Raw genomic sequence first — 113,489 nt, 5'->3', positions numbered from 1 at the left:
GCCCGCCAGGCGGGCGAACATCTCGTGACCCATCGGGTGAAGCTCCCGCGGAAAGTCGTGGAACGCCCGATCCGCCAGGTCGTCAAACGTCTGGCGATGGCTCTGGCGCTGCTGATCGCCACGGCGGTGATCGTCTGGGCGGACAGGGACGGGTACAACGACAGCTCGGACGGCTCCGTCGATTTCCTGGACGCCCTGTACTACGCGACCGTCACCCTCTCCACCACGGGATACGGCGACATCACCCCGGTCAGCGACGCCGCCCGGCTCACCAACATCTTCGTCATCACGCCGCTGCGTGTGCTGTTCCTGATCATCCTGGTCGGCACCACGCTGGAAGTCCTCACGGAACGGACCCGTGAGGAGTGGCGGCTGAACCGCTGGAGGGCGGCCTTGAGGGATCACACCGTCGTTGTGGGTTTCGGGACCAAGGGACGGTCGGCCATCGAGACCGTCTGTGCGACCGGGCTGAAGAAGGAACAGGTCGTGGTCGTCGACCCGAGCTCCAGGGTGATCGAGGCGGCGACGGCCGACGGCTACGCCGGAGTGATCGGCGATGCGACGCGCAGCGATGTGCTGATGCGGGCGGAGGTCCACAAGGCGCGGCAGATCATCATCGCCACCCAGCGGGACGACACCGCCGTACTGGTCACGCTGACCGCCCGGCAGCTCAACCGCTCGGCGAAGATCGTCGCAGCGGTGCGGGAGGAGGAGAACGCGCCGCTGCTCCAGCAGTCCGGCGCCGATGCCGTCATCACCAGCGCCAGCGCCGCGGGCCGACTGCTCGGGCTCTCGGTGCTCAGCCCCGCCGCGGGCATGGTCATGGAGGACCTCATCCAGCAGGGCACCGGCCTCGACATCGTCGAACGGCCGGTCATAAAGGCCGAGGTGGGCAAGGGTGTACGCGAGACGGACGACTTGGTGGTGAGTGTCGTACGGGGACACCGGGTGCTCGGCTACGACGATCCGGCCGTCGGAGCCCTCCAGTTGACGGACCGTCTCATCACCATCGCGCGGGCCACCCCCGGAACCCGGGTCACCCCCGACATCCGGCCGCTGCCGCGGACCTGAGCCGCCGGCACCCGGCCCGGACGGCCGGTCGGGTCCGGTGACGCCGCGCGCCGCGGCCGAGCCGCGCCGCCGCGTTCCCGAGGAGTAGCGTCCCCCTCATGTACGCGATCACGATTCCTGAACCTGGTGGGCCCGAGGCGCTGGTGTGGGGCGAGGTCCCGGACCCCGTACCCGCCGATGGAGAAGTGCTGGTGGAGGTGGCGGCCAGCGCCGTCAACCGTGCCGATCTGCTGCAGCGGCAGGGCCTGTACGACCCGCCGCCCGGGGCGTCCCCGTACCCCGGACTCGAATGCTCGGGCCGTGTCGTCGCCCTCGGCCCCGGCGTCTCGGGCTGGGCGGTCGGCGACGAGGTGTGCGCGCTGCTCGGGGGCGGTGGATACGCGCAGAAGGTCGTCGTGCCGGCCGGGCAGCTGCTGCCCGTGCCCGCGGACCTGGACGTCCGGCAGGCCGCCGCGCTCCCGGAGGTGACCTGCACCGTCTGGTCGAACGTCTTCATGGTGGCCCACCTGCGCCCCGGCGAGACCCTGCTGGTGCACGGCGGATCCAGCGGCATCGGCACCATGGCGATCCAGCTGGCGAAGGCGGTCGGCGCGAGGGTCGCGGTGACGGCGGGCAGCAAGGAGAAGCTCGACTTCTGTGCCGAACTCGGCGCGGACATCCTGATCAATTACCGCGAACAGGACTTCGTCGAGGAGATCAAGCAGGCCACGGACGGTGGGGGCGCCGATGTCATCCTCGACAACATGGGTGCCAAGTACCTCGACCGGAACGTGCGGGCCCTCGCCGTCAACGGACGGCTCGCGATCATCGGCATGCAGGGCGGCCTCAAGGGCGAGCTGAACATCGCCACGCTCCTCAACAAGCGTGCCGCCATCAGCGCGACCTCGCTGCGCGCCCGTCCGCTCGGGGAGAAGGCGGCCATCGTGGCGGCGGTGCGGGAGCATGTGTGGCCGCTGATCGACTCCGGTCACGTACGGCCGATCGTCGACCGTGAGCTGCCGATGAGCGAAGCGGCGGAGGGCCACCGGGTCCTGGAGGCCGGCGGGCACATCGGAAAGGTGCTGCTCGTGGCCTCCTAGCGACCACTCGGCCGGCGCGGGGCGCGTCACGGGGCTCCTGCCGTTCACGGAGCACGTGTCGCCCACTGACCCTGTGCCGCTCACGAGGACCGTACTGGTCACGGACCTTGTCCCGTTTCACGGGGCTCGCGGCGTTCACGGGCTCGTCCCGCAGGGCTCCGCCGTTCGGGTCACCTCCCGCTCGGCCGGGCCCGCACCGGCCCGCCTCGCGAGGTTCCGCGATACGGGTCGCGCCTCGTGCGGGGCCCCGCGCCGTGGGAGCCCGTCTCAGCGGACGCGGACCCGCAGGGCCAGGAAGGCCAGGCCGAGCCCGAGGCCGATGAGGATGAGACCGCTGCCCAGCGGCAGGATCTCGAGCACCGGCTCGGACTCGGGGGCGGGGTGCGCGACGTTCTGCGGCTCGGACGCCGCCTCGCTGCGTGACGGCTCGGGGGCGATGCCCGCCGCCGAGCTGTCCGGGACGGCGGCCTCGGGATCGCCGCTCGGGTCCGTGTCGGCGCCGGTGTCGGTGTCGGTGTCGCCGTACGTGTGCTCCGTGTCCTCGTCCGCGGTGTTCCCGGTCTCGTCGGTGTCCTCCGTGTCCCCCGTGTCCTCGGTGTCGGAGGCGTCCGAGGGGTCCGGGTCCGGACGCCCGGGGCGGACACGTCCCTCGCCCGCCAGACTCCCCGCGCGGGAGGAGTCGGCGCTCGGGGCGGACCTCGTGGCGCGCGGCGTTGGGCTGTCGGTGGACGCGGCGGGGTCCGCGGACCTGGACGCGGAGGCGGAGGCGGTGGCGTGCGTCGTGGGGTCCCCGGACCGGGGCGCGGAGGCACTGCCGTCCGGAGTGGGGGCGGCGTACGGGGCCGGGCCGGGCGCGTGCGGGACGGGCGCGGCGGCGTACGAGGGGTGGTGGCCGGCGGCGGTCAGGATGACCAGCAGCAGTCCGGCCGTGTGCAGGGTTCGAAGCCATGGAGTCACACCGGTGACCCCCTCCCGGTACGGTACGGGTCGCGGAAGTCGGACGGGATCAGCCTCACATGACGCGGTGCGCACGGCATCTCGACGGAGCGTGACGGCCCACACCGGTGTGTGAACGGAGCGTGGTCGCCCGGTCCGCGGGAATCTCCACGGAGCGTGACCGGTGACCGCCGTGACATGTCGACGGACCGTGACCGTCGCCCGGCACGCGGTGGAAGACCGAGGCCGCGTACGGGGTGGATCATCCGGCGCGGGGGGCACCACCGTGATGGGGTGGAGGCGTGCGAGAGAATGGCGGCATGGAGATGCCGAGGAACGACAGGTCGCCGGAGAACCCTCAGATCCTGGTCGTCGGCCAGGACGGGATGGCTCTCGGCGGCACCGGAGACGAGGACTCCCGCGAGGTCCCGGTGACGGAGATGGTGGAACAGCCGGCCAAGGTGATGCGCATCGGCAGCATGATCAAGCAGCTGCTGGAGGAGGTGCGTGCCGCACCTCTGGACGAGGCCAGCCGGGTGCGGCTCAAGGAGATCCACGCGAGCTCCGTGAAGGAACTGGAGGACGGCCTGGCGCCGGAACTCGTCGAGGAACTGGAGCGGCTCTCCCTGCCCTTCGCGGACGAGGCGACCCCCAGCGATGCCGAACTGCGGATCGCGCAGGCTCAGTTGGTGGGCTGGCTGGAGGGACTCTTCCACGGGATCCAGACGACGCTGTTCGCGCAGCAGATGGCGGCCAGGGCCCAGTTGGAGTCGATGCGCCGCGCTCTCCCGCCCGGGGTCGGCGGTGTCGAGGGGGACGAGGACCCTCGCTCCGGCGGCCGTTCCGGAGGACCGTACCTGTAGGCCCAGGCTTCACCCCTGACGAGACGGAACGGGCCCGGCACCTCGGTGCCGGGCCCGTTCCGTCTCGTCAGGGGGCGTGCCGGGGTCAGGCCGGGTCGCCCGAGGAGACCTTGAGCTCGATCTCGGGCATGTTCTTCGGGTCGACGTCCGTGTCGGCGGAGGGGAACTGATCCATGATCGTGTCCTCGCCGTAGGTGTTCTCGTCGACGCGGGTCACCTTCATCTGCCAGCCGGCGGCCTGGAAGCAGGACTTCACCGACTTCAGGTTCTTGTACTGGAAGTCCGGTACCTGGATCTTGTCCGGATCGTCGTAGGACTCCTGGGGGTCGGTGCACTTCTCCGTCTCGATCGTCTTCGACGTGTCCGGACCCTTGTGCCCCGCCACCACGGTCGGCGACTTGCTGGCGCCACCGCCGCCCTTGTTGTCGTCGCTGCCGCCGTTCATCGCGAGCGCCGTGATCAGGCCGCCGATCGCGACGAGAGCCACCACGATCGACCCGATGACGATGCCGCGGTTGCTCTTGCGGCCGGAGCCGCCCGAGACGGGCGACGAGGTCTGGGGCGACAGGTTGTACGGCGGGGGCGTCGATGTGCCCTGCTGCGGGGAGTACGCGGAGGTCTGCGGGGGCGACTGGTAGCCGCCCTGCTGCGGATAGCCGTAGGCGGGGGACGGCGTCGGTGCCGGGGTCGGCGTGCCGTACGGGCCCGGCTGGTACGGCGTCTGCACGGGGCCCGGAGCCGGGGTGCCCTGGTCGACGGGCGGGAAGACGGCGGAGCCGACGCCAGCGCCGCTCGACGTCTGGGCGCCCGGCACGATGCTCGGCGCGACGGCGTGGAACGACTGGGCCACGCGCAGGCACTCGTCGCGCATCGACTCGGCGCTGGGGAAGCGCTCGTTCGGGTTCTTCTTCAGGGCGCGGGCGACCAGCGCGTCCACCGCCGGGGGCAGCGAGCGGTTGACCGAGGAGGGCGCGACCGGCTCCTCCTGGACGTGCGCGTAGGCGATGGCCAGCGGCGAGTCCGCCTCGAACGGCAGGCGTCCGGTGACCAGTTGGAACAGCATGATGCCGACGGAGTACAGGTCGGACCGGGCGTCCACGCCGCGGCCGAGCGCCTGCTCCGGGGAGAGGTACTGCGGGGTGCCGACGACCATGCCGGTCTGCGTCATCGAGGTGACCCCGGACTGCATGGCGCGGGCGATGCCGAAGTCCATCACCTTGACGACGTTGCGCTTCGTCATCATGACGTTGCCCGGCTTGATGTCGCGGTGGACCAGGCCCATCTCGTGGCTGATCTCCAGCGCGGCCAGCACGTCCGCGGTGATCTTCAGGGCCTTGTCGGCGGGCATCGCCCCGTACTGCTGGATGTCCGCGTCGAGGACCGAGCCGAGCGGCTTGCCCTCGATGTACTCCATGACGATGTACGGGGTGGTCATGCCGTCGAGGTCGTCCTCGCCGGTGTCGAAGACCGAGACGATGTTGGTGTGCGTGAGCTTGGCCACCGACTGGGCCTCGCGCCGGAACCGCTCGCGGAACGCCTGTTCACGGCCGAGCTCGGTGTGCAGGGTCTTGATCGCGACCTGTCGGTCGAGCACCGAGTCGTACGCGAGGTGCACCGAGGCCATGCCGCCCTCGCCGAGCAGATCGCGCAGCTGGTAGCGGCCGCCGGCGACCGCACGCCCCGCGTACCGGCCCTGTGCGCCGTCCTGGCTCATGTTCTGCGTCCCCCATCGGCGCGGCGGCAGCGGCTGGTTGCTCCCGCGGTCCGTGATCGATTGTCCGGCGCGACTGCTGCGATGCGACCGGTCTTCGGTGATCGATTGGCTTATTCCCGGCCAAGTCTGCCCCAGGGCACCGACACGTCAAGTTCGGTGCCCGTTCCGTGACCGTCTGCGAAAGAAGCGTCGCGGAAGCGTTACAGCCGGCGTACGCCCGGTACACAGAATTTGCACGCGTGGACCCGCGCCGGGTTTGATGGCCGGTCCCTCTCACTTTCATCCCGGACCGGCGCCTTGCGCAGAGCCTGTAGCGTGGCCCGACGGAGACCGTAACAACCACCGCGCAGACCGCGGGCAGAAACGACGGCGAGGACCGATGGCACAGCAGCAGCGCGCTCAGGGCCCGTCCGACCCCGAGGCGACTGGCGGCGGTATGTCAGATGCGCCGGAGATGTGGGGTAACGGCGGGCTGGTCGGCGACGGCCGATATCGGCTGACCCGCAGACTCGGCCGGGGCGGCATGGCCGAGGTGTTCGCGGCCGAGGACGTGCGCCTCGGACGCACCGTCGCGGTCAAGCTGCTCCGCTCCGACCTGGCCGAGGACCCGGTGTCCAAGGCCCGCTTCACGCGTGAGGCCCAGTCGGTCGCCGGGCTCAACCACCATGCGGTCGTGGCGGTGTACGACTCCGGCGAGGACGTGGTCGGCCACGGCGTCGTCCCGTACATCGTGATGGAGATCGTCGAGGGCCGGACGATCCGGGATCTGCTGATCAACGCCGAGGCCCCCGGCCCCGAGCAGGCGCTGATCATCGTCTCCGGGGTCCTGGAGGCGCTCGCCTACTCGCACCAGCACGGCATCGTGCACCGCGACATCAAGCCGGCGAACGTCATCATCACCAACACCGGCGCGGTGAAGGTGATGGACTTCGGCATCGCCCGCGCCCTGCACGGCGCGCAGTCGACGATGACCCAGACCGGCATGGTCATGGGCACCCCGCAGTACCTCTCCCCGGAGCAGGCGCTCGGCAAGGCCGTCGACCACCGTTCCGACCTGTACGCGACCGGCTGCCTCCTGTACGAACTCCTCGCGCTGCGGCCCCCGTTCACCGGCGAGACGCCGCTGTCCGTGGTCTACCAGCACGTCCAGGACATTCCGGTGCCCCCGTCCGAGGCCTCGGACGCGGCTCCGCCGGAGCTCGACGGGCTGGTCATGCGCTCACTCGCCAAGGAGCCGGACGACCGGTTCCAGACGGCCGAGGAGATGCGCGGGCTCGTCCAGTACGCCCTCCAGATGCTCTACGACCAGGGCGGGCACACCGGTACCTGGAACACCGGCCCCGTCACCATGCACGAGGGTCTGCACACCCCGGCCTCCGGTTTCGCCGGCACGACGGCGCTGCCGCATCCCGGGGAGTCGGGCACCACGCAGATCCCCGCGCCGATCATCCCGCCCTACGGCGGCGGGGACGACGGCGGTTTCGAGGGGCACGGCAACCGCGGCAGCGGCCGCGGCAAGCTGTGGATGCTCGCGGTCCTCGCGGTGATCGCGATCGCGGCGGGTGTCGCGCTCGCCCTGAACAAGACCGGCGGTGAGGCGGGCGGAGGCACGGACACCACGAAGTCGCCGAGCGCCACGCACTCCCGCACGGACGACCGGTCGAGCGAGGCGCCGAGCGACGAGGCCACCGACGAGGAGACGGACACGTCCACCGAGGACTCGTCGAGCACCGGCGGCGACCCCGACTACACACCGTCGTACACGCCCTCCGCGAGCGACACCGCCCAGCCGACGGACGAGCCGACGGACGAGCCGACCAAGACGACGCCGACCACCGAGGAGCCGACGGAGGACCCGGCGACGCCGACGGAGGACCCGACGGAGACCGTCGACCCGACGGAGGGCGGCACCGGGGCCACCGACGGGGTGGGTCTTTGACCGTGACCGTCCGGGGCTGATGGCCCCGGGGCGAGGAGACCGTCCACGCGCGCGTGCGGCCCGGAAACGGGCGGCACGCGCGCGTGCGGCTGCGGAGCGTCCTGGACCGCCGGTCATCCCGCGAACGCCTCGCACACGGACTCGTACGCCCGCGTCCACCACATCACCAGAGCCGAGGCCGCGGGGAACTGCGGGTCGGCACGGGCGTCCCCGCGCTCGTAGTGCCAGCGAAGCATCCAGAAGTCGTTGAGGCGCTCCCACCACACACGGTGCACGGCGGCGGCGAGTTCGGCGGGCCCGGCGTCCGCGGTGCGCCGGTACGCGCGCGCGTAGGCCCGCACTTTCGTCAGGTCGAGCGAACCGATCGGCCGTACGAAGAAGATCACCGCGGCACGTACCGCCTCCTCGGCGCGGGGCTGGACGCCCAGCCGGTCCCAGTCGACGATCGCGGCCGGTTCCCCGTCGCGGTAGAGCAGGTTGAAGGGGTGGAAGTCACCGTGCACCCAGCCGACCGAACCGCCGTGCGGGGGACGGCGGTCGGCGTGCCGTTCCAGCAGGGCCCGCCTCTCCAGGAGCCGGTGCCGGGCGAGCTCGTCGAAGGCGTCGGCGGGGCGGTGGCGTCTCACCATGGCGAGCAGCCGGTCGATGAGCGCGAAGGTGTCGGCGGGATCGGCGCAGGCCGCCCGCCTCGCGGGCGTGCGCCCCTGTGCCGGCATCACCCGCTCCAGACCGGCGTGTACGACGCCCAGGAGCGCCCCCAGGCGTGCGCACTGCTCGGTGCTGAGCTGTCCGCCGTGCCGGTGCCCTCCGTCGATCCACGGGTGCAGGGCGTACGCGTGGCCCCCGACCACGGCGACCGTGCGCCCGTCGGCGCCGGCCAGCGGCGGGGCGACGGGGACGCCCAGGTCGGCGAGGCGCTGGGTCGCCCGGTGCTGGCGGGCGATCGCGGCGGGGTCGGCGGTCTCCGGGTCGAAGTGGTGTTTCAGGAAGTACCGGCCCCGGGTGGTGCACAGCCGGTAACCGCGATTCAGCAGCCCCTGGTCGACGGGGTCGCAGGTGAGCGCGGAACCGGCGGAGTACTGGCGGAGGAGGGCGCCCAAGGGGGGCGCGTGAGACAGGAGGGGTGGTACGGATGAGCCCGGCACGCGCCAGATCGTAGGGCACGAGCAGGGGCTCTGACCTCGCGCTTGTCACACACAGTCGTGTTCGATCACGTGAGGGTCACAGAACGTGCCGGAACCGCCGTTCCAGGCCACTGTCCGTCGAGTGGACGGTGCAGAGCTGCGGCTCGATGCCCAGGTAGACCGGCTGGTACGGCTCGCCGCCGGCCAGGGGCGGCACCGGCCCGAAGAGCTCCAGCTGGGCCGCGGTCGGCTCGACCGGCTGGCACCGCCCCACGATCTGCACGGACCACAGGGCCTCGCCGGGCCGCGCGGAGCCCACGTTGTCGGTGCCGTACGCGACGACGCTGCCGGCGCAGGCGTCCGGACAGCCGAAGCTGCGGGACATGCGCAGCAGGACGCGCCCGTCCGAGACGATGTGGCGGGCGAGCGCGAGGAGCGGCAGCGCGCGCTTGCTGGTGGCCACACGGCCGTACTCGGCGCTGCCGATCAGGTGCACGGCGAGGCGGTCGGTGGGGGACTGTCCGGCGGGGGACCGCTCGATGCGGGACCGCGTGGCGGTGGAAGGCTCTCCGGCGGGCTGGTCGTCGGCATACCTCGTGTCGGCGCGCCGTTCGTCGGTGGGCATGCCCCCCAATCTCCGGCACCCGAGGGGCGGCGAAAAAGAGGCGCCAGCCCCTCATGTGGGGGCCATAAGTCCCGAATGGGCGGCCGGCGGCGCGAGCCGGCCGGGTCCGCGCTCAGCGACTCTGCTGCCGTTCCGCCTGTTTGCGGGCCACATAGGCGGCGGCCTGCGAGCGCCGCTCCATGCCCAGCTTGGCCAGCAGGCTCGACACGTAATTCTTGATCGTTTTCTCGGCGAGGTGGAGCCGCTCACCGATGGCGCGGTTGGTGAGTCCCTCGCCGATCAGGTCGAGGATCCTGCGTTCCTGATCGGTGAGCTGCGCGAGCCTGCCGTCCTCCTTGGTGCCGCCGTCGCGCAGCCGCGCCATAACGCGGGCCGTGGCCACCGGGTCGAGCAGGGACTTCCCCGACGCGACATCGCGGACGGCGGACAGGAGCTCGTCGCCGCGGATGTCCTTCAGGACGTACCCCGAGGCCCCGGCCATGATCGCGTCGAACAGGGCCTCGTCGTCGGCGAACGAGGTCAGCATCAGACACTTGATGTCCTCGTCCCGGGACCGGATCTCGCGGCAGACCTCCACACCGCTGCCGTCCGGCAGGCGTACGTCCAGGACGGCGACGTCCGGGCGGGTGGCCGGAATCCGCACCAGCGCGTCGGCCGCGGTACCGGCCTCGCCGACCACTTCGATGTCCTCCTCGACGGACAGCAGCTCATGGACGCCACGCCGGACGACCTCATGGTCGTCGAGGAGAAATACGGTGATTTTCCCGGTTTGGTGCACGGTGTCAGTGTCACACATGGTCATGGGCATTGCCCCAAGTGAACTCTTCCCGTCGCCGGGGTGGCCGGGATAACGTGCCCGTGTTCCGGCCCCCTGCAAGGCCTGTGACCAGTGCTGTGACCAGCAGGTGTTCCCCACGACTTGATGTAGTAGGAATTCCAAGTTTGAAAGTACTTGGAATTCCTACAAAAATCGCAGGTCAGGAGGGGTTTCACAGAATTGTGAAGCACTGGGTAACGTGGCTGTTGCAGGGCGCTCGCCGGGGCACCTGTCACGCCTGTTCCCGGCCGAGTGGCACCCACCCCGTGCACGGGAACCGGAACAGGCGAGCCGCTCCCCCGAGCTCGGAAAAGGGCAAGGGGGATCCCCAGCCACCCGGCAACCCCGGGGGCCGGACCGACGGAGGAGCACACGTGACCGTGGAGAGCACTGCCGCGCGCAAGCCGCGAAGCAGCGCCGGTACGAAGAGCGCCGCGAGCACCGGGACGACCGGTACGAAGAGCGCCGGCGCGACCGGCAGGAAGACCGCCGCGAGCAAGCGCACCGGCGCGGCCGCCAAGAAGTCGCCCGGCGCGACGGGCGCCGGGCCCGAGCTCGTTCAGCTGCTGACCCCGGAGGGCAAGCGGGTCAAGGACGCCACGTACGACCCGTACGTCGCCGACATCACCCCCGACGACCTGCGCGGCCTGTACCGGGACATGGTGCTGACCCGCCGCTTCGACGCCGAGGCCACCTCCCTCCAGCGCCAGGGCGAGCTGGGCCTGTGGGCCTCGCTGCTCGGCCAGGAGGCCGCCCAGATCGGTTCCGGGCGGGCCACCCGCGAGGACGACTACGTCTTCCCGACCTACCGCGAGCACGGCGTCGCCTGGTGCCGCGGGGTCGACCCGACCAACCTGCTCGGCATGTTCCGGGGTGTGAACAACGGCGGCTGGGACCCGAACAGCAACAACTTCCACCTGTACACGATCGTCATCGGCTCGCAGACGCTGCACGCCACCGGCTACGCCATGGGCGTCGCCAAGGACGGCGCGGACTCGGCCGTGATCGCGTACTTCGGTGACGGCGCCTCCAGCCAGGGCGACGTCGCCGAGTCCTTCACCTTCTCCGCGGTCTACAACGCCCCCGTCGTGTTCTTCTGCCAGAACAACCAGTGGGCCATCTCCGAGCCGACCGAGAAGCAGACCCGCGTGCCGCTCTACCAGCGGGCGCAGGGCTTCGGCTTCCCCGGCGTCCGCGTCGACGGCAACGACGTGCTGGCCTGCCTCGCGGTCACCAAGTGGGCGCTGGAGCGCGCCCGCCGCGGCGAGGGCCCCACCCTCGTCGAGGCGTACACGTACCGCATGGGCGCGCACACGACCTCCGACGACCCGACGAAGTACCGGGCCGACGAGGAACGCGAGGCGTGGGAGGCGAAGGACCCGATCCTGCGCCTGCGCACCTACCTGGAGGCCTCGAACCACGCGGACGAGGCATTCTTCGCGGAACTCGAGGCCGAGAGCGAAGCGTTGGGCAAGCGAGTACGCGAAGTCGTACGGGCCATGCCCGACCCGGACCACTTCGCCATCTTCGAGAACGTGTACGCGGACGGGCACGCGCTCGTCGACGAGGAGCGAGCCCAGTTCGCCGCCTACCAGGCGTCGTTCGCGGACGCAGGGGAGGGCAAGTAACGATGGCTGCGGAAAAGATGGCGCTGGCCAAGGCGATCAACGAATCGCTGCGCACGGCCCTCGACGCCGACCCCAAGGTCCTCATCATGGGCGAGGACGTCGGCAAGCTCGGTGGTGTCTTCCGGGTGACCGACGGTCTGCAGAAGGACTTCGGCGAGGAGCGGGTCATCGACACCCCGCTCGCCGAGTCCGGCATCGTCGGCACCGCGATCGGCCTGGCCCTGCGCGGCTACCGCCCGGTCGTGGAGATCCAGTTCGACGGCTTCGTCTTCCCGGCGTACGACCAGATCGTCACGCAGCTCGCCAAGATGCACGCGCGGGCGCTCGGCAAGATCAAGCTCCCCGTCGTGATCCGTATCCCGTACGGCGGCGGCATCGGTGCCGTCGAGCACCACTCCGAGTCCCCCGAGGCGCTCTTCGCGCACGTGGCGGGACTGAAGGTGGTCTCCCCGTCGAACGCGAGCGACGCCTACTGGATGATGCAGCAGGCCATCCAGAGCGACGACCCGGTGATCTTCTTCGAGCCGAAGCGGCGCTACTGGGACAAGGCCGAGGTCAACACCGAGGCGATCCCCGGCCCGCTGCACACGGCACGCGTGGTGCGCGAGGGCGCCGACCTGACCCTCGCCGCGTACGGACCGATGGTGAAGGTCTGCCTGGAGGCCGCCGCGGCGGCCGAGGAGGAGGGCAAGTCGATCGAGGTCCTGGACCTGCGCTCGATGTCCCCCATCGACTTCGACTCCGTCCAGGCCTCGGTCGAGAAGACCCGTCGCCTGGTCGTGGTGCACGAGGCCCCGGTCTTCCTCGGTACGGGCGCGGAGATCGCCGCCCGGATCACCGAGCGGTGCTTCTACCATCTGGAGGCACCCGTCCTGCGGGTCGGCGGCTATCACGCCCCCTACCCGCCGGCGCGCCTGGAGGAGGAGTACCTTCCGGGCCTGGACCGGGTGCTCGACGCCGTCGACCGCTCACTGGCGTACTGAGGAGAGGGTCGTGACGACGATGACTGAGAACGCGTCGGGGCTCCGCGAGTTCAAGATGCCCGACGTGGGCGAGGGGCTCACCGAGGCGGAGATCCTCAAGTGGTACGTCCAGGTCGGTGACACCGTCACCGACGGCCAGGTCGTCTGCGAGGTCGAGACCGCCAAGGCCGCCGTGGAGCTGCCCATCCCGTTCGACGGTGTGGTCCGCGAACTCCGTTTCCCCGAGGGGGTGACGGTGGACGTGGGCCAGGTGATCATCGCGGTGGACGTGTCCGGCGGTGCCGCGGAGGCTCCCGCACCGGCCGCGGCCCCCGAGGTCGCCGCTGAGGCTCCCGCCGCCGAGGAACCCAAGTCCGAGGGCCGCAAGCCGGTCCTCGTCGGGTACGGCGTCGCCGAGTCCTCCACCAAGCGCCGCCCCCGCAAGGGCACCGAAGTCCCGGCCCAGCAGGCCGAGTTCCATGCGGCCACGGCGATCCAGGGCGAGCTCAACGGCCACGGCCAGGCCGCCAAGGGGCGTCCGCTGGCCAAGCCCCCGGTCCGCAAGCTCGCCAAGGACCTCGGCGTCGACCTGGCGACGGTCACCCCGTCGGGGCCGGACGGCATCATCACGCGCGAGGACGTGCACGCGGCGGTGGCCCCGGCCCCCGCTCCGGCGCCCGTTGTGACGGAGGCCCCGGCTCCCGTCCCGGCCCAGGCGCCCGCGCCGGCCGTCGCCTACGACGCGGCGCGCGAGACCCGGATCCCGGTCAAGGGCGTCCGCAAGGTCACGGCGGCGGCGATGGTCGGCTCGGCGTTCACCGCGCCGCACGTCACCGAGTTCGTGACGGTCGACGTGACGCGCACGATGAAGCTCGTCGAGGAGATCAAGCAGTCCCCCGAGGTCTACGGCATGCAGGGGCTGCGGGTGAACCCGCTGCTGCTCATCGCCCGGGCCCTGCTGGTCGCGATCAAGCGCAACCCCGAGGTCAACGCGTCCTGGGACGAGGCCAACCAGGAGATCGTCCAGAAGCACTACGTGAACCTGGGCATCGCCGCCGCCACGCCCCGCGGACTGATCGTCCCGAACATCAAGGACGCGCACGGCAAGACGCTGCCCCAGCTGGCCGAGTCGCTGACGGAGCTGGTGTCCACGGCGCGCGAGGGCAAGACGTCGCCCGCCGCGATGCAGGGCGGCACCGTCACCATCACGAACGTCGGTGTCTTCGGGGTCGACACGGGCACGCCGATCCTCAACCCCGGCGAGTCCGCGATCCTCGCGGTCGGTGCGATCAAGCTCCAGCCCTGGGTGCACAAGGGCAAGGTCAAGCCCCGCCAGGTCACCACACTGGCGCTCTCCTTCGATCACCGCCTGGTCGACGGCGAGCTGGGCTCCAAGGTGCTCGCCGATGTGGCGGCGATCCTGGAGCAGCCGAAGCGGCTGATCAGCTGGGCGTGACCCGGAACGCCTGAAGGGGCGCCCCTCTCGATGGAGACGGGCGCCCCTTTGGCGTATATGAGCCAAGCTGCGAATTCCCCTACATTTCCCGATCTTCGGCTGCCTAAGATCACCTCCGTCGGGCGGTACGACCAACCACCCGGCGCAGGGCGGGGGGAAAGCGGGGGAAGGGGCTGCGGACGTGCCGAACTCCGCGCGCCCGGCCGGGATTCGAAGATCCCGGCACCGAACCGTCATCCCGTATGTGCCCGCCGACGCGGAAATGCTGCGGCGGGCCCACTCTTACGGACGTGGGCCCTTCTCGAAAGGAATTCCCTTGACGGTCGGAAAGTCTCTCGCCACGTTCGCGCTCGTGGGCGGCGCGCTCGCCGGCGGCATCGCCTTCGCTTCCCCGGCGGCCGCGGTGAGCAGCTGCTCGGACGCGTTCACCCACCAGTTCGACATCATCTTCCCGGGCCAGAAGCCCGAGACTACGTACTACATAGAGAATTGTGCCGACGTCACCTCGGGGAAGGTGACCGCGTCGAGCAACGTCACCTGGAACATCGTCGACGACCAGGTGATCGACAACGGCAAGAGGTTCACCTCGTTCAAGATCACCACGCGGGTCGAGTCGCGCTCCGACTCGGGCGGCAGCGACACCGTCGTCGCGTCGAAGACGTGCGACTGGACGTCCCTGTTCAACAGCGACTACTCGGGCCCCGGGGAGCCCGGTCCCGCGAGCACCTGCACCGTGCCGTCGGTGACGTACAACAAGGACCTGTACTGGTCCTCGGACTCGACCGTCGTCTACGACATCGAGGGTGACGGCAAGGGCGCGATCACCAAGGATCTCTACGGCTCGCCCCTCATGCACGGCTGACCCGGAACGGCCTGACCGGGAGCGTCCGGCCGGGAACGGCGAAGGGGCCCGCCGCGTTCCGCGGCGGGCCCCTTCTCGCTCGTGTGCGGTTCTACCTGGCGAAGCCGTAGGTGAGCAGCTTCTTGGCGTCCGAGGTGCGGGCGGTGATCGAGGTGGAGGCGAGCACCGTGCCGATGACCGTCTTGCCGTTGCGGGTGGCGGCGAAGACCAGGCAGTACTTGGCCTCGGGGCCGGAGCCGGTCTTGACGCCGATCGTGCCGCTGTAGCCGGTCAGCAGCGGCTTGTTGGTGTTCTCCCAGTCGTAGTAGCGGTAGCCGCCGCTCTTGGTGGTGGCCTTCTGCCGGGTGTTCTGCGTCTTCACGATCGTCTTGAACGTGGAGTTCTTCATCGCGCTGCTGGCGAGCTTCGTCAGGTCGCGCGGCGTCGAGTAGTTGGAGCCGTGGCCGATGCCGTCGAACGAGTCGAAGTGCGTGTTCGTCAGGCCGAGGCTGCGCGCGCTGGAGTTCATCTTGCCGATGAACGACTTCACGCGGGCGGCGCGGGTCGTGCCGGTGCCGAACTTGTCGGCGAGGGCGTACGCGGCGTCGCAGCCGGAGGGCAGCATCAGCCCGTACAGGAGCTGACGGACGGTGACCTTGTCGCCGACGATCAGGTGGGCCTGGGAGGCGTTGTTGGCGACGACGTAGTCGCTGTACGCCTTCTGGATCGTGACCTTGGCGTCGAGGTTCAGGTTCGACTGGGCCAGCACCACCTTGGCCGTCATGATCTTGGTGGTGGAGCCGGTGGAACGCCTGGTGTCCGCGGCCTTGGTGTAGAGGGTCGTGCCCGTGCCGTTGTTCATCACATAGCCGCCCTTGGCGGCGATCGTGGGCGTGGTCACGGCGCCCGCGGGTGCCGCGCCGAAGGCTCCGGCCGCCAGGACGGCGCCGGTCGTGACGGTCACAGCGGCGGCCCTGCGGAAACGCGTGCCCTTAATGCCGGTAATCAAAATGAACGCTCCGAATGCGCGAAATGCCCCTGGGAGGTCGGCACATGAGAGTGCCGTCTCACGTACGGACTCATGAGGCGCGCAAAGGGATGTATGGAGAGGGGCAGGAATTTTGTGACCCGGGTTACATGAGGGGGCTCCGGGGTCCGCATGCTGAAACGTCCGGCGGCATGCGTACGTGTTGTATCTATGATGTGCGCATGTCTTCAGCCCCGCCCGCGCCCGCCGGCCCGCACGTGCACGACTCCGCCGACCGGCCCGCCGAGCGGGCGCAGCAGGACGTGAAGCAGCCCGTGAAGCAGCCGCCCGCCGCCGACCGCGTGTACGCACACGTCAAGCAGGCCGTGCTGGAACGCCGTTACGAGGGCGGCACGCTGCTCACCGAGGGCGAGCTCGCCGAGGCCGTGGGCGTCTCCCGCACACCCGTGCGCGAGGCCCTGCTGCGCCTGGAGGTCGAAGGACTCATCAGGCTCTACCCGAAGAAGGGCGCGCTCGTCCTGCCCGTCTCCGCCCAGGAGATCGCGGACGTCGTCGAGACCCGCCAGCTCGTCGAGGAGCACGCCGCGCGCAAGGCGCTCCCCGCGCCGCCGCAGCTCATCGCCCGGCTGGAGGAACTCCTCGAACGGCAGAAGAAGCAGGCCGCCGCCGGAGACCTGGCGGGAGCCGCCGTCACCGACCGCTGCTTCCACGCCGAGATCGTCCGCAGCGGCGGCAACGAGATCCTCTCCCGGCTCTACGACCAGCTCCGCGACCGGCAGTTGAGGATGGGAGTCGCCGTGATGCACGCCCACCCCGACCGGATCACCAAGACGCTCGCCGAGCACGAGGAGATCCTCGAAGCGCTGCGCTCCGGTGACGCCGAGGCCGTCGTCGGCATCATCCATCGGCACGTCAGCTGGTTCTCCAACCTGGCACGGGGCGAAGTCCGATGAGCACCGCGACCCTTCCCGGCGACCCGCCCGGCGGGCGGCGCGCGATCGCAGTCTGGGGCATAGGCGTCGCCGTCTACTTCGTCGCCGTCATCTTCCGGACCTCACTGGGAGTGGCGGGCCTCGACGCGGCGGACCGCTTCCACGTCAACGCCTCGGCGCTGTCCACCTTCTCGATCCTCCAGCTCCTCGTGTACGCGGGCATGCAGATACCCGTCGGCCTGCTGGTCGACCGGCTCGGCACCAAGAAGGTGCTGACCATCGGCGTCCTGCTGTTCACCGCGGGACAGCTGGGCTTCGCCTTCTCCCCCTCCTACGGCACGGCCCTCGCCTCGCGCGCGCTGCTCGGCTGCGGTGACGCGATGACCTTCATCAGCGTGCTGCGGCTCGGCACCCGCTGGTTCCCCGCCCGCCGCGGCCCGCTGGTCGCGCAGCTCGCCGGCCTGGTCGGCATGGCCGGCAACCTCGTCTCGACCCTCGTCATCGCGCGGCTGCTGCACGGGGTCGGCTGGACGGCCGCGTTCGCGGGCAGCGCGCTCGCCGGAGCCGTCGTGCTGGTGCTCCTGCTGCTGTTCCTGAAGGACCACCCCGAGGGCCACGACCCGGAGCCCTTCCCGCACCGGGGCGCCGCGTACGTGCGCCGGCAGATCGCCGCGTCCTGGCGGGAGCCCGGCACCCGGCTCGGGATGTGGGTGCACTTCACGACGCAGTTCCCGGCGATGGTGTTCCTGCTGCTGTGGGGCCTGCCGTTCCTCGTCGAGGCACAGGGACTCTCGCGCGCGACCGCCGGCGAACTGCTGACGCTCGTCGTGCTCTCCAACATGGTGGTCGGCCTCATCTACGGGCAGATCGTCGCCCGGCACCACTCGGCACGGCTGCCGCTGGCACTCGGCACGGTGGCCGCGACCGCGGTCGTCTGGGCCGGCACGCTCGCCTGCCCCGGGGACCGGGCGCCGATGTGGGTGCTCATCGTGCTGTGCACCGTGCTGGGGGCCTGCGGCCCGGCCTCGATGATCGGCTTCGACTTCGCCCGGCCGGCCAACCCGCCCGAGCGGCAGGGCACCGCGTCCGGCATCACCAACATGGGAGGTTTCGTCGCCTCCATGACGACCCTGCTGGCCATCGGCGTGCTGCTCGACGCGACCGGCGACAACTACCGCGTGGCCTTCGCCGCCGTGTTCGTCCTCCAGGCCGTCGGACTGAGCCAGATCTTCCGGCTCCGCGGGCGGGTGGCCCGGCGCGAGCGGGAACGGCTGGTCGCCAGCCGGGTGGAGACGGTGCACGTGCCGGCCTAGACCACCCGATCGGGACGTTCTGCCCCGGCCGGGGACGGCCCCGGCCGGACGGGCGGGGCCGCCTACGGGGTGACCGCGAAGTTCCGCAGGATGGCCGCCGACAGATCCGGGTCGCCCTCGGTCTTGATGCGGTCGGCGACGGCGTCGGGGTGAACACGGCCGCAGGCCAGCCGGACGAACGTCTCCCAGTCCAGGGAGAGCGAGGCGGCGGGGCCGAGGGAGGGGGCGCCGTCTATCGTGCCGCGGCCGTCGGCGTCGACGCGGACCGTGCGCAGGAACTCGACGGGACCGTGGACGTCGAAGACCACCGCGGAGTTCACGGGAGCGCCGGCGTCCTTCGCGACGATCTTCGGCAGCGCCGCGAGGAGCTGGTCACGGACGATGGACGCGCCCGGGGAGTCGAGGTTGCCCGGCCGGCCCAGCGCCGTACGCAGGTCCTGCTCGTGCACCCACACGTCGAACGCGCGGTTCCGCATGGCCTGTTCGAGGGTGACCTCGGTGCCGAGGGGGCCGCGCACCTTGCTGTCGGGCTGCCTGGTCTCGTTCCGCAACTGCCGGTTGCGGCGGATGATCGTGTACTCCAGCTCGGAGGTCATCTCCGGCGCGGTGTGGTGGCGCCGCACGTCGACCTGCATCTCCATGTACCGCTGGTGCTCGTTCGTCACGTGGTACAGGTCACGGGGGAGCGTGTGGATCGGCCGCGGGTCGCCGAGCATCTCGCAGTCCAGCCCGATGACATGCGACACGATGTCGCGCACGGACCAGCCCGGGCAGGGGGTCCGCCGGTTCCACTCGCCCTCCACGAGCGGCTGCACCAGCTCTGATATCGCTTCGATCGAGTGGGTCCAGGCGTCGGCGTAGGACTGAAGGCTGGGATGCAGACTCACGGAACGGGACCCCTCGGGCGGTTGGACGCGGGCAGTGCACAGGCAGCGGGTGTCTTGGGACGCTAAGTTACGCTGCTGTGAGGCACCCCGGCAGTGCTTTCGTGTGACGATCGTAGGCCCGTATCGACGGCTCGAATGCCAGGACGGTGGTAGTGTGCGCGCCTCTCTCCTCCAGATCGACGTAAACGAGGCGGAATCGGTCGAATCGCGTCGGCAGCGTGTCGCGTCTCTCGTACGAGAACAAGCCGGAGCCGACCTCGTCGTGCTGCCCGAGCTGTGGACGACCGGCGCCTTCGCCTACGAAGGGTTCCGGACCGAGGCCGAACCGCTGGAGGGACCCACCCACGAGGTGATGGCCGAGGCGGCGAGCGACGCGGGCGTCTGGCTGCACGCCGGCTCCATCCCCGAGCGGGACCCCGAAGGCCCCCTCTACAACACGTCCCTCGTCTTCTCGCCCTCCGGTGAACTCGCCGCCTCGTACCGGAAGATCCACCGCTTCGGCTTCGACAAGGGCGAGGCCGTGCTGATGGGCGCCGGATCGGAACTGGTGACGGTCCGTCTGCCCGAGACCGTGCTCGGCGTCGCCACCTGCTACGACCTCCGCTTCCCCGAGCTCTTCCGCGGACTCGTCGATGCCGGCGCGGAGACCCTCGTGCTCTCGGCCGGCTGGCCCGAACGGCGCCGCTCCCACTGGACACTGCTCGCACAGGCACGCGCCGTCGAGAACCAGGCCTACGTCCTCGCGTGCGGAACGGCCGGCACGCACGCCGAAGTCGCCCAGGCCGGCCACTCGCTCGTCGTCGACCCGTGGGGAGAGGTCCTCGCCGAGGCCGGCGCCGGTGAGGAGGTCCTCACCGTGGACTTCGACCCCGCCAAGGTCGCGGACACGCGAGAGCAGTTCCCCGCGCTCAAGGACCGCCTGCTGGGGCTGGACACACCCCGGCGACAGGCCTGACGGGACCGGTCCGCCAGGCCCCCGCGCTTCTCCTCAGTCCTCGCCACGCTCCTTCTCCGCCAGGTGGATCACGCACACCGCCACCGCGATCAGCAGCGCCGGGTCGGCGTCGTCCCGTACGACGTCGACCCCGTACGTCTCACGGACGTGCAGCCGGCGGCGGGAGATCTGCGCGAGGAGTTCGTTGTCGTAGTCGATGGCGAACTCACGGTCGAGGATCTTTCCGCTCACGTCGAGTTCGGTGCCGTCGACCAGCGACACCCGGTAGTGGTTGCGGAGCAGGGACAGACGCTTGCGCTTGATGGTCGCCAGCGGGTCGCCGTCCCGCTCGATGATCATCGTGTCGCGCAGGGCGAGCATCTTCTGATGGATGTCGATCAGGACGCGCCCGCGCGTGTCCTTCAGCTCGAAGGTGTCCCGCAGACGCATGGCCTTGCCGTCGACGAGGAAGACCTTGTTGCCGCGGTCGTCCTCGATCCAGTAGTCGTCGCCGAAGCCGAGGAGCCGGTCGCGTACGAGGAATCTCATGCCATCACCGCTTCCCCGGCAGGCGGTCCGAAACGCCGCCGGTAGGCCGACGGGCTGAGTCCCGTCGCCCGGCGCAGCCGCGCCCGCAGGTTCGCGGCGGACCCCAGACCGCTGCGGTCCGCCACCACGTCCAGGCGCTTCTCCCCGCGCTCGATGAGCCGGCAGGCGAGTGCCACCCGCTCCCCCGTCAGCCACGCCAGCGGGGTGGTGCCGAGCTGGGCACGGAAACGCCGGTGCAGAGTCGCCGGACTCACCGCCGCCCGCGCGGCCAGATCCGCGACCGTCAGCGGTTCACCGAGCCGCTCCTGCGCCCACGCCAGCAGCGGAGCCAGGGACTCGTCGGGCACCTCCGGCAACGGCCGCTCGACGAACTGGCGCTGCCCGCCGTCGCGGTGCGCGGCGAAGACCAGCCGCCGCGAGACGGCGTTGGCGATCTCCGCGCCGTGGTCGCGCCGCACGACGTGCAGCCCGAGATCGAGCGCTGACGCGCTTCCCGACGCGGTGAGAATGTCCCCGTCGTCCACGAACAGGACGTCCGGCTCCAGACGGACCCGCGGAAACCGCGCCCGGAAGGCATCCGCCCACATCCAGTGGCAGGCCGCCCGCCGCCCGTCCAGCAGCCCGGCCTCCGCGAGGGTGAACGCACCGGAGCAGAACCCGATCAGCCTGGCCCCCCGCTCGTACGCCCGGCGAACGGCGTCCAGCACCTCGGGGGAGCGCGGCGTGCCGGTGTCCGGACGGTTCGGCACGATCAGCGTGTCCGCCTCGTCGGCCGCCTCCAGTCCGTCCACACCGGTGAGCGTGAAGAACCCGTCCCGCATCAGGGTCCGCTCCCCGGCGGCGCAGAGCCCGAAGTCGTACAGCTCCCGCCCTAGTTCCGGCCGGCGCAGCCCGAACACCTCGATCGCGCAGCTCATCTCGAAGGGGTTCGAGTTCTCGTCGACGACGAGGACGACACGGTGCACGCCCCGCACGGCAGGGGACGGGGCCCGGCCGGCGAGCGGTGCGCCTCCCGCCGGACCGCACTGAGAGGATCGTTGCGCCATATGCGATTTCTAGCACTCGTCCGGATGCCGGGCCGGGCCGAGGATGAATCCATGAGCAGCGACCCCGTATCCCTGTCCGGCGCCCTGGCCTCCTTCACCGAACTGTGGAGCCCACGCATCGTCACCGCCGTCAACGACCACGACGTACGCATCGCCAAGGTCGAGGGCGAGCACGTCTGGCACGTCCACGACCACACCGACGAGTTCTTCCTGGTCCTGGAGGGCGAGCTGACCATCGCGCTCCGGGAGGCGGCCGGCGAACGGACCGTCGTCCTGCCCAAGGGCTCCGTCTTCACCGTGCCGCGCGGCACGGAGCACAAGCCGGTCGCCCCGCACGGCGCCTCGATCCTGATGTTCGAGCCCACCGGCACCCTCACCGTCGGCGACCGCCACGACGAGGTCCCGGACCACGTGGACGCGACCACGGGACACGCGCTGAGCTGACTGCCGTGGTGGCACCCTTGATCCATGAACGACTCCGCCCCGGCCCCCGCAACCCGCCGCGTCCGTGTCCGCGCCCCCGAGCTGATCGGCAAGGGCGGCTGGCTGAACACGGGCGGTGCCCCGTACACCCTCGCCGACCTGCGAGGACGCGTCGTGATTCTCGATTTTTGGACGTTCTGCTGCATCAATTGCCTGCACGTCCTGGACGAGTTGCGGGAGCTGGAGGAGAAGCACCGCGACACCGTGGTGATCATCGGCGTGCACTCGCCCAAGTTCGTGCACGAGGCCGAGCATCAGGCGGTCGTCGACGCCGTCGAGCGGTACGGGGTCGAGCACCCGGTGCTGGACGATCCCGAGCTCGCCACCTGGAAGCAGTACGCCGTGCGCGCGTGGCCGACGCTCGTCGTGATCGATCCCGAGGGGTACGTGGTCGCCCAGCACGCCGGGGAGGGGCACGCGCACGCCATCGCCCGGCTGGTGGAGGAGCTCGAGGCCGAGCACGAGGCCAAGGGGACCCTGCGGCGCGGTGACGGGCCCTACGTGGCGCCCGAGCCCGAGCCGACCGTGCTGCGCTTCCCCGGCAAGGCGCTCGCCCTGCCGAACGGGAACCTCCTGGTCAGCGACACCACCCGGCACCAGCTCGTGGAGCTGGCGGAGGACGGCGAGTCGGTGATCCGGCGGATCGGCTCCGGTGCGCGCGGCTTCGTGGACGGGACGGCCGCGGAGGCCGGCTTCAGCGAGCCTCAGGGTCTCGCCCTGCTCGCCGACGGCACGGTCGTCGTCGCGGACACCGTGAACCACGCCCTGCGCCGCCTGGACCTGTCCTCCGGTGAGGTCACGACGCTCGCGGGCACGGGCCGCCAGTGGTGGCGGGGGTCACCTACGTCCGGGCCCGCGCGTGAGGTGGACCTGTCGTCGCCGTGGGACGTGGCCGTGTTCGGCGGACGGGTGTGGATCGCCATGGCCGGGGTCCACCAGCTGTGGGCGTACGACCCCGTGCGGGGCACGGTCGGCGTCGCCGCGGGCACCACCAACGAGGGGCTGGTCGACGGGCCGGCCGACCAGGCCTGGTTCGCGCAGCCCTCCGGGCTCGCCGCCACCGCCGACCGGCTCTGGCTCGCGGACTCCGAGACGTCGGCGCTGCGCTGGGTCGACCTCGACGGGACGGTGCACACCGCGGTGGGGACCGGGCTCTTCGACTTCGGGCACCGTGACGGCCCGGCCGGACAGGCGCTGCTGCAGCACCCCTTGGGAGTGACGGCGCTGCCCGACGGTTCGGTCGCCGTCAGCGACACGTACAACCACGCTCTGCGCCGCTACGACCCGGCGACGGGTGAGGTGACCACGCTCGCCACAGACGTGCGGGAGCCGAGCGACGCGGTGCTCGTCGGGGACGACATCGTGGTCGTGGAGTCGGCGCGCCACCGGCTGACGCGGCTGCGGCTGCCCGAGGAGGCCGTGCGGGTCGAGGCGGTCGCCCACCGCACTCAGCGGGCGGCCACGGAGGTCGCGCCGGGCGAGCTGCGCCTGGACGTGATCTTCCAGGCCCCGGCCGGGCAGAAGCTCGACACCCGCCACGGTCCGTCGACCCGTCTGCTGGTCTCCTCGACGCCGCCCGGGCTGCTGCGCGGCGGCGAGGGCGCGGGGACCGACCTCTCGCGCGTGCTGGAGCTCGATCCGGCCGTGCCGGAGGGTGTCCTGCACGTGTCGGCGATGGCGGCGTCCTGCGACGACGACCCGGCCACCGAGTACCCGGCCTGCCATGTGCACCAGCAGGACTGGGGCGTGCCGGTCCGGCTCACCGCGTCGGGCACGGACCGGCTGCCGCTGGTCCTCGCCGGCATGGACGAGTGAGGGGCGGTCCCGGGCCGGCCGCTGCCGGCCCGGGGCGTCCGGCCGTGGGGGTTCTCAGGCGCCGTATCCGTTGCTGTAGCCGCCCGGGTGGTGGCGCTCCTCCTCCACCACCGGGGTGGTGGGCGGTACCACGACGCGCCTGCGCCGGGCGATGCTGCTGAAGGTCGCCACCCCGATCAGTCCGACGATCATGAATATGACGCCGACGAGGTCGAGGTTGACCCCCTTCATGTTCCAGTCGGTCGCGAACGTGAGGATCGCCCCTGCGGCGATCAGGATGATGCATCCGCCCAGGCCCATGAGTGTCGCCTCCTTGGTTCGGCATCCCGGAGCAGACACGGTGTCTTCCCGGGCCCGACCCGGGTACCCGGCTCGGGCCCGGCCATGCGGAGGCGATCGCCCGTCGCGGCGGTACGGGTGGTGAACTAGCCCTCCAGGAAGGCCACCAGGGCGTTGGCCAGGAGGAACGGGTCGTCGGCGCCGCAGAGTTCGCGGGCGCTGTGCATGGACAGGATGGCCACGCCGATGTCGACGGTCCTGATGCCGTGCCGCGCCGCGGTGATCGGGCCGATGGTGGTGCCGCAGGGCATGGCGTTGTTGGAGACGAAGGTCTGGAAGCGCACGCCGGCCTTCTCGCAGGCGGCGGCGAACACGGCCCGGCCCGAACCGTCGGTGGCGTAGCGGTTGTTGACGTTCACCTTGAGGATGGGGCCGCCGCCTGCGCGGGGGTGGTGCGTCGGGTCGTGCCGCTCGGCGTAGTTGGGGTGGACCGCGTGGCCCGTGTCGGAGGACAGGCAGACGGTGCCCGCGAAGGCGCGTGCCCGGTCCTCCAGGGAGCCGCCGCGCGAGAACACCGAGCGTTCCAGCACGTTGCCCAGGAGCGGTCCGTCGGCGCCGGTGTCGCTCTGTGAGCCGTTCTCCTCGTGGTCGAAGGCCGCGAGGACGGGGATGTACCCGAGCCGCGAGTCGGCCGTGGCGACCGCGGTCAGGGCGGCGGTGCCCGCGTGCACGGACAGCAGGTTGTCCATGCGCGGGCCCGCCAGCAGTTCTCTGTCGCGGCCCAGGTAGGCGGGGCGTTCGACGGAGTGGGTCATCAGGTCCCAGCCGGTGACCTCGCCCGCCGGCACTCCGGACTCCTCCTCCAGGAAGGCGATCAGGTCGCCCTCGCGGGGTTCGCCGAGTCCCCAGACGGGCTGCATGTGGCGCTGCTTGTCGAGCTTGAGTCCGTCGGCGGTGACCGAGCGGTCCAGGTGGATGGCGAGCTGGGGTACGCGGAGCAGGGGGCGGTCGACGTTCACCAGGCGGGTGGAGCCGTCCCGCAGCGAGAGCCGGCCCGCGAGGCCGAGGTCCCGGTCCAGCCAGGAGTTCAGCAGGGGGCCGCCGTAGATCTCGACGGCCACCTGGCGCCAGCCGTGCGCGCCGGTGTCGGGCTGCGGCTTCACGCGCAGGTTCGGGGAGTCGGTGTGCGCGCCCACGATCCGGAAGGGGGTGTGGGGCTCGGCGCCCTCCGGCACGTACCAGGCGACGATGGCGCCTCCGCGCAGTACGTACTTCCCGCCGCTCGTCCCGTCCCACGCGTCGGTCTCGGCGACCTGGCGGAATCCGGCCTTCTCCAGACGCTCGGCTGCGTTCGCCACCGCGTGGTACGGCGTCGGGCTGGCTGCCAGGAAGGACATGAGGTCGTCGGTGTGGCCGCGGTCGAAGCGGGCGGGGGTACTCATGGGTTCACCTTAACGACGCACGGCGGCCCGCTCCCGGCGATGGGGAACGGGCCGTCGTAAGGGGGATGTGAAGGGCGGACACCTGACCGGAAGGACAGGTTCTGGTTGGGTGTCCGCCCAGCTCCGCGCGGGCTCTAGAAAGCGGCCTCGTCGAGCTCCATCAGGTCCAGGTCCACGCCTTCGGCGAGCTTGCGCGCGCCGGTGACACCGGGCAGGACGTTGGCGGCGAAGAACTTCGCGGCCGCGATCTTGCCGGTGTAGAAGGGCTTGTCCTTGGCGGAGGCGGTCTCCAGCTTCTCGGCGGCGACGGCGGCACCGCGCAGCAGCAGGTAGCCGACGATGACGTCACCGGAGGCGAGCAGCAGGCGGGTCGTGTTCAGGCCCACCTTGTAGATGTTCTTGACGTCCTGCTCGGTGGCCGCGAGGTCGGTGAGCATCAGGCCGACGATGGCCTCCAGCTCGACGGCCGCCTTGGCGAGCTGCTCACGGGCGGCGGACAGGTTCTCGCCGCCGGTGCCGAGCGCGAGGAACGACTTGATGTCCTCGGCGAGCGAGTTCAGCGCGGCGCCCTGGTTGCGGACGATCTTGCGGAAGAAGAAGTCCTGGCCCTGGATCGCGGTCGTGCCCTCGTACAGGGTGTCGATCTTGGCGTCGCGGATGTACTGCTCGATCGGGTACTCCTGCAGGAAGCCGGAGCCGCCGAAGGTCTGCAGCGACTGGGCGAGCTGCTCGTAGCCCTTCTCGGAGCCGTAGCCCTTGACGATCGGCAGGAGCAGGTCGTTCATGGCCTCCAGGGCCGCGCTGTCCTCGCCCGCGGCCTCCTTGAGCATGATCTCGTCCTGGACGGCCGCCGTGTGCAGCACCAGGGCGCGCATGCCCTCCGCGTACGCCTTCTGCGTCATCAGCGAGCGGCGCACGTCCGGGTGGTGCGTGATGGTGACCTTGGGGGCGGCCTTGTCCATGAAATTGGCGAGGTCCTGGCCCTGGACGCGCTCCTTGGCGTACTCCAGGGCGTTCAGGTAGCCGGTGGAGAGGGTGGAGATCGCCTTCGTGCCGACCATCATGCGGGCGAACTCGATGATGCGGAACATCTGGCGGATGCCGTCGTGCTTCTCGCCGATCAGCCAGCCCTTGGCGGGGTGGCGGTCGCCGAAGGTCATCTCGCAGGTGTTGGAGGCCTTGAGGCCCATCTTGTGCTCGACGTTCGTCGCGTACACGCCGTTGCGCTCGCCCAGCTCGCCGGTTTCGAAGTCGAAGAGGTACTTCGGGACGAGGAACAGCGACAGGCCCTTGGTGCCGGGGCCGGCGCCCTCGGGGCGGGCGAGGACGTAGTGGAGGATGTTCTCCTCCATGTCGTGCTCACCGGACGTGATGAAACGCTTCACGCCCTCGATGTGCCAGGAGCCGTCCTCCTGCTGGATCGCCTTGGTGCGGCCGGCGCCGACGTCCGAACCGGCGTCGGGCTCGGTGAGCACCATGGTGGAGCCCCAGGTCTTGTCGACCGCGATCTGGGCCCACTTCTTCTGCTCCTCGGTGCCCTCCTCGAAGAGGATGCGGGCGAAGGCCGGGCCGGAGGAGTACATCCACACGGCCGGGTTGGCGCCGAGGATCAGCTCCGCGTAGGCCCAGATGAGGGACGGCGGGGCGGTGGTGCCGCCGATCTCCTCGGGCAGGCCCAGACGCCAGTACTCGGAGTCCATGAAGGCCTTGTAGCTCTTCTTGAAGGACGCGGGCACGGGCGCGGTGTTGGTCTCCGGGTCGAAGACCGGCGGGTTGCGGTCGGCGTCGGCGAAGGACTCGGCCAGCTCGTTCTCCGAGAGGCGGGTCAGCTCCTCGAGGATGCTCTTGGCGGTGTCGGTGTCCATCTCCCCGAACGGGCCGGTGCCGTACAGCTTGTCGCGCCCGAGCACCTCGAAGAGGTTGAACTCGATGTCGCGGAGATTCGACTTGTAGTGCCCCATGGCGACGGCTCCGTAAGGGATCGGCGAGGCACTGACTCCTCGCAGCTAGTTCACGTACCAACAAGTAGCTAAGATGATGCTACCCGTCAGTAATAAGAATCAACCCCTGATGGTCCATATGTGGCCCACTACTCTTTGACGCATGTACGGCTACGACCAGAACGCGGGAGCCCAACAGGGGTATGCCCAGCCCCAGGGGAACATCCCCGGCCAGATGCCGGGCGGCCAGATGCCCGGCGGCTACGGCCAGCAGCCGCCGCTCTACCCGGAGCCGTCCCCGCCGTCGCTCGCGGACGCGGTCCGCGCCTTCACCACGGGCTCGATGGCCGCGGAGGACTTCCAGCAGGTCTTCGCGACGTCGAAGGTGTACTGCCCGCGCGGTGACAACCCCGGATTCCTGGCGCTGCACAACACCCAGCAGCCGGTCATCCCCATGTTCACCTCGCTCAAGGAGCTGCGCCGCTACGCCGGCAAGGAGTCCAAGTACTTCGTGATCACCGGTGCCGAGGTGATCGACCTGCTCCCCACCGGCTACGGCTTCGTGCTCGACATGGAGGGCGAGCACCGCATGGTCTTCGACGCCAAGGCCGTCGAGCAGATGGTCGACTTCGCGATGCGCCGGATGTACGGATAGCCGCACGACAGCCGAGGAAGGACCGGCTCCGCGAGGAGCCGCCACGCGGACGCCCGGAGGGAATGCCCTCCGGGCGTCGTTCGTTAGGGGTGGCAGAAAGTTCAACAATCAACTAACCTCGGACCACAAGGAGGTACCGACCATGCCTGCAGTGACCGTCGAGAACCCGCTGACCCTGCCCCGTGTGGCCGCGCCGGCCGACGCCGTGTCCCGCCCCGTACTGACCGTGGCGACGGCGCCCAGTGGCTTCGAGGGTGAGGGCTTCCCGGTTCGCCGCGCGTTCGCCGGGATCAACTACCGCCACCTCGACCCGTTCATCATGATGGACCAGATGGGCGAGGTGGAGTACGCGCCGGGCGAGCCCAAGGGCACCCCCTGGCACCCCCACCGCGGCTTCGAGACCGTGACCTACATCATCGACGGGATCTTCGACCACCAGGACTCCAACGGTGGCGGCGGCACCATCACCAACGGCGACACCCAGTGGATGACCGCGGGCTCGGGCCTCCTGCACATCGAGGCCCCGCCGGAGTCCCTCGTCATGTCCGGCGGCCTCTTCCACGGCCTCCAGCTGTGGGTGAACCTCCCGGCCAAGGACAAGATGATGGCGCCGCGGTACCAGGACATCCGCGGTGGCACGGTCCAGCTGCTGAGCACCCCCGACGGCGGCGCGCTGCTGCGCGTCATCGCCGGTGAGCTCGACGGCCACCAGGGTCCGGGCATCACGCACACGCCGATCACCATGGTCCACGCGACCCTGGCGCCCGGCGCGGAGATCACGCTCCCGTGGCGCGAGGACTTCAACGGCCTCGCCTACGTCCTCGCCGGACGGGGCTCGGTCGGCACGGAGCGCCGCCCGGTCCACATGGGCCAGACCGCGGTGTTCGGCGCCGGCGGCTCGCTGACCGTGCGCGCCGACGAGAAGCAGGACGCCCGCACGCCGGATCTGGAGGTCGTCCTGCTCGGCGGACAGCCGATCCGTGAGCCCATGGCGCACTACGGCCCCTTCGTGATGAACACCCGCGAGGAGCTCCAGCAGGCCTTCGAGGACTTCCAGAAGGGCCGCCTGGGAACCATCCCGGCGGTGCACGGGATGTCCGGCACGCCGTAGGACGTGACGTCCGGGGCGCACTCCAGGCCGTGACGTCAGGGGCGGCTTCCAGGACGGGATGTCCGCAGACGCGCCCCAGGGCGGCGGGAGCGGCGGCGGCCGTGCGGCGGACGGCGCGAGGGCGGCAAGGGCGACGAGCCCTTGCCGCCCTCCCCCTTTCGGACGTCCCGGGGCGACGCCGTGGCCGGTGCGTGATCGGCTGGCACCGTGCAGCTACTCCCCGAAGGCGCCAGGAAGCTGGCCGCCTGGTGCGCCGTGATCCTGCTCGTCGCCGGCGTCGGGTGGGTCGGGATCCAGCTGTGCGGGGAGTTCCGTACGGCGGTCACCCCGGTGCTGCTCGCCCTGCTGGGCACCGCGCTGCTGCGCCCGCTGTACCGGCGGCTGGAGCGGATGCGGGTCAACCGGTCGCTGGCCGCCGGACTCACCTGTGTCGCGGTGGTCCTGATCGTCGGCGGCGCCGTCTATATCGTCGTCGCCGCGCTCGTCGACACGGGCGACCAGATCGTCGCCTCGCTGAGGCAGGCCGGGAAGTCCCTCGCCGAGCACTTCGGCGCGGCCGGGACCTCGCTGGAGGACCTCGCGTCCAACTCCAAGGAACTGCTGACCAAGTTCGGCGGCACGGCCGCGTCCAACGTCATCAGCGGGGTCAGCGTCGTCGGCGAGACCATCGCCGTGGCCGTACTCGCCCTGCTGCTCGTCTTCTTCTTCCTGCGGGACTCGCACCGGGTGGCCGGAGCGCTCAGGTCGCTCGCGCCGCGAGGTACCGCCGACGTCGTCGAGGCCATGGCCCGCCGTGCCTTCCAGGCGGTCGAGGGGTTCATGCGCGGGACGACCCTCATCGCGCTCATCGACGCCGTGTGCATCACCGTCGGACTGCTGATCCTGCGGGTGCCGGGCGCGGTGGGACTCGGCGCGCTCGTGCTGGTGGGGGCGTACATCCCCTACCTCGGCGCGTTCATCTCCGGCGCGGTGGCGGTGCTGGTCGCGCTCGCCGACCGCGGGTTCGTCATCGCGCTGTGGGCCCTCGGCGTCGTCCTCGCCGTGCAGGTCCTGGAAGGGCATGTGCTCCAGCCGGTGATCCAGAGCCGCACCGTGCAGATGCATCCCGCGGTGGTGCTGCTGGCCATCACGGCGGGAGCGTCCGTCGCGGGAATCCTCGGGATGCTGTTCGCCGTGCCCCTGACGGCGGCCGGCTTCGGGGTCCTGCACGAACTCCGTACGCGCTACGGGTCCGAGACGTCCGAGGCCCCCGAGGCGTCCTGAGCCCCTGCGCCGCGCCCGGCCTCAGCCGTCCTCGGCGACCTGGGCGCCGGCCTCGTTGAACTCGAACCAGATGCTCTTCCCCTCGCCCCTGGGATCCACGCCCCAGGCGTCCGCGAGGAGCTCCACGAACACCAGCCCGCGCCCGGAGGACGCCAGCTCCCCGGGGTGGCGCCGGTGCGGCAGGTCGTCGCTCGCGTCGGAGACCTCCACGCGCAGGCGCCGTCCGTCGGGGCCGCCCGTCACCTCGGCGACGATCAGCGCGTCGGTGTCGGTGTGCACCAGGACGTTCGTGATCAGTTCGGAGACGAGCAGGACCGCCCCGTCGAACTGATCCTCGCAGGCCCAGTCGTGGAGCAGCTCCCGCAGCTGCTGGCGGGCCCCCGCGATCGCCTCGGGATCGGCCTGCGCCACGGTCAGCATGGTGCGGCGCACCGGCGGCGGTGCGAGCGTCACGGTGTCGTCGCAGCCGCAGGCCGGTCCCTGCCGGCACAGCAGCACGACGGCGATGTCGTCCTCCCGCCGGTCGGCGAGCGGCCCGGTGGTGTGGTGCGAGGAGGGCCCGTGCACGACCTGGACGAGCGCGTCGGCCAGGGACTCCATGTCGCCGTCGTGGGCCTCCAGGGCCCGGCGGATACGGCGCCAGCCGGTGTCGAGGTCGTGACCGCCGGTCTCGATGAGCCCGTCGGTGCAGATCAGCATGGTCTCGCCCGGCTCCAGGACGAGCCGGGTCGTGGGGTAGTCGGCGTCCGGGTCGACGCCCAGCGGCAGCCCACCCGCGGTCGGCCGCATCAGCACCGTTCCGTCGGCCGTGCGTATCGCGGGGTCCGGATGCCCGGCGCGGGCGATGTCGAGCGTCCCGGTCGCCGGGTCGACCTCGACGTAGAGGCAGGTCGCGAAGCGGGTGCCGTCGGGATCCCCGTCGTCCGCGCCGCCGCTCGACCCGTAGGTCACCGAGTCGGTGACCCCGTACAGGAAGCGTGAGGCCCGGGAGAGCACCGCGTCGGGGCGGTGGCCCTCGGAGGCGTACGCGCGCAGCGCGATGCGCAGCTGGCCCATCAGGCCCGCCGCGCGGACGTCGTGGCCCTGGACGTCGCCGATGACCAGCGCGAAGCGGCCTCCGCCGGACTTCGTCCGGGCGCTCCCCCCGGGCAGCGGGATCATGTCGTACCAGTCGCCGCCGACCTGGAGGCCACCGCCGGTGGGGACATAGCGCGCGGCGATGGTCATGCCCGGTATCCGAGGGCCCAGCGTGGGCATCATCGAGCGCTGCAGGCCGTCGGTGAGTGCCCGCTCGGTCTCGGCGGCCCCGGCGCGCGAGAGGGCCTGCGCGAGCATGCGGGCGACGGTCGTGAGGACCGAACGCTCGTCGGGCGTGAAGCTGACCGGGTACGTGAAGGCCGCCATCCACGCCCCCATGGTGCGGCCCGCGACGGTCAGCGGCAGGAACGCCCAGGAGTGCCGTCCGAAGTGCTGGGCGAGCGGCCAGGAGACCGGATAGCGGTCCCGGTAGTCGTCGGGCGAGGACAGGTACACGGCACGGCCCGTACGGACGACCTCCGCGGCCGGGTAGTCGGTGGCCAGCGCCATGTGCGAGAAGGGGCTCTCGGCCCCCGGCTGGTGCCCGTGGTGGCCGATGACCGTCAGCCGGTCGCCCTCGGCGCCGAAGACGGCCAGTCCGTCGGGGGAGAACCCGGGCATGGACAGGCCAGCCGCGACCCGAAGCACCTCGGCCGTCGACCGGGCCTCGGCCAGCGCGCGGCCCGCGTCCAGCAGGAACGCCTCCCGCGAGCGGCGCCAGTCGCCGGTGACAGGGGTGCGCGCGGCGGCGCCCGGCGGCTGCTCGGAGACCTCCTGGAGGGTGCCGATGAGCTCGAACTCGCCGGTCTCCGGGTCCACGATCGGCTTGGAGCGGCTTCGGACGGTGCGGAGCACCCGGCCGTGCCCGTCCATGATCCGCATCCGGGCCTCGGCCAGGGTGCCCTCGGCGACGGCGAGCTGGACGACCCCGTCGATCTCGTTCCAGTCGACGGGGTGGAAACAGGCGCGCGCGCCGGCCTCGGTGAGTGTCGCCGGCTCCGCGGGCAGGCCGATCAGCCGGGCGGCCTCTGCGTCGAAGGTGACCAGACCGGCGGCGCTGTCCCAGCGCCACAGGCCGGTCGCGAGGGCGGCGAGGACATCCCCCACGCCGGGCAGGGGCTCACCAGTGCGCATGGCCCCACTGTAAGAAGAGGTGATCGCTGCCTGCCACCGAGAGTATTGGGGAGTGGCGATCTTTGGGTGGCCGGTACCCTTGGGGGGTCCGGGCTCCGGCCCAGGACGTTTCACGTGAAACAGACCCCGATCCGCGAAGACTGGATGAACGACGATGCATCGGTACAGGTCCCACACCTGCGGCGAGCTCCGCGCCTCTGACGTCGAGAGCGACGTCCGGCTGAGCGGCTGGCTGCACAATCGCCGAGACCTGGGCGGCATCCTCTTCGTCGATCTGCGCGACCACTACGGCATCACGCAGCTCGTAGCCCGCCCCGGTACGCCCGCCTACGAGGCCCTGGACAAGGTCTCCAAGGAGTCCACCGTCCGCATCGACGGCAAGGTCGTCTCGCGTGGCGCGGAGAACGTGAACCCCGACCTGCCCACCGGCGAGATCGAGGTCGAGGTCGGCGAGGTCGAGCTGCTCGGTGCCGCCCAGCCGCTGCCCTTCACGATCAACGCCGAGGACGGCGTCAACGAGGAGCGGCGCCTGGAGTACCGCTTCCTCGATCTGCGCCGCGAGCGCATGCACCGCAACATCCTGCTGCGTACGGCCGTGATCTCGGCGATCCGTCACAAGATGACGGCGCTCGGCTTCAACGAGATGGCGACCCCGATCCTCAGCGCCACCTCCCCCGAGGGCGCGCGCGACTTCGTGGTGCCCTCCCGTCTCAACCCCGGCAAGTTCTACGCTCTGCCGCAGGCCCCGCAGCAGTTCAAGCAGCTGCTGATGATCTCCGGCTTCGACCGCTACTTCCAGATCGCGCCCTGCTTCCGCGACGAGGATGCCCGCGCGGACCGCTCGCCGGGCGAGTTCTACCAGCTCGACGTCGAGATGTCGTTCGTCGAGCAGGAGGACGTCTTCCAGCCGATCGAGAAGCTGATGACCGAGCTGTTCGAGGAGTTCGGCAACGGCCGTCATGTGACGTCCCCGTTCCCGCGCGTCCCGTTCCGCGAGGCGATGCTGAAGTACGGCTCCGACAAGCCGGACCTGCGCGCCCAGCTGGAGCTCGTCGACATCACCGACATCTTCGAGGGCTCGGAGTTCAAGGCGTTCGCGGGCAAGCACGTGCGCGCCCTGCCGGTGCCGGACGTCTCCGCGCAGCCCCGCAAGTTCTTCGACCAGCTCGGCGACTTCGCCGTCACCCTGGGCGCGAAGGGCCTGGCCTGGGTCCGCGTCGCCGAGGACGGCTCGCTGACGGGTCCGATCGCGAAGTTCCTCACCGAGGAGAACGTCGCCGAGCTCACCAAGCGCCTGTCCCTGGCGGCCGGCCACGCGGTGTTCTTCGGCGCGGGCGAGTTCGACGAGGTCTCGAAGATCATGGGCGCGGTGCGCGTCGAGGCCGCCAGGCGTGCCGGGCACTTCGAGGAGGACGTCTTCCGGTTCTGCTGGATCGTCGACTTCCCGATGTACGAGAAGGACGAGGACACCGGCAAGATCGACTTCTCGCACAACCCGTTCTCGATGCCGCAGGGCGGTCTGGAGGCCCTGGAGACCCAGGACCCGCTGGACATCCTCGGCTGGCAGTACGACATCGTCTGCAACGGCGTGGAGCTGTCCTCCGGCGCGATCCGGAACCACGAGCCCGACATCATGCTCAAGGCCTTCGAGATCGCGGGCTACGAGCGTGAGACCGTCGAGGAGCAGTTCGCGGGCATGCTCCGAGCCTTCCGCTTCGGCGCCCCGCCGCACGGCGGCATCGCCCCGGGTGTGGACCGCATCGTCATGCTCCTCGCGGACGAGCCGAACATCCGCGAGACGATCGCGTTCCCGCTCAACGGCAACGCGCAGGACCTGATGATGGGCGCGCCCACGGAGCTCGACGAGGCCCGTCTGCGGGAGCTGAACCTCTCCGTGCGGAAGCCGCAGCCGAAGTAGGCCCCAGCACCCGAGTGGCCCGGAACCGACGTCGGTTCCGGGCCACTCTGCGTGGCCTTGCGGAACCACGGTTCCCACCCATGCTGCTGACAGGTGGGAACCCTACGGCCCGGTTCACGACTGAGACCCGAGGACCCGCGCACGAACGGGTCGACCACAGCAGGAAGAACATCGCCGAAGGCGTCCACGCACACCTGACGACGGGCGTCGCCCCGGGCGAGACCCACGACGGCACGCACACCCGGCCGAGCGCGTCGGCGTCGGCCTTGCAGCACCGTCCGCGGAACTCGGTGTCGTCCGGGGCCGCGCGGTGCCCCGGGCGCCCCTCACTCCGGCCGCTCAGGTGTCGTAGGTGCCGTTCCACGGCTCGCCGAAGCCGAGCCGGTCCGGGTAGAGCTCGGCCCAGTCGCCGTCCTCGTCCGATCCGCTCAGCAGGCCGAAGAGCACCCCGTCGACGGTGAGTTGGAAGGGGCGGACGGCGATGTCCGTGTAGGAGCGGCGGGGCAGGCTGCGCAGCAGCTTCGCCAGGTGGATCCGGGCCTGCGCGAGGACCGAGTCGTCGCCGTCGGGATTGCGCTGCTGCTCGGCCCAGGTGCCGGCGCACCAGATCTCCGAGTCGCGGTAACGGCCCTCTGCGTCGAAGGTGTGGAGCACCGTGTAGAGGCGTTTGTGCTCTTCCCAGCCGTCGTCGGGACGGAAGCCTTCCGGGAAGGCGTACGTGATCGATGCCAGGAACTGACCGTCCGCGTACCGGCCGATGGTCTCGGTGCGGTGCTTCGGTTCGTAGGCGATCGGAATGACCTCGGGGACTGCCATGGCGGAAACCATACGGGTGAGCGCGGACATGCCAGCGCCGGGGTCCACTCCGGATCCGGGGGAGCGGACGGCGCACGTTCACTCCGGGCCGCCACCGGTACCCGGGTGCCCCGTCACCGGCTCGGCGGACGGGAGACGAGCGACGACGACAAGGGCGCCCGGGACATGAAGTCCCGGGCGCCCCGGCCGATGTGCGCGCCCGTCAGGAGAGGAACTTGTAGCCGCTCCACCCGGTCGCGATCTTTGTGCGGGAGCCGAAGGACCCCTTGCCGTCACCGCTGTTGCGGTACAGGTTCCCGCTGCTGTCGCGCGAGACCAGATCGGCCTTGCCGTCGTCGGTGATGTCGCCGACGCCGACGACGGCGTTGTAGGAACCGCCCCAGTCGCTGAACAGCTTCGCCCGGGCGGCGAAGGTGCCGTCACCCTTGCCGTGGTAGCGGTAGAGGGTGTTGGAGGTGTTCTGGGCGAGCAGGTCGCCGATGCCGTCGCCGTCGAGGTCGCCGGCGCCGACGATCTTCTTGTAGCCCTTCCAGTTGTCGTAGAGCTTCACGCGCGCGGACAGGCCGCCCGTGCTCGTCCCCTTGTACAGGTAGACGGTTCCGGTGGACGCGTTGCGTGCGATCAGGTCCGCGCGGCCGTCGCCGGTCATGTCGCCGGGAGAGGTCAGGACGTCGTACTGCGTCCAGCCGCTCGTGGCGAGCGTCGTGTACGACGTCGTCGGCTTGACGGCGGCGTTGCAGCCCGGCTTGTACAGGCGCAGGGCCCCGCTGCTCAGCCGTACGAGGACGTCGTTGCAGCGGTCGCCGTTCATGTCGCCGAAGGGGACCGCCTTGATGGAGGTGGCCCATCCGGTGCCGGTGGTCTTGCCGCCGAACGTGCCCCTTCCGGTGCCCTGCTGGACGGTCAGTCCGCCGGAGGAGTTGAGGGTGAGCAGGTCACCCCTGCCGTCCGGGCCGTCGGGGCTGCCGAAGTCGTGGCGTACGGCGGCTCCCCCGGAGAGGAAGCCCTTGCCGGTGGCCACCGTGGTCGCGGTGGAGGTGCCGGTGCCGGTCGCCTTCAGGGTCCACGTGAAGTGGCCGTTGGGGAAGTAGCTCCCGCCCACCGTCTTGCCGTACCAGTTCGTCGTCACCGATGCCTTGGACGCACCGCCGGTGACCGTGGAGGTGACCTTGCCGTTCGCGCCGCTCTGGACCGAGGTGAAGGTCACGGACCAGGAGGTGACCGGGCGGGACAGCAGCCATCGGCCTACGAAGGGTGTGCCCGCGCCGACGTAATCCCCGGCCGACGTCTCGAAGGCCGTCACGGCGGACGGGGCGACGCCGGTGGTGGCGACGTGCGTCTGCTCGAACGCGTCGAACCAGGCGACCAGACCTGTGTACTCGTCCACGGTCCAGCGGTACCGCCGGTCGGCGGCCAGGCCGGTGTCGGGGATCGCGGAGGCGACGACGCGGGTGGCACCGGTGGCCGCCTCGGTCAGGACCAACTGGTCAGCGGCATGGTCGTGGCGGACGGTGAAGCCGTCCCCGAGAAGCACGTCACCGGGGGAGACCGGGCGGGACGTACCGGCGACGGTGTCGTACACGCCGGCCGAGTTCGTGCCGCACGCCCAGAAGACCCAGCGGCCCACCGCCTGGAGTTCGCTCGGCACGCAGCCGAGGCCCGGGACGGTCACCGTGGCGAGGGTCTTGTCCTGGGTGAGGCTGTACGAGACGAGCTTGCCGGTGGTGGACGCGCTCCACAGGGTCGAGCCGTTGAGGGCCGCGGCGCGGACGGAGCGCTTCAGCTTCTGGCCCTGGCCGAACTCGCCGACGTACTGCATCGGGGTCGAGCCACCGGAGTTGTAGACGGCGTAGTCGTCCGAGACATCGACGATCGTGCCGCCCTCGGTGTGGAACTCCAGGGGGTTGTAGCCGATCGTGGCGAGCCGGTCCGCGTTGCCCAGGCCGCTGCCGCCCTCGTCGCCGTCGTAGTAGGTCTCGAGGTAGACGTCCCGGGGTCCGTTGCCGTAGTTGCCCCACATCACCGAGCAGGTGGTGCCGGCATACGGGCACTCGGGGCTGACCGAGGCGCTCTCCGTGGCGGGGGTCGCGGTCAACTGGCCGCCGACGCTCTCGATGGTGCGCAACGAGGTGGTGTCGGAGGCCCCGGAGGGGTTGTGCTCCGCCACGCGCAGGCTGCCGCGGCTGAGCGCCAAGCCCGTCTTGGCGTTCTCGTACGGCTCCACCTTGCGCACCTTCTCCAGCCGCGGGGTGCCGTCGGCGAAGAGGGCGACGCGCTGGACCCACCAGTCCGCCGCGCCGGTGCCACCGGTGACGAGGGCGTCGCCCTCGGGGGTGGCCAGCGGGGTCCCGTAGGACCGGGTCAGCAGGGTCTTCTCGGTGCCGTCGGTCAGGGACACGGCCGTGACGCCGCCCCCGGACACACCGAGGACCAGCCAGTCGCCGACGACGACGGGGACGGGCGAGCCCGCGATCTCCTTGCCCGCCACCGGGACGGTCTCCTCGGCGAGGAGGTCGCCGCGCGGCTTGAGGTGCAGTCCGGCGGACTCCGTGTACCAGCCGACGCGGTCGTCGGTGAGCACCGGTTCCGGGGAGGCGTCCAGGCCGGTGAAGACGGGTGTGAGCTGCGCGGTCGCGAAGTCGAGGTAGCCGACGGTGTACGACTCGACGTCGCCGTTCTCGTCGTGGATCGCGTAGGCCAGGAGGAAGCCGTCCTCGTCGCCGGTGCGCGCGGCGCTCACGTTCCAGGCACCCTCGGCCGGGTAGCCGCTGACCACGCGGTCGCGCTGCTCGCCGTCGACGAGGTCCACGAGGTGCAGCCGGTAGCCGTCGAGCTGTTCGCCGTCGACGACGCCGTTCCGTTCGATCGTGACGAGCGTGTCCCCGTAGGTGCCCACGTAGTCGGCCGACTGGCTCAGGTCGACGGTCCGCAGCGCGCTGCCGTCCGGGCTCCACAGGGACACCGGGTCGCCGTAGGAGGCGTGCGGCAGGGCGACGGTGTCGGCGGCCTGCCCGTACATGCCCGAGGCGCAGCGCAGCTGGATGTCCCAGCAGGTGGTGGTGGTCGGCTTGTAGACGCCGGTCGGCCCCTGCACGGTGACGGTGGTGCCGTCCTCGTAGGCCGTCCACAGCAGGCCCGCGACCCCGGCCTGACGGTGCAGGAACCCGGTCCTGCCCGCCGAGAGCAGCCGGTCTGAGCGCGGGGTGGCGCTGCTCGGATCGTCCAGCAGGATCTCCGTCGTCCCCGTCGAGCCGGCGGCCGCGGCGGCCAGCGCGCTGCCGGCGCCGTCCGGAGTGCCGGCGAACAGGGTGATGGTGCCGGCCGCCAAGGCGACCGCGAGTGTGGAGACGAGGGCGGCCGCGCCGCGCCGTCTCGGGGCGTGTCTGCCCACGTGAACTGTTCCCTCCCCGCGAGGGCCCCCGCCCTCGCACAAGTGTGCGGATGTTAGCAAGGGCCGACGGGGTCCTCTCGCGGGGAGGCGCCGTACAGGCGCAGGCGGGCCGGGACGGCCCGCCTGCCGGGCGGTGCTACTTCGCGACGAACTGGGTGAGGATCGCCTGGACCTCGTAGATGTCGACGCCCTTGGTGAACGTCTTCTCGATGGGCGCCGCGGTGCCCGAGACCCAGATCTTCAGCTCGGCGTCGAGATCGAAGGTGCCTGCCGTCTCCACCGCGAAGTGGGTGACGCTGCGGTACGGGATGGAGTGGTACTCCACCTTCTTGCCGGTGATGCCCTGCTTGTCGACGAGGAGCAGACGACGGTCGGTGAACAGGATGGTGTCGCGTATCAGCTGGTACGCGGCGTGGACCTGCTCGTTCTGGCCGAGCAGGCGCGCGAAGTCCTGCTGTGCCGACGCCGGGTCGACGGTGTGCGCGTTACCGAAGAGTGCCATGGATGAACCCCCCACTCAGTGGACCCACTCGTCCACTCGTGTCCCAGTGAGCCATTGGCTTCACATGATCTTCGCAATGTATACCGCCCGGAGGAGAGGCAGCCACAGAGGAGGAAGGGGTTCCGTTTGTCCTGCTCCGGGGATGCGCAAGGCCCGGGAACCGCTCGTTCCCGGGCCTGGGCCGATCGGCCGCCGCTGCTACTCCGGGGCGCCGCCGAAGCGCTCCTTGTACGTCTCCAGGTCCTCGTCCGTGAGCTTGGCGAAGAGGACCGGCGGAACGGTGAACGGGGTGCCCGCGGGCACCGAGTCCAGGGACTTCGCCTCGTCCCGCGTCACCCACGCCGCCGTGTCGTCCTGGAGGGAGAACGCCGTGCGCATGGCCTTGGAGGAGGCCGGGATGAAGGGCTCGGAGACCACCGAGTACAGGTGGATCAGGTTCATCGCCGTGCGCAGGGTCAGTGCCGCGCCCTCGGGGTCGGTCTTGATCTCCAGCCAGGGGGCCTTCTCCTCCAGGTAGGAGTTGCCGGCCGACCACAGGGCGCGCAGCGCGGCCGCCGCCTTGCGGAACTGGAGGGCCTCCATCTGGGTCTCGTACTCGGCCAGCAGGCCCGCGATCTCCTCGCCGAGCTTCGCCTCCGCCTCACCGGCCGCGGCGCCCGCCGGGACCTCCTCGCCGAAGCGCTTCTTCGAGAAGGACAGCACGCGGTTGACGAAGTTGCCGAGGGTGTCGGCGAGGTCCTTGTTGACCGTGGCCGTGAAGTGCTCCCAGGTGAACGACGAGTCGTCCGACTCCGGGGCGTTGGCGATCAGGAAGTAGCGCCAGTAGTCGGCGGGCAGGATCTCCAGGGCCTGGTCGGTGAAGACGCCCCGCTTCTGCGACGTGGAGAACTTCCCGCCGTAGTACGTCAGCCAGTTGAACGCCTTGACGTAGTCGACCTTCTTCCACGGCTCGCGCACGCCCAGCTCGGTGGCCGGGAACATGACGGTGTGGAAGGGCACGTTGTCCTTCGCCATGAACTCCGTGTAGCGCACGGCGGTGTCCACGTCGTACCACCACGACTTCCAGTCGCGGTTCTCCGGGTCCTGGTCCGCCCACTCCTTCGTCGCACCGATGTACTCGATCGGGGCGTCGAACCAGACGTAGAAGACCTTGCCCTCCGCCGCGAGCTCCGGCCAGGTGTCGGCCGGGACCGGCACACCCCAGTCCAGGTCGCGGGTGATCGCCCGGTCGTGCAGGCCCTCGTTCAGCCACTTGCGGGCGATGGAGGAGGCCAGCTGCGGCCAGTCGGCCTCGTGACGGGACACCCACTCCTCGACCTCGTGCTGGAGCTTGGACTGGAGGAGGAAGAGATGCTTCGTCTCCCGGACCTCCAGGTCCGTCGAGCCGGAGATCGCCGAGCGCGGGTCGATCAGGTCGGTCGGGTCGAGGACACGCGTGCAGTTCTCGCACTGGTCGCCACGCGCCTTGTCGTAGCCGCAGTGCGGGCAGGTGCCCTCCACATAGCGGTCCGGCAGGAAGCGGCCGTCCGCCGGCGAGTACACCTGGCGGATCGCGCGCTCCTCGATGAAGCCGTTCTCGTTCAGGCGGCGGGCGAAGTGCTGGGTGATGTCGCGGTTCTCCGCGCTGGAGCTGCGGCCGAAGTAGTCGAAGGCCAGCTCGAAGCCGTCGTACACCGCCTTCTGCGCGTCGTGCGCCTGCGCGCAGAACTCGTCGACCGGCAGGCCCTGCTCCTTCGCGGCCAGCTCGGCCGGGGTGCCGTGCTCGTCCGTCGCGCAGATGTACAGGACGTCGTGGCCGCGCTGGCGGAGGTACCGGGAGTACACGTCCGCCGGGAGCATGGACCCCACCATGTTGCCCAGGTGCTTGATCCCGTTGATGTACGGAAGGGCGCTGGTGATGAGGTGTCGAGCCATCGCGGGCTGCTCCCAAGTCGCTACGCGGAGTGACGTCCGTCGCTTTTCGGGTCGGCGGGGCGTCTTCTGTGAACCTTGAAATCGTAGCCGACATGGGTGGGCCGCCCGCTTCCCGTTTTGAGGGGTGGGAAGCGGGCGGCCGGGTGTCGGGGGGCGCGGAGCGCCGCGGCGCTACGGCCGCCAGTTCTCCAGTACGCCGTCGTAGAGCTCGGCGTCCGTCAGCTCGCGCGGGGCCGGGCCCGCGTGGAAGAAGGCCGTGTTCCCCGTCTTCAGCTTGCGGAGGTAGTCGAAGGCCTTGTTGTCGTGCTCGCCGAACGCCACGAAGGAGAAGAACACCGAAGGGTGGTCCTTCGCCGCCTCGGTGAGGGACTGGGTGGCCGGGGTCTTCGCGTCCGGAGCGCCGTCCGTCTGGAAGATCACCAGGGCGGGGAGCGGGGAGCCGGCGTCCGAACCGTGCTTGTCGTGCTGGGAGAGCACTTCCTGCACCGCCGCGTGGTAGCTCGTGCGGCCCATGCGGCCGAGCGCCGCGTGCAGCTCGTCGACCTTGTTCTCGTGCTCGGCGAGGGTCAGTTCGCCGGTGCCGTCCAGCTCCGTGGAGAAGAACACCACGTGGACCGTCGACTCCGGGTCCAGGTGGGCGGCGAGGGCGAGGGCCTGCTCGCCGAGGGCCTGGGCGGAGCCGTCCTTGTAGTACGCGCGCATCGACGCGGAGCGGTCGAGGACGAGGTAGACGCGGGCTCGGGTGCCGGTGAGGCCCCGCTTCCCGAGGGCGGTGCCCGCCTCCTTGTACGCCGCGGTGAGGGCCGGGGCCTCGGCGTTGACGCGGGTCGCCGTGACGGCGGGCTCGGCCCCGGTCTGCGGCTCCGCCGCGGGCTCCGCCTCGGCTGCGGGGGTCGGCTGCTCCTCGGCCGTGGGGGACGGGGCCGGCGTTGCGGGCCGGTCGGCCTCGGCTTCGCCTTCGGCCTCGTCGTTCCCACCCGCACCACCCGTGCGGGCATCCTGCTCAGGTGCGGGTCGGGCCTGTGGGGTCTTCTCGCCGTCGGCGGCCGCGGCCGCGGGCTCCGGCGTCGCTTCCGCGACCGGCTCGGCCGCAGCCGCCGGTTCCGGCTCCGGCTCGGCCTCGGCCGCGGGCTCAGTCACCGGCTCCGCCTCGGCGGTCGGCTCGGGCTCGACCGCGGGCTTCGCTTCCGCGGCCGGCTCGGTCTCGGCGGCCGCCTCGGGCTCAACTGCGGGCTCCGTCTCGGCGGCCGGCTCGGGATCGGGCGCCTGCTCGGGTTCGGCGGCGGGCGTCGCTTCGGCCGCCGGTTCGGTCGCAGCCACCGGCTCCGGCTCGGCTACCGGCTCTGCCTCCGCGGTGGGCTCTGCCTCGGCGGTGGGCTCGGCCTCGGCCGCCGGCTCGGCTGCGGGCGCCGCTTCGGCTACCGGCTCTGCCTCCGCGGTGGGCTCTGCCTCGGCGGTGGCCTCGGCGGTGGGCTCGGCCTCGGCCGCCGGCTCCGGCGTCGACTCCGGCTCAGCCTCAGCCTCGGCCGCCGGCTCGGCTGCGGGCGCCGCTTCGGCTGCCGGCTCTGCCTCGGCCGTCGTCTCGGGCTCCGCGGTGGGCTTGGTCTCGGCCGCCGGCTCGGGCTCCGCCGCGGGCTTCGCCTCGGTCACCGGCTTCGGCTCGGTGGACGGTTCCGGCTGGGACTGCTTCGGGACCGTCACGTTGTCGAAGGCCGCAGAGACCAGGTCGTCCACCACGGAGGGCTCGGGCTCGGAGGCCGGGGCCGGAATCCTCGGCTCGGCGGCCTCCTGGGCGGGGGCGGGAGCCGGCTCGGGCTCCTGGGTGGGGGCCGGGACGGCCGGAGCCGAGGCCTCTCGCGAGGTCTCCGCGTCGGCGTCACGACCCTTGCGTGAGCGGCCGAACGCATTCCGCAGGAGAGTGAGAATGCCCATGTGCGCAACCCTTCGCGTGAGTTGATCCCGTCAATCCCTGGCCAGGACGGACACGTAAGGTTAGCGGCCGCGACTGGCGATCTTGGGCAGGGGCGGACAGCCGCCGGAGCGCCGTGTCAACACCCCTGTGGCTCGCGCAGGTTCACTCTTCGTTCATGCGGCCGCCGCGTTCCTGCACATACGCCCGCATAGCGTCACGCTCACACCAAGGGTTCATATGGGGAGAGTAAAGTGCGCAGATCTCTGCCGTTGATCGCAACGTCCGGCTCGCATCCGGGCGGCCGGTCCGCGATGACCTGCCGATTCCGCTGTGGTGACGCCTGCTTCCACGAGGTGCCCAACACCAGCGGCAACGCGTACGTCGGCGACGTGATCGCCGGTGCGCTCAGCCGACGCTCGGTGATGCGGGCCGCGGCCGTCGTCACCGTGGCCACGGCGACCGGTGCGGCCGTCGTCGGCACCGGAGCCCCGCAGGCCGCCGCGGCGCCGGACGCTTCGGCGCACAAGGGCGAAAAAGGGGCGCGTGGGCTGCGTTTCGCACCGGTCGCGCCCAACACCGAGGACGCCGTGACGATCCCCGAGGGGTATCGGCAGAACGTCGTCATCCGCTGGGGAGAGCCCATCCTGCGCGGCGCCCCCGCCTTCGACCCCGAGAACCAGACCGCCGCGGCCCAGGCCGGCCAGTTCGGCTACAACAACGACTTCCTGGCCCTCCTGCCGCTGCCCGGCGAGCGGGGCCGCCAGCTCCTCGTCGCCAACCACGAGTACACCGACGAGATCCTGATGTTCCGCGGGTACGACGCGGAGAACCCCACCCGCGACCAGGCCGAGATCGCCTGGGCCGCGCACGGACTGTCCGCCGTCGTCGTGGAGGGCGACCACCGCACCGGCAGGCTGACGGCCGTCCCCCGGCACCACCTCAACCGCCGAGTCACCGCGACCACCGAGTTCCGGCTCACCGGCCCGGCCGCCGGCTCGGACCTGCTGAAGACCTCCGCCGACCCGACCGGCCGCAAGGTCCTCGGCACGCTCAACAACTGCTCGGGCGGCACCACCCCCTGGGGCACCACGCTGCACGGCGAGGAGAACTTCAACCAGTACTTCGCCAACAGCTCCCGCGCCACCGACAAGCGGTACGGGATCGGCACGGGCGCCACCGAGCGCAAGTGGGAGCGATTCGACAAGCGCTTCGACGTCGCCCAGGAGCCGAACGAGGTGCACCGGTTCGGCTACGTCGTGGAGTTCGACCCGTACGACCCGTCCTCCACTCCCCGCAAGCACACCGCGCTCGGACGCTTCAAGCACGAGGCGGCGACCGTGCGGCTGACGGAGGACGGCCGTCCCGTCGTCTACACCGGTGACGACGAGCGCTTCGACTACTTCTACAAGTTCGTCGGCAGCAAGCGGATGCGCAGGGGCGGCTCCCGGGCCGACCGCGAGCACAACCTCTCCCTCCTCGACGAGGGCACGCTGTACGTCGCCCGGCTCACCGGCGACTCCCCGGCCGCCGACATCGACGGCAGCGGGAAGCTCCCCGCGGACGGCGAGTTCGACGGCAGCGGCGAGTGGATCCCGCTGGCCACCGCGACGGCGCGCGGTGCCGTCTCGCACGTCGACGGGATGACGGCCGAGGAGGTCTTCGTCTTCACCCGGCTCGCCGGTGACAAGGTCGGCGCCACCAAGATGGACCGGCCCGAGGACATCCAGCCCTCCCCGCACACCGGCAAGGTGTACGTCGTGCTGACGAACAACACCAACCGCGGCAAGGCGGGCTCCGCGCCCGCCGACGAGGCCAACCCGCGCAACGCCAACAAGCACGGCCACATCCTGGAGCTGACCGAGGCCCGCGGCCGTGCCGAGAGCACGCGCTTCGGCTGGTCGCTGTTCCTCGTCGCGGGCGACCCGACGGACGCCGGCACGTACTTCGCGGGCTTCCCGAAGGACCGGGTGAGCCCGATCTCGTGCCCGGACAACGTGGCGTTCGATCCGCACGGCAATCTGTGGATCTCCACCGACGGCAACCAGCTCGGCTCGCACGACGGCCTGTTCGGGGTGGCGACCAGGGGTGACCGGCGCGGTGAGCTGAAGCAGTTCCTGACGGTGCCGACCGGCGCGGAGACCTGCGGCCCGCTCGTCCAGGACCGGCGCGTGCTGGTCGCCGTCCAGCACCCGGGCGAGGTCGACGGCGCGTCCGTCGAGAAGCCGGCGAGCGTCTGGCCCGACGGACCCGGCAAGATCGTCCGCCCGGCGGTCGTGGCCGTGTGGCGCGCGGACGGCTGCGACATCGGGATCTGACGGCTGCGACATCGGGATCTGCAAGACGCCCCCGGTGAATCCGGGGTATCAGGGGGCGTATCGGGCCGCCGCCGGCCGCCTGCGCGGCCGGCGGCGGGGTCCGCGAAGATCGTCTGTCAGGCCGGCGGTGGGGGTCACGGAGACCGTCTGTCAGGCCGGTGGTGGGGGTCACGGAGACCGTCTGTCAGGCCAGCGGTGGGGGTCGCGGAGACCGTCTGTCAGGGGCTTCGGTGGGGGCCGCGGAGACCGTCCGTCAGGGCGTGGGGACGGCCGTCTCCGTCCCGGTGGCTTCCAGCCATTCCCGGTATGCGGGTGCCTGCCGTGCGGCTTCCCAGTACGCCTCCTCCAGGTCGGGGCAGACGGCCTCCAGGTCCGCCTGCGTGCGCGCCGCGAGCAGCAGCCGTACGCCGAGGGGGTCGCCCGCGAGCGGGCGTACGGCCGTCTCGGGGCGGGACTGGGAGGTGGGCTGGCAGACCGTGACGACCTCGCCGGTCGCGACGAGGGTCGCGGCCGTGTGGTAGTCGCCGTGCAGGACGCGGGGGTTGAGTCCGGCCGTGCGCAGCATGCGATGCACGGCGTCCCATTCGCCGTCCACCGTCGGGTCCACCATCCACCGGTCCTCGGCCAGTTCCGACAGCTGTACGACGGGGCGCGCGGCGGCCGGGTGGTCGGTCGGCAGGGAGACGAACTGGGGCTCGCGCTCGACCAGGACGCGCAGCCGCAGTCCCTCCGGGACGCGCAGCGGGGAGCCCTCGACCTCGTGCACGAAGGCGACGTCGAGCTGGCCGTCCGCGACCATGCGGAGCAGGGCGTTCGGGGAGACGTCCATCTGCAGGAGCGTCTCCTGCTGCCGGGCGCGCAGTCGGCGCAGCCAGCCCGCGAGCGCGCGGCTGGCGGTGGAGCCGATCCGGAGCTGGGGGCCGTCCGCGGCGGCGGCGCGCGCCTCGGCGACCAGGGCGCGCATTTCGGCCACCAGCGGGCGGGCGCGGCCCAGGACGATCCGGCCGAGTGGGGTGGGCCGGCAGCCGGTGCGTGCGCGCAGGAACAGCGCGCCACCGAGCTCCTGCTCGATGCGCCGCAGCTGTGTGCTCAACGAGGGCTGGGCGACGCCGAGTTGGCGGGCGGCGCGGTGCAGGCTGCCGGTGTCGGCGATGGCGCACAGTGCGCGGAGGTGCCTGACCTCAAGCTCCATGCCGTCGGAGCCTAAAGCGGAATCAAAGCTTTCACCAGACGCACAAAACCAATCGGAAATGGGCGAGTTGGGTGATCGAGTGCGGGCCGATAGCTCCGGACTATCGCCACTTGCCATCATCACAGCCGCCTCACGGGCATCGACACTCGCCGATGACGACTTCACCCCCCACACAAGGAGTCATCAATGCGCATGTCCGCATTCGCCCGGGCGACCGCTGTCGGAATCGGTCTGGTGACCGCGTCCGCAGTCTCCCCGCAGCTCGCCTCGGCGAGCGTCCCCGCCGCCCCGAACACCGCCTCCGCGCAGGCCGCTCACACGGTGTCCGCGTACGCGGGTTCGTCCCAGGAGGTCAAGGCCAACCGGGCGTTCTTCGAGGCGGTCGTCAAGTCGGTGGCCGAGAAGCGTGCCGCGCACCCGGGCGCCGCGGCCGTCACCGTCGTCTACGACGCCTCCGGCGCCCCGACGTTCAGCGCGCAGATATCCCGCAGCGCCCAGATATGGAACGGCGCGGTGGCGAACGTGAAACTCCAGTCGGGCTCGAACGCCGACTTCTCGTACCGCGAGGGCAACGACTCCCGCGGCTCGTACGCCTCCACCGACGGCCACGGCGGTGGCTTCGTCTTCCTCGACTACGCGCAGAACCAGGAGTACGACTCCACGCGTGTGACCGCGCACGAGACGGGCCACGTCCTCGGTCTGCCCGACCACTACGAGGGCCCGTGCAGCGAGCTGATGTCGGGCGGCGGTCCCGGCACGTCCTGCACCAACTCGAACCCCGACGCCGACGAGCGCGCCCGCGTGGACCAGCTCTGGGCGAACGGTTTCGCGAAGGCGCTGGACAAGGCGCTCGCCCATGAGAAGGCGCTGGGCGAGGCGCACGCCCGCTAGGCATCAGCAGACCAGACCCACCCCCCACGGGTGCGGGCCGCCCCCTGCACGGGCGGCCCGCGCTGCTGTTTCCGCCCGGGCCCGCCCCGCCCCCGCCCTGGCGGACCGCGCCCCGTCAGTGGGGCGAGGCGATCGCCCGCGCCGCCGCGACCTCTTGGCGCAGCGGTTCGAGCACGCTGTCCGGGGGGCCGGTCAGGTCCGTGCGGACGGCGACGAGCACCTCGGTCTCCCGCAGCCCCGCCGACAGCTCCCGCAGCTGGAGCACGACGTGGGAGATCTCGGCGGCGGACGGCTCCGCCGCGCCCTGTCTGACGCGGACGCGCGCCGCGGTCGTCGCGTCGACGATCCGTTCCACGGCGACGACTAGCGGCCACCACGCGGCGGCTCGGCGCCCGGTGGGCGGCGGTTCGGTCAGGGCGCGCTGGAACTCCGTACGGATGGCGGACAGGTCGCGGTACAGGCGGCGGCGCCGGCGGGCGCGGTCGGCGGGATCGGGATCGCCGCCGAAGGCGCGCTCCACGTACGTGGCCGTGTCGGTCACCGCGTCGGCGAGCCGGTCGCCGACCCGGGTGTGCCAGCTCTCCGGCCACAGCAGATACCCGGCGACGAGTGCGATCGCGCACCCGATGAGGGAGTCCGTCAGGCGCGGGACGATGAGACCCGTGCCCTGGTGGTTGAGGGTGTCGGACAGCAGCAGGATCACCGGGGTGATGGCGGCGGTCTGGTAGCCGTAGCCGCGCGGGGTCAGCGCCGGGACGAGCGGCGCGAGGAGCATCATGACCGCCACGTCCCACCAGCCGCGCGGCACCACCGTGAGGACCGCGGCCGCGACGACGAGGCCGGCCACCGTGCCCAGCGCGCGCAGCAGCGCCCGGGAGAAGACGGACCCGAAGTCGGGTTTCATGACGAAGGTGATGGTGAGCGCGATCCAGTAGGAGCGCGGCACCGGGACGATCGAGACGAGCACCTGCCCGAGGCCGATGCACAGGGCCAGGCGCAGGCCGTAGCGCCAGGACGCGGCGGACAGGACGACGTCGCGGGAGGCCCGTCGGGCCCGGACGCGCAGGGCGGCGGGACGGCCGAGGCGGTCGTCGGCGGGGGCCCGGTCGAGAGCCTGGTCCGTCGCCACGTCGGCGGCGTGACGCAGGGCGTGGTCGACGGCGCGGGCGGCCTCGTTGGTGGGCTCGGGGAGCCGGAGTTCCAGGGGCCCGGAGCGGCCGGCGGCGACGGCGTCGGCGAGGCGGCCCGCGGCCTCGGGGATCTCGGCGGGCAGCCGCTCGCCCTGCTGGTGGGCGGCTGGGGCGGCCTCGATGATCGGGGTGAGGGCGTTCAGCTGGGCGAGCAGCCGGACGAGGTCGGGGCTGCGGCCGTGGTGGAAGGCGCGCCGGGCGAGGACGAGGTCGTAGGACTGGTTGAGGGACTGGGTGACGGCGAAGCGGGCCTCCTCGTAGTCGGCGGTCCCGCTCGCGGCGAGCAGGTCCGCGACCGTCCGGTAGGTGCTGGCGACGGCGGCCCGCTCCGGTACGCCCGACCGCACCGGCCAGGCGAGCAGGGCCAGCAGGAGGACGAGGAGCCCGCCGCCGGACATCAGCAGGGGTGCGAGCCACCACGGTCCGGGGAGCGGAAGTCCGGCGCCGATCACGCAGTTGAGGAGGAGCAGCAGACCGGACACGGAGGCCACGGCGCCGATCGTGGAGATCATCCCGGAGATCAGCGCGACCGCGGTGACGGCGACGACGGCGGTCCAGCCGTGTCCGAACACGAGCGCGCCGACCGTGACGCCGACCGCGCCGAAGAGCTGCGGTACGGCGATGTTGAGGATGCGCATGCGGTACGCGTCCGCGGTGTCGCCGATGACCCCGGACAGCGCGCCCATGGAGGCGAGGGCCCCGTAGTCCGCTCGCCCGGTGGCGATGCCGACGGCGAGCGGCAGGGAGATGGCGACGGAGGCGCGGGCGGCGGCGGCCCGGTTGACGGACGCCTTCTGCGGTTGGAGGTTCCTGACCAGCCAGTCGGGAGGGGTGAGGCCGATGGGGAACTCGCGGGACATGTCCCCATTATGAGGGCCGGGTTCGCCCGCCTCCCGGCCCGTTCGCGCTGGTGGGGGCCACCCCGGGCGCCATGGGTGCCGGGGTGTGCTCAGCGGTGCCGGTGGAGGGTGAGGTCGACGACCAGGGCGCGGTGGTCGGTGCCGGTGATCCGGGGGAAGACGGCCGCGTTCGCCGAGAAGTCCTCGGAGACGAGCACGTGGTCGATCTGCGCGCCGAGCGTCGGCGTGGTCCTGGCGGGCCAGCTCGGGGTGCGCGGGTCTCCGGCGAGGCGGGCGCCGTCGCGCAGCCCGGTGTCGAGGATGCGGCGGAACGCTGCGTGGTCCTGGGAGGCGTTGAAGTCCCCGGCGACGACGGTGGGACCGTCACCGGCCGCCGCGTAGTCGCGCAGCCCGCCGAGCTCGCGCCGCCAGACGCCGAGCTGGCCGGGGAGGGGAGGCATCGGGTGGGCGAGCTGGAGCCGTACGTCGTGCCCGCGCACGTCGGCGACCGCTCCGGGCATGCCCATGGTGCCCCGCACGCCGGCCGCGGCCTTCAGCGGGAACCGGCTCATGATGACCGAGCCGTCGGACCCCGCCCCCTCGACGGCCTGCCGGTACGGGTAGTCCCCTCCGCTGCCCCCGAAGGCGTCCCGCAGGGCCCGGGAGCACACGTGCTCGCACTCCTCCACGAACAGGATGTCGGGCTTCTGCCGCCGTACGGCGCCGATGAGCGAGTCGGTGCCCCGTCCGAACTGCACGTTGGAGGTCATCACCCGCAGCTCCGCCAGCGGTGTCCCGCCGGGCTCGCTCGTCCTGCCGTACGGCTCGACGTACCAGGCGACGGCCCCCAGCAGGACCACGCCCCACACCACCCCGACCCGCCGGCGCGCGAACAGCGCGAGCAGGAGTCCGAGTGCGGTGGGGGCGAGCAGCCAGGGCAGGAACGCCAGCAGTTGCGGCACGGGCGTGATCCCGTCGCTGTCGGCCGCCCGGCATCCGACGACGGCACTCACCGCGGCCAGCAGCAGCCAGGCCGCCCAGGCGGCGGCCCGGCGCCCGGTCCGGCGCGTGTCTCCGGGCGCCCGGGGGTCCGTCCACTCAGCCGTCGCAGTGTCCACGTCCCGGCCTTCCCTCGTCCGTGTGGGTGTCCGAATCCTCCCTCGAAGACGGGGTGCCGCGGTGCCGGGTTGCCCGGAAGGCCGCTCAGGCGGTCTCGGGCGAGCCGCCTCCCGTCGCCAGCGCCCACATCACGAACACCGCGACGGCGATGGCGATGACGGACCAGACGGGCTCGTAGGGCAGGAACATGAAGTACTCGATCATGTAGAGCGCGGCGACGGCGATGCCGACGGCGCGCGCCCACTCGTGACCCTTCAGGACGCCCCAGCCGGTGATCGCGACGATCACGCCGATGACGAGGTGGATCCAGCCCCAGGTCGTGAGGTTGAACTCGTAGACGTAGGTGCCGATGCGCGCGTACACGTCGTCCTTGGCGATGCCCGTGATGCCGATGAGCACGCCCAGGATGCCGCCGACCAGCATCAGGACGCCGGCGAAGAGGGTGCCTCCCGAGTGCCATCCCGGATCGCGGGAGGGTCCGCCGGCCGGGCCCGGGGCGGGCTTGGGGCTGAGGGGCGCGGTGTTCTGGGACATGAGGTCTCCTCGGGGCCTGGAGTGTCACTCGCAGGTTCGCCCCGGGGGACGGGGGCCGCATGCCCCGATGGGCCGGACGGGGGACGATTCGGTTCCCGCGACGGGCCGGTCCCCGCGGTGGGGAAGGCCCCGCGCCGGACCCGTCCCGAACAGGGACAGCCCCGGCCTCGCCGTACGGCCCCGCACCGGCCCGGCCCCAGCCACGCCGTTCAGCCGTCGATCCGTGCCAGGAAGTCCGCGAGCGCGCCGTTGAACTCCTCGGGCCGCTCCAGGTTCGGCAGGTGCGCGGCCGAGCCGATCACGCGGAGTGTGGAGTCGGGGAGCGCCGCGTGCATCGCCTCGGCGTCAAGGACGGGGGTGTACTCGTCGTCGGCGCCCACCACGACCAGCGCCGGGACGGTGACGCGGGTCAGCAGTTCGCGGTAGTCGGGGCGTTCGGCCCGGCCGCGCAGGGCCGCCGCCGCGCCCTCGGGCGGCGTCGACACCATCATGCGGTGCACATGCGCCGCCACCTCGGCCTCGGCGTACGGGGCGACCATCTTGTACAGCACCTCGTCGGCGTATCCGGCCATGCCCTCGCGCAGCAGCCGGTCCGCCGTCGCGTTACGGGTCCTTCTGCCCTCGGGGGTCTCGGCGGCGGGGAAGGTGTCCGCGAGGACGAGCCCCCGGACGCGCTCCGGGAACGTCCGGTAGCACTCCATGACGATCTGGCCGCCCATGGAGAGTCCGCCGAGCACGAACGTGGCGATGCCCAGCTCGTCCAGAAGTGACGCGATGTCCTCGGCGAACGTGGACAGGGGAGTGAGGGCGGGGTCTCCGGGAAATCCGGGTTCCGACGGGGACGCGCCGTAGCCGCGCAGATCCGGGGCGACGACCCGGCGGGAGGGGGAGAAGGCCGCGATCTGCGGGGCCCACATGGTGCGGTCGAAGGGGTGGCCGTGGATCAGGACGAGAGGCGCCGTCGAGGAGGCGCCCCCTTTGTCCTCGTAGGCGAGGAAGGGTGCCATGGCCACGACCCTAGGCGCGGCCAACTCCTCGGTGCAATAAGATCTTTGCTCTCGGTGCAATGTGGAGGGGTCGCATGGAGGACTACCGGCGCATCGCCGACCGCATCGCCGCCGACATCGCGGCCGGTCGGTTCAAGCCCGGCGAACGGCTCCCCCCGCAGCGGGCGTTCGCCCGCCGGCGCGGGATCGCCGGATCGACGGCCGGGCGGGTGTACGCCGAACTCGTCCGGCGCGGGCTGGTCGTCGGCGAGGTCGGGCGCGGCACCTTCGTACGGGCCTCCCCCGCGCCCTCGGGCCGCGCGCTCGCCGAACCCGCCACCTCCGCCCGGGTCAACCTGGAGCTCAACTACCCTTCCGCGCCGGGCCAGTCGGAGCTCCTCGCCGACGGACTGGCCCCGCTGCTGCGCCCCGACGTGCTCACCGACGCGCTGCGCACGGCCCCCGCCACCGGCACGACCGCCGTCCGCGAGGCCGCCGCGGCACTCCTCGCCACCCCGGGCTGGCGCCCGGCACCGGACCGGCTGGCCTTCGCCGGCAACGCCCGCCAGGCCATCGCCGCCGCACTCGCCACCCTGGTGCGCCCCGGGGGCCGCGTCGGCGTCGAGTACCTGACCTACCCCCTGGTCAAGGAGATCGCGGAGCGCCTCGGCATCACCCTGGTCCCGCTCGCCATGGACGACGAAGGCCTGCGCCCGGAGGCGGTCACGACCGCCCACCGCTCCGCGCCGCTGTCCGCCGTGTACGTCCAGCCGACCCTGCACAACCCGACCTCGGTGACGACGGGCGGGGAGCGGCGCCGTCAGCTCGCGGCCACGGCACGGGACATGGACATCCCCCTCATCGAGGACCGCATCTGGTCCTTCCTGCACGACGGCTCCCCCGACCCGCTCGCCGCCCACGCCCCCGAGCGCACCTACGTCGTCGACGGCCTCTCCAAGCGGGTCGCCCCGGGTCTGACGGCCGGCTTCCTCGTCGCACCGGAGGGGCGCGTCGGGCAGGTGGCCGCCGCCCTCCGCTCGGGTGGGTGGACCGCGAGCCGGTTCGCCCTGGAGGCGGCCGTGCGCTGGATCGGCGACGGCACGGTGGACCGCCTGGTGCGCGCCAAGCGGGCGGACGCGGCGAGCCGTCAGCGGCTCGCGGCCGAACACCTCGCGGGCTTCGCCGTGCGCGCCGACCCGCAGGCGTACCACGTCTGGTGGGAACTGCCGTCCCCGTGGCGGGCGGACACCTTCGCCGCCGCGGCGGCGGAGCGGGGCATCGCGCTCACTCCGGGGCCCGCCTTCACGGTCCCGGTGCTCGGTACGCGGGCCGAGGACTGCGTCAGGCTCGGACTCGCCTCGACCGCTCCGCGGGAGCTTGCGGGGGCGTTGCGGACGCTCGCCGGTATCGCGCGTACACACCCGTGAGCCCCGCGGCCAGCGCGACGGCGAGGCCGAGGGCGAGGAGCAGCCAGGACACCAGCCGGAGCGTTTCCGTGAGCGCGTCGTAGACCGCGCCCGCGGCCAGCGGCGACACGTCGGGCGGCAGGTCGGCGAGGGTCATCCGGCGGCCCACGGTGATCGTCGCGCCGAGCAGCGCGGCGCCCAGCGCGGTGCCGAGCCCGGTCGCCAGGAGCGCCCGGCGGCGGCGCACCGCCACGAGGATGCCCGCGAGGGCGAACGCGACGGCGCCCATCGGCAGCCAGAACGCGGCGACTTCGAGCACGCGGAACCCCTTTCGCAAGTGGGCCAGATCCTCGGCCTCGAGCACGGTGACCTCGGTGTGCTCGACGGGGATACGGTCCGCCAACGGCATGTGGTCGTCGGCGAGTCTGCGCTTGACCTGCTCGGTGACGGGCGCGAGGTCGACGGTCACCGGCCCCGCGCGGTCGTCGCGCAGCGCCCGCATCACGGCGTCGTGCGCGGCCATGTTCGCGGCCTCCCACGCCGTGCGGTACGCATCGGTCTCGGTGAACGAGAGCACCGCGTCCCGCACGAAGTGGTTCACCGGCCCCTGCAACCGCGCCCGTACATGGACCTCGCGCAGGATGCCGTCCGTGACACCGGCGGCGATCGCGTCCCGCACGTCGCTGTCGGCGGCGAGCGGTGCCACCGTGGCCCGGTACCGGCCGGGGTCGCCGAGCCCGTACATCGCCCAGGTGGACAGCGCGCCGAGCGGCGCGAGCAGACAGGCGAGGAGGATCAGCACGGCCGACAGGGAGCTCCGGACACGTTGGGACACCCCTCCAGGCAAGTCCTCCCGGACGCGTCGCGCGAGCCGTTTGCCGCCAAATGGGCGTATACGGCAAGCCGAAGGAGGCTCCGCGCCGGTCACCTGGTCCCGGCCCTCGGCCGATACGCCCCGTGCGAGGCGGCCCGCACCCACGTGAACCCCGGGGGACACAAGGCCCCCAAACGCTCCGGTGGAGGCCTCACCCGAACGGGTGTTTCCTGGGAGAGGAGAGGAGGCCGGCATGCGTGACACCCGGGCCCTGCGGGTTCCTGCCGCAGCCGCCCTCTGCCGCGGCCCCGTTCAGGGGCGGCCTCCCGACCGTCGTGACGGGCAGCACGGCGGCCGCTCCGCACCGTGGAGCCGGAGGGGACCATCTCCGGCTCCTCCACGGGCTCCTGGGACCGGGGTCCCAGGGGGTAGGTGAGTGAGGGAGACGCACGAGACCCCGGCTGCTGCCGGGGCCTCGTGCGCCGTGCGTCGTCCGGACGCGTGGGCGGTGTGTTCGTCGGACGGACCGGTACGCCGTCATCCGACGCGGTGCCCCGCCGCGTCCTCGTGCGTGTAGTAGCGGTAGAAGGCCCCGAGGAACACGCCGGCCCCGGCCACCAGGCCCATCAGCGACGACGACAGCACCGACGCGCCGCTCTGGCTGAAGAGGAAGCCGACCGCGCAGCCCGCGAACGCGCCCCACACCACGGCGTGCAGTTCCCGCTTCATCAGCGGTGCCAGTCTGCTCACGCCCATGAGGAGCGCCGCGAACACGATGGCGCACACGAACCCGAACAGGACGTTCCAGCCGGTGATCGGGCCGCCGTAGCGGGTGATGGCCGCGGCCCAGTAGCCGTAGACGAGCCCGAGCGCGGCGGGCACCGCCCACCGTGCGATCGCGTGCGTGCGCTCCCCGAAGACGTCGGGGGTGCGTGGTGCCCCTGAGGCGGGTGACACAGGTGCCGCTTGAGCCATGGGAACACTCCTCTCTCTCCTCGCCCCTGCCTTCCAGAGCACACCTCGCCCCGGTGCCTGGCAAGTCGGAGGACGGCCCTCGCGACCGCCGGATCTCGCCGGGATGCGGCCCTCCCGCCCGCGTGTTTCGCTGAGCTGCATGAAGCTCGTACTTTTCGGTGCCACCGGGATGGTCGGCAGCCGTATCGCCGCCGAGGCGTCCGCGCGCGGGCACCGCGTCGTGGCCGTGAGCCGCTCCGGACAGTCCCCGGTGCCGGGGGTCACGGCGACGGCCGCCGACGCCTCGGACCCGGCGAAGGTGGCCGAGCTGGCGGCGGGCGCGGACGCTGTGGTCTCCGCCTGTGTCCCGCCTCGGGACGGATCGGAGGCCCGCGAGCCCTTCCTCGCGATCAACAAGTCGCTGGTGGAGGGCGCGCGCACGGCCGGAGTCGGGCGGCTCGTGATCGTCGGCGGCGCCGGCAGCCTGGAGACTTCCGAAGGCCGGGCGCTCGTCGACGAGCCGGGCTTCCCCGAGGCCTATCTCACCGAGGCCCTCGCCCACCGGGACGTGCTCGACTTCTACCGCGCTCTGGACGACGAGGCCGTCGACTGGACGTACGTCTCCCCCGCCGCGGAGATCGCCCCCGGTGAACGCACCGGTGCGTTCCGTGTCGGCGGCGACCGGCTGCTCACCGACGACCACGGCAACAGCCGGATCAGCGCGGAGGACTACGCGATCGCCGTCGTCGACGAGCTGGAGAAGGACGCCCACCCGCGCGCCCGGATGTCGGTCGCGTACTGATCAGGTGGCCGGCCGCAGCCCCGCGGAGCAACCACGGACGAGCGCCGGGCGACCGGACGCCGTCCAGCGGCAGTCACTGCTGCGCCTGCACGGACGCAGCGTCGCCTGGATGCCGCCGCTGCTCCTGCTCATCGGCATCGCCGTGTTCGACTGGAACAGCTCGGGCGAGTTCCGCATCATCTCGTGGATCGTGCTGGTGCCCGGCATCGCGGCGGCGATCTGCGGCGTGTGGGGCACGGCGGCGCTCGCGGTGCTCTCCCTGGCCACCTACATCGGTGTCGACACGTCCTGGCCGCACCAGTACCAGACGGGCCTGCCCGACTTCATCCTCGTCGCCCTGGGCAGCACGCTCGCGGTCCTCGCCTGCGCGGTCCGGGTCCGCGGCGAAGAGCGCATGCTGCACATGCGGGACGTCGCCGAGACCACCCGGCGCACGGTGCTGCGCCCGCTCGTGCAGGGCTGGGGCGGCCTGGACCACGCGGCCGTCTACCTGGCGGCGGACAGCGACGCCCGCGTCGGCGGGGACTTCTACGACATCCAGCCGGGGCTGCACGGCACGCGCGTCCTGCTCGGCGACGTCCAGGGCAAGGGGCTCGGAGCGGTGGAGGCGGCGGCCGCGCTGCTCGGCACGTTCCGGGAGTCGGGGTACCACGAACCCCTGCTGCGCACGGTCGCCGACCGGCTGGAGGTGCGGATGCTGCGGCACGGCGGCTACACGTCCGCGCTCGGCCGCCTGGACGGCGACCGCTTCGCGACCGGAATCCTGATCGGATTCCCGCCGGACGCCACCGACCGTGTCGAGGTCATCAACTTCGGGCACGAGCCACCGCTCGTGGTCACCGTGGACGACGTGCGTGAACTGCCGCCGGGCGACGGACTGCCGCTCGGGCTGAGCGAGCTGGGACAGGACCCGCCGCCGCTGATCGAGGTCCCGCTCGCGCACGGCGAGACGCTGCTGCTGGTCACCGACGGGGTGACGGAGGCGCGGGACGCGAGCGGCGCCTTCTTCCCGCTGCGCGAACACGTGGCCCGCGCCCTGACCGAGGACCCGCGCACCGCGGACCCGCACCGCCTGGTCCGGTTCGTCCGCGACGGCACGCTGCGGCACTGCGGCGGCCGGCTGGCCGACGACACCACGATCTTCGCCGTGCGCCGCCGATAGCGCCCGCGACCGGCCGCGGAACCCGCGCACGGGCGCTGCGTTCGCCCTCCCGCCGTCCCCGCTTTGCACGCGCAGCGGTTACGGTGCTGCCGTACGTGATCGATGGGGAGGGGAATCTGTGCCCGGAACCGTGCTGCTCCTCGCGGCCTCGCCGGTGGGCAAGGGGTGTCTGGTGGACGCGGCGTCCGTGCTCCCCGTCCTGGCCGCGGTGTCTCCCGCCGTGCTGTCCGGCACCGACACGGCGAACGTCGTGGAACTGGCCGATCCGCTGGAGCCGCAGGCTGTCCTGACCCGGCTGCGCGCGGCGGCGGCCTCGCCCGGCCCGCTGACGGTCTTCCTCACCGGCCAGCTCCAACTCGACCGCCGCCAGCGCCTGCCGCACCTCGCTCTCGCCCGCACCACCCCGGCGACGGTCCGCTACACCGCCTTCCCCTGGCACTGGATCACCGAGGAACTCCGGCTGCGCCCCGCGGGCACGACCACGCTCCTCGTCGACCTGCACGCCGACGCGGAGACCTGGGACCACCTCGCGGCCCGCCCCCTGACGGCGGGCCCGTCCACCGCGCTGTACGGCCGGATCGCGCCGCCGCCGCCCCGCCGCAGCGTGGCGGTTCCGGCGTACATGAGGGCGGCGGCCACCGTCCTGCGCAGCGGTCACCGGCCGCCCCTCGCCGAACTGCACCAGCGGGCGCTGACCCGGGCGACGGGCGAGGAGATCCGGCCGGGGCCGCCCGACATCGTGCTGACGCCGCGGGCGGTGGCGCGGCCGTGGCACGACGCGTACGGCGCCGCCGAGCCGGCGCCCGCGGCCGCCGTGCCCCCGCCCCTGCCGGCCGTGCCGCCCACGGCCCCGCCGACCGGCGGCTTCCGGCCGGTCGGGCCGCCCGCCGCGGCCTCCGCTCCGGGGGGCGCCCGCACCGGGACCCCGGCGGGTCACGACCCCCACGAGACCATCACCGCCGCCGTCCGGGCCGGCCGGCACGGCGAGGCCGAGGCGCTGGCCGGGCGGCGGGAGCAGGAGGCGCTGCGGACGTTCGGGCCCGCCTCCGAGCAGGTGCTGCACTGGATGGAGGTGCGCGCGGACCTGGCGATGTTCGCGGCGGACCCGGAGCGCAGCTGCCGCACCTGGCTGGCGGTCGCGGACGCGCGGCTGGGCGCGGGCCAGGCCCCCGACTCCCCGGCGGTGGAGTCGGCCGTGGACCGGGCCCACCACCAGTGGGGCCTGGTCGGTGACGCGGTGCTCGCCCGTGAACTGGGTTCCGCGCTCGCCGAGTTGAGACGGCGGGTTCCGGGCCGTCGGCAGGGGGCGCTGGACCACGTGCGACAGCAGCTCCGCCAGCTCCAGACGCAGGCCTGAGGAGCAGGTCAGGCGAGGTTCAGCGACGCCAGCGCCCCCGACACCAGCGTCCGCACGCCCGGCGCGACCACGGACAGGTCGGGGGCGAACAGCGGGCTGTGGTTGCCGGGCACGGCGGCGAGCCGGTCCATCAGGTCGCCGCCGCCCGGAGCCGCGTCCCACACGTCGGCCGGGGTGCTCGTCACGAACCAGTAGGAGTAAGGGAGTTCGCCCACCGCGAGCCGGTCGAAGTCCTCGCTGCCCATCGCCGGCCCGGGGTCGAGGACCGTCCCCGCGCCGAAGACCTCGGCGTGCACGGCGGCGACACGGCGGTCCGTCTCGGGGTCGTTGACGGTCACCGGGAAGCTGCTGCCGACGGTGACGTCGGGTTCGCGGGGGCAGCCCGCCGCCGCGCACTCGCCCCGCGCGACACGGCGCACGGCGGCGATCATCCGCTCGCGGACCTCCTGCGACTGTGTGCGCAGGTTGAGGGACAGACGCGCCTCGGACGGAATGATGTTGTGCCGGGTGCCCGCCTCGATGCGTCCGACCGTCAGGACCGCGGACTCGCGCGCCGCGACCTCGCGGCTCACGACGGTCTGGAGCCGGGTCACGAGGTACGCCGCCGTCACCACGGGGTCGACGGTCGCCTCGGGGCGCGAGCCGTGGCCGCCGGCCCCGTGCACCACGATGTCGATGTCGGTGGAGGCGGACATGATCAGGCCCGGCGAGTGCGCGTACAGGCCCGCGGGGCCGGGTGCGACGTGCTGGGCGAGCAGTACGTCCGGCCGGGGGGCACGCTCGTAGAGACCGTCCGCGAGCATCCGGGCCGCGCCCTCCCCGGTCTCCTCGGCGGGCTGTCCGACCAGCACCAGAGTGCCGCCCCAGGTGTCGCGTCCGGCGGCGAGCGCGTCGGCGGCGCCGGCCAGCCAGGTCACGTGCAGGTCGTGCCCGCAGGCGTGCATGACTCCGGGCGTCGTCGAGGCGTAGGGCAGGCCGGTCTCCTCGGCGACGGGGAGCGCGTCCATGTCGGCGCGGAGCAGGACGGTGGGGCCTTCGCCGTTGCGCAGCACACCCACGACGCCCGTGCCGCCGACACCGTCGTGGGTCTCGTACCCGGCGCGGCGCAGCAGCCCGGCGAGCCGGTCCGCCGTGCGGTGCTCGCGCAGGGACAGTTCCGGATGGCGGTGCAGGTCCCGGTAGAGGTCCTCCAGGTCCGGGACCGGGAGGTCGGCGGTGAGGTCCAGCGCGGTGCGGGCGGCGGGAGAGGTCACGGGATCAGCGTAGCCACGAAGCACGGACGCGTGAGGGGAGCGCGTCATGAGTGGGCCGGGGGCGGGGCGGCGGTCACCAGCGCGAGAGCGGCGGTCAAGGGGCGGCGCCGTGGTCGTCCGGCGGCCGCCGGCGGAAGGGGGAGTTCCGTCGACGGCCGCCGTACGTGCCGCCCCAGGGCGGCGGGCACCGGGGTGGACCGGGTTCCCAAGGGGGGGCGGGACCCGGCCGGACCTCAGCGCCCGGTCTGTGCCACCGTCGACGGCACGTGCTGGGCTGGGCGGGGCGGTTCCGCCGCCCGCGCCGGGCCCGCGTTCGCGGCGGTGACCAGTGCCGCCACGGCGACGACGGCCGCACCGAACCCTCTGGAGTAGCGCGCGAAAAGACGTCGGAGCACGGCGACCTCGCAACAACAGCGGCTTATTAAGCAGGCTTAATCCGTCGCTTAACGTAGGGGCTGCGGGCGTCAAAGGGCAAGAGCAGCCAGGAGGTTGGACAATAGTCAGGAGTCGTCCGAATGTAAGTCGACTTAATGGCATGCTTAATCCATGGCGGAGCGCGACGACCCGGAGATCATCGGGCGCAGGGTGCAACAGCTGCGTACAGAGCGCGGTCTGACGCAGAAACAGCTGGCGGAGCCCGCGTACACGCCCGCCTACATCTCCACGCTGGAGGCAGGCCGGGTGCGGGCCTCCGAACCCGCGCTGCGGCACATCGCCGAGCGGCTCGGCATCGCCTACGAGGAGCTCACTACCGGGCGGCCCGCCCATCTCGCCACGGACCTGCGGCTGCGGCTGACCGACGCGCAGCGCACGCTCGCCACCGGAGAGGCCGAGGTCGCGGCGGAGCAGTACGCCCTGCTCCTCGCGGAGGCGGACGCGCACGGGCTCATCGCCGAGCAGGCCGCCGCGCTGCTGGGCCTCGGTGAATGCGCCATGGAGACCGGCGATCTGGCCACCGCACGGGAGCGCTTCGAGGAGTCCGAGCGCCGCACGGGCGACGCGCCACTGCCGCAGCGCGTGCCCGCCGTGCGCGGGCGGGCCGTCTCCCACTACCTGGCGGGCGAACTCCGCTACGCCTGCTACCTGTTCGAGTCCACGCTCGACGAGCTCAACCGCACCGGACTGCACGACCCCGACGCGCTGCTCCTGCTCTACACGGGAGTCATCGCGCCCTACATGGACATGGGCGCGCACGCCCGGGCCGCCCAGGCCGCCGAGTTCGCACTGGCGCTCGCGCCGCAGGTCGGCGATCCGGCGCTGGTGGCGCGGATGCACCGCTCGGTGGCCCGCACGATGATCGCCGAGGGGCGCATCGCCGAGGCCGACGTGTCCCTCGCCAAGGCGGCCGAGCTCTACCGCCAGCTCCAGATCCGCACCGAACTGGCCAACTGCCACTGGATGCGCGGGTACCTGTACGCGCAGAACGGCGAACTGGAGCGCGCCGAGGCCGAGTTGCGTGAGGCGCAGGCGATGCTCTCCGCCAAGCGGGCCGCCCTCTACACCAGTCAGGTCGCCGTCGAGCTCGCCGACGTACTGCACCGGCGCGGCAAGTCGGAGGAGGCCGCCGCCCTGCTGCGGGAGGTGCTCGGTGACCTCAGTCCCGAACGGGGAGCCATCCACTCGGCCGCCGCGCACCGGCTCCTCGGCATCATCGCGGAGGACGCCCGGGAGACCGAGGCGGCCGAGGAGCACTATGTACGCGCGATGAGCCTGCTGGAGCGGGCCGGGGCGGCGGGGGACCTGGCCGACCTGTGCCGGCTCCTCGGCGACCTGCTGCGTCGCACGGGCCGCATCGAGGCGGCGCTCGACGCGTACCGCACGGGCCTCGGCCATCGCACCGCGCCGGGCACGACGACCCTGGGCCCGGCCCCGGCGCAGCCCCCGCTCTGAGCTCCCGCCGACGGCTCACGCGCCGGGCGGGCGCTCTCGGAGCGGGCTCGCGCGTGGCGGGCCCGACCGGAACGGGGCCGCTCGGGGTGGGCGCACCCGGAGAGCGGGGTCGCGGCGGCCGGCGGACCGGTCACCCCATGCGTTCGACCGCGTCCTTGGCCTCCTTGAGGCCGGCGCCCGTGGCCTCGCGGTAGGCCTTGATGGCCTGGATCTTCTTGCCCTCCCGCAGCAGCGCGGCGACCTGGGGCAGTTCCGGATCACCGGCGTGCAGACCGAGGTGGTCGAGGATCAGGTCGAGCTTGTGCTCGACGCGGGCGATTCCGCGGTCGGTGCGGCCCAGCTTGCTTTCCAGTCCGGCGAAGCTCGCGATCATCAGTGCGGCCAGGACGAAGAGACCCGTTATTTCCATGGGCACCGATCCTAGGACCCCTCGCCCCGCAGGCCGACGCGGCGCAACAGTGCGAGCAGCGTGGCCCGTTCGTCCTGGTCGAGAGGGGCGAAGGAGGCGGTGAGGACGTCCAGCCTGATCGTGCGCCCGGCGGTGAGGACGCGCTCGCCGTCCGCGGTGAGGCGGTGCTCGATGCGCCTGCCGCGTCCGGGGCGGCGCTCGACGAGGCCCTGCGCGGCGAGTCGGCTCGCCAGGGTGCCGAAGGACTGGTCGCCCTGGAAGGTGGCGACGGCCAGTTCGTGCGCGGAGGCGCCGGGCGCACGGGCGATCGCGCGCAGGGCGTCCCACTGGGCGAGGGTCGTGCCGGCCGCGGCGAGGCGGGTGTCCAGGGCGCGGTGGTGCCGGTACTGCGCCTCCTTCACCGCGCGGCCCAGCTCCTCGAGGTCGACGGCGTCCGCCGGGCCGGAGACGTCGGTCGTGCCGAGGGTGCCGGCCGTCCCCAGGGCGTCCGTCGCATCCGGGGCGTCCGCCCGGCTTGAGACGTCCGTCGGGTCGGCGGGACCGCCGGTGCGGCCGGCGGACGCGTCAGTCTGCGCGGTCATGTCCGGTTGCCGCCGGCCGCCCGAGGGTCTAACCGCCCGCGCCGACGTCCGTTCCCGTTCCCGTGCCGCCGTTCGCGCCCTGACCTGCCGTGGACCGGCCGGGGGTGGACCTGGGAGCCGACCCCTCGATGTCGATCACCGCACCCAGCTTCACCTGCTTGTACAGCCACGCCGCGTCCGCCGAGCGCAGGCCGATCCAGCCCGTCGTGCGGTCGTAGTTGCCGGGCGCCTTCTCGTCGTAGGCGATGGCGGCGATGTAGTTCGCCGAGCCGCTGGAGGAGGACAGTTCGATCACCCACGACACCTTGAGGTCGTAGCCCGACTTGAGGCCGACCGTGGTGCCGGGCATCACCTTGGCCGCGCTCTTGGCGGTGACCGTCATCCGGCCCGTGGCCGTGGGCCGGAGCTCGGTGCCGGAGGTGACCGGCAGGACGCGGCCGGCGACATCGATCTGCCGCCGGGACAGGTCGACCGTGGCGTCGGGCGTCGCCGGGAAGCTCGGGGTCCCGGTGGGGCTCGCGGCAGGGGCGGGCCGCTGGTCCGTGCCGCCGCGCAGGTCGACCGCGACGAGCAGGGCGAGCGCCGCCGCGGCGGAGACGGAGGCGGTCGCCACGACCGTACGCCGGCGGCGTCGGCGGCGTACCGCCCGGCCCCGGATCTCCGCGCCCGTCAGTGTCGGGCGGGTCTCGCCCGCGGCGGCCAACTCGCGCAGGTTCGAGGTGAGTTCATCGGACACGGTCGTCCTCCCTCTCCTCCTCGTCCGTCGAGTCCGCCGAGAGCACCTGGGCCAGTGCCGCCCGGCCGCGGGACAGACGGGCCTTGACCGTGCCCACGGGAGCCCCGGTTTCGGAGGCTACCTGCTCCACACTCATGTCGCACAGATGGTGCAGGACCAGGGCCATCCGCTGCGCCTCCGGCAGGGTGCGCAGCGCGGCGACCAGAGCGGTGCGCTCAGGATCGGGGCCCGGGGTGTGCTCGGGCGGCGGAGTGCGCCGCACGAGTTCGAGCCAGCGGCGCGCACGGCGCCAGCGGCTCACCGCGAGCCGCATCGCCACCGTCCGTATCCACGCCTCGGGCGCCCCGTCGGCGAGGAACTCGCGCCGCCGGTCCCAGGCGCGGACGAACGCCTCCTGGACGACGTCCTGCGCCTCACCGTGGTCACCGGTGAACGCGTAGAGCTGACCGGTCAGCCGGGGGAACGCGGTCGCGTAGAACGCGTCGAACTCTTCCTCGGTCATGCCCCCCGCCGGAGTTTCCGGAATTTCCGCGGCCCGATGCAACCCGGCCGTCGCCGCCGTGCGTACAGGTCCCGTACGTGGCACATCGAAACACACCACAGGGGGATCACGATGACCACCGGAGTCAGGGGGCGTCGGCCGGGCCGCGCCTGGGGGGCCGCGGCGCTGGCCGTGTGCGCGCTCGCGCTGGCCGGCTGCTCGGGGCGGGCCGTAGCCGACGGGAGCGGAGGCACCGGGACGGGCGCCGCACCGGAGGCCACCACGACCGTCAACCCGGAGCGGCAGAAGGGGCACAAGGCCACGCCGAAGCCGCTGAAGTCGCTGCCGGGCGCGCACGTCAACATCGCCGACGGGCAGACCGTCGGCGTCGGCATGCCCATATCGGTGACCTTCGACCGTGCCGTACCGACTGCCGAACGGGCGGATGTGGAAAGGCAGTTGAAGGTCACAGCCGACGTCGAGGGCTCGTGGAGCTGGGTCAAGGACCGCAATCTGCTCGACGGGCAGCGCGTCGACTTCCGGCCGCGCACGTACTGGAAGCCCGGCACGGAGGTCGCCGTCCGGGCCGGCGCCGGGATCACTCGGCATTTCACGGTGGGCCGCTCCCTCGTCGCCACGGTCGATGTCCGCACACACTCCATGACGGTTGAGAAGGCCGGTACGACGCGCAAGGTTCCCATCACGGCGGGCGCCCCGGGCATGGAGACCTGGAACGGCACCATGGTCGTCTCCGACAAGGCGACCAAGGTCTTCATGAACTCGCAGACCGTCGGCTACGGCGACGCGTACGCGGGCTACTACTACTACGCCGTGCACCTCACCACCTCGGGCACCTATCTGCACCAGAACCCGAAGGCCAACACCTACGCCGGGCATCAGAACGTCACCCACGGCTGCGTCGGACTCGCCACCGACGGCACCGCGAAGAGGTTCTACGACGAGGTCATCCCCGGCGACGTCGTCAAGGTCGTCGGCTCCGAGGACACGGTGGCCGTGGGCAACGGATACGGCGACTGGAACCTCGGCTGGGAGCAGTGGAAGGCGGGCAGCGCGCTGTCCTGAGGCCGTGCGGGAAATTTCCCTCCGGGTGTCATCCGGCTTACGGGCCAACGGAGTTTGGAGGAGTGGAGAGGCGCCCTCCGCACCGTTTCACCGCCGCACGTTCCTCATATCGCAAGGAGAGTCCGTCCATGACACGGATGCAGAAGTACCTGGCCGCGACCGCCGTGGCCGTCGCGCTGGTCGGGGCGCCCACGGTGTCGTACGCCGTCTCGCAGGGGAAGGCGGCGTCCGGTACCTCCACCCACTCCGCGGCGCGGACCGAACGCGCCACCGCCGTCCGGCCGGTCGCCGAGGCCGCCGCCAGGAAGGCGCCCACCGCCCGGATCGTCGCCCCCGGCGAGCATGTCGCCGTGGACGGCGGCGCGGAGATCTGGCTCACGGCGGAGGGCAAGCACTGGACGACGGCCGGCGACCCCGAGCCGCAGTTCCGCAGCGTCGTCGACGGCAACGTCGACCTGACCCGGCCGGGTGTGTCGATGCAGGCCGAAGGCGACGCCGAGGGCCGCTACTTCCTCTCCGGTCTCTACTACGGCGGCAAGGGCACCGCGTCCCGCGTCAGCGTCGAGACCAAGGCCGGCACCGTGCACGGCAAGCTGCTGGAGCTCGCGGGCAGGCCCGGCTGGGGTGTCTGGTACGCCACCGCCCAGGCCCCGGCCGACGGCAAGGGCGACCCCGACTTCCTCGGCACCGTCACCGTCCGCGACACCAAGGGCCGGATCTACGCCCAGCTGAAGTGAGCCCGGTGGTGCGGGAGAGCCGGGTTGTTCAGGTCTCGGCTCCCCCGCACCGCCTCCACCCCCACGTACCCGACACCGAGGGACCGCCGGCCGTGCCGCTCACCCCCACCGACGCCTCCCAGGACTCCGCCGACGACGGCGACTTCGCCGCGTACGCGACCGCGGCCTGGCCCCGCCTGGTCCGCACCGCGCACATGCTCACCGGGGACTTCCACGAGGCCGAGGATCTCGTCCAGACCACGCTGGCCAAGGTGTACGCGCGCTGGCGGCGCATCCCGCGCGACGACGTCGACTTCTATGTGCGCCGCTCACTGGTCAACAACAACCTCAGCCGGGTGCGCAAGAGACGTGTCGTGCAGCTGCTGATGCCGTTCCTGCCCGAGCGGGTGCACGCGAGCGAGCCCGGCCACGCGGAGACCGTCGCCCAGCGAGCGGCCCTGGACGAGGCGCTCGCGGCCCTGTCGGCCCGGCAGCGCGCCGTGATGGTGCTGCGCTACTGGGAGGACCTCGGCGAGGCCGAGACGGCCCAGCTCCTCGGCTGCTCGGTCGGCACCGTCAAGACCCATGCCCGGCGCGGCATCGAGGCCCTGCGGGCCCACCCCCTGTTCGACGGCCGACACCCCGTTTCCGGAGCCCGCCCATGAACCACCCGTTCCGTTCCCCGCGCCCGCCGGCCGAGGCCGAGCGGCTGCGCGAGGTGTTCGCCGAAGCCGCCTACGACGTCAGCCCTTCCGCGGTTCCCCTGGCCGCCATCGAACGCGAGGGCCGGCGACGCAGACGGCGGCGCGGGACCGCCGTGCTCACGGCGGCCTGCGGAGTGCTGCTGGTGCCGCTGGCCGTGGTGGTGCTCCGCACGGGTGCGGCCGGCGAGCCGTCCGGTCCCGGCAGCAGCGTGCGCCCGCCCTCCCCGACGGCCGGCACGGCGAGCCCCTCCCCCTCGGCACCCGCCGGGACGGTTCGGGTGGTGGCGCCCGGCGAGCGCGTGACGGTCTCGCCCGGCACCAGGATCTGGCTCACCGAGGACGGCAAGCACTGGACGGAGCCGGGCGCGCCCGGCCCCCAGTTCCGCAGCGTCAGTGACGGCAACCTCGACATGAGCGACCCCGGTATCAGCCTCCAGGAGTCGGGACAGGGCGACGGCTACTTCCTCTCCGGCATCTTCCACGGCCCCGGAGAACCGGCCCGCGTCACGGTCACCACGTCCGCGGGCGACGTCGACGGCACCGCCCTCGTCCTCGCGGGCAAGCCCGGCTGGGGCGTCTGGTACGCGCAGGTGAGGGTGCCGGAGTCCGCCACGCCCGACGGCACCATGACCGGCGTCACCGAGCGAGTCACGGTCCACGACTCGGCGGGCGGGGTCGTCGCGACCCAGGACTTCACCCCGTGAGCGCGCCGGGCGGCTCCGCCGGGACGGAGCCGGGTGCCGTCGTGGCGGGGCGGGCGCCCCGGCCGCGGCACACGCGGGTGCGCCCCGGCTGCGGCGCACCCGCGTCGGCCGGTTCCTCCGCGCGCGCCGGATCCGGGCCCGGCGTACCCGTGGCCGCCGGCTGCGCCGGGTGCTGATCGCGCCGGCCGTCGTGCTCGCCGGACCGGCCGCAGCGGCGCAGCGGCCGTGGTGGCGTACCGGCTGACGGTGATCCCCGAGCCGCACCCCGGGACGGCGATGCGCAGCACGGTCTTCGTGGACAGCCACGGCGGCTGCCCGGGCCGGCGCGGCCCGGTCGACCGCCAGGAGGTGCCGCTCTCCCAGATGCCCGCCGGGGCCGGCGACCTCGCCGTACGTGTCCCCACAGAGCTGCGTGACCGGCTGGAACAGTCGTCCTCGGGGGAGGCCCATGTCCCCGTGCCGGGCTCCCCGGCGCGGGGCAGCGGCCGGGTGCCGTGACCGAGGTTCGCGCGATCGAGACCTTCACAGCTCTTCCGTCGCCGTGCGGCACGGCCATACTGGATGCACGATGACGAAATCCTCCGCGCCCAGGCGCCACCTGCCCACCAGCCCCTTCGCCGCCCCGGTCGCTCCCGTGGCCAAGGAGTTCAGCCTCGGAGACCGCGTCTCCCACGACCAGTACGGCCTGGGCACGATCGTCGGCGCCGAAGAGGGCATCGCGATGCTCGTCGACTTCGGCGCCCAGCGGGTTCGCGTCCTCAGCCCGTACGGCCGGATGGACCGGCTCTGACCCGCCCCACGAACGGCCCACACCGCTAGCCGCCCACCAGGCCGGGACCCACGCTGGACGCATGACTGCCCCGGCGCGTGACGACCTGCCCTTCGACGATCTCACCGACTTCGAGAACGCCGACCGGGGATTCATCGCTGCGCTCGTGCCGGGCGTCGTGCGGGACGCCGACGGTGGGGTCGTGCACGACGCGGACGCCTACGCGTTCCTGGAGGACGACTGCCCGGACACGGCGCACCCCAGCCTGTGGCGGCAGGCCAGGCTGTGCGCCCGGCAGGGCCTTTACGAGGTGACCGAGGGCGTCTACCAGGTCCGGGGTCTCGACCTGTCGAACATGACCCTCGTCGAGGGCAGCCGGGGCGTGATCGTCATCGACCCGCTGATCTCCTCCGAGTGCGCCGCGGCGGCCCTGGCGCTGTACCGGGAGCACCGCGGGAAGCGGCCCGTCACGGGACTGATCTACACCCACTCGCACGTCGACCACTTCGGAGGCGCCCGCGGGGTGCTGCCGCACGGCACCGAGGACGGGGTGCCCGTGCTGGCCCCCGAGAACTTCCTGGAGCACGCGGTCAGCGAGAACGTCTACGCCGGCAACGCGATGCTGCGGCGCGCCACCTTCGTGTACGGATCGAGGCTGCCGACAGGACCGCGGGGCCAGATCGGCGCCGGACTCGGCACGATCACCTCCACCGGTACCGTCGGCCTGGTCGCGCCGACCGTGGACATCACCCGCACGGGCCAGACCGAGGTCGTCGACGGCGTGCGGATCGTCTTCCAGCCGACGCCCGGCACCGAGGCGCCCGCGGAGATGAACTTCCTGCTGTCCGAGCAGCGCGCCCTGTGCATGGCCGAGAACGCCTGCCACACCCTGCACAACGTGGTCACCCTGCGTGGCGCCCCGGTCCGCGACGCCCGCGTCTGGGCCCGCTACCTCGACGAGGCGATCGACGTCTTCGGCGACACCTACGACGTCGGCTTCGCCTCCCACCACTGGCCGACCTGGGGACGGGACAACGTCGTCAGGTTCCTCGGCGAGCAGCGGGACCTGTACGCCTACCTGCACGACCAGACGCTCCGCCTCCTCAACGAAGGACTCACCGGCACCGAGATCGCCGAGGAACTGCGCCTGCCACCCGACCTGGAGACCGCCTGGCACGCCCGGGGCTACTACGGCTCCGTCAGCCACAACGTCAAAGCCGTCTACCAGCGCTACATGGGCTGGTACGACGGCAACCCCGCCCACCTGTGGGAGCACCCGCCCGTCGGACTCGCCCGGCGCTACGTCGACGTGGCGGGCGGCCCGGAGCAGACGCTGGCCAAGGCCCGTACGTACGCCGAGGCGGGCGACCTGCGCTTCGCCGCCACCCTGCTGCTCCATCTCGTCTTCGCCGACCCGGAGAACACCACCGCCAAGGAGGAGCTCGCCACCGTCTACGAGCGCCTCGGGCACGGCTCCGAGAACGGGCCCTGGCGCAACATCTACCTGACGGGCGCCCTGGAGCTGCGGGAGGGCCCGGCCGCCAACGAGGTCGACACCTCGAGCACCGCGATGGCGTCCGCGCTGACCGTGAGCATGCTCCTCGACTCGCTCGCCGTCCGCATCGACGGCCCGCGGGCCTGGAACGACCACATGACCCTCGATTTCGTCGTCATCGACGAGCAGCGCCGCCATCGCGTCAACCTGCACCACGGCGCCCTGACGCACCGCGGCATGCCGGTCCACCACACCCCGAAGCCGCACGCCGGCCTCACCCTGATCCTCACCCGCCCCGAACTGATCGGCGTCCTCGCGGGCGAGGGCCTGGCGGGCATCGAGACGGACGGCGACCCGGACCTGCTGACCCGCCTGCTCTCCTACACCTCGGACCCCGACAGGGCCTTCCCGATCGTCACGCCGTAGGACTTGGCCTCGGGCACGGCCCGAACACACCCCCGGGCGCGGGCGGTTCGCCCCGGCGCCCTTGACGGGCCGGCCTCCTGCCATGGGAGGGCGGACACCCCGCGTGCGGCGACCGCGGGACCGGCCCGATCGGGGGATCGGGCCGGTCCCATGTCTTCGTCCGGGGCGGTGTCAGCCCTGGGTGGGGGCGGGGGACTTGCCCGCGAGGACGTCGCTCAGGCGGGAAGCGCCCGCCTGGACGGCCTGGGTCGTGGAGTTGCTCTCGGCGCCCTGGAGGCCGCCGTTGGTCAGGGACAGCGCGCTGTCGCCGACGCGGACGGCGGCGTAGTCCAGAGTCAGGGTGGTCGGTTCGCCCTCCATCGAGCCGTTCATCGTGATCTGGAGTCCCTGACGGGCGTCGGCGACACCGGGCAGGGACGTCTCGATGACCTGGACGGTCTGCTTGCCGCCCTTGGCGTCGACCGCCGTGAACTGGTCGCACTTGTCCGGCAGGGTGTTCAGCCACTTCAGGTTCGCGTCCACCGCCGACTGCCCGTAGGCGGCCACCTGGTAGCGCATCTGCCCGTCGTTGTCGCTGTCGTCGAAGCCGGTGTTCGCGTGGGCGCCCGTCGGAGCGCCGAGCAGGTTCTCGGCGTACAGGCCGTCGAGCAGCTTCTGGCAGTCGGCGGCATTGCCTTTGTTCGTGACGAACGACTGCTGGTCGACCTTGCTCTTGAGCAGCGTGTCCCGCCAGGCCGCGGCGCCCTTCGACGCGGTCCACTGCGACCCCAGGTCGCTGTTGGTGATCAGAGCGGTCTGTGCCTCCGACTGGCTGAGCGTGCGCACGGAGGGCGAGGCGCCCAAAGACTCCTTGATGCTGGGGGAGGCGGAGGCGCCCGCGCCGCCGGAGTCGTCGCCCGAACACGCGGCGGTCGCCAGCAGCACGCCCACGGCCAGGGCGGAGCCGAGGACACGGGACGAGCGGTGGCGGGCGGAGGCGGTACGGCGGGTCGGACGGTTCATGGCGGGAGGCCTCCGGAGGACGCGGTGTGTGTCCCCTCCACGCCACCACCGGCCAGGCACTCCCACCAGCGCACCGGGCCGTCCGGGTGAGCCGCCGGCACGGTCGCGGTCAGACCGCCAGTACGGCCCTGACCGTCTTGCCGCCGAAGCCTGTGCTGACGACCTCCAGGCTGTGGGCGAGCTGCTGGACCATTGCGAGCCCGCGCCCGCTCTCCGACTCGGTGTCGAGCAGGCCGACGCGCGGGCTCCCGGGGCTGTCGTCGTGGACCTCGACGGTCACGTGCCCGTAGCCCAGTTGCAGACGCAGCCGGCAGCCGGTGCGGCCGTGCCGTACGGCGTTGGCGACGAGCTCGGAGGCGATGAGCGTGGCGTCGTCGACCTGGTCGGCGGTCGGCGGTGCCATCGGCGGCCGGGGCGCGGTGAGGAACGCCGACGTCAGCCTGCGGGCCCTGCCCGCCGAGACGGCCGCACGCGGCAGTGCGTACTCCACGCGGGCGGTCGGTCGGACGGTGCGCTGGTGCGCACGCATGACGGACACCTCTCTTCCCCTCCCAGGACGACGAGTACCCGGCGGCTCCATCCCCGCCGGCCGGGACCCGCGCGACACGGTGCGCGGCCGGTCCTGCCCCCGGGTGATGCCCATCCCCGGCGATCCGCAACCGGCGTCGTACGTCACAAACCCGCCAAGTGCCTCCTCGGTGAACCACCGGTATGAGTCACGCATGTCTGGAAAGGTGTGGCGCATGCCGACCCTTCAGAGAAAGCTGCTAGGTCTGCTCCCCCGGATAGGGGTGCGGGTGCTGGATCTCGGTCCGGGCGCCGCGGTGCTGTACCGGCGCGGTGAACGCACCCGCGTGCCGATGGGCCGGGGAGCCGATCTGGTACTGCGCGGCAGGGCCGAGGGGTGGAAGAGCGTGCCGCTCGGCGACAGCGGGGCTCGCCTCGTCCTCGACGAGATGCTGGCGGCGGCCGACGAGCGCCGGTTCCAGCTGGCGGCCGCGTCCTACCTGTGCGGCCAGCACGTCACCGCGCTGCTCGACCGGTACGAGGTGAACTGCGTCTTCGACGTGGGCGCCAACGCGGGCCAGTACGGGCGGCAGTTGCGCCGTTTCGGCTACACCGGCCGGATCGTCTCCTTCGAACCGACGGCGGAGGCCTTCGCCAAGCTGAGCGAGGCCGCCGAGGAGGACCCCGACTGGTGGGTGTACCAGGTCGGCCTGGGGCGCGAGGACGCCACACGGTCCATCCACGTCGGCTGGAACACGATGAACTCCCTCCTCCCGCCCAGCGATTACGGCAAGGACCGCTACAAGCGGTTCGCGAAGACCCGTACCGAGGAGATCGAGATCCGTCGTCTCGACGGCATGATGGACAAGGCCCTCGCGGGGCTCGGCGACCCCCGTCCCTATCTGAAGATGGACACTCAGGGGTACGACCTGGAGGTGTTCGCGGGCGCGGGCGACCGTGCCGGGGAGTTCGTCGGGATGCAGTCCGAGGTCGCGACGCTGCGGCTGTACGAGGGCAGTCCGCGCATGGGTGAGGCGATCGCCGTGTACGAGGGCAGCGGCTTCGAGATCACCGGGATGTACCCGGTGTCCAGGGAGGCGGCCACCGGGCGCGTGGTGGAGTTCGACTGCGTGATGGTGCGCGCGGCGGCGGTACCGGCCGCCGACTAGGGCCCCGCGCGGGCGGGGACGGCGGGCCGGTGCGGGTCCCCGTGCGCCCAGGTGGCCGGCTACGCCGGATACGCGTGCGTCTGCGCGGCCTTCACCGTCGCCCAGACCGGCGCACCGGGACGGAGGTCGAGTTCCGCGGCGGCGACCGTCGTCAGGTCGGCGGCGAGCGGGAGTTCGCCGGTGAGGCCGGCGCGGATCTGGTCGCCGTGCGTCTCCAGCCCGCCGACACGGCACTGCCACAGATTGCGGGCGCTCGAGCCGGTGGGGCGGTCGCGGTGCAGGGTGACGGCGCTCGGCGGGAAGGCCACGAACACCGGTCCGCCGAGGTCCTCGGTCGTGGTGATCTCCGGGCCCGTGTCGAGCCGGACGGTGTGGCCCTCGGCCTGCCCGCGGTAGAGGTTGAGGCCGACCAACTGGGCGATGTAGTCGGTGCGTGGGTGACGGGCGATGTCGGACGGTGTCCCCTCCTGGACCACCCGGCCGTGCTCGACGACGACGAGCCGGTCGGCCAGCACCATCGCGTCCAGCGGGTCGTGGGTGACCAGGACGGCGACGGCCTCGAAGTCGGCCAGGTGACGGCGGAGCTGGGCGCGCACCTCCAGCCGCGTACGGGCGTCGAGCGCGGCGAGCGGCTCGTCCAGCAGGAGCAGCCGGGGGCGGGTGGCCAGCGCACGGGCCAGGGCGACGCGCTGGGCCTGACCGCCGGACAGGCGGCGCGGCTTGGCCCCGGCGTGGTCGGCCAGGCCCATGCGGTCCAGCCAGGCGGCGGCCCGCGCCCGCGCCTCCGCCTTCGGCACGCCCTGACAGCGGGGCCCGAAGGCCACGTTGTCGAGCGCGGACAGGTGCGGGAAGAGCAGATAGTCCTGGAAGACGACGCCCACCGGTCGGGATTCGGTCGGCGTACGGTCCAGCGCGGCACCGTCGAGCCGCAGCCGTCCCCCGTCGGACAGCGGTGTGAGGCCGGCCAGCGCGCGCAGTGCCGTGGTCTTGCCGGCGCCGTTCGGCCCGAGGAGCGCGACGACGTCTCCGGGGGCGGCGGTGAGCGCCACGTCGAGGTGGAAGGAGCCGCGGTGCACGACGAGCCGGGCGTCGAGGCCCTTGCCGGAGCCGGAGCCGGAGCCGGAGCCGGGGTCGGAGCCGGAGCCGGAGCCGGAGCCGGAGCCGGAGCCGGAGCCGGAGCCGGGGTCGGAGCCGGAGCCGGAGCCGGGGTCGGGGTCGGGGTCGGGGTCGGAGCCGGAGCCGGGGTAGCGGTCGGAGCCGGTGGCGTACCCCTTGCTGGGGCCGGAGCCCGGGGCGTGCCCCTTGCCAGAGCCGGGGCCCTCCTCGCCCGCGGCAGGCGGTGTGTCCGTCACGGCGCCGTCATCCGTCGTCCGGTCCGTCATGACGCCGCCGTCATCCAGCGGTCCCGGAGCCCGGCGAGGACCGTGATGGACACCGCGAGCAGGACCAGGCTCAGCGCGATCGCGGCTGCCGGATCGCTCTGCAGCGCCAGGTACACGGCCAGCGGCATGGTCTGCGTACGGCCGGGGAAGTTGCCCGCGAAGGTGATCGTCGCGCCGAACTCGCCGAGTGCCCGGGCCCAGGCCAGTACGGAGCCCGCCGCGACCCCGGGCGCGATCAGCGGCAGCGTGACCCGGCGGAAGGCGGTGAGACGGGAGGCGCCCAGCGTCATGGCTGCCTCCTCGTAACGGTGATCGGCCGCCCGCAGCGTGCCCTCCACGCTGATGACGAGGAACGGCATCGCCACGAACGCCTCCGCGACGACGACACCGGCCGTCGTGAAGGGCAGCGTGATGCCGAAGGCCGACTCCAGCCACTGTCCGACGACGCCGTTGCGCCCGAGGGCCAGCAACAGCGCCACACCGCCCACCACGGGGGGCAGGACGAGCGGCAGGGTCACCAGCGCCCGTACGAACCCGCGCCCCGGGAATTCGGTGCGGGCCAGCAGCCAGGCGAGCGGCACACCGAGGACCAGGCTCACCGCGGTGGCCGCGGTGGCGGTGATCAGCGACAGCTGGAGCGCCTGCCAGACCTCCGGGCTGGTCAACTGCTCCGGCAGGCTGCTCCAGGGGGCCCTGACGAGCAGGGCGACCAGCGGGAGCAGCAGGAAGGCGAGGCCGACGAGGGCCGGCAGCAGCAGGGGGAGCGGGGCACCGCGCCTCGGGCCGGCCCCGGCGCGCCTTTGCGGCCCGTCCCCGCTGATGTCGCCACCCGCGAGCACGTCGGCCCCGGCATCGGCCTTGCCCGGCTGCGTCACGGCTGGAGGAACCCGGCGGCGGTCAGCACCTTCTGGCCCTCGGCGGACTGCACGAGCCCGATGAACGCCTTGGCCGCGGCCGCGTTGGGCGCGTCCTTGAGCAGGGTGATCGGGTAGTCGTTGACGGCCTCGGCCGACTCGGGGAACCCCACGCCCTCCACCTTGTCACCCGCCGCCTTCACATCGGTCTTGTAGACGACGGCCGCGTCGGCCTCCTTCAGCTCGACCTTCGTCAGGGCGCTCTTGACGTCCTGCTCGTACGAGACCGGGGCGAGTGTGAGGCCGCCGGCGTCCAGCGCCTTCTGCGCGGCGGCCCCGCACGGCACCGTCTTGTCGCACAGGACCACCTTGAGGCCGGCCTTGGTGAGGTCCTTCAGGGAGGCGACCTTGTCCGGGTTGCCGGGCGGTGTGGCGATCTCCAGCCGGTTGCGCACGAAGGTGGACGGGGTGCCGGCCGCGTCGCCCTTGTCCGTCACGATCGCCATGGTCTTCGGGCTTGCGGCGGCGAAGACGTCCGCCGGGGCGCCGCCCGTGATGCTCGCGGCGAGCGTGTCGCTGCCGCCGAAGCTGAAGGTCACCTTCGTGCCCGGGTGCTGCTTCTCGAACTCCTCGCCCAGGGCCGTGAAGCTCTCCTTGAGGGAGGCGGCGGCGAAGACGGTGACCGTGCCGGAGAGCTTCGGGGAGGACGACGCGGACGCGTCGGACTTCGTGGAGTCCGAGCCGGAGTCGCCGGAGGAGGAGCAGGCGCTCAGGGCCAGCAGCGCGGCGGCACCGAAGGCCGCGACCTGCCGGGGTCGGGTGCGGTGGGTCCGACGCGCGGTTCGGGTCGTCACGGTTCTACTCCCTCGTGGCCTCAGGCAGGCATAGGCAGATCATACGTGCGCAGATGCCAGTCGGAAAGCTCCTGTCGCATCGCATGAGCGATGTGATCGGCGATGGGATGTACGCATGTGCGTTTGTGCGGATCCTCCTGTCGGCTGCGGTCCTCCGGGAGGTGGTCCCGGTGAGCCGGTCCGCGACCCGGCCACCCGCTCCCCCCTGGCGGAGCCGTCCCCGACCGGAGATCTCGCCCGGCTCGTGCGGCCGACGGTGCCCGGCCTGCCCGCAGCACCGGGCCGGCGTCAGCTTCGAGTGCGCCACCAGTGGTGTGCGGCATCACCGCTTCGCGGGCCCCTGCCGCATGACGTCCTGCGCTACGCCGGGCCAGGCGTCGGCCCGGCCCGCCGCAAGGACCGGCTGCGCCTCCTCATCGCGGTGACAGGGCGGACGGCCGTCACGCCCTGCCCACGTGGGCCGAGATCGACCCCGACGTCGCGCGCGCCCGTGCTGCTCGCGGTCGGCATCGAGGACACCCCGCTCGACCGGGCCGGTCCCCGGCCGGTGCTGCCGCAGGATCGCTGCGGCGCACGGCACGTCAGCGGCATCGACGCGATCCGCGCGGCCGGGCGTCACCCGTCCTGGGCGTAGCTCCCGGCTCTTGGCTCCCGTCTCCCGTCGCCGCGGGGCCGGCGGCGCCTCACGTGCGGTCGACGTGCACGTTGGTCGACTTGACCCGTGCGGTGGCCTCCACGCCTACCTCCAGGCCGAGTTCCTCCACGGCCTCCCTGGTCAGCAGGGAGACCAGCCGGTGCGGGCCCGCCTGGATCTCGACCTGGGCCGCGACGTCGCCGAGCTTGACGGCGGTGACGATGCCCGGGAAGGCGTTGCGGACCGAGGTGTGGGAGGCGGTCCCGTCCTCGCCGCCGGTCCGCGCGAGTTCGACCGAGAAGGCGGCCAGGTCCCGCCCGTCGATGAGCCGCCGCCCGCCCTCGTCCCGGTGGGTGGGCACGCGCCCGGCGTCCGCCCATCGCCGGGCGGTGTCGGGGCTGACGCCGAGGAGCCGGGCTGCCTGGCCGATGGTGTAGGACTGCATGCGCGCCAAGATATCCGCCGCTCCCACGGTCGGACGCCGCCGTGCGGTCTCGGTGAGGGCGGTCGCAGGCTGTGCCGGCCCCGGAGCGCACGCCTACGTCCGGTGCCGGCGCGCGGGCGGCGGAGAGCGGACGGTGGGGCGCGGCGGCCCGGCCCGGTGGACGGTGGACGGCGTGCGCGGCGGCCCGACCCGGGGGCCGCCGGACGCAACCTCTCGCCCGGCTCGCGCCTCCTACCAGTCGTACGCGTGCCCGTCGTGCGCATCCCGGCCGTGGACCTTCGGTCGTGCGGAGCCGGATGCCCGGAGAAGGAGCGTCAGTTGGCCCGTCCGCTGTCCCGCCGGAAGTTCATGGTCTACTCGCTGGCGGCGTCCACCTTGACCGTCGCGGCGCCGCTCGGCTGCGACGCCTCCTCGGCGCAGGGCGCCGAACCCTCCGGAGCGGGCACGGGGTCCGACGTGCTGGTGACCGGCACCGACGAGGAGATGCTCGTCCTGGAGGTCACCGCGGCCAACAGGGTCGTCGTACGGCTGCCGCGCGTCGAGGTCGGCCAGGGCATCACCACCGCCGTCGCCATGATGATCGCCGAGGAGCTGGACGCCCGGCTCGCCGACGTCGACATCCCGCTCGCCGAGGCCCGCAAGGAAGGCAACCAGTACACCGGCGGCTCGAACTCCGTCTCTTCGCTGTACGACCCCGCCCGCGCCCTGGCCGCCACCGCCCGCGCCAAGCTGGTGACGGCCGCCGCCCGGCGATGGCACCTTGCGCCGCGCCTGCTGCGCACCCGCGACACCATGGTCGTCGCCCCCGACGGACGTACCGCCACCTTCGGGTCCCTGACGGCGGCCGCCGCGGCGATCCACCGGCCCGCCGTGCCGGCCGAGCCGAAACCGGCGTCCCGGCACCGGGTGATCGGGCGGCCGACCACCCGTGTCGACGCGCGGGACATCGTCACCGGAAAGGCGACGTACGCCGGGGACCTGACGGTGGCCGGGGCGAAGCCGACCGTGGTGGCCCGGCCGCCGACCCTCGGCGGGAAGCTCGTCTCCGTCGACGGCCGGGCGGCCCGCGCGATGCCGGGCGTCCACGCGGTCGTCCGGGCCGCGGGCGGTGTCGCCGTCGTGGCCGACACCTTCCACCACGCGTTCCGGGCCAGGGACGCGCTGCGCATCACCTGGGCGCCGGGCCCGCTCGCCGCCCTGTCCGACGACGCCGTCCGAGCCCGGCTCCGTGCGGCCGTCCCCCCGCTCGGCACGCCGCTGCTCGGAACCCGCCAGGTGACGGGCGAGTTCGAGTTCGCTTTCGTCTCCCACGCCCCGATGGAGGTGCTGACCGCGGTCGCGGACGTGCGCGCGGACCGTGCCGAGATCTGGTTCTCCTCGCAGACGCCGGCGGACGCGCGCGACACGATCGCCTCCGCCGTCGGGCTTCCGGGATCGAAGGTCAGGGTCCATGTGATGCGGGGCGGAGGCTCGTTCGGACGGCGCCTGAACCACGACGCTGCCGTGGAGGCGGCCCTCGTCTCCAAGGCAGCCGGCCGGCCGGTGAAACTGATGTGGAGCCGCGACGACGACATCCGGCACGGCCGGATGCGCCCGGCCAGCCACCACCGCATCCGGGCCAGTCACGCCGGCGGCCGGGTGGTCGCGTTCACCCACGCGACGGCGTCGGTGAGCGAGGTGTTCGAGGAGTCCGGCTTCGCGGCGCGGGGCGGGCGGTCCGGCGCGGTGCGCGCCGCCTCCCGCGGCGGGCGGACGCCGAAGGCCGGCCCGCTGCCCAGCGACAGCGGCCTGTACAACTTCGGCCGCGTCGACGAGGACTCCGGCTCCGTCGAACTCGCGATGCCGCTGGGCGCCTGGCGGTCGGTGGACTCCGGGACGATGCGCACCGCGGAGGAGATCGTCGTCGACGAGATCGCCACGAGCCTGGGCGAGGACGCGGTCGCGTTCCGGCGCAGGACGCTCAGGAGCAAGGCGGTCCGGACCGTCCTCGACAAGGTCGCGAGCGCCGGTCACTGGGGCCGCGCCCTGCCCCGGGGCAGGGCCCAGGGCGTGGCCGTGCACGAGGAGTACGGCTCCTGTGTGGCCTGCCTGGCGGAGATCGACGCCACCGACCCGGACGAACCGCGGGTGACCCACGTGGTGATGGCCGCCGACGTCGGAACGGCCGTCAATCCGCGCGGACTTGAGGCCCAGCTCATGGGCACCGCCGTCGACGGGATCTCCACGGTGCTGCGGGCCGGACTGCACATCGACCGGGGCGCCGTCCGCGAGGGCAGCTTCGCCGACTTCCACTACGCCCGCCAGCGGCACGCCCCGCTGCGCTTCGAGGCGCACATCATGCCCTCCACCGGCGCCCCCGGCGGCGCCGGTGAACTCGGCGTCCCGGCCGCGGCGGGTGCCGTGGCCAACGCCTACGCCCGCGCGACGGGCACCCGCCCCCGCCGCTTCCCCCTCACCTTCTGAGACGGTGCCGATGCCCTCCTACTCCTTCGTCCTCAACGGGAAACCGGTCACCGTCGAGGCACCGGCCGACATGCCGCTGCTGTGGGTGCTGCGCGACCTGCTGCACGTCACCGGGCCCAAGTACGGCTGCGGGGTCGGGGTCTGCCGAGCCTGCACCAGCCACCTCGACGGCGCCGAGATCCAGCCCTGTGTCGTCCCGGTCGCGGACTGCCGGGGCAGTGAGGTCACCACGATCGAGGGGCTGGCCGACGGCGACACGCTCCACCCGGTCCAGCAGGCCTGGATCGACCACGACGTCGCGCAGTGCGGCTTCTGCCAGCCCGGGCAGATCATGGCCGCGGTGGCCCTGCTGAAGCGGACGTCCAGCCCGACGGACGCCGACATCGACCGGATCGAGAACGTCTGCCGCTGCGGCACGTACTGCCGTATCCGCGAGGCGATCAAGAGCGTCGGCCCGGCTTCCTAGCGTCCTGGTCCGCGGCCCGCACACCCCTGTGTCGCGGCACAAGCCATCCCGTATTGCGGCCCCCGCACTCCTGTTCCGCGGCCCCCGCACACCCCAATACTCCGTGCCCGCACCCCCGTTCAGGTACGCCCCGGGCCCCGGCCCGCCCCGTCACCCGCGTGACCCGGATCACAGCGAAGGAGTGCATCGCGGGGCGGGGGTCAGTGTCTTTATCCCTGGTGCAGGGAGCTGGATCCCTGGCGGGGGAGCTGGCGTGAGCGGGGGACGATGCGGATGGAGCAGGCCCGGGCCGACGGGTTCGACGGGTTCGTGGCAGCCCGCTGGTCGGCGTTGTTCCATCTCGCGCGGCTGCTCGTCGGAGGTGACCGGCACCGGGCCGAGGACCTGCTCCAGGAAGCCCTCGTCAAACTCTGGTTCGTCTGGCCCAAGATCGCCGAAGAGGCCCCGGAGGCGTACGTCCGCACGGTCCTGGCACGCGCGGCGGCCCGCTCGGCCCGCCGCCGCTGGTGGGGCGAGAACCCCGTCGCGCGGGTCCCCGAACTGGCCGAGGACGGTGACGTGTCCGCCTCCGTGGTGGAGCGGTCGCGGCTGGAGGCGGCGCTGGCGCAGCTGCCGCCGCGGCAGCGCGCCGCGGTGGTGCTGCGTTACTACCAGGACCTGCCCGAGAAGCAGGTCGCGGAGGCGCTCGGGTGCCCGGTGGGCACGGCCCGGTCCCATGCGTCACGGGGTGTGGCGCGGCTGCGCCGGCTCCTGGCCGATGTCATCGAGCCGGTGGGGTGAAGGGGAGTCCGATGGATCACTTCGAGCGGGAGCTCGCGCGCATGATGCGTGACTCCCAGGAGCACGCCCCCTTCGAGTCGCAGCACCAGGTCCGACTGCGGGACGGTGTCCGGGCCCGCCGCCGTGCACGCACGGCCCGCAGGGCGGTGGGGTCCGTCCTGGCGGTCGCAGGTCTGGGCATCGGCCTGTTCCTGCTGCCCCGCGACCCCGTCCGGGACCAGCCGCAGGGCCCCGTCCCCCGGCCCGTGACGAGTCCGTCGTACCCGTCGTACACGACCCCGTCGCCGACGCCGGACGTGTCGCCGAGCGAGACCCCCTCCTCGACCGCGACGAACACCGCGGGGCCCGACGAGGAGACCTCCGGACCGCCCCCGTCGGCGACCACGACCGACGGTTCGGCCACGGTGACCCCGGACCCGACGACGACCACGACCAGGGCCGTCACGCCACCGCCCTCGGCCACGAACCGGCCGAGCCCGCCGGCCAGTCCGACGACCACACCTTCGACCGTCGAGTCCTCGGCGCTCGAAGGCTCGGCCGACCCCGGCTAGCGGCCGGCACCTCCGCCCGTGACCGCCGGCCCCGGCCCGCCGGCTCCCGGACTCCGGCCCGCCTTCGGGCCCCGACCTCTGACCGGCCCCCTTCCGTGATCGCGGCTGCGCCGTCGACGACCTCGGCACGCTCCGCGACAGAAGACAGATACGGATCGATCGTGACAAAAGCAGGGACGACCGCCTTGACGGACCCCCTCATGAGCCGTCCCTCCGGGGACCGGCGGCACCCGGACCACGGTGTCACGGACCGCCGCGACCGGGACGCCCGTCCCACGGACCGGTGTCCCGCGGACCGCCGCCCCACGGACGGGCTGCCGCTGCGGACTCCGGTGCCCGCGCACCACCGGGAACCCGTCCTCGACGTCGTCGTCCCCGTGTTCAACGAGGAGAAGGACCTGGAGCCGAGCGTGCGGCGGCTGCACGCCCATCTGCGCGAGACGTTCCCGTACCCGTTCCGGATCACCGTCGCCGACAACGCCAGCACCGACGCGACCCCGCGGATCGCGGCCCGGCTGGCCGCCGAGCTGCCCGAGGCGGAGTGGCTGCGGCTGGCGGAGAAGGGCCGGGGCCGGGCGCTGCACACCGCGTGGTCGCGTTCGCCCGCCCCGGTGCTCGCCTATCTCGACGTGGACCTGTCCACCGATCTGTCGGCGCTGCTGCCGCTGGTGGCCCCGCTGATCTCCGGGCACTCCGACATCGCCATCGGCACCCGCCTGGCCCGCGGTTCGCGGGTGGTGCGCGGACCCAAGCGCGAGGTCATCTCCCGCTGCTACAACGTCCTGCTGCGCTCCACCCTCGCCGTCGGCTTCTCCGACGCGCAGTGCGGTTTCAAGGCGGTGCGGCGTGACGTCGCCGTGCGGCTGCTGCCCCTGGTGGAGGACTCGGGCTGGTTCTTCGACACCGAGCTGCTGGTGATCGCCGAGCGGGCCGGGCTGCGCATCCACGAAGTGCCCGTCGACTGGGTGGACGACCCCGACAGCCGGGTCGACATCCTCTCCACGGCGCTGGCCGACCTGCGCGGCATCGCGCGGATCGGCCGGGCACTGGCCCGCGGCACACTGCCCACGTCCGGGCTGCGCCGCGGCCCCGACGGGGGAGCACGGGGCGCGCTGGCGGGCCAGTTGGCGCGCTTCGCCGCCGTGGGCGCGGTGAGCACCGCCGGTTACGTGCTGCTGTACACGCTGGTGCGCCCGGCGGCCGGGGCGCAGGCGGCCAACGCGCTGGCGCTGCTGGTCTGCGCGATGGCGAACACGGCCGCCAACCGGCGGCTCACCTTCGGGCTGCGCGGCCGGGGCGGCGCCGTCCGCCATCAGGCCAAGGGACTCCTGGTGTTCCTGGTGGGCCTGGCCCTCACCGCGGGCTCGCTGGCCGCCCTGCACCGACTGGCGCCCGGGGCCGCGCACATGACCGAGATCGTCGTGCTGGTCGCCGCCAACCTGGCCGCGACGCTCCTGCGTTTCCTGCTCTTCAGGGCCTGGGTGTTCCCCGTCAGGTCCCGCCGAGACCGGACGGGAGCCGAGGGCTCGTGAACCGCACCACGCGGACGGCCCCGCCCGTCACCGGCGGACGCCCGCACCCCGTGACCGCGGGCGCCGCCGAGGCCGTACCCGCGTACGAGCCGGCACCACGACGGCCGCGGACCGAGCGGTGGAGCCCGCTCGTCCGCCGTACGGCCGGCCGGTACGGTCCCGTGCTGGCCCTGTACGGGACGCTGAAGCTCGCCGGCTTCTCCGTCTTCATGTACCTGCTGCACTCCGCGGGCGACTACCGGACCAAGGACCCTCGTTTCGGCGGCGGCGCCCACCCCTGGGACGTGCTGGCCAGCTGGGACGGCTGGTGGTACCAGCAGATCGCCGCGCACGGGTACGACCCGGCGCTCGTCCCCGTCCCCGGAGCCAGGGGACTGATCACCCTCGAAGGCAACTCGGCCGCGTTCTTCCCGCTCTACCCGGCCCTGATGCGGCTCGTCTCCGAGTGCACGGGCCTCGGCCTGTACGGCGCCGGGATGCTGGTGTCGGTCGTCACCTCGTTCGTCGCCGCGCTCGGCATCCACGCGGTCACCGCCCGGATCGGCGGACCCCGTGCCGGGCTCGCCGCGGCCGGACTGTGGGCCGTCTGGCCGGGTTCGGGCACGGAGTGGTCGGGCTACTCGGAGTCCCTGTACGTCGCCCTCGCCGCCTGGGCCTGTCATGCCGTCATGAGCCGCCGCTGGCTCACCGCCGGGTTCCTCACCTGTGCCGCCGGGCTCACCCGTCCCACCGCGACCGCGCTGATCGCCGCCCTCACCGTGGCCGCGCTGCTCGCGCTCGTGCGCCGCCAGGACGGTGTCGCGCGTCCGGTCGCCGCCATCGCCGTCGCCCCGCTCGGTCTCGCCGGCTATCTGGCCTGGGTGGGTCACCGAATGGGCGACTGGGGCGGCTACTTCAAGCTCCAGACCGGTGCCTGGGCCCACACCTTCGACTACGGCCGGCACAGCCTCGACGTGTTCGGCTCCGTCGCGGTGGGCCACTTCGACTACCTCTTCGCGTTCCCCTTCGAGGACGTCATCGGTGTCGCCGTCGTCCTGGCGGCCCTGCTGCTGATCCCGCTCCTGATCCGGCTGCGTCCCCCGGTGGTCCTGGTCGTCCACACCGTCCTGACCGTCGCCCTCGTCCTGGGCAGCCAGCAGATATTCGGCAACATCTCCCGCTATCTGCTGCCGGCCTTCCCGCTGTTCATCCCGCTGGCCCTCCACCTGCGCCGCCTCGCGCTGCCCCTCCAGATCACGCTGCTCGGCATCGCCGCGGTGGCGTCGGGGTCGTACGCGGGATACGTCCTGTTCGAACTCGGCGTCCCGTGAGCCGGGTTCGGGCGTGGGGTGTCCTCGATCGTCTCCGGGGCGCCCCGGGTATCTCGATCGTCCGGGGCCGCCCGAGGCAGGGCAGGATCTCGGCGTCGCCACCCTCCTGCGGACCGCGGTGACCGACGCCGGGGGTGACCGGGGCAGGCCCTGCTGGTCACCCAGGAACTCGTTCATGGCCGCCGGCGGGGCCGTGGGCGGGCTGCTGCTCGATCTGCGCGGCGCCGGGTCCTTCCCGTGGAGCGTCCTCGCGCTCCTCGTGCCGGTGTTGCCCGTCGCGGCCGGCGCCCGGACGCACGGCTTCCCCGTCCGGCGGCCGGGCGGGGCCTGAACCCCGCGGCGCTGGCCGGAGCCGCGCGCGGCACGCCGGGCCCGGGGTGCCTGTGCCGTTCGGCCGTCTCCCGGTGGCGCCGCCGTCCGGGAGAGGCTTGCTTGGTGCCGGGGACCGGATCGGAGGAGGCGAGCGGCGCATGCAGACAACGGGCCCGGGGCGACGGTCGCCGTCGGGGCGGACCCCTCAGACCTCGCGGGCGGCCGGGCTCCGGACCCCGAGGGCGGCCGGGCTCGCCGGGATCGTGTTCGCGCTGCTGCTCGCCGCGGCCATCGTGCTGATCCGGCTGGGGATTCCCGAGGGCGCCGACGCGGTCAGCCCCCAGGGGTTCAGCGACCCGGCGCGGCGCACCGCCGTGCGGACGGCCCTCGCCCTCGTGCCGTTCGCGGGCATCTTCTTCCTCTGGTTCGTCGGCGCCGTACGGGCCCATGTCGGGGAGGGCGAGGACAGGTTCCTCGCCACCGTCCTCCTCGGCAGCGGGCTGGTCTTCACCGCCACCATGTTCGGTGCCGCCGCGGCGGCCGGGGCCGTGCTGTCCACCGCACACCCCGCCGGCCCCACCCCCTCGCTGCCCACCTGGGACTTCGGCCGTCACTTCGCCTACACCCTGATGATCGGGTACGCCATGCGGATGGCGGCGGTCTTCACCTGCTCCCTGTCGGTGATCGGGCACCGCCTCGGCGTCCTGCCTCGCTGGCTCACCGTGCTCGGCTTCCTCACCACCCTGACGCTGCTGTTCGTCTCGTCGAACGTCCCCTGGGCCGAACTGGTCTTCCCCGCCTGGTCGTTGATCATCGGCGCCTACATCTTCGTGGTGGCGGGCGGCAGCGCACGCATCCCCGCGGCGGACTGACGCTCCGGGCCCGGTGACCTCACCCGATCGGCCACTCCCGGCGGGCGCGGGACCCGCCCGGCTCCCATGCTGACTTGCGGGAGATGACCGGGACCCCGTCCCCGGGCGAACGCCGAACAGGCGGTGCGCAACGGACCCTGCCGTCGAAAGGTCGAAGCGTCGATGAGGCTTGTCGTCGATCTCAACAAATGTCAGGGATACGCGCAGTGCGCGTTCCTCGCGCCGGACGTCTTCGCCATGCACGGCGAGGAGGCGCTGGTCTACAACCCGCGGGCCGAGGAGGAACAGCGCGAGAAACTGGCGCGCGCCGTCGCCGCCTGCCCCGTCCAGGCGATCACGGCCGACGGCCTGCACGGCACGGGCGCCACCCACGCCGGATCCGACGAGGCCGCCCGGGAGTCGTCCGATGCCCACTGACTATCTGGACTGGTTCAGGCGCGAGGGCCGGATCGTGATCGTGGGCGCCTCGCTCGCGGGCCTGCGGGCCGCGGAGACCCTGCGCGCCGAGGGCTTCACCGGTTCCCTCACCATGATCGGCGACGAGCCCTACGAACCGTACGACCGGCCGCCGTTGTCGAAGGCCGTCCTGCTCGGCAAGGCGTCCGCCCTGCACACCGACCTGCCGCGGTGCCGGGAGATCGACGCGAAGTGGCGCCTCGGTGTCGCCGCGACCGGTCTCGACATGAGCGCCAAGCGGGTACGGCTCGCGGACGGGGACGAGGTCGAGTACGACCGGCTGCTCATCGCGACCGGCGTCCGCGCCCGGCCCTGGCCGAAGGAGTCGGAGGCGGACCTGGACGGCGTCCTCCTGCTCCGCACCCGGGACGACGCCGCCGCCCTGTACCGGCGGCTCAAGGCCGGCCCGCGCCGTGTCCTCATCATCGGCGCCGGGTTCGCCGGGTCGGAGATCGCCTCGGCCTGCCGGGAGATGGGCCTCGCGGTCACCGTCGCCGAACGCGCGGGCGCGCCCCTGGTCGGCGCCCTCGGCGGGGTGATCGGCTCGGTGTCCGCGGAGCTGTACCACGAGAACGGCGTCGACCTGCGCACCGGCGTCATGGTCACCGGACTCGAGAGCGACTCGGTGGGCCGGGTGAAGGCCGCACACCTCTCCGACGAGAGCGTCGTCGAGACGGACCTCGTGGTCGTCTCGCTCGGCTCGATGCGCAACACCGAGTGGCTGACCGGGTCGGGGCTCGGCGCGGGTCCCCGGGGCATCGCCTGCGACGCGGGCTGCCGCGCCTTCGACTTCCGGGGCATCGTCACCGACGACATCTTCGTCGCCGGCGACGTCGCCCGGTCCCCGCACGCGCTGTTCGGCTACCAGTTCCTCTCGCTGGAGCACTGGGGCAACGCCGTGGCCCAGGCCGAGATCGCCGCGCACAACATGATCAGTTCCAGCGCCGAGCGGCGTCCGCACCTGTGGGTGCCCGCCTTCTGGTCCTCGCAGTTCGGGGTGAACATCAAGTCGGTCGGTGTCCCGCCGATGGGCGAGCAGATCATGATCACGCAGGGCTCGCTGGCCGAGCGCAGGTTCGTCGGGGTCTACGGCTATCAGGGACGCATCATCGCCGCCGTCAGCTTCGACAACGCGCGGTGGCTGGAGTTCTACGAGCGGCAGATCGAGCGGGGCGCGCCGTTCCCCGTGGAGTTCGCGACCGTCGACCGCCGTCCCGAGGGCCGGCAGCCGGTCGACGCCGCGTTCCCCGACCCGTCCCTGCCGACGCACGGCCCGACCGTGACCCTCAGCGGTTACTCGCCGTCCGACCGGCAGCTGGTCTTCACCCCGGCCCGCCACTGACCGGAGTCCCGCCCCCGCTCCACGTCCCCACGGACCCGCACGCCCCCGAGGACCACTCATGTCGCAAGCCCCGCTCCTGCGCCAGATCACCGACTACGCGAACCGCGCCAACCCGTATCCGCTGTACGAGGAGCTCCGCAAGACCCCGGTGCTGCACGAGGAGGAGGGCGGTCCGTACCTCATCAGCTCGTACTGGGACATCGAGAGCCTGCTCCACGACCCGCGGATCAGCTCCGACTTCACCAACCTCGCCGTCGCGAGCGAGGACGAGCTGTCCGGGCCGGAGGCGACGGGGCTGCCGCCGAGCTTCATCCGGCTCGACCCGCCGGAGCACGACCGGCTGCGGCGGATCGCCAACAGCTCCTTCGGCCCCCCGCACCGGCCCACCCGCATCGACTCCATGCGAGGTGAACTCGCCCAGATCGTCACCGACCTGATCGACGCGTTCGGGGACGCGCGGAAGATCGACGTGGTCGACCAGTTCGCGTACCCCTTCCCGGTGACCGTGATCTGCCGGCTCCTCGGCGTGCCGCGCGAGGACGAACCCCGCTTCCGGTCGTGGGTGGACCCGATCGTGGCGGGCCTGGACCCCGACACCCGTACGAGCGCCGAGTCCATGAAGACCGCGCAGGAGGCCCGGCTCCAGCTCGGCATGTACCTGAACGGGCTGGTGGAGCAGCGCGCCAGGGAACCGCGCGAGGACATGCTGTCCGACCTGGTGAACACTCACGGTCCGGACGGCGCCATGACCACGATGGAAGTGCTCAGCACCGCGGTGCTGCTGCTCATCGCCGGTCACGAGACGACCGTCAATCTGATCACCAACGGCATGCTCACCCTGCTGCGCCACCCGGAGTACCTCCGCCGGCTGCGCGACGACCCGGGCCTGTCCGTGAAGATCGTCGAGGAACTCCTGCGCTACGAACCGCCGGTGCAGCTCGTGCCGCAGCGCACCTGCATCGCGGACATCGAGCTGCGCGGGGTCACCATCCCGAAGGGTTCACGCATCTGGCTCGTCCTCGCCGCGGGCAACCGGGACCCGGAGCGGTTCCACGAGCCCGACCGCTTCGACCCGGACCGCGAGGACATCCAGCACCTGGGCTTCGGCAGCGGGATCCACAGCTGCTTCGGCGCGCCGCTGGCCCGCCTGGAGGCCCAGATCGCCCTGGCCGAACTGGCCCGCCGGCTCGACAACCCGCGTCTCGTCGAGGACCCGCCGCCCTACCGCCCGAACGCGGTCCTGCGCGGCCCGCGCCACCTCGAGATCACCTTCGACGCCCTGCGCTGACACCGCCGCCCGCGCCACCCCGCCGGTTCGCACCGCGGCCCAGGCCGGGACATGGCGCGCGCTGCGACACCGGCCCGCGGCACCGGCCGGGGAGCGGCGCCCGGTGTGACACCGGGCGGCTCGCGCTGTGCCGGCGGCCGGTGCGTGACCCCCGCCCGGTCGCACGTGACACGGGAGCCACCGCCTTCGGCCCGGGGCCCTACCCCCGAGGCGCGTGCGGCATCCGTACGACCGCGACCCCTCCGTCCAGGTCCACCGTCGTGCGGTGGGGCGGCGCGCCGTCCTCCTCGTCGTCCCGCATCACCAGCGAGGACTGCCGCTCCTTCAGCTCGTCCTGCTTCCCGGGGGACAGGCTCGCGTGCAGCTGCTCGAAGCCGGTCGCCGATATCTGCCCCTGTCGTGCCCCGTTGCGCCACGGCAGCAGCCCGGCCCGCCCGGCCCGAAGCAGCAACTGGTCGGCGAACGCCACGGCGGTCAGCGCGATCACCAACCCGGGCAGGGTCATGAGGACGGCGAATTCCATGCCCCGAGTATCCGCACGCAAGGGCCGGCGTCCACCGGTCGGCCCCGGGCCGGCGGTCCTACCGCTTCAAGCCGTGGCACCTGCCTCGGCCCCGCTCGCGAGGAGGTGTGCGATGCCGGTGTCGAGCGCCGCCTTCAGGTGGGTCGAGTCACCCGTGGACATCATGATGGTCACGCCTCCCTGGATGCCCGCCAGCAGCGCGGCCGCCGTGCGGTCCACGTCGAGGGCCGCGGACACGAGGCCGTTCGCCTGGAGCGCGCGCATGCCGTGGGCGAGCTGCCGCTGCCACTGGCGCATCAGCTCGGTCACGATCGCCCGTGCTCCCGGGCTGGACCGGCCGACCTGGAGGAACAGGGCGCCCAAGGGGCAGGAGTCGCCCTGGCGTTCGTAGCGTTCCACCACGACGTCCCGCCAGCGGCGCCAGGCCTGCCACGAGTCCAGGCATCCCAGGTACGGCTGCTGGTCCTCCAGGACGCGGTCGGCCTCGAACCGGGCCACGGCCAGCAGCAGTTCGCTCTTGCCGTCGGGGAAGTAGTGGAAGAGCTGGCTCTTGCTCGTGCCGGTGCGGCCGCGGATGTCGTCGAGAGTCGTGACGGCGACACCCTGCTCGCGCAGCACCTCCGCCGCCCCCTCGACGATGCGGGCCCGGGTGGCGCGGCCCTTCGCGGTCGGAGCGTCCGGCATCGGCCTCCCCTCCTTCCTCGGCTGGACGGCTATGGACCTGCGGGTCCATTTTACGGCGGGAGAGCCCGGCTCCGAGGGGTCCGGAGCCGCCCCTGAGGACCCTTCCCGGTTTGGACTTGCTGGTCCATTCTCTGCGACGCACAGTGGTCCGCACACCGCGACAAGGGAGAGTGCGTCATGGCTGAACGACTGCGGAACAAGACGGCGCTGGTCACGGGCTCGACCAGCAACATCGGGCAGGCGATCGCCGAGGCCTTCGCCGCCGAGGGCGCCCATGTCGTCGTGTCCGGGCGCCATCAGGAACGGGGTGCGCAGGTGGTCGAGGGCATCCGGGCGGCCGGCGGTCGGGCCGATTTCCTGGCGGCGGACCTCGACGGCAGCGCGGAGGCTTCCCGGGACCTGGCCGACCGGGCCCGTGCGACCCTGGGCGGGCGGATCGACATCCTGGTGAACAACGCCGGCATCTACCCGGCTCCCGGCACCACCGACACCGACGAGAAGACCTTCGACAAGGTCTACGGCGTCAATGTGAAGGCGCCGTTCTTCCTCACCGCCGCCGTCGCCCCGGCCATGGCGGAGTCCGGCGGCGGAGTGGTCGTCAACCTCGGCTCGTGGATCGCGCGCCTGGCCGTTCCCCTCGGCGCGCTCTACAGCTCCACCAAGGGAGCCATGGAGACGCTCACGCGGGCCTGGGCCGCGGAGTTCGGACCGATGGGCGTGCGGGTGAACGCCGTCTCGCCGGGGGTGATCCTGCCCCCGGCCCCGGAGGGCGCCGAGCCGCATCCCGGCGAGATCATGATGAAGGGCACCCCGGCCGGCGGCGTCGGCACGCCGGACGCCGTCGCGCACGCCGTGGTCTGGCTGGCCAGCGACGAGGCGGCCTTCGTGCACGGGACCGTGGTCGACGTCGACGGAGGCAGGACGGGGGTCGCGGTCGTCGCCGCCTAGCGGGGGATCCAGGATCCTGGGCCCGAGCCCCGAGCCCCGACCCGAGCTCCCGTGGCGCCGTGTCCCGTGGCGCCGGCGGCCCGTGGGGGAGGAACGGCCACCGTGCACACCGAGGGCCGTCACCCGCACCGGTGACGGCCTTCGGCGCAAGCTCTCCTGTGGTGACGAGGGGCAGCTGATCCGGGTCGCTCGTGTCCGCCGTGCAGGTGTCCGTGCCGAACGTCGCCGCCGGCCTCGTCCTGGTCCTGGGCGGCCTGACCATCTACGCGGGGCCGTCCGCCGTCGACGCCGCGACGCCGGCGCGGCCGGCCACTGAGCCGGTTCCGGGCGCAAGGAAATTTTAGAAGACAACCCGTTCGACTCATGGCGTGCGGATCGAGACGCGGGTGGACATTAATGAAGAAATGTTCTCCGCAACGTTTCCCCGCGCCAGGGTCACTCATTTGCCGCGCATCTGGAGGAGTGGGAGCGACGTTAGCGGGATATGACGAAAGCAAGGCCTCAGGTCATGCCGCGCCGCGACAAGGGGGAGGGTGAATCGCCCGTGACCCGTGACGCGCAAGCGGAGAAATACGCTTACGTGACTGGTGTGGCAAACTCGGCGCTCGTGTCGCGTAACGCCTTGCGTGAGGGTGACACGCGAGTCAAGGTGCAAGTCAGTGAGTCACTGCTCCGCGAGTTCCTTGTGCTGCTGGAGGCGCTTCAGGAGGAACTGGATCAGCGTTGGAACAGTCAGGGAGAGTTCGACTGTCACGCGGACCGTGCATAAAGGGGGCGCATTCCTGTGAACCGAGAGTATGCGGATCCCTCCTTTGCGCAGCATGAATGGTATTCCGACGCATACTCATATGGGTCGGGTGCAGGCTGGCACGACACCCCTGTCGATGCCGCACACGCGGGATCACCGTTGGTGATGCCCCCCGACTCCAACTGGGACCCGGTCGAGGAACTCGCTTACCTCTTGCAGGAGGCCGTTCCGTCGGAGCCGGCGGCCGTTCCGGCGGAGCCGGTGGCCGTGGTGCCGCCACCTCGCAGCGTGCCGTCACCCGGCGTCGAGTTCAACGACCCGATGGAGAATCTGGCGAAGATCACCGCCCAGCTTCGGCCCATCCGGAACTCCTCTGCCGGGCATCGGAAGATTCGAGTCAGAAGACCCCGGATCAAATGGTTGCGAACGGGCAGCCTGGTCATCCTCGCATTCATTGCCGTCATCGCGGCGATGGTCAGCGTTTTCGGCGGCATGGTTGCCTACGCGCCTCTGCAGAGCACTTCATCCGGCACGATCCCTCAGTGGCCCGTTCTCGTGTACGGCCCTTGGATGGTGGCTTCGCTTTCCATCCTGCGTACCGCCTTGCATCGGCGCCGAGCCATGCACTCGTGGTTCATCGTTCTGCTGTTCTCCTCCGTGGCGATCATCTTGTGTGTTGCTCAGGCCGACAGGACCGTCACCGGTATCGCTGGAGCCGTCCTGCCGGCTCTGGCGTCGCTGGCGTGCTTCCAGCAGCTCGTCCGGCAGATCACATTGACCCTGCCGCCGCGGCAGGCGTCACGCCGTCACCGCCACTGACGCAGACCCGGCCGGGACCCCGGACCCCTCCTCCCGAGCACCGTCCCCCGCCGGCTCGGGCGGAGGACGGTGCGTTTTCCGTACATCCGGGTGAGCGCCGGGAGCGGCACGGCCGGGCACCACGGAGCACCGGCTCGCGCCGGTGGGGCGGATGTGGCGCGCGGGTCAGCCCACGGGCGTACCCGGTACGCGGATGAAACGGTCTCCGCAGAACGACGCGATGTTGTAGGCCCTGAACTCGTCCTTGCTGATGGTGCACACGGCCTGGTGGGCGGTGCCGTCCGCGGTCAGCAGATCCACGTAGAGGCTGTTGGGCTTCTTGTTGGGGTCGGCGGGGGTGGTTCCGCTCTCGGTGTACCCGAGAGTGGCGTCCACCACGCAGCTCGGTGCGTACGGCACGGCGGCGAGATTGATCCAGTCTCCCGGGGCCCGGCTGTCGTTGAAGAACGCGCGCCCTCTGGTGTCCGTCGTCACGCGGAACTGCGTGCCCGCGAATTCCCCGTCGTCCACGACGACAGAGGCGAGATCGCGATTCGTCACACACTTGCTGCCATTGGTTCCGGATTCGCCTGAGCCGACGTGGCTCTCCGTGCGAACGGCGCTCTGGGCGGCCGCGGGCGGGGCGACGAGAACCCAGGAGACGACCGCTCCTGCCACCGCGAAAAGCCCTCTGCCGCGCCATGCGTAACGCCTGCGGCAGCCGCCGGACCGACATGATTTCCTGCCTTCGGGCACTATCGCGCTCCTCTTCAGATCACTGGGCGACATCTCGCCTGCCCATCGGCCACCGGTCTTCGTGGCGAGGTTTCCACAGCGAACGGGTGCTTCAAGCGGGATGATCCGGTCCAATCGGTAATTCGTGTCACGGGATTCCACCGAACGGATCCAGGCCGTATCGACGCCGGCGGGTTCTCGTCGGGTGCCCGGCCTGCTGTCGGCTGATCACCGCCGCTTGGGCATTAGAGGATTCGTGCTCCGACATTCGGGGGGCGTGACGGCGCCGCCTGCCCATCAGCCGCGGGCAATGCCGGTGGACTGGTCCCTGCTCACGTGAAGGCGCTTTCACAGAAGGAGAAATGTCGAATGCGCGTTCTGCGGCGTCTGGTGTGGGGTGCGCTCGCGTCACTCCTGCTGATCGGCTCCACACCGGCGACAGTCCAGGCCGAAACGGCCCGTACATCCCGCGGCGGCGACTGCCCGGTCCACAATCGGGTCAGAGTCCCCACCGTCACCGCACCTACCGTCAAGCAGGTCTACTACCACGGCGATTGGCGCCTCGGTCCGAAGGACCTTCCCAAGACCGGCCAGATCGGCAAGATCCTGCGCGGCTACGACCCGCTCGGCGGGAAACCTCAGAGCACCTTCTTCCAGTGCTATTGGCAGGTGAATCCCGAGACCAGGGAATCCGGCTGGTGGTACCCCAGCAACAGCGGCTTCGTCATCAGGAGCCAGCAAGCGGTCGAACGGCGCGTCACTCTTCGTGCGGGCACGTTGGTGGACCTCTTCGGCAGGGGTGACCCCGGTCACTTCCTGGCGCCGGCAGGCACCCCCTTCGGCGAGCGGGCGATTCCGCCGAACAACCTCATCACTTTCGAGGCGGCTCACCCGAACGGCTATCACCTCTACCGGGTCACCAAGGACTTCACCGTCCAGGCCGGTCCGTCGAGGCCCTGGTTCGCCCAGCGTGGCCTCGGCCTGCAATATGCGACGGTGCCCACCGTCGGGCAACTGAAGAGTGCCGATTACCTGACGGAGCTGCCGGTGACCTGACGAGAGGGGACCCCACGTTCGCCTCGACCGGCGGCCGCCCCGGGCCGCCGGTCACAGTCATGACGGTCCGGAGACGGCGCGTCCGTGGGGCCCCGGTCGGCACCTGCGCGGCCGGGCGCCGGAGACTGCCCGGTGACGGGACGGCTGCCTGCGGGAAGCGGCTGTCGGCCGCGTGCGGGGACGGGCAGGAAGCTCCGGCAGCCCGGCCCCGCGGCGGTCATCGGTCACGGTCGGCGTGGACCGCGGGTGGGGCGTCAGGGGCAGCTGGGCTGGTTGACGCTGTAGATGATTCGTGTGCCGAGCCCGGGCCACTCGGTGACCGTCCACAACTGGTGGTTCGACCTCTGCACGTACAGGTCCTGGAGCCCGACGCCGCCCTGCTGATACGTGGGCTGCCGGTTGGGCCGGTCCGTCACCAGCCAGCCGAGGTTGTTCTCGCCCCTGCTGCTGTCGAAGTAGTAGCAGTGGCGCGCGCTGCCGGCGGGGTCCTGGTACGAGACGCCGCCCTGCACGTTGGTGACGGGTTGCCGGTAGACCTGCTGCGCGTTGATGGTCCTGCCGGGGGTCCGGGACGTGATGTCGCCGGTGCGCCACCGCGCGAGACGCGAGTTGCACCACACCAGGGTTCCGCCCTGACTCCGGCTGCAGTACTCACCTGTGATGAACTGCCAGCTCGACGCGGATCGGTCGAGAGTGACGTAGTCGTAGCAGGCGCGAGTGCCCCTGTTGCAGGACTGGGCCGACCCTGTGGACCAGACACCGATCTGCGGCAGCACGAAACGGGAGCCCGGAGCCCTCGGGTCGTCGGTCCGGCCCAGGTCGAGGATGTTCCGGGTGTCGAACACCCGCAGACCCCTGCGTGGGTCGGCGACGTAAAGATAGTTGTCGTGCCAGACGACGCCGCCCGCGTGGGTCGGCAGCGCCCTGAACCGGGACGCGCCGGGAGCGAGCTGGACCAGCTCCACGTGCGCGTAGCGGCCGGGGGTGCCGGCGACGAGGAAGCTGACCCGGGAACGCCTGGGCGTGCTGGAATTCGGTGCGTGCCCGTACCACGAGGTGAGAAGGACGCGATGGCCGTCGACCGTGCCCCCGGCGTGTGCGTCCTCGCTGCCGCTCATCCCCTGAGGGGTCCAGGTGGACGATGCGGAGTCCACGCTGTCGAAGCAGTACCAGTCGGCTGCCGCGACCGAGTTGCGCAGCGCTCCGATCGCGTTGTTGGCCGCGGAGCAGTGCCGGGTGGCCTGGTGGTCGGTGTAACTGGGGTTGCTGATCAGCCGGCCCGGCGTGAGCCGCGGGTACGGGAACCCGGCGATGTTCGAGGCGCGGTGGTCGGGCTCCCACGTCAGGTGGAAATCCGGTCTGGACGCGGGGTCCGACACCATCGGCCGGGGCGCCGGTGAAGGCGCGGCCGGAGCACCGGACTGCGCGTGCGCACCGGTCGGGCCGACACAGATGACGAGGGCCAGCGTGGCGACAGCCATTCGGCCCAGGAGAGCGGGAACCAAGAGAACTCCTTCTCCACGTCGCGGCCTTCGTGGCCGAGAGGCATTGCCCGATCACCGCGCCACCTCGAACGAACCACGCCGAGAAGACAGACGTGCGTGAGTACGGCGCGCGATCTGCGTGGAGGGAGTTTCGACAGGAAGCCGACTCTTCTTGACACCTCTGATGAACATTCACTCGTAAACAGCAGTTGAGCAGCCCTGCGCCGACTCCGCGGTGGCGAGATGCCGGGGCGGGCGTGGCCGACGGTCGGCCCGAGAACTGCGACAAGGCGCACACCGGCATCGACGACCCACCTTCCGGACCGTCGGCGCCGAGGACGCCGTCGGTGCCCGGGACGCCGGCGGAGCCGACTGCCTCTGACCACCCTGCCCCTGCAGAGCTATCTGGCGTTGCGTGACCAGCCCGATCGCCCGACCGGGTTCCCGGCCGATGCGCAGCCCGTCTGGCACGCCTTCTGCACCCCCGCCTTCAGCCTGGCCTGCGTCTACCAAGGCGCCTGCGACGGCACGCCCGCCCGGACCGGAGGCCAGTATTCCAACCGCGACAACCAACACGACCACAAAGGCGTTCGAGGCCCTCGGACAGCCCTCTCGGGCCTTGTCCGACCGGATCTGCCGGGAGAACGGGATGGCGCACCGGCTGATGCGCCGTACGCCCGTTGGGCCGCCACAAGGCGTTCCGGGTACTCCCCGACGACCTCCCGCTCTGAAGCAGGACCCTCGGCGGTCAAGTACCCGTTCCCACAAGGGGCTTGTGACCGATCACGATGAAGGACGTGCAGGACGGGGTGTCCGCCATCGCCCAGGAACAGCGGGCTGAGGGCTCCTCTTGGACGCCACCGAGCTGCTGAGGATGCTGGTGCCGCCGACCAGGTAGACGGTCTTGCCCTTGGGCAGCATGCGCTTCAGCTCGGTCTGGACGGAGGAGTCCAGGCCCGTGCGGGAGGTCATCAGCACCGGTCCGGGCTTCTTGCCGGCAAGCGACGTCGCTGTGGTGGCGTACGCGGAGTCCGACTTGCTGATGAGGACGGCCGAGCTCGCGTTCATCAGGCCCGGCACGCTCTTGCCGAGGGTGTTCCACGTCCACTTGGACGACGCGATGTTGGTGCCGTAGGTGTCGGCGCCGTAGACCCGGGAGATCGCGTTCTTCCGGATCGGCTGCCAGGCCACGTCGGTCCCGTCGGCCATGGGCACATGCGTCTCCGTGCCCGTGCCGAGGTCGTGGATCCATATCTGCGAACCGCTGGGGCCGGTGTCCGGGCTGCCGGTGACGTAGGTGTCGTACGCGATCCGGTCGCCTTCGGCGACCATGCGGGACGGTTGTGGTCGGCGGGGTCCGTGGTGACCTGCGTCAGCCCGGTGCCGTCGACCTTGACCGTGAAGAGCTGCTTGTGTCCGGACACGGTCCGGGTGAAGACCAGCGACTGCCCGTCCGGGGACATGCTCGGCTCGTCCGCGTCGGCGGCCAGCTTCTCGAACGCCTTGGTCCCGCCGTTGTAGACCCACACGGCCGGAGTGCCGGTCGTGGAGCAGCTCGCGTGCCGGTGCGCACGAAGGTCAGCATGCCGTTGACGGCGCCGCTGGCCTTGGAGTCACAGCCGTCGACGTCGGTGCCGAACAGGGCCTGAGGAGCGCGGGCGCTGTTGGCCACGGCCACCCGCAGTCGGCCGCCGGCGGTGAAGACGATGTCGCCTCCGCCGTACCAGAACGTCGGATCGGTCGGATGTCAGCCACTGCCCGCCGGCATGACGATGTCGTTGCCCGATATCGACTCCTGGGCGTACGTCTCCGTGCGGAGACGGCCGTCGGTGGAGCCCACGTAGGCGATCTGGCTGCCGTCGGCGGACCAGGCGGCCTGATTCGCGGTGTCGTAGAACTGGGCGCTCTTGGTCCCGTCGGGGTTGATGTAGTGCAGGGAGCCGAGTTCGTTGTACAGCAGCCTGCCGTCCGTGGCCGGCCAGCCGGCGGTGTCGGCGGTCGCCTGGCCCGGGAGCCCGGCCACGAGACCGGCCGCGAGTGCGGCGACGGTCGTGAGCGCCGCGAATCCGCGACGCGCAGAGATGTTCAATGTGCCCACACCGGTGAATGGATGGCTGCGTTGCCCCTCCCCCGAGGCGAACGGACGGCATCGTGTTCGTCGTCCGTACGGCAGCGGCGAAACCTTAGCGCCGTGCCACGGCATCTGTGGAGGCAGGGGCACCCGGTGCCGACGCGCCCGTGGACGAGTTGCCCGGTCCGCATGAGGCTTCGAAGCGTCGTTTCTGGACGCGGTGAAGATCCAGTCGGTTTCGCGGCGCCGAACGCTCTCCGCCGAGTAGTTCGTGCCTTCCAGTGAGGTTTCCTCAAGACCGATGGCAACTGTCCACCCTGGGTTGTCGAGTGGTCCGGTCTTGATGCCCCACGAGTGCTCCCGATCACGGGGGAGAAAGCGCGTTGATCCATCAGCACTCCGACGACGCGCGACAGGAAGAGGTCGCTGCCGGCCTCGACGCCACCGTTCAGAAGGCCCGTGCCGCCGCGAGGAAGAAGGAGCCCGACAAGCCTTCTGGCGCGAATCTGGCACGCGACGAGTGATCGCGACGGAAAGCAAAAAGGCCCGGGTCTCTGACCTGGGCCTTCTCCATGGAGCGGGTGACGAGAATCGAACTCGCGCTCTCAGCTTGGGAAGCTGATGTTCTACCATTAAACTACACCCGCGTAAGACGCCGGTGGAACCGGTGTCCAATGCCCGCCCACTGTACCTCATGCCTGGCCCCCGGCACTGAAGCCGCGGGGCCCGGTCGCGTTTTCGGGTGTGGACACGGCTGCGGGCGGCTGGAGTTGGGGCGTACGGTGGAGGTGTGGGAGAGGGCCCGCGCGGGACCGGAGTGCCGCCTGGAGGGCCATCCCTTTCATCCCGTAATGTGGCTTTCGTCGTCAGTCAGACGCGCTCTTGGGGAAGGGACTCTGAGGACTTGATGGAGCACACCGTCGTCCGTTGTGCCGAGGGGCACGTGTTCAGCACCGCTTCGTTCCCGATGCAGCAGGCCGAGCGGCTCGGCCCCGGCCGGCTGGTCCGGTGCCCACGCTGCGCCCGGCTCCGCAGTGTGGTGCCGGTCGTACTGGAGAAGCGGTAACGAGCAGGACGGGCGCGCGGCGTCATCACGATTGTGGTGGCTCCGCGCGCCTTGCGTATCCTCAAGGCGTGCTTCTCTCAGACAAGGACATCCGGGCCGAGATCGACGCCGGGCGGGTGCGGATCGATCCCTACGACGAATCCATGGTGCAGCCGTCGAGCATCGACGTGCGGCTCGACCGCTACTTCCGGGTGTTCGAGAATCACCGCTACCCCCACATCGACCCGTCGATCGAGCAGACCGACCTGACCCGGCTCGTCGAGCCCGAGGGCGACGAGCCGTTCATCCTCCATCCAGGGGAGTTCGTGCTCGCCTCGACCTACGAGGTCATCTCCCTGCCGGACGACCTCGCCTCGCGCCTGGAGGGCAAGAGCTCGCTCGGCCGGCTGGGTCTGGTGACGCACTCCACCGCCGGGTTCATCGACCCCGGGTTCTCGGGCCACGTGACCCTTGAGCTGTCCAACCTCGCGACGCTGCCGATCAAGCTGTGGCCGGGCATGAAGATCGGGCAGCTGTGCATGTTCCGGCTCAGCTCGCCCGCCGAGTTCCCGTACGGCAGCGACCGGTACGGGTCCCGCTACCAGGGCCAGCGCGGGCCGACGGCGTCCCGGTCCTACCTCAACTTCCATCGGACCCAGGTGTGAGCGGCGAGGACGTGAGCGAGATCAGCCCCGTACGGGAGAACCTCACCTACGAGCAGTTCGGCGGCGCAGTCCGCGAGCTCGCCCAGACCATCGCCGACGACGGGTACGAGCCGGACATAGTGCTCTCGATCGCCCGCGGTGGCGTCTTCGTCGCCGGAGGCCTCGCCTACGCCCTCGACTGCAAGAACATCCACTTGGTGAACGTGGAGTTCTACACCGGCGTGGGCACCACCCTGGACATGCCCGTCATGCTCGCGCCGGTCCCCAACGCGATCGACTTCTCCGACAAGAAGGTCCTGATCACCGACGACGTCGCCGACACCGGCAAGACGCTCAAGCTGGTGCACGACTTCTGCGTCGAGACCGTGGCCGAGGTCCGTAGCGCCGTGATCTATGAGAAGTCCCACTCGCTCGTGAAGTGCGAGTACGTGTGGAAGCGCACCGACGACTGGATCAACTTCCCGTGGAGTGTTTTGCCTCCAGTACACAGGTTGGGCGAGGCGTCCAAGGAGAACAAAGAAGCGCTCTGACTTGGCACTTCGGCCTGTGCGAGTGCCGTATGCGCCGCCTCTGAGCAGGGCGGCGCTGTTGCCGACCGTCCTCGTCCGTCGCCGCCCGCCACCCTCGGACGGCCCAGGGACCGCCCGGCTTCGACCGTCGTCCATTCGCCGCGGCGGTCGGCGGAGCCACCGGCTCGGTCAGGGATGGATCAGGACGAGTGTCACGGTGGGCGAGAACGTGCCCATTGCGCTGAGCAGCCAATAGGTCCGAGCGGCGAGTGAGGTGCGGCGCGCAAGGGCGCGGTTGGCTGTCCACCACAGCAGCGTGTACAGGCCGACGATGGGCAGGATGATCACGAGCCAAAGGGCCATGCCGTCGTTCTCCGTCGGTTCCGGATGGCTCCAGTTGGCCGCCAGGAACCACAGCAACCAGATCGGCACCACCCCCGGGACTCCGAGCAGCAGGTTCACGCCCAAGGCCGTCGGCCACCGTCTGATCATCGCCACCCTCCCCTTGATCGACTGTGGCGACGGTACAACGAAGGTCGGCGGAATCTTCATGGGCGCGTCAAGTCGTACGCGATCTTGAAAGCCGTCGTGGCAGCGATGTCACCGTGGGGTCGGATCCCACCCCCACCGCTGATGAACGGCCGCTGGCGGGTTTGCCCTGAGCGCGTCAACGGGAGCCACTCCATGCCCCGACCCTGGTCAGGAACTGCGCTTTCGTGTGCGGCGCTTCTGCTTATGACGGTCTATGAGTTCTCCGGCGACGACGATGATCCCTGCGAGGAGTGCGCTCGCGTACCAGCTGTTCGGGCTGCCGGTCATCCGGGCCACCGACCAGAACATCACGGTGACGACGATCCAAGCCATGGCCCAGGTCAGGAGGTCCGGCCGGGCCGGGCGTAGGTCCTTCACGGGAAATGACGGCACATGCACCGACGGCTGCCTGCGCTACAGCTTCGCGGGCACGGCCACGACCCCGGCGGTCAGCGCGACCGGCGACTTCGTGGACGTCCAGTGGCCGACCGCGGTCGGCGGCGGGTCGCGGCGCGGGCGTCGCCCGCGGGGGGACTTCCGCCTCCGGTCGCGCCGGCACATGAGTGAGGGGCTCTCCGGGCGATCCCGGGGAGCCCCTCACGCATGTGCGCGTGGGGTGCCGGCCCGCTAGAACGTGCCCAGCTTGACGATCGACAGGATCGCGATGAGCTGGATCGCCGACGCGGCCAGGGCCTTCGGCCAGGGCAGGTCGTGGGAGCGGCTGACCATGAGGGTCAGCAGGGCGCCCGCCCCGATCCAGGTCGCCCAGCCGAGCAGCTGGACGAAGGAGGCGTCGCCGCCGAAGAACATGGCGACGACCAGGCGCGGGGTGTCCGTGATCGACATGATCAGCATGGACAGGCCGACCGTGGGCTGCCAGGCGCCGTCGCCGCCGAGCTGGCGGGCCAGCGTGTGGGTGACCACGCCCAGGATGAAGGTGCTGATGACGATGGCGACGCCGGTCGTCAGGACGATCGGGACGGCGTTCGACAGGGTCGCCTCGATCGCGTCCTCGCGTGCGCCGTCGAAGCCGAAGACGGCCATCAGACCGTAGAGGAACGTCACGATGAGGGCCGGGGCCCACATCGTGTAGTCGCGCATCTGCAGGAAGGTCTGGTTCGGGGCCGTCACGATGCCCCTGAGCAGGTCCTTCCAGTGCAGCCGCGGGCCTATCGGCGGAGCCGCCGCCTGGCCGGCCCGGTAGGTCTCGCCCTGGCTGTAGGGGTCCTCGCCGATCGAGAAGGCCTGGGTGTGACCGGGGCTGTTCGCCGCGTACGGGTCCGGGCCCTGCTGGGGGTGTCCGTCACCGAAGTACTCCGGCTCGCCGTGGCCGCCGTGGGCCTGCGGCCAGCCGCCCTGCTGGCCGCCTCTGTACTGCTGCTGGCCCCCGTACTGCTGCTGCGGCGGCGCAGGCGGATAGCCGTACGGCTGCTGCCGGCCCTGGGGGCCCTGCTGTCCGTACGGTGCTTGGTGTTGTTGCGGGCGCGCCTGCGGGGAACGGTTGTCCCGGGCGCCGCGTCCGATCCTGAATCCAGCCACGTCATCGAACGTACCTGGTCCCGGGGACCGACGTGCGGGGCCCGGGGCAACGGGCCCTTCATTGGGGCCGACCTGTGACATCCCCTAAGGGATTCCCCAGCCGCCCCCTACAGGCCGCCCTACGGGGAGTTCGCACCAGACGTACTTGCCGGAGCCCGCCCCAACGGCCGCCCGGGGTCACCCGGAACGGACCCCAGTCGTCTGCGTACGCCCTGACCAGGCGGAAGCCGCGACCGGCCTAGCCGGTGAGGGGGCGTTCGGCGAGGGTGGTGCCGGGTCCGTGTCCCATGCGCCCAGGCGGAGGGACGGGCCCGACTGTGGGGAGTTTCCGGACGCGGAAGCGCAGCTCAACCGGTGCCGGAGGCTCTGCACACGATGGAAGTCGTGTCCACCACGCCCGGCGGACTCGCCGCCCTCATACGTCGCGTGCGCCTCAGCCGGTGATCGGCGTCCCGAACCTCGGCGTTCCCGTGGTCGGGATGCCCAGCGTGGCCGGGCCGAAGGACACCCCTCCCGTGGTGGTGATACCCGAGGACGCGCCGCGGAGTGACCAGAGCGCGCCGTCGGAGTCGTTCTCCCCGGTGGCGCCGATGGCGAGGTCCGCCTTGCCGTCGGCGTTCGTGTCGGACAGGCGTACCGCGTCGCCGAACCGGTCGTCGGCCTCGGCGGTGCCCGGGACGCCCGCCGTGTCCTGGGAGTACGCGCGGGAACCGGTGCCGGTCGGGCCGTTCGCCGTGCCGTAGACCACCGTGACCGAGCCGGTGTAGCCGTCGTCGCCGATCGTCTCCTGGGGGGCGCCGATGGCCAGGTCGGGGTGGCCGTCCGCGTTGATGTCGCCGACGGAGACCGAGGCGCCGAAGGAGTCCCACTCCTCGGAGGCTCCGGGGATGCCGGACGTGTTCTGGGTGATCGACCGGGCGGCGCGGCCGGTGTCGACGCCCGAGGCGCAGCCGTACCGGATCGTGACGCCGCCTGCGTAGTCGGTGGTCATCCAGGAGCTCGGCTCGAGCGGGTTGCCGGTGACGATGTCGCCGTAACCGTCACCGTCGAGATCGGCGACGGAGGTCTGCGTACCGTTGGCGACGTCGCCCCAGTACGTGATGTCCTGGGCGCTCTTGGCGAAGAGGTAGAGGGAGTTGGTGAACGTCTCCTGCGTCTCGGCGCGCACGTTGCCGCCGACCACCAGGTCGGAGATCCCGTCGCCGTTCACGTCGCCCGTGGCGAGGGAGGCGACGCCGCCGCTCGCGTTGGTGACGGGGGTGGTGATGCCGCCCATGCCGTCGGGTACGCCTTTCCGGCTCACTCCGCCCTGGGTGAAGAAGACCGTGTTCTTGCTCTCGCCGATGACGAGATCGATGATGCCGTCGCCATCGAGGTCACCGGCGGCGAGGGTCTGACCGGACTCGTAGAATCCGGTGCCGAGCGGGAGGCTCCCCGCCGTGCCGGTGAGCCCGGAGGAACTGCCCCACAGGAAGGTGACGGCACCCTGAGGGGCGTCGCCCACGTTCTCGCCGGGCGTGCCGACCGCGAGATCCGTGTAACCGTCGCCGTCGAAGTCGCCTGCCGCCGTCGCCGTGCCGAAGCCGTCGTCCTTCTCGGGCGTGCCGGGCACACCGGACGTCGCCTGGGAGATCACCTTCTTCTTGGTGGAGGTCAGCCCGCTCTTCGAGCCGTACGTGACTACGACGGCACCGGCGCCGGTGACCGAGCCGGCCGTGGCCTTCGGGGCGGAGACCACGAGGTCGCCGTACCCGTCGCCGTTGAAGTCGGCCTGCGGGACCGTCGTGGAGTCGGCGGCCGCGGCCGAGACGGTGAGCAGGCCGCCCGTCAGCGCGGCAGCGGTGGCCGTCGCGAGGGCGAGTCGCAGGTGCGGGTGACGCTTGTGCATGCGGGGTTCTCCTGCGGCATGCGGGGGATGCCTGGCCGGCATCCGTAGTCGATGGGGCTGAACCGCCTGCGTTTGCTCGGAGTTGGCCTGGGCTTTGTGTGGCGGTTGCGATCAGGAGACACGTGTGAGGTGTCTGGGGTTGTACGCGAATTCAGGAAAGTTGAGGGAAATTCAGGAACTCGGGAACGGCGGAGCCGGGGAGATGAACGGGGCGCTCGGGACATGCGGAGGGGCACCCCGTGGCGTGCTCGGTCGGCGGCCGCGAGATGCCCCTGGGCTCGGTGTGTCAGCCCGCGAGTACGTCCCCGAAGTAGGCGAGACCCGACGGTCCGCCCAGCGTCGTGCTGCCGAAGGACTTGGAGCCGGTCGCGGTGATGCCGGAGGTGGTGGTCTTGAAGTACCACACGGCGCCGGCGCCCGCGTTCTCGCCGTACGCGCCGACCGACAGCTCGGCGCGGCCGTCCGCGTTGATGTCCGAGAGCTTGACCTCGCTGCCGAAGTAGTCGTCGGACTCGGCGGTGCCGGGGACCCCGGTGGTGTTCTGGGAGAAGGACTTGGAGCCGGTGCCGGTCAGGCCGGTGGCGGAGCCGCGCAGGACGGTGACCTGGCCCGCGTGCCTGATCGAGCCGATGTACTCGCTGTTGGCGCCGATCGCGACGTCTGCGTACCCGTCGCCGTTCGTGTCGCCCGACGACAGGCTCCAGCCGAAGCCGTCGTTCTTCTCGCCGGCGCCCGGAACGCCGGCGGTGTCCTGCGTGATGCGGACGGGCGTACGGGTGCTCAGGCCGCCCGCCGCGCCGTACGTCACCGTGACCGCGCCGCCGAGCCCGCCGTTCGGCTCGTCCGTGGACTTCTCCATGAAGTTGCCGGTGACGATGTCGCCGAAGCCGTCCTTGTCGACGTCCGCGATGGTCGCCGCGTAGCCGCCCGCGACCTTGGCGCCCGCCTTGAGGCCGGTGGCGGAGCCGGTGTAGAGAACGCTGCGGGTGCGGTAGCCGTCGGTGATCTCCTGCTGGCCCATGACGAGGAGGTCGGTCGCGCCGTCGCCGTTCACGTTGCCCGCGACGATCCTGTCGGAGTTGATTCCGGTCTGCCCGTACGTGTCGATGCCCGTGAGGGACACCGCCTGGCCCGTACGGGAGACGGGGCCCTTGAAGATGTTCAGCTCGGGGTAGGCGAGGTTGACGGCGGCCAGGTCGGTGTGGCCGTCGCCGTCGAAGTCGCCGGTGGCGACGGACCAGCCCAGCTCGTTTCGGTTCTCGGGCAGCGGCGAGCTGATGTCGGTGCCGGTCTTGATGCCGGTCGAACCGCCCCACAGCACGGTGAGGGCGCCGGAGTCGCCGGTCGAGCCGATCTGCTCGCCGTGCACGCCGACGACGATGTCCGTGTAGCCGTCGCCGTCGAGGTCGCCGGTGGTCAGACGGTCGCCGAAGTAGTCGCCGGACTCGGGCACCCCGGGGATGCCGGTGGTGTCCTGGCTGATGATCTGCCGCTTGGTGGTGTCGAGGCCGCTCGCGGTGCCGTAGACCACGGCGACGTATCCGGCGCCGGACTTCCCGGCGACCTTGGCGATCGGCGCGGCGATCGCGAGGTCGCGGTAGCCGTCGCCGTTGAAGTCGCCGGTCAGGCCGGAGGGCGCGGCGGAGGCGGTGGCCGCGGGCAGGGCGGTGAGCAGGCCGGTCGTCAGGGTCGCGGCCAGCAGGAGGGTGCGCTTGCGCATGTGGGTTCCCCGTTCATGAATGCAGGAGGTCTGCGAGTGCGGAAGGCTCACGAAGGATGGAGGTCGGGCGAGCCGTCGCCGTTGAAGTCGTCGTAGTGCTTGGCGACGGCGGCCGAGGCCGGGGCGCCCAGGACGAGCGGGGTGAGGCCCGCTGCCGGGAGGGAGGCAGCGACGGCCGCGGAGGTACGTCGGCGCATGGGGATGCTCCTTGGAGGCCAGCCGCTGAGAGCCGTGCCGTAGCCGGGGATGCCCGTGGCGGAGCCGACGGTGGTGCTCTGGGCACCGATGGCGAGGTCGCGGTGGCCGTCGCCGTTGAAGTCGTACGACTTCGCGGCCGCGGCGCGGGCGGTGCGCAAGGCGGGGGCTCCAGGGGGAGGCCGGGCCCGTGATGGGTCACGGGCCCGGCGCACTCAGAAGGGGACGGCTCAGTCGGCGAAGAGGGCGCCGAACTGCGGCGTGCCGTCCGTCGAGACGCCCGAGGTGCTCGGGGAGACGGTGCGCGAGCCGCTCGTGGTGATCGTCGTGCCGTTGGAGGGCAGGTAGGTCACCGCGCCGTTGGCGCTGTTCTCGTACGAGCCGACGAGCAGGTCGGCCTTGCCGTCGCCGTTGACGTCGTCGAGCTTCACGTCCGCGCCGAAGAGGTCGCCCTTCTCGTCGTTGCCGGGGACACCCGCCGTGCTCTGGGCGAAGGCCTGCACGCCCGAGGAGACCGTGACGCCGCTCGCGGAGCCGTACATGACGGTGACCATGCCGGTGTTGGTGACACCGTCGATGTCCTCGTTCGGGGCGCTGACGACGAGGTCCTGGTAGCCGTCGCCGTTGACGTCGCCCATGTCCAGGTCCCAGCCGAAGGCGTCGCCCTTCTCCGAGGTGCCGGGCACGTTGCCGGTGTTCTGGGTGATACCGGAGGTGTTGGCGGGACCCGACGCGGAGCCGTAGGTGATGTTCACCTTGCCGCCGTCGGCGGAGCTCGGGATGGTCGTGCCGTCGTCGGTCTTGCTGTCCCAGCCCGCGCCGCTGACGATGTCGCCGTAGCCGTCGCCGTTGATGTCGCCGATCGCGGTGATGATGCCGGGCTTGAGGGCCTGGGCGGACGAGGCGCTCAAGCCGTTCGCCGAACCGGGCAGGAAGTAGTTGGTGTTCCAGCCGTAGTCGGTCTGGGTCTCGAAGCCGTCGACGATCAGGTCGGTGCAGCCGTCGCCGTTCACGTCGCCGGCGGTGAGGCTCATCGGGCCGTACGGGGAGTCGTTGGTGCCCGACTGGATCGGGGGCTTGAGCGCGGTACGGCCCTCGATCGCCTCACCGTAGGCGCTGATGCCGCCCCGGAAGATGTAGATCGTGCTGGACGAGTTGCCCACGGCCAGGTCGGCCTTGCCGTCGCCGTCGAAGTCACCGGCGGCCAGGTCCTTGCCCCAGTAGTCGTGGGAGGAGGCAGCCGGGTCGGCAATGGTCACGCCCTTGCCGGTCAGGCCGGACGCCGAGCCCCACAGGACGGCGAGGGTGCCGCCGTTGGTGTCGGTGCCGACCTTCTCCCACGGAGTGGCCACGGCGAGGTCGTCGTACCCGTCGCCGTTGAAGTCGGCGTAGGCCGTCTCACCGCCAAAGCCGTCCCCGGCCTCGGCGGTGCCCGGGACGCCGGTGGTGTCCTGGCTGATCGTCGAGCGCTTGGCGGACGATACGCCGGTGGCGGTGCCGTAGAGCGCGACGATCTGGCCGGCGCCCGCGTGGCCGCTGACGTAGGCACCGTGGGCGGAGGCGACGACGTCGCCGATGCCGTCGCCGTTGAAGTCGGCCTTCGCCGTCTTGAAGGAGTCCGCGGCCGTCGCCGTCGCGGCCGAGAAGGTGAGCAGACCGCCCGTCAGCGCGGCAGCGGTGGCCGTCGCGAGGGCGAGTCGCAGGTGGTGCGGGTGTCGCTTGTGCATGCGGGGTTCTCCTGCGGCATGCGGGGACGCGTGGCGCGCGTCCGTAGTCGATGAGGTGCCGTCCGCCCGCGTTTGCCCGGAGTTTTCCGGAGCTCCGCCGGGAGTTGGCGATCAGGAGACCGGCGGAGGTGAGGAAGGGTTGTACGGGAGTGCAGAAGATTTTTGAGGTCGGTGAGGCAACTGGGGCGTACGGGATGAAAGGGTTTTCCGTACGCCCGGCCTCGGGTGGTCACTGCACGCCCGGCTTCGGGTGGTTCCCGTACGCCCGGCCTCGACGAGTGGCCTCGACATGTCCTGCCTCGGGCGATCCCTACCTGGCCAGCACCCCGCCGTACGCCGGCGCCCCGGCGAGGCCCAGTTTCGCGGGCGTGAGTGAGACGGCGGGCAGCCGCGGGTGGTCGCCCGCGGAGGGGCGGTACCAGACGCCGCCCGAGGAAACCGTGGTGGAGCCGCTGGTGGACGCGTTCTCGCCGGGGGCGCCGATCACGAGGTCACCGTACGCGGCTCCGTCGTAGTCGGCCGCCGCCAGCGCCGCGCCGAAGTGGTCGCCCGCCTCCGCCGTGCCCGCGACACCGGTGCTGTTCTGGCTGAAGGACGGGCCGGTGAACACGCCGTCATAGCCCGCCTCCATCTCCCAGAACGCCCCCGCCTCCGCGGCGGAGCCGACCGCCTCGTGGCTCGCGCCCGCGAGCAGGTCGTCGCCGCTGCCGTCGAGGTCGGCGACCACGAGCGAGGCGCCGAAGTTGTCCTCGGCCTCCGCCGTGCCGCCCACGTACGGCGAGGACTGGGTCGTGCAGGTCACCTTGCCGCCGAGCGTGGAGCCGGGGGCGCCGTACACCGTGGCGATCGCGCCGCCCAGGCGGTCCTCGCAGTACGTGCCGTCCGCCTCCGGGTCGGGCTGGACCTCGCCGATGGCCAGGTCGGCGCGGCCGTCGCCGTTGAAGTCGCCGGAGGCGAGCGCGGTGCCGGAGTCGGAGACGTGCCAGGTGGTCTGCCAGCTGCCGGAGGCCAGGGTGCGTACGCGGGTGCCGGAACTCTCCATGCCCTTGTAGGTCACCGCGAAGTCGTCCGTGCCGTCACCGTCGAAGTCGGCGCTGGTCAGGGCGCGGGCGCCACCGAAGTCGTACCCCTCGACGAGGGAGAGGGGCGCCTGCGTGGTGAGCGGGCCCGGGCGCAGCATCGTCGCCCCGCCCTCCTCGCCCTGCACGCTCAGCACCAGGTCCCGGTCGCCGTCACCGTCGTAGTCGCCGGCCGTGACCAGCTTGCCGAGCTGCTGGTCGGCGACGCCCTTGGCCACCGTGAGCCCCGACGTGAGGCCGCGCGCCGAGCCCCACAGGACGTACGCGGCGCCCTCGTGGTCGCCGGCCGAGGAGCCGATCTGCTCGCCGGGGGCGGTCACCGCGAGGTCGGCGTAGCTGTCGCCGTTGAGGTCCGCGGCCTGGACGGCGTAGCCGAACCTGTCGCCCGCCTCCGCCGTGCCCGGGATGCCCGAACTCGCCTGACTGATCTTGGACGAGGAGCCGCCGAGGCCGTCCGGCGAGCCCCACAGCACATGGACGAAACCGGCCCTGGTCCGGCCGTCGGCCGTGCCCCCCGGGACGCCGACCGCGAGGTCGGGGAAGCCGTCGCCGTTGAAGTCGCTCTTCACGGCGGGGGCCGCCGTGGCGGCGGGTGCGGCGAGGCCCGCCAGACCGAGGACGACCGCGGCGCACAGGACGGCGGCGGAGAGGGCCTTAGGGGACACGAGGGTTCTCCCATTCTCGTAGGGGGCAATGGTTCAGCGGGCGGGGGCCGGTTGGGGACGACCGGCCGGGGCGGTGGCGCAGGACTGGGCCTGCGAGTCCGCTCAGCGCAGGACGGTGCCGAACCGGAGGCCGGCGCCGCCGAGGCCGAAGTCCGCGCCGTTGAAAGAGGTGGCATACGACGTGGTGGGCCCGGTGGTGGTACCGCGCAGGACCCAGACGGCGCCGGCGTCGGCCGCCGTGCCGATGTCCTCGCCGGTGGCGCTGATCGCGAGGTCGGCGCGGCCGTTCCTGTTGATGTCCTTGAGGCGGACGGCGGAGCCGAAGTGGTCGCCCGTCTCCGGGGCGCCGGGCACGCCCGAGGTGGCCTGGTGCCAGGAGGTGCCGCCGCCGAGGATCCCCGAACCGCCCTTCAGCAGCACTACGTTGCCGACGGCCCCGACCGTCCCCACCGTCTCGCCGGGGGAGCCGGCCGCCACGTCCGCGTAGCCGTCGCCCGTCATGTCGCCGGCCGCGACCGAGGCGCCGAAGCCGTCACCGGCCTCGTCCTCGCCGGGGACGCCGGCACTGGACTGGTCGTACGTCCGCGAGGGCCAGCCGTCCGCGCCGAGCCCGGCCGCGTTGCCGCCCCAGACCACGATCTTTCCGCCGTCACCCGCCTCGGGATCGCCGAGCACCAGATCGTCGTAGCCGTTCTTGTTCAGGTCGGCGTGGGCGAGCTGTGCCTCGTCGAAGGCGCCGCTCTCGGCGCTCTGGAAGAGGGGCTTGTAGAAGTAGCCGATGTCACCGGGGCCGCCGCGCAGGTAGCCGGCCCAGCCGTGGCCGCTCGCGCCTTTTTTGCCGAACAGGATGTAGTCGCTGCCCTGGGTGTTGGAGAAATGGCCGCCGACGATGCCGTCGAGGGTGACGTCGGCGGGGAGGAAGTCCACCTCAGGGCCGAACGCGGTGCCGGGGACCCCCTCCGTGTACCACCAGAAGCGGTTGGCGGAGACGACGGCCAGGTTGCCGCCGGCGTCGCCGTCGAGGTCGACGAAGGAGGCGCCCTCACCGAAGCGGACGTCCTCGGCGGTGGGTGCGTTGAGGACCATACCGCCGGTCCTGAAGCCGCTCGCCCCGCCCCACACGATCGTCATCGACCCTCCGGCCCTGTCGGTCACCCTCTCGCCGGGGGCGCCGACGATCAGGTCCGCGAAGCCGTCGCCGTTCACGTCCCCGCTGGTCACATTCTCGCCGAACTCGTCCTCGGCCTCGGTGACCCCGGGCACGCCGGAGGTGTTCTGCGTGACGGTCACGGAGCGGGAGGGGGAGACACCGGACGAGGACCCCCAGGTCACCGTCACGGAGTTGGCCTTGGGCGTGCCGACGACCAGGTCGCGGTAGCCGTCGCCGTTGAAGTCGTCCTTCAGCGCGGACGCGGCGGACGCGGACCCGGCCAGGGGCAGCGTGAGCCCCGCCGCGGCGAGCCCGGCCACGGCAGCCGCTACGGCCAGTTTCTTTGCACGCATGAGTTCACTCCCAAAGCCTGGGGCACGGGTTTCCTGTGTGTGACCCACGAGGCGTACGAAGAGTTGTGCGCGGATGGCCGGAAGGTGAACCCCGGCTACTTCAGCCGCAGCGGTACGCCGATGTCGTCGGGCGTGAACAGCCGCACCGCCTTGGCGTCGAACCCGGTATCCGTCCCCCGCAGCACCAGATACGCGCCCTTCCTCTTCTCGTACAGCGGCGCGAAGACGACCGCGTCGGCGTGGTCGTCGCCGTCGACGTCGAGGAGCGGAGGCCGGTGGCCGAAGGCGTTCCAGTGGTACGGGTTCGGGGTGCCGGGCAGCCCCTCGGTCTCCGTGTCGACCACCTGCTCGCCGTCCAGGGACTGCACCCCGTCCGGTCCGCCCGGCAGCAGCGTCACCTTGCCGTCGTGGCGCCGGAAGCCCGGGGTGTTCACCACGACGTCCGGCTTCCCGTCGCCGTCGACGTCCCCGGCGGAGGGCGACGAGCCGAAGTCGATGCGGCGCCGGTCGGCGGTGTCCATGCCGCCGATCACGGTCTCCTTCCGGCCCGTGTTCAGGCCGGACTTCGCCCCGTAGAGGATCGTCAGCGCACCGCCCGCGCCGGGCATCTCCGCGGGGGCCGCGCTGAGCTGGGTGGGCAGCAGCAGGTCGGTGAGGCCGTCGCCGTCCGCGTCGCCCGCCGCAGGGGTGCGGGGGCCGTCCTGGGTCGCCACCGCGGCCGCGATACGGCTCTCCTGGCGGGTGTCCCGGACGAGGCCCCGCTCACCGCCCTCGTAGGAGCCGACGGTGTGCAGGTCCCCGGGCGCGGACTCGTCCTCCTCGGAGTCGAAGGAGTACGTGAACACCACCTCGGCCTTGCCGTCGCCGTCGAAGTCGCCGGTGGTGGCCGTGGTGGGCGTGGCGTAGCCGTGCTGGCCCAGGTCGAGTACGGCCTGGCGCTTCGGTTTTCCCGTGCGGTCGAAGGGGCCGTAGAGGAGCAGGCCGTCGCCGCCCGCCTCGGTGGCGTTGGGGTCGCCGGAGCCGCCGTGGCCGCCGTCGAGGAGGTCCACGGAGCCGTCGCCGTCGAAGTCGGCTGCGGCCAGCGGGCGGAAGCCGTCGGGCACGTCGAGCCGCCGGGCGGCGGCCAGCCCGTGCGCGCCGCCGAACAACGCGAAGGAGCCGCTCACGGTCCCGCCCGCGCCACGGCTGCCGACCAGGTCCGTGAAGCCGTCACCGTCGAGGTCGGCGCGCAGGGGCGGCGACATGAACGAGGCGTACGGGCGGCTGCCGGCCGAAGTCCGCTGCGCCGTCGCGGTGTCGAGGCCCTCGCGCGAGCCGTAGACGACGACCAGTGTCGCCGCGTACTTCTTCTTGTCCTTGGACGTCGATTCCACGATGTCGGTGAAGTCGTCGAAGCCGTCGCCGTTGAAGTCGCCGGAGTCGGGGTGCGCGGCAGGTTTCCCGGCGGTGGGACGGGAGGAATGGCCGGTGTCCGAGGAGCCGTCCCGGAGGTCGTCCTGTGTGCTGCATCCCGTGGTCGCGAGCAGCGCCGGGAGCAGGAGGGCGCAGCCCAGGGCGGTGATCGGTCGGGGTGCGCGCATCGGTGCTCCAGGCGTGGTGGGACTTCGGGCACTGCTTCTGTTTCGGGGGTGACTCGTGAGGTCGGTGAAGGGTTGTACCGTCACCGGCTCAGGAACTCGGCGGTGGAGAAGGCGACGGCGGGCTCGGCGGCGACGACGCTCCCCTTCCCTCCGTTCTTCGTTCCCGGGTAGACCGCGATCGTGTCCTTCGTCTCTCCCCGGCACGTCCGCACGGCCAGGTCCGCCAGCCCGTCCCCGGCGAAGTCGGCGACGACCAGGACGCGGGTCGTGCCCCGGGCGGAGGGCTTCACGGTGGTCATGTCCGAGGCGGACGGTCCGGCGGTACGTCCCCGGAAGACCTTCAACTCACCGCCGCTGGAGACGAGTTCATCAAGCCCGTCCCCGGCGAAGTCACCCGCGTCGAGGGCCGTGCCGGGGACGTCCAGTGTGGCGTGCCGGGTGCCCGGGAATGGTCACGCCCTTGCCGGTCAGGCCGGACGCCGAGCCCCACAGGACGGCGAGGGTGCCGCCGTTGGTGTCGGTGCCGACCTTCTCGGAGGGGGAGCCGACGGCGAGGTCGTCGTATCCGTCGCCGTTGAAGTCGGCGTACACCGTCTCGACGCCGAAGAAGTCGCCGGACTCGGCGGTGCCTGGAACGCCGGTGGTGTTCTGACTGACCATCGAGCGCTTGGCGGACGATACGCCGGTGGCGGTGCCCTGGAGCGCGACGACCTGACCGGCGCCCGCGTGGCCGCTGACGTAGGCGCCGGGCGCCGAGGCGCCGATGCCGTCGCCGTTGAAGTCGGCCTTCGCCGTCCTGAAGGAGTCCGCGGCCGTCGCCGTCGCGGCCGAGAAGGTGAGTGGAGTCCGGTGGGGCGCCGGACCGAAGCCCGGCGCCCCACCGGAAAGCCGCTTTCGGAAGGTCAGCCGATGAGGCCGGTACCGAACGCGCCGTAGGTGCGGGACAGGCCGAAAGCGCCGGGGCCGAACGAGCGGGCGCCGCTGGTGGTGACGCCGCCCGACGAGCCGAGCAGCGCGGTGACGGCGCCGACGCCCTCGTTCTCGAAACTCGCACCGATGGTGAAGTCGGCCTTGCCGTCCTTGTTCACGTCGGACAGCAAGCCGTCGGACCCGAAGTAGTCCATGGACTCGGCGGTGCCAGGGACGCCGGTGGTGGCCTGGGAGAGGGTGCGGCCCCCGGTGCGGGAGACACCCGATGCCGAACCGTTCATCAGCACCGTCGCGCCGGTGTCCTCGGCCGTGCCGATGTCCTCGAAGGGGACGCCGATGGCGAGGTCGCCATAGCCGTCGCCGTTGGTGTCGCCGATGGAAACGGAGCCGCCGAAGCCGTCCCCCTCCTCGTCGGTGCCGGGAACACCTGTGGAGTCCTGGGTGAGTTCGGCCATCGGGACGTCGCCGTTGATCGGGCCGCCT

General features: G+C 71.8%; 106 protein-coding genes, 1 tRNA gene and 3 pseudogenes (2 of these 110 cut by a window edge). 52 read left to right on the top strand and 58 right to left on the bottom strand.

The genetic code is table 11. The annotated features are described in order from the left end of the window. Both H305_RS0104330 and H305_RS0104325 read left to right on the top strand, forming a co-directional pair. Positions 1–1,071: the 3' portion of a potassium channel family protein gene (locus tag H305_RS0104330; RefSeq protein ID WP_078628865.1), read on the top strand. Its footprint begins 36 nt before the window's first position; 1,071 of the gene's 1,107 nt are visible here — the last part of the coding sequence; the start codon falls outside the window, past its left edge; the stop codon is at positions 1,069–1,071. A 98-nt stretch (positions 1,072–1,169) separates the two neighbouring features. Beyond that, the gene (locus H305_RS0104325; RefSeq protein WP_028799334.1) at positions 1,170–2,150 is read left to right on the top strand and encodes an NAD(P)H-quinone oxidoreductase; all 981 of its coding nucleotides are present in this window, start codon (positions 1,170–1,172) and stop codon (positions 2,148–2,150) included. A gap of 267 nt (positions 2,151–2,417) precedes the next feature. Here the strand turns inward: H305_RS0104325 and H305_RS53220 are convergent, their stop codons facing one another. Next, positions 2,418–3,107 carry a hypothetical protein gene (locus tag H305_RS53220; RefSeq protein WP_051370357.1) on the bottom strand — a complete coding sequence of 230 codons (690 nt, stop codon included), beginning with the start codon at positions 3,105–3,107 and terminating at the stop codon, positions 2,418–2,420. A gap of 299 nt (positions 3,108–3,406) precedes the next feature. On the opposite strand from H305_RS53220, the gene H305_RS0104315 reads away from it, so the two are divergent. Next, complete coding sequence (locus H305_RS0104315) at positions 3,407–3,949, top strand: bacterial proteasome activator family protein (protein ID WP_028799333.1); 543 nt, start codon at positions 3,407–3,409, stop codon at positions 3,947–3,949. A gap of 85 nt (positions 3,950–4,034) precedes the next feature. Here H305_RS0104315 and H305_RS0104310 read toward each other — a convergent pair whose 3' ends face one another. Continuing rightward, entirely contained in the window at positions 4,035–5,663 is a 1,629-nt protein-coding gene (locus tag H305_RS0104310) for a protein kinase domain-containing protein (protein WP_028799332.1), read from the bottom strand. Positions 5,664–6,042: 379 nt separating this feature from the next. Here H305_RS0104310 and H305_RS0104305 point away from each other — a divergent pair, with 379 nt between their 5' ends. After that, positions 6,043–7,602, top strand: coding sequence for a protein kinase domain-containing protein (locus H305_RS0104305; protein WP_028799331.1), 1,560 nt, complete (start codon positions 6,043–6,045; stop codon positions 7,600–7,602). A gap of 113 nt (positions 7,603–7,715) precedes the next feature. Here the strand turns inward: H305_RS0104305 and H305_RS0104300 are convergent, their stop codons facing one another. The 3 genes from H305_RS0104300 to H305_RS0104290 form a co-directional block, all read right to left on the bottom strand. Next, the gene (locus tag H305_RS0104300) at positions 7,716–8,720 is read right to left on the bottom strand and encodes a phosphotransferase (RefSeq protein ID WP_028799330.1); all 1,005 of its coding nucleotides are present in this window, start codon (positions 8,718–8,720) and stop codon (positions 7,716–7,718) included. Positions 8,721–8,823: 103 nt separating this feature from the next. Next, positions 8,824–9,351 carry a pyridoxamine 5'-phosphate oxidase family protein gene (locus H305_RS0104295; protein WP_078628864.1) on the bottom strand — a complete coding sequence of 176 codons (528 nt, stop codon included), beginning with the start codon at positions 9,349–9,351 and terminating at the stop codon, positions 8,824–8,826. Positions 9,352–9,463: 112 nt separating this feature from the next. Next, positions 9,464–10,129, bottom strand: coding sequence for a response regulator (locus H305_RS0104290; protein ID WP_028799328.1), 666 nt, complete (start codon positions 10,127–10,129; stop codon positions 9,464–9,466). A 413-nt stretch (positions 10,130–10,542) separates the two neighbouring features. Here H305_RS0104290 and pdhA point away from each other — a divergent pair, with 413 nt between their 5' ends. From pdhA to H305_RS44420, 4 genes are all read left to right on the top strand, one after another. Then, entirely contained in the window at positions 10,543–11,796 is a 1,254-nt protein-coding gene (gene pdhA / locus H305_RS0104285; RefSeq protein ID WP_028799327.1) for a pyruvate dehydrogenase (acetyl-transferring) E1 component subunit alpha, read from the top strand. Positions 11,797–11,798: 2 nt separating this feature from the next. Next, on the top strand, positions 11,799–12,779 hold the full coding sequence (locus tag H305_RS0104280; RefSeq protein WP_028799326.1) for an alpha-ketoacid dehydrogenase subunit beta: 981 nt from the start codon (positions 11,799–11,801) through the stop codon (positions 12,777–12,779). Between the two features lie 10 nt (positions 12,780–12,789). Next, positions 12,790–14,214, top strand: coding sequence for a dihydrolipoamide acetyltransferase family protein (locus tag H305_RS0104275; RefSeq protein ID WP_028799325.1), 1,425 nt, complete (start codon positions 12,790–12,792; stop codon positions 14,212–14,214). Between the two features lie 316 nt (positions 14,215–14,530). Continuing rightward, positions 14,531–15,076: a hypothetical protein gene (locus H305_RS44420; RefSeq protein ID WP_051370356.1), complete on the top strand. Its 546-nt coding sequence runs from the start codon at positions 14,531–14,533 to the stop codon at positions 15,074–15,076. Between the two features lie 91 nt (positions 15,077–15,167). On the opposite strand, the gene H305_RS0104265 is transcribed toward H305_RS44420, so the two are convergent. Beyond that, positions 15,168–16,064 (bottom strand): D-alanyl-D-alanine carboxypeptidase family protein, encoded by an 897-nt coding sequence (locus H305_RS0104265; RefSeq protein WP_028799324.1) that lies wholly within the window; start codon positions 16,062–16,064, stop codon positions 15,168–15,170. 200 nt (positions 16,065–16,264) lie between these two features. Here H305_RS0104265 and H305_RS0104260 point away from each other — a divergent pair, with 200 nt between their 5' ends. Together H305_RS0104260 and H305_RS0104255 are read left to right on the top strand one after the other, a co-directional pair. Next, positions 16,265–16,996, top strand: a complete 732-nt coding sequence (locus H305_RS0104260; protein ID WP_420708014.1) for a GntR family transcriptional regulator — start codon at positions 16,265–16,267, stop codon at positions 16,994–16,996. Next, positions 16,993–18,288, top strand: coding sequence for an MFS transporter (locus H305_RS0104255; protein ID WP_028799322.1), 1,296 nt, complete (start codon positions 16,993–16,995; stop codon positions 18,286–18,288). The genes H305_RS0104260 and H305_RS0104255 overlap by 4 nt, the downstream gene beginning before the upstream one ends. A 62-nt stretch (positions 18,289–18,350) precedes the next feature. Here H305_RS0104255 and H305_RS0104250 read toward each other — a convergent pair whose 3' ends face one another. Continuing rightward, positions 18,351–19,175, bottom strand: coding sequence for a maleylpyruvate isomerase family mycothiol-dependent enzyme (locus H305_RS0104250; protein ID WP_028799321.1), 825 nt, complete (start codon positions 19,173–19,175; stop codon positions 18,351–18,353). A gap of 154 nt (positions 19,176–19,329) precedes the next feature. Here H305_RS0104250 and H305_RS0104245 point away from each other — a divergent pair, with 154 nt between their 5' ends. Continuing rightward, positions 19,330–20,130 carry a carbon-nitrogen family hydrolase gene (locus H305_RS0104245; RefSeq protein WP_028799320.1) on the top strand — a complete coding sequence of 267 codons (801 nt, stop codon included), beginning with the start codon at positions 19,330–19,332 and terminating at the stop codon, positions 20,128–20,130. 33 nt (positions 20,131–20,163) lie between these two features. Here the strand turns inward: H305_RS0104245 and H305_RS0104240 are convergent, their stop codons facing one another. Together H305_RS0104240 and H305_RS0104235 are read right to left on the bottom strand one after the other, a co-directional pair. Continuing rightward, on the bottom strand, positions 20,164–20,658 hold the full coding sequence (locus tag H305_RS0104240; RefSeq protein WP_028799319.1) for an LURP-one-related/scramblase family protein: 495 nt from the start codon (positions 20,656–20,658) through the stop codon (positions 20,164–20,166). Beyond that, the gene (locus tag H305_RS0104235) at positions 20,655–21,704 is read right to left on the bottom strand and encodes a GlxA family transcriptional regulator (RefSeq protein ID WP_420708013.1); all 1,050 of its coding nucleotides are present in this window, start codon (positions 21,702–21,704) and stop codon (positions 20,655–20,657) included. Before H305_RS0104235 ends, H305_RS0104240 begins: the two co-directional genes overlap by 4 nt. A 51-nt stretch (positions 21,705–21,755) precedes the next feature. Here H305_RS0104235 and H305_RS0104230 point away from each other — a divergent pair, with 51 nt between their 5' ends. Next, on the top strand, positions 21,756–22,148 hold the full coding sequence (locus H305_RS0104230; RefSeq protein WP_028799317.1) for a cupin domain-containing protein: 393 nt from the start codon (positions 21,756–21,758) through the stop codon (positions 22,146–22,148). Between the two features lie 24 nt (positions 22,149–22,172). Next, complete coding sequence (locus tag H305_RS0104225; protein WP_028799316.1) at positions 22,173–24,002, top strand: thioredoxin-like domain-containing protein; 1,830 nt, start codon at positions 22,173–22,175, stop codon at positions 24,000–24,002. A 54-nt stretch (positions 24,003–24,056) separates the two neighbouring features. Here the strand turns inward: H305_RS0104225 and H305_RS0104220 are convergent, their stop codons facing one another. The 3 genes from H305_RS0104220 to H305_RS0104210 form a co-directional block, all read right to left on the bottom strand. Then, positions 24,057–24,302 (bottom strand): DUF6458 family protein, encoded by a 246-nt coding sequence (locus H305_RS0104220; RefSeq protein WP_028799315.1) that lies wholly within the window; start codon positions 24,300–24,302, stop codon positions 24,057–24,059. Positions 24,303–24,427: 125 nt separating this feature from the next. Continuing rightward, a complete protein-coding gene (locus H305_RS0104215) occupies positions 24,428–25,723 on the bottom strand; it encodes a M18 family aminopeptidase (protein ID WP_028799314.1) in 1,296 nt (431 codons plus the stop codon). A 134-nt stretch (positions 25,724–25,857) separates the two neighbouring features. After that, positions 25,858–27,684, bottom strand: coding sequence for an acyl-CoA dehydrogenase (locus tag H305_RS0104210; RefSeq protein WP_028799313.1), 1,827 nt, complete (start codon positions 27,682–27,684; stop codon positions 25,858–25,860). Between the two features lie 142 nt (positions 27,685–27,826). Between H305_RS0104210 and H305_RS0104205 the strand changes: the two genes are divergently transcribed. The 3 genes from H305_RS0104205 (at position 27,827) to H305_RS0104195 (ending at position 30,692) form a co-directional block, all read left to right on the top strand. Continuing rightward, positions 27,827–28,318 carry an SseB family protein gene (locus H305_RS0104205; protein ID WP_028799312.1) on the top strand — a complete coding sequence of 164 codons (492 nt, stop codon included), beginning with the start codon at positions 27,827–27,829 and terminating at the stop codon, positions 28,316–28,318. A 142-nt stretch (positions 28,319–28,460) separates the two neighbouring features. Beyond that, a complete protein-coding gene (locus H305_RS0104200) occupies positions 28,461–29,429 on the top strand; it encodes a pirin family protein (RefSeq protein ID WP_028799311.1) in 969 nt (322 codons plus the stop codon). A gap of 207 nt (positions 29,430–29,636) precedes the next feature. Beyond that, on the top strand, positions 29,637–30,692 hold the full coding sequence (locus H305_RS0104195) for an AI-2E family transporter (protein WP_028799310.1): 1,056 nt from the start codon (positions 29,637–29,639) through the stop codon (positions 30,690–30,692). Positions 30,693–30,713: 21 nt separating this feature from the next. On the opposite strand, the gene H305_RS0104190 is transcribed toward H305_RS0104195, so the two are convergent. Then, positions 30,714–32,903: a SpoIIE family protein phosphatase gene (locus H305_RS0104190; RefSeq protein WP_028799309.1), complete on the bottom strand. Its 2,190-nt coding sequence runs from the start codon at positions 32,901–32,903 to the stop codon at positions 30,714–30,716. Positions 32,904–33,057: 154 nt separating this feature from the next. Between H305_RS0104190 and aspS the strand changes: the two genes are divergently transcribed. Then, positions 33,058–34,821, top strand: coding sequence for an aspartate--tRNA ligase (aspS, locus tag H305_RS0104185; protein ID WP_028799308.1), 1,764 nt, complete (start codon positions 33,058–33,060; stop codon positions 34,819–34,821). Between the two features lie 339 nt (positions 34,822–35,160). On the opposite strand, the gene H305_RS0104180 is transcribed toward aspS, so the two are convergent. The 5 genes from H305_RS0104180 to H305_RS0104160 all read right to left on the bottom strand — a co-directional run bounded on the left by H305_RS0104180 (position 35,161) and on the right by H305_RS0104160 (position 43,376). Next, entirely contained in the window at positions 35,161–35,637 is a 477-nt protein-coding gene (locus H305_RS0104180) for a hypothetical protein (protein WP_028799307.1), read from the bottom strand. Between the two features lie 202 nt (positions 35,638–35,839). Then, positions 35,840–39,028, bottom strand: coding sequence for an FG-GAP repeat domain-containing protein (locus H305_RS49210; RefSeq protein WP_051370355.1), 3,189 nt, complete (start codon positions 39,026–39,028; stop codon positions 35,840–35,842). Between the two features lie 136 nt (positions 39,029–39,164). Then, a complete protein-coding gene (locus tag H305_RS0104170; protein ID WP_028799306.1) occupies positions 39,165–39,530 on the bottom strand; it encodes a PH domain-containing protein in 366 nt (121 codons plus the stop codon). Between the two features lie 198 nt (positions 39,531–39,728). Continuing rightward, on the bottom strand, positions 39,729–41,444 hold the full coding sequence (gene metG, locus H305_RS0104165) for a methionine--tRNA ligase (protein WP_028799305.1): 1,716 nt from the start codon (positions 41,442–41,444) through the stop codon (positions 39,729–39,731). A 171-nt stretch (positions 41,445–41,615) separates the two neighbouring features. Beyond that, positions 41,616–43,376, bottom strand: a complete 1,761-nt coding sequence (locus tag H305_RS0104160) for a VWA domain-containing protein (protein WP_028799304.1) — start codon at positions 43,374–43,376, stop codon at positions 41,616–41,618. 231 nt (positions 43,377–43,607) lie between these two features. Here H305_RS0104160 and H305_RS0104155 point away from each other — a divergent pair, with 231 nt between their 5' ends. Continuing rightward, positions 43,608–45,671, top strand: a complete 2,064-nt coding sequence (locus H305_RS0104155; RefSeq protein ID WP_028799303.1) for a PhoX family protein — start codon at positions 43,608–43,610, stop codon at positions 45,669–45,671. 253 nt (positions 45,672–45,924) lie between these two features. Here the strand turns inward: H305_RS0104155 and H305_RS0104150 are convergent, their stop codons facing one another. After that, positions 45,925–46,863: a LysR family transcriptional regulator gene (locus H305_RS0104150; protein ID WP_028799302.1), complete on the bottom strand. Its 939-nt coding sequence runs from the start codon at positions 46,861–46,863 to the stop codon at positions 45,925–45,927. Positions 46,864–47,049: 186 nt separating this feature from the next. On the opposite strand from H305_RS0104150, the gene snpA reads away from it, so the two are divergent. Beyond that, entirely contained in the window at positions 47,050–47,754 is a 705-nt protein-coding gene (snpA, locus tag H305_RS44410; RefSeq protein ID WP_199791333.1) for a snapalysin, read from the top strand. Positions 47,755–47,869: 115 nt separating this feature from the next. On the opposite strand, the gene H305_RS0104140 is transcribed toward snpA, so the two are convergent. The 4 genes from H305_RS0104140 to H305_RS0104125 form a co-directional block, all read right to left on the bottom strand. Next, on the bottom strand, positions 47,870–49,804 hold the full coding sequence (locus H305_RS0104140; RefSeq protein ID WP_028799301.1) for an FUSC family protein: 1,935 nt from the start codon (positions 49,802–49,804) through the stop codon (positions 47,870–47,872). 89 nt (positions 49,805–49,893) lie between these two features. After that, entirely contained in the window at positions 49,894–50,901 is a 1,008-nt protein-coding gene (locus H305_RS0104135; protein WP_028799300.1) for an endonuclease/exonuclease/phosphatase family protein, read from the bottom strand. 85 nt (positions 50,902–50,986) lie between these two features. Continuing rightward, positions 50,987–51,436 carry a DUF7144 family membrane protein gene (locus tag H305_RS0104130; protein WP_028799299.1) on the bottom strand — a complete coding sequence of 150 codons (450 nt, stop codon included), beginning with the start codon at positions 51,434–51,436 and terminating at the stop codon, positions 50,987–50,989. Between the two features lie 209 nt (positions 51,437–51,645). Then, positions 51,646–52,443 (bottom strand): alpha/beta fold hydrolase, encoded by a 798-nt coding sequence (locus H305_RS0104125; RefSeq protein ID WP_028799298.1) that lies wholly within the window; start codon positions 52,441–52,443, stop codon positions 51,646–51,648. A gap of 74 nt (positions 52,444–52,517) precedes the next feature. Between H305_RS0104125 and H305_RS0104120 the strand changes: the two genes are divergently transcribed. Further along, positions 52,518–53,849 (top strand): PLP-dependent aminotransferase family protein, encoded by a 1,332-nt coding sequence (locus H305_RS0104120; protein WP_028799297.1) that lies wholly within the window; start codon positions 52,518–52,520, stop codon positions 53,847–53,849. Here the strand turns inward: H305_RS0104120 and H305_RS0104115 are convergent. Next, positions 53,764–54,663, bottom strand: coding sequence for a hypothetical protein (locus H305_RS0104115; RefSeq protein ID WP_037762298.1), 900 nt, complete (start codon positions 54,661–54,663; stop codon positions 53,764–53,766). The genes H305_RS0104120 and H305_RS0104115 overlap by 86 nt on opposite strands. Positions 54,664–55,179: 516 nt before the next feature. Next, on the bottom strand, positions 55,180–55,617 hold the full coding sequence (locus tag H305_RS0104110) for a hypothetical protein (RefSeq protein WP_028799295.1): 438 nt from the start codon (positions 55,615–55,617) through the stop codon (positions 55,180–55,182). A gap of 139 nt (positions 55,618–55,756) precedes the next feature. On the opposite strand from H305_RS0104110, the gene H305_RS0104105 reads away from it, so the two are divergent. From H305_RS0104105 to H305_RS52085, 3 genes are all read left to right on the top strand, one after another. Next, on the top strand, positions 55,757–56,398 hold the full coding sequence (locus tag H305_RS0104105) for an NAD(P)-dependent oxidoreductase (protein ID WP_028799294.1): 642 nt from the start codon (positions 55,757–55,759) through the stop codon (positions 56,396–56,398). 4 nt (positions 56,399–56,402) lie between these two features. Then, positions 56,403–57,560 (top strand): PP2C family protein-serine/threonine phosphatase, encoded by a 1,158-nt coding sequence (locus tag H305_RS0104100; RefSeq protein ID WP_028799293.1) that lies wholly within the window; start codon positions 56,403–56,405, stop codon positions 57,558–57,560. A gap of 118 nt (positions 57,561–57,678) precedes the next feature. Next, a complete protein-coding gene (locus H305_RS52085) occupies positions 57,679–58,917 on the top strand; it encodes a hypothetical protein (RefSeq protein WP_028799292.1) in 1,239 nt (412 codons plus the stop codon). Between the two features lie 8 nt (positions 58,918–58,925). Here H305_RS52085 and H305_RS0104090 read toward each other — a convergent pair whose 3' ends face one another. Together H305_RS0104090 and H305_RS53910 are read right to left on the bottom strand one after the other, a co-directional pair. Continuing rightward, the gene (locus H305_RS0104090) at positions 58,926–60,170 is read right to left on the bottom strand and encodes an amidohydrolase (RefSeq protein ID WP_028799291.1); all 1,245 of its coding nucleotides are present in this window, start codon (positions 60,168–60,170) and stop codon (positions 58,926–58,928) included. 233 nt (positions 60,171–60,403) lie between these two features. Then, positions 60,404–60,565 (bottom strand): hypothetical protein, encoded by a 162-nt coding sequence (locus tag H305_RS53910; protein ID WP_199791332.1) that lies wholly within the window; start codon positions 60,563–60,565, stop codon positions 60,404–60,406. A gap of 151 nt (positions 60,566–60,716) precedes the next feature. Between H305_RS53910 and H305_RS0104085 the strand changes: the two genes are divergently transcribed. Then, the gene (locus H305_RS0104085; protein WP_028799290.1) at positions 60,717–62,060 is read left to right on the top strand and encodes a helix-turn-helix domain-containing protein; all 1,344 of its coding nucleotides are present in this window, start codon (positions 60,717–60,719) and stop codon (positions 62,058–62,060) included. A gap of 130 nt (positions 62,061–62,190) precedes the next feature. On the opposite strand, the gene H305_RS0104080 is transcribed toward H305_RS0104085, so the two are convergent. The 4 genes from H305_RS0104080 to H305_RS0104065 form a co-directional block, all read right to left on the bottom strand. After that, the gene (locus tag H305_RS0104080) at positions 62,191–62,469 is read right to left on the bottom strand and encodes a ribosomal protein L7/L12 (RefSeq protein WP_028799289.1); all 279 of its coding nucleotides are present in this window, start codon (positions 62,467–62,469) and stop codon (positions 62,191–62,193) included. An 11-nt stretch (positions 62,470–62,480) separates the two neighbouring features. After that, a complete protein-coding gene (locus tag H305_RS0104075) occupies positions 62,481–62,882 on the bottom strand; it encodes a MarR family winged helix-turn-helix transcriptional regulator (RefSeq protein WP_028799288.1) in 402 nt (133 codons plus the stop codon). A gap of 196 nt (positions 62,883–63,078) precedes the next feature. Beyond that, positions 63,079–63,786 (bottom strand): L,D-transpeptidase, encoded by a 708-nt coding sequence (locus H305_RS44405; protein ID WP_051370354.1) that lies wholly within the window; start codon positions 63,784–63,786, stop codon positions 63,079–63,081. Beyond that, complete coding sequence (locus tag H305_RS0104065; protein ID WP_028799287.1) at positions 63,776–64,288, bottom strand: SigE family RNA polymerase sigma factor; 513 nt, start codon at positions 64,286–64,288, stop codon at positions 63,776–63,778. Before H305_RS0104065 ends, H305_RS44405 begins: the two co-directional genes overlap by 11 nt. A 111-nt stretch (positions 64,289–64,399) precedes the next feature. On the opposite strand from H305_RS0104065, the gene H305_RS0104060 reads away from it, so the two are divergent. The 7 genes from H305_RS0104060 to H305_RS0104030 all read left to right on the top strand — a co-directional run bounded on the left by H305_RS0104060 (position 64,400) and on the right by H305_RS0104030 (position 70,164). Then, entirely contained in the window at positions 64,400–65,350 is a 951-nt protein-coding gene (locus tag H305_RS0104060) for a L,D-transpeptidase (RefSeq protein WP_037762292.1), read from the top strand. A gap of 128 nt (positions 65,351–65,478) precedes the next feature. Next, the gene (locus H305_RS0104055; RefSeq protein WP_037762289.1) at positions 65,479–66,087 is read left to right on the top strand and encodes a hypothetical protein; all 609 of its coding nucleotides are present in this window, start codon (positions 65,479–65,481) and stop codon (positions 66,085–66,087) included. Between the two features lie 92 nt (positions 66,088–66,179). Beyond that, positions 66,180–66,731, top strand: coding sequence for a SigE family RNA polymerase sigma factor (locus H305_RS0104050; RefSeq protein ID WP_028799284.1), 552 nt, complete (start codon positions 66,180–66,182; stop codon positions 66,729–66,731). Then, positions 66,728–67,474 (top strand): hypothetical protein, encoded by a 747-nt coding sequence (locus H305_RS44400; RefSeq protein ID WP_037762287.1) that lies wholly within the window; start codon positions 66,728–66,730, stop codon positions 67,472–67,474. The genes H305_RS0104050 and H305_RS44400 overlap by 4 nt, the downstream gene beginning before the upstream one ends. A gap of 225 nt (positions 67,475–67,699) precedes the next feature. Continuing rightward, positions 67,700–67,972, top strand: coding sequence for a hypothetical protein (locus H305_RS0104040; protein WP_028799283.1), 273 nt, complete (start codon positions 67,700–67,702; stop codon positions 67,970–67,972). 70 nt (positions 67,973–68,042) lie between these two features. Next, positions 68,043–68,264: a hypothetical protein gene (locus H305_RS0104035; RefSeq protein WP_028799282.1), complete on the top strand. Its 222-nt coding sequence runs from the start codon at positions 68,043–68,045 to the stop codon at positions 68,262–68,264. A gap of 61 nt (positions 68,265–68,325) precedes the next feature. Continuing rightward, entirely contained in the window at positions 68,326–70,164 is a 1,839-nt protein-coding gene (locus tag H305_RS0104030; RefSeq protein ID WP_028799281.1) for an alkyl/aryl-sulfatase, read from the top strand. Between the two features lie 171 nt (positions 70,165–70,335). On the opposite strand, the gene H305_RS0104025 is transcribed toward H305_RS0104030, so the two are convergent. After that, positions 70,336–71,166, bottom strand: a complete 831-nt coding sequence (locus tag H305_RS0104025) for a hypothetical protein (protein WP_028799280.1) — start codon at positions 71,164–71,166, stop codon at positions 70,336–70,338. Between the two features lie 109 nt (positions 71,167–71,275). After that, complete coding sequence (locus H305_RS0104020; RefSeq protein ID WP_234020611.1) at positions 71,276–71,695, bottom strand: ATP-binding protein; 420 nt, start codon at positions 71,693–71,695, stop codon at positions 71,276–71,278. A gap of 214 nt (positions 71,696–71,909) precedes the next feature. Between H305_RS0104020 and H305_RS0104015 the strand changes: the two genes are divergently transcribed. Then, complete coding sequence (locus tag H305_RS0104015; protein ID WP_037762283.1) at positions 71,910–72,842, top strand: FkbM family methyltransferase; 933 nt, start codon at positions 71,910–71,912, stop codon at positions 72,840–72,842. 59 nt (positions 72,843–72,901) lie between these two features. On the opposite strand, the gene H305_RS44395 is transcribed toward H305_RS0104015, so the two are convergent. The 3 genes from H305_RS44395 to modA are packed head-to-tail and all read right to left on the bottom strand — an operon-like array spanning position 72,902 to position 75,932. Continuing rightward, positions 72,902–74,224, bottom strand: coding sequence for an ABC transporter ATP-binding protein (locus H305_RS44395; protein ID WP_234020610.1), 1,323 nt, complete (start codon positions 74,222–74,224; stop codon positions 72,902–72,904). After that, a complete protein-coding gene (locus H305_RS0104005) occupies positions 74,221–75,099 on the bottom strand; it encodes an ABC transporter permease (RefSeq protein ID WP_028799277.1) in 879 nt (292 codons plus the stop codon). Before H305_RS0104005 ends, H305_RS44395 begins: the two co-directional genes overlap by 4 nt. Beyond that, a complete protein-coding gene (gene modA / locus H305_RS0104000; protein WP_028799276.1) occupies positions 75,096–75,932 on the bottom strand; it encodes a molybdate ABC transporter substrate-binding protein in 837 nt (278 codons plus the stop codon). Before modA ends, H305_RS0104005 begins: the two co-directional genes overlap by 4 nt. Positions 75,933–76,176: 244 nt before the next feature. Here modA and H305_RS44390 point away from each other — a divergent pair. Then, positions 76,177–76,566, top strand: a pseudogene (locus tag H305_RS44390) (hypothetical protein). 49 nt (positions 76,567–76,615) lie between these two features. On the opposite strand, the gene H305_RS0103990 reads toward H305_RS44390, so the two are convergent. Further along, the gene (locus tag H305_RS0103990; protein ID WP_028799275.1) at positions 76,616–77,011 is read right to left on the bottom strand and encodes a TOBE domain-containing protein; all 396 of its coding nucleotides are present in this window, start codon (positions 77,009–77,011) and stop codon (positions 76,616–76,618) included. Between the two features lie 348 nt (positions 77,012–77,359). Here H305_RS0103990 and H305_RS0103985 point away from each other — a divergent pair, with 348 nt between their 5' ends. The 11 genes from H305_RS0103985 to H305_RS0103935 all read left to right on the top strand — a co-directional run bounded on the left by H305_RS0103985 (position 77,360) and on the right by H305_RS0103935 (position 88,383). Further along, a complete protein-coding gene (locus tag H305_RS0103985; protein WP_028799274.1) occupies positions 77,360–79,474 on the top strand; it encodes a xanthine dehydrogenase family protein molybdopterin-binding subunit in 2,115 nt (704 codons plus the stop codon). A 10-nt stretch (positions 79,475–79,484) separates the two neighbouring features. Continuing rightward, the gene (locus H305_RS0103980) at positions 79,485–79,940 is read left to right on the top strand and encodes a (2Fe-2S)-binding protein (RefSeq protein WP_028799273.1); all 456 of its coding nucleotides are present in this window, start codon (positions 79,485–79,487) and stop codon (positions 79,938–79,940) included. A gap of 273 nt (positions 79,941–80,213) precedes the next feature. After that, positions 80,214–80,720: a SigE family RNA polymerase sigma factor gene (locus tag H305_RS0103975; RefSeq protein WP_028799272.1), complete on the top strand. Its 507-nt coding sequence runs from the start codon at positions 80,214–80,216 to the stop codon at positions 80,718–80,720. 11 nt (positions 80,721–80,731) lie between these two features. Further along, positions 80,732–81,271 (top strand): hypothetical protein, encoded by a 540-nt coding sequence (locus H305_RS44385; protein WP_051370352.1) that lies wholly within the window; start codon positions 80,732–80,734, stop codon positions 81,269–81,271. Positions 81,272–81,471: 200 nt separating this feature from the next. Beyond that, entirely contained in the window at positions 81,472–82,803 is a 1,332-nt protein-coding gene (locus H305_RS0103965; protein WP_078628862.1) for a bifunctional glycosyltransferase family 2/GtrA family protein, read from the top strand. Positions 82,804–82,853: 50 nt separating this feature from the next. Then, positions 82,854–84,113 carry a hypothetical protein gene (locus H305_RS0103960; protein WP_051370364.1) on the top strand — a complete coding sequence of 420 codons (1,260 nt, stop codon included), beginning with the start codon at positions 82,854–82,856 and terminating at the stop codon, positions 84,111–84,113. A gap of 175 nt (positions 84,114–84,288) precedes the next feature. Then, positions 84,289–84,444 (top strand): hypothetical protein, encoded by a 156-nt coding sequence (locus tag H305_RS50090; RefSeq protein WP_199791331.1) that lies wholly within the window; start codon positions 84,289–84,291, stop codon positions 84,442–84,444. 139 nt (positions 84,445–84,583) lie between these two features. Beyond that, a complete protein-coding gene (locus tag H305_RS44380) occupies positions 84,584–85,297 on the top strand; it encodes a hypothetical protein (protein ID WP_037762278.1) in 714 nt (237 codons plus the stop codon). 162 nt (positions 85,298–85,459) lie between these two features. Then, positions 85,460–85,714 (top strand): ferredoxin, encoded by a 255-nt coding sequence (locus H305_RS0103945; protein ID WP_028799269.1) that lies wholly within the window; start codon positions 85,460–85,462, stop codon positions 85,712–85,714. After that, positions 85,704–87,095, top strand: coding sequence for an NAD(P)/FAD-dependent oxidoreductase (locus H305_RS0103940; protein WP_028799268.1), 1,392 nt, complete (start codon positions 85,704–85,706; stop codon positions 87,093–87,095). Before H305_RS0103945 ends, H305_RS0103940 begins: the two co-directional genes overlap by 11 nt. Positions 87,096–87,153: 58 nt before the next feature. After that, positions 87,154–88,383 carry a cytochrome P450 gene (locus tag H305_RS0103935; RefSeq protein WP_028799267.1) on the top strand — a complete coding sequence of 410 codons (1,230 nt, stop codon included), beginning with the start codon at positions 87,154–87,156 and terminating at the stop codon, positions 88,381–88,383. 199 nt (positions 88,384–88,582) lie between these two features. Here H305_RS0103935 and H305_RS0103930 read toward each other — a convergent pair whose 3' ends face one another. Further along, positions 88,583–88,906, bottom strand: a complete 324-nt coding sequence (locus H305_RS0103930) for a DUF6191 domain-containing protein (protein WP_028799266.1) — start codon at positions 88,904–88,906, stop codon at positions 88,583–88,585. A 66-nt stretch (positions 88,907–88,972) separates the two neighbouring features. Next, on the bottom strand, positions 88,973–89,590 hold the full coding sequence (locus H305_RS0103925; RefSeq protein ID WP_028799265.1) for a TetR/AcrR family transcriptional regulator: 618 nt from the start codon (positions 89,588–89,590) through the stop codon (positions 88,973–88,975). Positions 89,591–89,767: 177 nt separating this feature from the next. Here H305_RS0103925 and H305_RS0103920 point away from each other — a divergent pair, with 177 nt between their 5' ends. Together H305_RS0103920 and H305_RS0103905 are read left to right on the top strand one after the other, a co-directional pair. Then, entirely contained in the window at positions 89,768–90,538 is a 771-nt protein-coding gene (locus tag H305_RS0103920) for an SDR family NAD(P)-dependent oxidoreductase (RefSeq protein ID WP_028799264.1), read from the top strand. Positions 90,539–91,322: 784 nt separating this feature from the next. After that, on the top strand, positions 91,323–92,105 hold the full coding sequence (locus H305_RS0103905) for a DUF2637 domain-containing protein (RefSeq protein ID WP_028799263.1): 783 nt from the start codon (positions 91,323–91,325) through the stop codon (positions 92,103–92,105). Between the two features lie 165 nt (positions 92,106–92,270). Here H305_RS0103905 and H305_RS0103900 read toward each other — a convergent pair whose 3' ends face one another. After that, positions 92,271–92,645 carry a hypothetical protein gene (locus H305_RS0103900; RefSeq protein WP_028799262.1) on the bottom strand — a complete coding sequence of 125 codons (375 nt, stop codon included), beginning with the start codon at positions 92,643–92,645 and terminating at the stop codon, positions 92,271–92,273. 543 nt (positions 92,646–93,188) lie between these two features. Between H305_RS0103900 and H305_RS0103895 the strand changes: the two genes are divergently transcribed. Beyond that, complete coding sequence (locus H305_RS0103895; protein ID WP_028799261.1) at positions 93,189–93,875, top strand: TNT domain-containing protein; 687 nt, start codon at positions 93,189–93,191, stop codon at positions 93,873–93,875. 254 nt (positions 93,876–94,129) lie between these two features. Here the strand turns inward: H305_RS0103895 and H305_RS0103890 are convergent, their stop codons facing one another. The 4 genes and pseudogenes from H305_RS0103890 to H305_RS56290 all read right to left on the bottom strand — a co-directional run. Beyond that, positions 94,130–95,356 (bottom strand): hypothetical protein, encoded by a 1,227-nt coding sequence (locus tag H305_RS0103890; protein WP_028799260.1) that lies wholly within the window; start codon positions 95,354–95,356, stop codon positions 94,130–94,132. Positions 95,357–96,142: 786 nt separating this feature from the next. Continuing rightward, positions 96,143–96,691 carry a cell wall-binding repeat-containing protein gene (locus tag H305_RS0103885; protein ID WP_028799259.1) on the bottom strand — a complete coding sequence of 183 codons (549 nt, stop codon included), beginning with the start codon at positions 96,689–96,691 and terminating at the stop codon, positions 96,143–96,145. Between the two features lie 415 nt (positions 96,692–97,106). Then, positions 97,107–97,457, bottom strand: coding sequence for a hypothetical protein (locus H305_RS54415; RefSeq protein WP_028799258.1), 351 nt, complete (start codon positions 97,455–97,457; stop codon positions 97,107–97,109). A 192-nt stretch (positions 97,458–97,649) separates the two neighbouring features. Further along, positions 97,650–97,784: pseudogene (locus H305_RS56290) on the bottom strand (Imm53 family immunity protein); the annotation flags it as partial. A 29-nt stretch (positions 97,785–97,813) separates the two neighbouring features. On the opposite strand from H305_RS56290, the gene H305_RS54410 reads away from it, so the two are divergent. Next, positions 97,814–97,954: a hypothetical protein gene (locus H305_RS54410; protein ID WP_324608086.1), complete on the top strand. Its 141-nt coding sequence runs from the start codon at positions 97,814–97,816 to the stop codon at positions 97,952–97,954. Between the two features lie 49 nt (positions 97,955–98,003). Here H305_RS54410 and H305_RS0103865 read toward each other — a convergent pair. After that, positions 98,004–98,077, bottom strand: a tRNA-Gly gene (locus H305_RS0103865). 257 nt (positions 98,078–98,334) lie between these two features. Here H305_RS0103865 and H305_RS53215 point away from each other — a divergent pair. The 3 genes from H305_RS53215 (at position 98,335) to H305_RS0103850 (ending at position 99,670) form a co-directional block, all read left to right on the top strand. Then, positions 98,335–98,496, top strand: a complete 162-nt coding sequence (locus H305_RS53215) for a hypothetical protein (RefSeq protein ID WP_158690473.1) — start codon at positions 98,335–98,337, stop codon at positions 98,494–98,496. Between the two features lie 68 nt (positions 98,497–98,564). Next, positions 98,565–99,140, top strand: a complete 576-nt coding sequence (gene dcd / locus H305_RS0103855) for a dCTP deaminase (protein ID WP_028799257.1) — start codon at positions 98,565–98,567, stop codon at positions 99,138–99,140. Positions 99,141–99,160: 20 nt separating this feature from the next. Next, positions 99,161–99,670: a phosphoribosyltransferase gene (locus H305_RS0103850; RefSeq protein WP_028799256.1), complete on the top strand. Its 510-nt coding sequence runs from the start codon at positions 99,161–99,163 to the stop codon at positions 99,668–99,670. Between the two features lie 168 nt (positions 99,671–99,838). Here the strand turns inward: H305_RS0103850 and H305_RS0103845 are convergent, their stop codons facing one another. Beyond that, positions 99,839–100,141 carry a hypothetical protein gene (locus tag H305_RS0103845; protein ID WP_028799255.1) on the bottom strand — a complete coding sequence of 101 codons (303 nt, stop codon included), beginning with the start codon at positions 100,139–100,141 and terminating at the stop codon, positions 99,839–99,841. A 207-nt stretch (positions 100,142–100,348) separates the two neighbouring features. Then, positions 100,349–100,558: a hypothetical protein gene (locus tag H305_RS53210; RefSeq protein WP_158690472.1), complete on the bottom strand. Its 210-nt coding sequence runs from the start codon at positions 100,556–100,558 to the stop codon at positions 100,349–100,351. Positions 100,559–100,577: 19 nt separating this feature from the next. On the opposite strand from H305_RS53210, the pseudogene H305_RS54405 reads away from it, so the two are divergent. Next, a pseudogene (locus H305_RS54405) lies at positions 100,578–100,661 on the top strand (calcium-binding protein); the annotation flags it as partial. A gap of 146 nt (positions 100,662–100,807) precedes the next feature. Here the strand turns inward: H305_RS54405 and H305_RS0103835 are convergent. The 11 genes from H305_RS0103835 to H305_RS0103780 all read right to left on the bottom strand — a co-directional run. Continuing rightward, the gene (locus H305_RS0103835; RefSeq protein WP_078628861.1) at positions 100,808–101,800 is read right to left on the bottom strand and encodes a Yip1 family protein; all 993 of its coding nucleotides are present in this window, start codon (positions 101,798–101,800) and stop codon (positions 100,808–100,810) included. 352 nt (positions 101,801–102,152) lie between these two features. After that, entirely contained in the window at positions 102,153–103,607 is a 1,455-nt protein-coding gene (locus tag H305_RS0103830; RefSeq protein ID WP_028799252.1) for an FG-GAP-like repeat-containing protein, read from the bottom strand. 286 nt (positions 103,608–103,893) lie between these two features. After that, complete coding sequence (locus tag H305_RS0103825; RefSeq protein ID WP_028799251.1) at positions 103,894–105,327, bottom strand: FG-GAP-like repeat-containing protein; 1,434 nt, start codon at positions 105,325–105,327, stop codon at positions 103,894–103,896. 47 nt (positions 105,328–105,374) lie between these two features. Next, positions 105,375–105,683, bottom strand: coding sequence for an FG-GAP repeat protein (locus H305_RS54400; RefSeq protein WP_028799250.1), 309 nt, complete (start codon positions 105,681–105,683; stop codon positions 105,375–105,377). A 69-nt stretch (positions 105,684–105,752) separates the two neighbouring features. Continuing rightward, positions 105,753–107,249, bottom strand: coding sequence for an FG-GAP and VCBS repeat-containing protein (locus tag H305_RS0103815; protein WP_028799249.1), 1,497 nt, complete (start codon positions 107,247–107,249; stop codon positions 105,753–105,755). Positions 107,250–107,559: 310 nt separating this feature from the next. After that, positions 107,560–108,993 (bottom strand): FG-GAP and VCBS repeat-containing protein, encoded by a 1,434-nt coding sequence (locus H305_RS0103810; protein ID WP_028799248.1) that lies wholly within the window; start codon positions 108,991–108,993, stop codon positions 107,560–107,562. 102 nt (positions 108,994–109,095) lie between these two features. Further along, complete coding sequence (locus tag H305_RS0103805) at positions 109,096–110,496, bottom strand: FG-GAP and VCBS repeat-containing protein (protein ID WP_028799247.1); 1,401 nt, start codon at positions 110,494–110,496, stop codon at positions 109,096–109,098. 95 nt (positions 110,497–110,591) lie between these two features. After that, complete coding sequence (locus H305_RS44370; RefSeq protein WP_051370351.1) at positions 110,592–112,076, bottom strand: FG-GAP and VCBS repeat-containing protein; 1,485 nt, start codon at positions 112,074–112,076, stop codon at positions 110,592–110,594. An 80-nt stretch (positions 112,077–112,156) separates the two neighbouring features. Further along, positions 112,157–112,420: a hypothetical protein gene (locus tag H305_RS56285; protein WP_028799246.1), complete on the bottom strand. Its 264-nt coding sequence runs from the start codon at positions 112,418–112,420 to the stop codon at positions 112,157–112,159. Between the two features lie 46 nt (positions 112,421–112,466). Beyond that, positions 112,467–112,736: an FG-GAP repeat protein gene (locus H305_RS56280; RefSeq protein WP_028799245.1), complete on the bottom strand. Its 270-nt coding sequence runs from the start codon at positions 112,734–112,736 to the stop codon at positions 112,467–112,469. Positions 112,737–112,978: 242 nt separating this feature from the next. Further along, positions 112,979–113,489: the 3' end of an FG-GAP and VCBS repeat-containing protein gene (locus tag H305_RS0103780; protein WP_028799244.1), read on the bottom strand. 968 nt of this gene lie beyond the right edge of the window; only the last 511 of its 1,479 coding nucleotides appear in the window; its start codon lies off the right edge, out of view — the gene reads right to left on this strand; it ends in the stop codon at positions 112,979–112,981.

The organism is Streptomyces sp. 142MFCol3.1, assembly GCF_000424945.1.
GTDB lineage: Bacteria > Actinomycetota > Actinomycetes > Streptomycetales > Streptomycetaceae > Streptomyces > Streptomyces siamensis.
Note: the sequence above shows the minus strand (reverse complement) of the source record. Positions and strands in the feature narration are given on the sequence as shown.

Coding starts and splice junctions, on each gene's coding strand:
- H305_RS0104325 (WP_028799334.1), top strand. CDS start 1,170: ATGTACGCGATCACGATTCCTGAACCTGGTGGGCCCGAGGCGCTGGTG.
- H305_RS0104315 (WP_028799333.1), top strand. CDS start 3,407: ATGGAGATGCCGAGGAACGACAGGTCGCCGGAGAACCCTCAGATCCTG.
- H305_RS0104310 (WP_028799332.1), bottom strand. CDS start 5,663: ATGAGCCAGGACGGCGCACAGGGCCGGTACGCGGGGCGTGCGGTCGCC.
- H305_RS0104305 (WP_028799331.1), top strand. CDS start 6,043: ATGGCACAGCAGCAGCGCGCTCAGGGCCCGTCCGACCCCGAGGCGACT.
- H305_RS0104295 (WP_078628864.1), bottom strand. CDS start 9,351: ATGCCCACCGACGAACGGCGCGCCGACACGAGGTATGCCGACGACCAG.
- H305_RS0104280 (WP_028799326.1), top strand. CDS start 11,799: ATGGCTGCGGAAAAGATGGCGCTGGCCAAGGCGATCAACGAATCGCTG.
- H305_RS0104260 (WP_420708014.1), top strand. CDS start 16,265: ATGTCTTCAGCCCCGCCCGCGCCCGCCGGCCCGCACGTGCACGACTCC.
- H305_RS0104255 (WP_028799322.1), top strand. CDS start 16,993: ATGAGCACCGCGACCCTTCCCGGCGACCCGCCCGGCGGGCGGCGCGCG.
- H305_RS0104240 (WP_028799319.1), bottom strand. CDS start 20,658: ATGAGATTCCTCGTACGCGACCGGCTCCTCGGCTTCGGCGACGACTAC.
- H305_RS0104235 (WP_420708013.1), bottom strand. CDS start 21,704: ATGGCGCAACGATCCTCTCAGTGCGGTCCGGCGGGAGGCGCACCGCTC.
- H305_RS0104230 (WP_028799317.1), top strand. CDS start 21,756: ATGAGCAGCGACCCCGTATCCCTGTCCGGCGCCCTGGCCTCCTTCACC.
- H305_RS0104225 (WP_028799316.1), top strand. CDS start 22,173: ATGAACGACTCCGCCCCGGCCCCCGCAACCCGCCGCGTCCGTGTCCGC.
- H305_RS0104220 (WP_028799315.1), bottom strand. CDS start 24,302: ATGGGCCTGGGCGGATGCATCATCCTGATCGCCGCAGGGGCGATCCTC.
- H305_RS0104215 (WP_028799314.1), bottom strand. CDS start 25,723: ATGAGTACCCCCGCCCGCTTCGACCGCGGCCACACCGACGACCTCATG.
- H305_RS0104210 (WP_028799313.1), bottom strand. CDS start 27,684: ATGGGGCACTACAAGTCGAATCTCCGCGACATCGAGTTCAACCTCTTC.
- H305_RS0104205 (WP_028799312.1), top strand. CDS start 27,827: ATGTACGGCTACGACCAGAACGCGGGAGCCCAACAGGGGTATGCCCAG.
- H305_RS0104200 (WP_028799311.1), top strand. CDS start 28,461: ATGCCTGCAGTGACCGTCGAGAACCCGCTGACCCTGCCCCGTGTGGCC.
- H305_RS0104190 (WP_028799309.1), bottom strand. CDS start 32,903: ATGCGCACTGGTGAGCCCCTGCCCGGCGTGGGGGATGTCCTCGCCGCC.
- aspS (WP_028799308.1), top strand. CDS start 33,058: ATGCATCGGTACAGGTCCCACACCTGCGGCGAGCTCCGCGCCTCTGAC.
- H305_RS0104180 (WP_028799307.1), bottom strand. CDS start 35,637: ATGGCAGTCCCCGAGGTCATTCCGATCGCCTACGAACCGAAGCACCGC.
- H305_RS0104170 (WP_028799306.1), bottom strand. CDS start 39,530: ATGGCACTCTTCGGTAACGCGCACACCGTCGACCCGGCGTCGGCACAG.
- metG (WP_028799305.1), bottom strand. CDS start 41,444: ATGGCTCGACACCTCATCACCAGCGCCCTTCCGTACATCAACGGGATC.
- H305_RS0104160 (WP_028799304.1), bottom strand. CDS start 43,376: ATGGGCATTCTCACTCTCCTGCGGAATGCGTTCGGCCGCTCACGCAAG.
- H305_RS0104150 (WP_028799302.1), bottom strand. CDS start 46,863: ATGGAGCTTGAGGTCAGGCACCTCCGCGCACTGTGCGCCATCGCCGAC.
- snpA (WP_199791333.1), top strand. CDS start 47,050: ATGCGCATGTCCGCATTCGCCCGGGCGACCGCTGTCGGAATCGGTCTG.
- H305_RS0104140 (WP_028799301.1), bottom strand. CDS start 49,804: ATGTCCCGCGAGTTCCCCATCGGCCTCACCCCTCCCGACTGGCTGGTC.
- H305_RS0104130 (WP_028799299.1), bottom strand. CDS start 51,436: ATGTCCCAGAACACCGCGCCCCTCAGCCCCAAGCCCGCCCCGGGCCCG.
- H305_RS0104125 (WP_028799298.1), bottom strand. CDS start 52,443: ATGGCACCCTTCCTCGCCTACGAGGACAAAGGGGGCGCCTCCTCGACG.
- H305_RS0104120 (WP_028799297.1), top strand. CDS start 52,518: ATGGAGGACTACCGGCGCATCGCCGACCGCATCGCCGCCGACATCGCG.
- H305_RS0104110 (WP_028799295.1), bottom strand. CDS start 55,617: ATGGCTCAAGCGGCACCTGTGTCACCCGCCTCAGGGGCACCACGCACC.
- H305_RS0104105 (WP_028799294.1), top strand. CDS start 55,757: ATGAAGCTCGTACTTTTCGGTGCCACCGGGATGGTCGGCAGCCGTATC.
- H305_RS0104085 (WP_028799290.1), top strand. CDS start 60,717: ATGGCGGAGCGCGACGACCCGGAGATCATCGGGCGCAGGGTGCAACAG.
- H305_RS0104080 (WP_028799289.1), bottom strand. CDS start 62,469: ATGGAAATAACGGGTCTCTTCGTCCTGGCCGCACTGATGATCGCGAGC.
- H305_RS0104065 (WP_028799287.1), bottom strand. CDS start 64,288: ATGACCGAGGAAGAGTTCGACGCGTTCTACGCGACCGCGTTCCCCCGG.
- H305_RS0104060 (WP_037762292.1), top strand. CDS start 64,400: ATGACCACCGGAGTCAGGGGGCGTCGGCCGGGCCGCGCCTGGGGGGCC.
- H305_RS0104055 (WP_037762289.1), top strand. CDS start 65,479: ATGACACGGATGCAGAAGTACCTGGCCGCGACCGCCGTGGCCGTCGCG.
- H305_RS44400 (WP_037762287.1), top strand. CDS start 66,728: ATGAACCACCCGTTCCGTTCCCCGCGCCCGCCGGCCGAGGCCGAGCGG.
- H305_RS0104035 (WP_028799282.1), top strand. CDS start 68,043: ATGACGAAATCCTCCGCGCCCAGGCGCCACCTGCCCACCAGCCCCTTC.
- H305_RS0104030 (WP_028799281.1), top strand. CDS start 68,326: ATGACTGCCCCGGCGCGTGACGACCTGCCCTTCGACGATCTCACCGAC.
- H305_RS0104025 (WP_028799280.1), bottom strand. CDS start 71,166: ATGAACCGTCCGACCCGCCGTACCGCCTCCGCCCGCCACCGCTCGTCC.
- H305_RS0104020 (WP_234020611.1), bottom strand. CDS start 71,695: ATGCGTGCGCACCAGCGCACCGTCCGACCGACCGCCCGCGTGGAGTAC.
- H305_RS0104015 (WP_037762283.1), top strand. CDS start 71,910: ATGCCGACCCTTCAGAGAAAGCTGCTAGGTCTGCTCCCCCGGATAGGG.
- H305_RS44395 (WP_234020610.1), bottom strand. CDS start 74,224: ATGACGGACCGGACGACGGATGACGGCGCCGTGACGGACACACCGCCT.
- H305_RS0103990 (WP_028799275.1), bottom strand. CDS start 77,011: ATGCAGTCCTACACCATCGGCCAGGCAGCCCGGCTCCTCGGCGTCAGC.
- H305_RS0103985 (WP_028799274.1), top strand. CDS start 77,360: ATGGTCTACTCGCTGGCGGCGTCCACCTTGACCGTCGCGGCGCCGCTC.
- H305_RS0103980 (WP_028799273.1), top strand. CDS start 79,485: ATGCCCTCCTACTCCTTCGTCCTCAACGGGAAACCGGTCACCGTCGAG.
- H305_RS0103975 (WP_028799272.1), top strand. CDS start 80,214: ATGGAGCAGGCCCGGGCCGACGGGTTCGACGGGTTCGTGGCAGCCCGC.
- H305_RS44385 (WP_051370352.1), top strand. CDS start 80,732: ATGGATCACTTCGAGCGGGAGCTCGCGCGCATGATGCGTGACTCCCAG.
- H305_RS0103965 (WP_078628862.1), top strand. CDS start 81,472: ATGAGCCGTCCCTCCGGGGACCGGCGGCACCCGGACCACGGTGTCACG.
- H305_RS50090 (WP_199791331.1), top strand. CDS start 84,289: ATGGCCGCCGGCGGGGCCGTGGGCGGGCTGCTGCTCGATCTGCGCGGC.
- H305_RS44380 (WP_037762278.1), top strand. CDS start 84,584: ATGCAGACAACGGGCCCGGGGCGACGGTCGCCGTCGGGGCGGACCCCT.
- H305_RS0103945 (WP_028799269.1), top strand. CDS start 85,460: ATGAGGCTTGTCGTCGATCTCAACAAATGTCAGGGATACGCGCAGTGC.
- H305_RS0103940 (WP_028799268.1), top strand. CDS start 85,704: ATGCCCACTGACTATCTGGACTGGTTCAGGCGCGAGGGCCGGATCGTG.
- H305_RS0103935 (WP_028799267.1), top strand. CDS start 87,154: ATGTCGCAAGCCCCGCTCCTGCGCCAGATCACCGACTACGCGAACCGC.
- H305_RS0103930 (WP_028799266.1), bottom strand. CDS start 88,906: ATGGAATTCGCCGTCCTCATGACCCTGCCCGGGTTGGTGATCGCGCTG.
- H305_RS0103925 (WP_028799265.1), bottom strand. CDS start 89,590: ATGCCGGACGCTCCGACCGCGAAGGGCCGCGCCACCCGGGCCCGCATC.
- H305_RS0103920 (WP_028799264.1), top strand. CDS start 89,768: ATGGCTGAACGACTGCGGAACAAGACGGCGCTGGTCACGGGCTCGACC.
- H305_RS0103895 (WP_028799261.1), top strand. CDS start 93,189: ATGCGCGTTCTGCGGCGTCTGGTGTGGGGTGCGCTCGCGTCACTCCTG.
- H305_RS0103890 (WP_028799260.1), bottom strand. CDS start 95,356: ATGGCTGTCGCCACGCTGGCCCTCGTCATCTGTGTCGGCCCGACCGGT.
- H305_RS0103885 (WP_028799259.1), bottom strand. CDS start 96,691: ATGGTCGCCGAAGGCGACCGGATCGCGTACGACACCTACGTCACCGGC.
- H305_RS0103845 (WP_028799255.1), bottom strand. CDS start 100,141: ATGATCAGACGGTGGCCGACGGCCTTGGGCGTGAACCTGCTGCTCGGA.
- H305_RS0103835 (WP_078628861.1), bottom strand. CDS start 101,800: ATGTCACAGGTCGGCCCCAATGAAGGGCCCGTTGCCCCGGGCCCCGCA.
- H305_RS0103830 (WP_028799252.1), bottom strand. CDS start 103,607: ATGCACAAGCGTCACCCGCACCTGCGACTCGCCCTCGCGACGGCCACC.
- H305_RS0103825 (WP_028799251.1), bottom strand. CDS start 105,327: ATGCGCAAGCGCACCCTCCTGCTGGCCGCGACCCTGACGACCGGCCTG.
- H305_RS0103815 (WP_028799249.1), bottom strand. CDS start 107,249: ATGCACAAGCGACACCCGCACCACCTGCGACTCGCCCTCGCGACGGCC.
- H305_RS0103805 (WP_028799247.1), bottom strand. CDS start 110,496: ATGCGTGCAAAGAAACTGGCCGTAGCGGCTGCCGTGGCCGGGCTCGCC.
- H305_RS44370 (WP_051370351.1), bottom strand. CDS start 112,076: ATGCGCGCACCCCGACCGATCACCGCCCTGGGCTGCGCCCTCCTGCTC.
- H305_RS56280 (WP_028799245.1), bottom strand. CDS start 112,736: ATGGTCAGTCAGAACACCACCGGCGTTCCAGGCACCGCCGAGTCCGGC.